Annotated in this window: 107 protein-coding genes; 64 read left to right on the top strand and 43 right to left on the bottom strand. The window is 63.8% G+C overall.

Going from position 1 to position 113619, the window contains the following annotated elements:
• Positions 1-109: 109 nt before the first annotated feature.
• A complete protein-coding gene (locus tag AC1DJB_RS15335; protein ID WP_441433309.1) occupies positions 110-1681 on the bottom strand; it encodes an NCS2 family permease in 1572 nt (523 codons plus the stop codon).
• 15 nt (positions 1682-1696) lie between these two features.
• The gene (locus tag AC1DJB_RS15330; RefSeq protein WP_476910560.1) at positions 1697-2191 is read right to left on the bottom strand and encodes a nucleoside deaminase; all 495 of its coding nucleotides are present in this window, start codon (positions 2189-2191) and stop codon (positions 1697-1699) included.
• A gap of 220 nt (positions 2192-2411) precedes the next feature.
• Here AC1DJB_RS15330 and AC1DJB_RS15325 point away from each other — a divergent pair, with 220 nt between their 5' ends.
• Both AC1DJB_RS15325 and AC1DJB_RS15320 read left to right on the top strand, forming a co-directional pair.
• Entirely contained in the window at positions 2412-3974 is a 1563-nt protein-coding gene (locus AC1DJB_RS15325) for an 8-oxoguanine deaminase (protein ID WP_307053945.1), read from the top strand.
• Between the two features lie 40 nt (positions 3975-4014).
• Positions 4015-4782, top strand: a complete 768-nt coding sequence (locus tag AC1DJB_RS15320; protein WP_441433300.1) for a DUF2510 domain-containing protein — start codon at positions 4015-4017, stop codon at positions 4780-4782.
• 131 nt (positions 4783-4913) lie between these two features.
• Here the strand turns inward: AC1DJB_RS15320 and AC1DJB_RS15315 are convergent, their stop codons facing one another.
• Positions 4914-5090: a hypothetical protein gene (locus AC1DJB_RS15315; protein ID WP_172465634.1), complete on the bottom strand. Its 177-nt coding sequence runs from the start codon at positions 5088-5090 to the stop codon at positions 4914-4916.
• A 416-nt stretch (positions 5091-5506) separates the two neighbouring features.
• On the opposite strand from AC1DJB_RS15315, the gene pucL reads away from it, so the two are divergent.
• The 4 genes from pucL (at position 5507) to AC1DJB_RS15295 (ending at position 10791) form a co-directional block, all read left to right on the top strand.
• Positions 5507-6421, top strand: coding sequence for a factor-independent urate hydroxylase (pucL, locus tag AC1DJB_RS15310; protein ID WP_441433299.1), 915 nt, complete (start codon positions 5507-5509; stop codon positions 6419-6421).
• 218 nt (positions 6422-6639) lie between these two features.
• On the top strand, positions 6640-8130 hold the full coding sequence (locus tag AC1DJB_RS15305) for a nucleobase:cation symporter-2 family protein (protein ID WP_476910559.1): 1491 nt from the start codon (positions 6640-6642) through the stop codon (positions 8128-8130).
• Between the two features lie 119 nt (positions 8131-8249).
• Positions 8250-9074: a MurR/RpiR family transcriptional regulator gene (locus tag AC1DJB_RS15300; protein ID WP_441433298.1), complete on the top strand. Its 825-nt coding sequence runs from the start codon at positions 8250-8252 to the stop codon at positions 9072-9074.
• A gap of 154 nt (positions 9075-9228) precedes the next feature.
• Positions 9229-10791 carry an NCS1 family nucleobase:cation symporter-1 gene (locus AC1DJB_RS15295; protein ID WP_441433297.1) on the top strand — a complete coding sequence of 521 codons (1563 nt, stop codon included), beginning with the start codon at positions 9229-9231 and terminating at the stop codon, positions 10789-10791.
• A gap of 163 nt (positions 10792-10954) precedes the next feature.
• On the opposite strand, the gene AC1DJB_RS15290 is transcribed toward AC1DJB_RS15295, so the two are convergent.
• Positions 10955-11710 carry an IclR family transcriptional regulator gene (locus AC1DJB_RS15290; RefSeq protein WP_059389461.1) on the bottom strand — a complete coding sequence of 252 codons (756 nt, stop codon included), beginning with the start codon at positions 11708-11710 and terminating at the stop codon, positions 10955-10957.
• 210 nt (positions 11711-11920) lie between these two features.
• Here AC1DJB_RS15290 and AC1DJB_RS15285 point away from each other — a divergent pair, with 210 nt between their 5' ends.
• From AC1DJB_RS15285 to AC1DJB_RS15260, 6 genes are all read left to right on the top strand, one after another.
• The gene (locus AC1DJB_RS15285; RefSeq protein ID WP_441433296.1) at positions 11921-13342 is read left to right on the top strand and encodes an NAD-dependent malic enzyme; all 1422 of its coding nucleotides are present in this window, start codon (positions 11921-11923) and stop codon (positions 13340-13342) included.
• A 14-nt stretch (positions 13343-13356) separates the two neighbouring features.
• The gene (gene aceB, locus AC1DJB_RS15280) at positions 13357-14952 is read left to right on the top strand and encodes a malate synthase A (protein WP_306961862.1); all 1596 of its coding nucleotides are present in this window, start codon (positions 13357-13359) and stop codon (positions 14950-14952) included.
• Positions 14953-14954: 2 nt separating this feature from the next.
• Positions 14955-16223, top strand: coding sequence for a DUF6986 family protein (locus tag AC1DJB_RS15275; RefSeq protein WP_441437789.1), 1269 nt, complete (start codon positions 14955-14957; stop codon positions 16221-16223).
• Between the two features lie 10 nt (positions 16224-16233).
• Positions 16234-17046, top strand: a complete 813-nt coding sequence (locus AC1DJB_RS15270; RefSeq protein WP_284753733.1) for a bifunctional allantoicase/(S)-ureidoglycine aminohydrolase — start codon at positions 16234-16236, stop codon at positions 17044-17046.
• 257 nt (positions 17047-17303) lie between these two features.
• Positions 17304-18458, top strand: a complete 1155-nt coding sequence (locus AC1DJB_RS15265; RefSeq protein ID WP_441433294.1) for a serine hydrolase domain-containing protein — start codon at positions 17304-17306, stop codon at positions 18456-18458.
• Between the two features lie 29 nt (positions 18459-18487).
• On the top strand, positions 18488-19873 hold the full coding sequence (locus AC1DJB_RS15260; RefSeq protein WP_441433293.1) for an AAA family ATPase: 1386 nt from the start codon (positions 18488-18490) through the stop codon (positions 19871-19873).
• 61 nt (positions 19874-19934) lie between these two features.
• Here AC1DJB_RS15260 and AC1DJB_RS15255 read toward each other — a convergent pair whose 3' ends face one another.
• Positions 19935-20180 carry a hypothetical protein gene (locus tag AC1DJB_RS15255; protein ID WP_059389455.1) on the bottom strand — a complete coding sequence of 82 codons (246 nt, stop codon included), beginning with the start codon at positions 20178-20180 and terminating at the stop codon, positions 19935-19937.
• A gap of 99 nt (positions 20181-20279) precedes the next feature.
• Positions 20280-20918, bottom strand: a complete 639-nt coding sequence (locus tag AC1DJB_RS15250) for an SGNH/GDSL hydrolase family protein (protein WP_332602999.1) — start codon at positions 20916-20918, stop codon at positions 20280-20282.
• A gap of 439 nt (positions 20919-21357) precedes the next feature.
• Here AC1DJB_RS15250 and AC1DJB_RS15245 point away from each other — a divergent pair, with 439 nt between their 5' ends.
• Positions 21358-23967, top strand: a complete 2610-nt coding sequence (locus tag AC1DJB_RS15245) for a bifunctional lysylphosphatidylglycerol flippase/synthetase MprF (RefSeq protein WP_441433291.1) — start codon at positions 21358-21360, stop codon at positions 23965-23967.
• On the opposite strand, the gene AC1DJB_RS15240 is transcribed toward AC1DJB_RS15245, so the two are convergent.
• From AC1DJB_RS15240 to AC1DJB_RS15225, 4 genes are all read right to left on the bottom strand, one after another.
• Entirely contained in the window at positions 23947-25779 is a 1833-nt protein-coding gene (locus AC1DJB_RS15240; protein ID WP_307053946.1) for a glycoside hydrolase family 15 protein, read from the bottom strand. The genes AC1DJB_RS15245 and AC1DJB_RS15240 overlap by 21 nt on opposite strands.
• A 41-nt stretch (positions 25780-25820) precedes the next feature.
• Complete coding sequence (locus AC1DJB_RS15235; RefSeq protein WP_332602997.1) at positions 25821-26405, bottom strand: adenylate kinase; 585 nt, start codon at positions 26403-26405, stop codon at positions 25821-25823.
• A gap of 97 nt (positions 26406-26502) precedes the next feature.
• Positions 26503-27435, bottom strand: a complete 933-nt coding sequence (locus tag AC1DJB_RS15230; protein WP_284989942.1) for a threonine/serine dehydratase — start codon at positions 27433-27435, stop codon at positions 26503-26505.
• A 73-nt stretch (positions 27436-27508) separates the two neighbouring features.
• Entirely contained in the window at positions 27509-27781 is a 273-nt protein-coding gene (locus AC1DJB_RS15225; RefSeq protein ID WP_253257435.1) for a hypothetical protein, read from the bottom strand.
• A gap of 205 nt (positions 27782-27986) precedes the next feature.
• Here AC1DJB_RS15225 and AC1DJB_RS15220 point away from each other — a divergent pair, with 205 nt between their 5' ends.
• The gene (locus tag AC1DJB_RS15220; protein WP_059389449.1) at positions 27987-30161 is read left to right on the top strand and encodes a transglycosylase domain-containing protein; all 2175 of its coding nucleotides are present in this window, start codon (positions 27987-27989) and stop codon (positions 30159-30161) included.
• Positions 30162-30225: 64 nt separating this feature from the next.
• Here the strand turns inward: AC1DJB_RS15220 and AC1DJB_RS15215 are convergent, their stop codons facing one another.
• The 9 genes from AC1DJB_RS15215 to AC1DJB_RS15175 form a co-directional block, all read right to left on the bottom strand.
• Positions 30226-32739 (bottom strand): LuxR C-terminal-related transcriptional regulator, encoded by a 2514-nt coding sequence (locus tag AC1DJB_RS15215; protein ID WP_441437790.1) that lies wholly within the window; start codon positions 32737-32739, stop codon positions 30226-30228.
• Positions 32740-32964: 225 nt separating this feature from the next.
• Complete coding sequence (locus AC1DJB_RS15210; protein WP_059389446.1) at positions 32965-33384, bottom strand: hypothetical protein; 420 nt, start codon at positions 33382-33384, stop codon at positions 32965-32967.
• Positions 33385-33500: 116 nt separating this feature from the next.
• A complete protein-coding gene (locus AC1DJB_RS15205) occupies positions 33501-34244 on the bottom strand; it encodes a signal peptidase I (protein WP_306961880.1) in 744 nt (247 codons plus the stop codon).
• Positions 34241-34900 (bottom strand): hypothetical protein, encoded by a 660-nt coding sequence (locus AC1DJB_RS15200; RefSeq protein WP_306961882.1) that lies wholly within the window; start codon positions 34898-34900, stop codon positions 34241-34243. Before AC1DJB_RS15200 ends, AC1DJB_RS15205 begins: the two co-directional genes overlap by 4 nt.
• 11 nt (positions 34901-34911) lie before the next feature.
• The gene (locus AC1DJB_RS15195) at positions 34912-36204 is read right to left on the bottom strand and encodes an RCC1 domain-containing protein (protein WP_441437791.1); all 1293 of its coding nucleotides are present in this window, start codon (positions 36202-36204) and stop codon (positions 34912-34914) included.
• Entirely contained in the window at positions 36197-36820 is a 624-nt protein-coding gene (locus AC1DJB_RS15190; protein ID WP_307053899.1) for a hypothetical protein, read from the bottom strand. The genes AC1DJB_RS15195 and AC1DJB_RS15190 overlap by 8 nt, the downstream gene beginning before the upstream one ends.
• Complete coding sequence (locus AC1DJB_RS15185) at positions 36817-37416, bottom strand: hypothetical protein (protein WP_441433287.1); 600 nt, start codon at positions 37414-37416, stop codon at positions 36817-36819. Before AC1DJB_RS15185 ends, AC1DJB_RS15190 begins: the two co-directional genes overlap by 4 nt.
• Positions 37413-38030, bottom strand: coding sequence for a hypothetical protein (locus AC1DJB_RS15180; RefSeq protein WP_441433286.1), 618 nt, complete (start codon positions 38028-38030; stop codon positions 37413-37415). The genes AC1DJB_RS15185 and AC1DJB_RS15180 overlap by 4 nt, the downstream gene beginning before the upstream one ends.
• 96 nt (positions 38031-38126) lie before the next feature.
• The gene (locus AC1DJB_RS15175; protein ID WP_441433310.1) at positions 38127-38744 is read right to left on the bottom strand and encodes a type 2 periplasmic-binding domain-containing protein; all 618 of its coding nucleotides are present in this window, start codon (positions 38742-38744) and stop codon (positions 38127-38129) included.
• A gap of 630 nt (positions 38745-39374) precedes the next feature.
• On the opposite strand from AC1DJB_RS15175, the gene AC1DJB_RS15170 reads away from it, so the two are divergent.
• Together AC1DJB_RS15170 and AC1DJB_RS15165 are read left to right on the top strand one after the other, a co-directional pair.
• Positions 39375-41084 carry an alkaline phosphatase family protein gene (locus tag AC1DJB_RS15170; protein ID WP_441433285.1) on the top strand — a complete coding sequence of 570 codons (1710 nt, stop codon included), beginning with the start codon at positions 39375-39377 and terminating at the stop codon, positions 41082-41084.
• Between the two features lie 173 nt (positions 41085-41257).
• Positions 41258-41599 carry a hypothetical protein gene (locus tag AC1DJB_RS15165; RefSeq protein ID WP_059389438.1) on the top strand — a complete coding sequence of 114 codons (342 nt, stop codon included), beginning with the start codon at positions 41258-41260 and terminating at the stop codon, positions 41597-41599.
• A 147-nt stretch (positions 41600-41746) separates the two neighbouring features.
• On the opposite strand, the gene AC1DJB_RS15160 is transcribed toward AC1DJB_RS15165, so the two are convergent.
• From AC1DJB_RS15160 to AC1DJB_RS15150, 3 genes are all read right to left on the bottom strand, one after another.
• Positions 41747-42046, bottom strand: coding sequence for a ribbon-helix-helix domain-containing protein (locus AC1DJB_RS15160; RefSeq protein ID WP_172465630.1), 300 nt, complete (start codon positions 42044-42046; stop codon positions 41747-41749).
• Between the two features lie 234 nt (positions 42047-42280).
• Complete coding sequence (locus AC1DJB_RS15155) at positions 42281-42550, bottom strand: nuclear transport factor 2 family protein (protein ID WP_307053902.1); 270 nt, start codon at positions 42548-42550, stop codon at positions 42281-42283.
• A gap of 205 nt (positions 42551-42755) precedes the next feature.
• Positions 42756-43424 (bottom strand): alpha/beta fold hydrolase, encoded by a 669-nt coding sequence (locus AC1DJB_RS15150; protein ID WP_306961893.1) that lies wholly within the window; start codon positions 43422-43424, stop codon positions 42756-42758.
• Positions 43425-43614: 190 nt separating this feature from the next.
• Between AC1DJB_RS15150 and AC1DJB_RS15145 the strand changes: the two genes are divergently transcribed.
• Complete coding sequence (locus AC1DJB_RS15145) at positions 43615-45117, top strand: CYTH and CHAD domain-containing protein (protein ID WP_441437792.1); 1503 nt, start codon at positions 43615-43617, stop codon at positions 45115-45117.
• 54 nt (positions 45118-45171) lie between these two features.
• Here AC1DJB_RS15145 and AC1DJB_RS15140 read toward each other — a convergent pair whose 3' ends face one another.
• On the bottom strand, positions 45172-45474 hold the full coding sequence (locus AC1DJB_RS15140) for a DUF4193 domain-containing protein (RefSeq protein ID WP_059389433.1): 303 nt from the start codon (positions 45472-45474) through the stop codon (positions 45172-45174).
• 141 nt (positions 45475-45615) lie between these two features.
• A complete protein-coding gene (locus AC1DJB_RS15135; RefSeq protein WP_476910558.1) occupies positions 45616-46125 on the bottom strand; it encodes a MarR family winged helix-turn-helix transcriptional regulator in 510 nt (169 codons plus the stop codon).
• A gap of 79 nt (positions 46126-46204) precedes the next feature.
• Here AC1DJB_RS15135 and AC1DJB_RS15130 point away from each other — a divergent pair, with 79 nt between their 5' ends.
• Both AC1DJB_RS15130 and AC1DJB_RS15125 read left to right on the top strand, forming a co-directional pair.
• On the top strand, positions 46205-46951 hold the full coding sequence (locus AC1DJB_RS15130) for a hypothetical protein (protein WP_441433283.1): 747 nt from the start codon (positions 46205-46207) through the stop codon (positions 46949-46951).
• A complete protein-coding gene (locus AC1DJB_RS15125; RefSeq protein WP_441433282.1) occupies positions 46948-47751 on the top strand; it encodes an SDR family NAD(P)-dependent oxidoreductase in 804 nt (267 codons plus the stop codon). Before AC1DJB_RS15130 ends, AC1DJB_RS15125 begins: the two co-directional genes overlap by 4 nt.
• A 9-nt stretch (positions 47752-47760) precedes the next feature.
• Here the strand turns inward: AC1DJB_RS15125 and AC1DJB_RS15120 are convergent, their stop codons facing one another.
• Positions 47761-48372, bottom strand: coding sequence for a DnaJ family domain-containing protein (locus tag AC1DJB_RS15120; RefSeq protein ID WP_284989927.1), 612 nt, complete (start codon positions 48370-48372; stop codon positions 47761-47763).
• 158 nt (positions 48373-48530) lie between these two features.
• On the opposite strand from AC1DJB_RS15120, the gene AC1DJB_RS15115 reads away from it, so the two are divergent.
• Positions 48531-48782, top strand: a complete 252-nt coding sequence (locus AC1DJB_RS15115; RefSeq protein WP_059389430.1) for a DUF2630 family protein — start codon at positions 48531-48533, stop codon at positions 48780-48782.
• Between the two features lie 69 nt (positions 48783-48851).
• Here AC1DJB_RS15115 and AC1DJB_RS15110 read toward each other — a convergent pair whose 3' ends face one another.
• The gene (locus tag AC1DJB_RS15110; protein WP_306961905.1) at positions 48852-49631 is read right to left on the bottom strand and encodes an SDR family NAD(P)-dependent oxidoreductase; all 780 of its coding nucleotides are present in this window, start codon (positions 49629-49631) and stop codon (positions 48852-48854) included.
• 82 nt (positions 49632-49713) lie between these two features.
• Between AC1DJB_RS15110 and AC1DJB_RS15105 the strand changes: the two genes are divergently transcribed.
• Together AC1DJB_RS15105 and AC1DJB_RS15100 are read left to right on the top strand one after the other, a co-directional pair.
• Entirely contained in the window at positions 49714-50346 is a 633-nt protein-coding gene (locus AC1DJB_RS15105) for a TetR family transcriptional regulator (RefSeq protein ID WP_441437793.1), read from the top strand.
• A 19-nt stretch (positions 50347-50365) separates the two neighbouring features.
• The gene (locus AC1DJB_RS15100) at positions 50366-50836 is read left to right on the top strand and encodes an NUDIX hydrolase (protein WP_441433279.1); all 471 of its coding nucleotides are present in this window, start codon (positions 50366-50368) and stop codon (positions 50834-50836) included.
• Here the strand turns inward: AC1DJB_RS15100 and AC1DJB_RS15095 are convergent.
• Complete coding sequence (locus AC1DJB_RS15095; RefSeq protein WP_306961911.1) at positions 50833-51264, bottom strand: YybH family protein; 432 nt, start codon at positions 51262-51264, stop codon at positions 50833-50835. The genes AC1DJB_RS15100 and AC1DJB_RS15095 overlap by 4 nt on opposite strands.
• A gap of 214 nt (positions 51265-51478) precedes the next feature.
• On the opposite strand from AC1DJB_RS15095, the gene AC1DJB_RS15090 reads away from it, so the two are divergent.
• Together AC1DJB_RS15090 and AC1DJB_RS15085 are read left to right on the top strand one after the other, a co-directional pair.
• Positions 51479-51838, top strand: coding sequence for a VOC family protein (locus AC1DJB_RS15090; RefSeq protein WP_441433278.1), 360 nt, complete (start codon positions 51479-51481; stop codon positions 51836-51838).
• Between the two features lie 55 nt (positions 51839-51893).
• Positions 51894-54284 (top strand): ATP-binding cassette domain-containing protein, encoded by a 2391-nt coding sequence (locus tag AC1DJB_RS15085; RefSeq protein ID WP_441433277.1) that lies wholly within the window; start codon positions 51894-51896, stop codon positions 54282-54284.
• A 19-nt stretch (positions 54285-54303) separates the two neighbouring features.
• Here AC1DJB_RS15085 and AC1DJB_RS15080 read toward each other — a convergent pair whose 3' ends face one another.
• From AC1DJB_RS15080 to AC1DJB_RS15050, 7 genes are all read right to left on the bottom strand, one after another.
• Entirely contained in the window at positions 54304-55704 is a 1401-nt protein-coding gene (locus AC1DJB_RS15080; RefSeq protein WP_284989916.1) for an MFS transporter, read from the bottom strand.
• A 97-nt stretch (positions 55705-55801) separates the two neighbouring features.
• Positions 55802-56128, bottom strand: a complete 327-nt coding sequence (locus AC1DJB_RS15075; protein WP_284989914.1) for a type II toxin-antitoxin system PemK/MazF family toxin — start codon at positions 56126-56128, stop codon at positions 55802-55804.
• A complete protein-coding gene (locus AC1DJB_RS15070; RefSeq protein WP_059389418.1) occupies positions 56125-56331 on the bottom strand; it encodes an antitoxin MazE family protein in 207 nt (68 codons plus the stop codon). Before AC1DJB_RS15070 ends, AC1DJB_RS15075 begins: the two co-directional genes overlap by 4 nt.
• Before the next feature lie 76 nt (positions 56332-56407).
• Positions 56408-57067: a GntR family transcriptional regulator gene (locus AC1DJB_RS15065; protein WP_284989965.1), complete on the bottom strand. Its 660-nt coding sequence runs from the start codon at positions 57065-57067 to the stop codon at positions 56408-56410.
• A 124-nt stretch (positions 57068-57191) separates the two neighbouring features.
• Positions 57192-58214 (bottom strand): transketolase family protein, encoded by a 1023-nt coding sequence (locus AC1DJB_RS15060; RefSeq protein WP_059389417.1) that lies wholly within the window; start codon positions 58212-58214, stop codon positions 57192-57194.
• Positions 58211-59074 (bottom strand): transketolase, encoded by an 864-nt coding sequence (locus AC1DJB_RS15055; protein ID WP_441433276.1) that lies wholly within the window; start codon positions 59072-59074, stop codon positions 58211-58213. Before AC1DJB_RS15055 ends, AC1DJB_RS15060 begins: the two co-directional genes overlap by 4 nt.
• Before the next feature lie 50 nt (positions 59075-59124).
• On the bottom strand, positions 59125-60462 hold the full coding sequence (locus AC1DJB_RS15050; RefSeq protein ID WP_059389415.1) for an MFS transporter: 1338 nt from the start codon (positions 60460-60462) through the stop codon (positions 59125-59127).
• A 193-nt stretch (positions 60463-60655) separates the two neighbouring features.
• On the opposite strand from AC1DJB_RS15050, the gene AC1DJB_RS15045 reads away from it, so the two are divergent.
• From AC1DJB_RS15045 to AC1DJB_RS14980, 14 genes are all read left to right on the top strand, one after another.
• Positions 60656-61480 (top strand): sugar phosphate isomerase/epimerase family protein, encoded by an 825-nt coding sequence (locus AC1DJB_RS15045; RefSeq protein WP_441433275.1) that lies wholly within the window; start codon positions 60656-60658, stop codon positions 61478-61480.
• Between the two features lie 29 nt (positions 61481-61509).
• The gene (locus tag AC1DJB_RS15040; RefSeq protein WP_441433274.1) at positions 61510-62286 is read left to right on the top strand and encodes an SDR family NAD(P)-dependent oxidoreductase; all 777 of its coding nucleotides are present in this window, start codon (positions 61510-61512) and stop codon (positions 62284-62286) included.
• A gap of 33 nt (positions 62287-62319) precedes the next feature.
• Complete coding sequence (locus AC1DJB_RS15035; RefSeq protein ID WP_441433273.1) at positions 62320-64050, top strand: dihydroxyacetone kinase family protein; 1731 nt, start codon at positions 62320-62322, stop codon at positions 64048-64050.
• Positions 64047-64526 carry an RpiB/LacA/LacB family sugar-phosphate isomerase gene (locus tag AC1DJB_RS15030; protein WP_307053914.1) on the top strand — a complete coding sequence of 160 codons (480 nt, stop codon included), beginning with the start codon at positions 64047-64049 and terminating at the stop codon, positions 64524-64526. Before AC1DJB_RS15035 ends, AC1DJB_RS15030 begins: the two co-directional genes overlap by 4 nt.
• 151 nt (positions 64527-64677) lie before the next feature.
• Positions 64678-65457: a type 1 glutamine amidotransferase domain-containing protein gene (locus AC1DJB_RS15025; protein WP_441433272.1), complete on the top strand. Its 780-nt coding sequence runs from the start codon at positions 64678-64680 to the stop codon at positions 65455-65457.
• 213 nt (positions 65458-65670) lie between these two features.
• Positions 65671-66696 carry a LacI family DNA-binding transcriptional regulator gene (locus AC1DJB_RS15020; RefSeq protein WP_441433271.1) on the top strand — a complete coding sequence of 342 codons (1026 nt, stop codon included), beginning with the start codon at positions 65671-65673 and terminating at the stop codon, positions 66694-66696.
• Positions 66697-66804: 108 nt separating this feature from the next.
• Complete coding sequence (locus tag AC1DJB_RS15015) at positions 66805-68115, top strand: extracellular solute-binding protein (RefSeq protein WP_059389409.1); 1311 nt, start codon at positions 66805-66807, stop codon at positions 68113-68115.
• Positions 68116-68128: 13 nt separating this feature from the next.
• Positions 68129-69091 carry a carbohydrate ABC transporter permease gene (locus tag AC1DJB_RS15010; RefSeq protein WP_059389408.1) on the top strand — a complete coding sequence of 321 codons (963 nt, stop codon included), beginning with the start codon at positions 68129-68131 and terminating at the stop codon, positions 69089-69091.
• A gap of 229 nt (positions 69092-69320) precedes the next feature.
• Positions 69321-70076, top strand: a complete 756-nt coding sequence (locus AC1DJB_RS15005; protein WP_253257461.1) for a carbohydrate ABC transporter permease — start codon at positions 69321-69323, stop codon at positions 70074-70076.
• A gap of 5 nt (positions 70077-70081) precedes the next feature.
• Positions 70082-71164 (top strand): glycoside hydrolase family 130 protein, encoded by a 1083-nt coding sequence (locus AC1DJB_RS15000; RefSeq protein ID WP_059389407.1) that lies wholly within the window; start codon positions 70082-70084, stop codon positions 71162-71164.
• Positions 71165-71219: 55 nt separating this feature from the next.
• Positions 71220-73304 (top strand): hypothetical protein, encoded by a 2085-nt coding sequence (locus AC1DJB_RS14995; RefSeq protein WP_441433270.1) that lies wholly within the window; start codon positions 71220-71222, stop codon positions 73302-73304.
• A 24-nt stretch (positions 73305-73328) separates the two neighbouring features.
• The gene (locus AC1DJB_RS14990; RefSeq protein ID WP_059389404.1) at positions 73329-74408 is read left to right on the top strand and encodes a glycoside hydrolase family 130 protein; all 1080 of its coding nucleotides are present in this window, start codon (positions 73329-73331) and stop codon (positions 74406-74408) included.
• Between the two features lie 2 nt (positions 74409-74410).
• Entirely contained in the window at positions 74411-75298 is an 888-nt protein-coding gene (locus AC1DJB_RS14985) for an N-acetylglucosamine kinase (protein WP_441433269.1), read from the top strand.
• A 148-nt stretch (positions 75299-75446) separates the two neighbouring features.
• On the top strand, positions 75447-75659 hold the full coding sequence (locus tag AC1DJB_RS14980) for a hypothetical protein (RefSeq protein ID WP_059389402.1): 213 nt from the start codon (positions 75447-75449) through the stop codon (positions 75657-75659).
• Between the two features lie 87 nt (positions 75660-75746).
• Here the strand turns inward: AC1DJB_RS14980 and AC1DJB_RS14975 are convergent, their stop codons facing one another.
• The 6 genes from AC1DJB_RS14975 to AC1DJB_RS14950 form a co-directional block, all read right to left on the bottom strand.
• On the bottom strand, positions 75747-76244 hold the full coding sequence (locus AC1DJB_RS14975; protein WP_441433268.1) for an SRPBCC family protein: 498 nt from the start codon (positions 76242-76244) through the stop codon (positions 75747-75749).
• 13 nt (positions 76245-76257) lie between these two features.
• A complete protein-coding gene (locus AC1DJB_RS14970) occupies positions 76258-76590 on the bottom strand; it encodes an ArsR/SmtB family transcription factor (protein WP_441433267.1) in 333 nt (110 codons plus the stop codon).
• A gap of 56 nt (positions 76591-76646) precedes the next feature.
• Positions 76647-77408 carry a formylglycine-generating enzyme family protein gene (locus AC1DJB_RS14965; protein WP_441433308.1) on the bottom strand — a complete coding sequence of 254 codons (762 nt, stop codon included), beginning with the start codon at positions 77406-77408 and terminating at the stop codon, positions 76647-76649.
• A 5-nt stretch (positions 77409-77413) separates the two neighbouring features.
• Positions 77414-79384 (bottom strand): ABC transporter ATP-binding protein, encoded by a 1971-nt coding sequence (locus AC1DJB_RS14960; RefSeq protein WP_441433266.1) that lies wholly within the window; start codon positions 79382-79384, stop codon positions 77414-77416.
• The gene (locus AC1DJB_RS14955; RefSeq protein ID WP_441433265.1) at positions 79381-81114 is read right to left on the bottom strand and encodes an ABC transporter ATP-binding protein; all 1734 of its coding nucleotides are present in this window, start codon (positions 81112-81114) and stop codon (positions 79381-79383) included. Before AC1DJB_RS14955 ends, AC1DJB_RS14960 begins: the two co-directional genes overlap by 4 nt.
• 188 nt (positions 81115-81302) lie before the next feature.
• Entirely contained in the window at positions 81303-82343 is a 1041-nt protein-coding gene (locus AC1DJB_RS14950) for an LLM class flavin-dependent oxidoreductase (RefSeq protein WP_441433264.1), read from the bottom strand.
• A gap of 206 nt (positions 82344-82549) precedes the next feature.
• On the opposite strand from AC1DJB_RS14950, the gene AC1DJB_RS14945 reads away from it, so the two are divergent.
• From AC1DJB_RS14945 to AC1DJB_RS14875, 15 genes are all read left to right on the top strand, one after another.
• Positions 82550-83386 carry an alpha/beta fold hydrolase gene (locus tag AC1DJB_RS14945; protein WP_307053922.1) on the top strand — a complete coding sequence of 279 codons (837 nt, stop codon included), beginning with the start codon at positions 82550-82552 and terminating at the stop codon, positions 83384-83386.
• 140 nt (positions 83387-83526) lie between these two features.
• The gene (locus tag AC1DJB_RS14940) at positions 83527-84000 is read left to right on the top strand and encodes a sensor histidine kinase (RefSeq protein WP_059389398.1); all 474 of its coding nucleotides are present in this window, start codon (positions 83527-83529) and stop codon (positions 83998-84000) included.
• A gap of 92 nt (positions 84001-84092) precedes the next feature.
• Positions 84093-84983 carry a MurR/RpiR family transcriptional regulator gene (locus tag AC1DJB_RS14935; protein ID WP_306961939.1) on the top strand — a complete coding sequence of 297 codons (891 nt, stop codon included), beginning with the start codon at positions 84093-84095 and terminating at the stop codon, positions 84981-84983.
• Positions 84984-85142: 159 nt separating this feature from the next.
• Positions 85143-86294 (top strand): ABC transporter ATP-binding protein, encoded by a 1152-nt coding sequence (locus AC1DJB_RS14930; protein ID WP_476910557.1) that lies wholly within the window; start codon positions 85143-85145, stop codon positions 86292-86294.
• Positions 86295-86361: 67 nt separating this feature from the next.
• Positions 86362-87717 (top strand): ABC transporter substrate-binding protein, encoded by a 1356-nt coding sequence (locus AC1DJB_RS14925; protein WP_476910556.1) that lies wholly within the window; start codon positions 86362-86364, stop codon positions 87715-87717.
• A gap of 30 nt (positions 87718-87747) precedes the next feature.
• Positions 87748-88557, top strand: a complete 810-nt coding sequence (locus AC1DJB_RS14920) for a tyrosine-protein phosphatase (RefSeq protein ID WP_306961944.1) — start codon at positions 87748-87750, stop codon at positions 88555-88557.
• Between the two features lie 29 nt (positions 88558-88586).
• Positions 88587-89549, top strand: coding sequence for a phosphodiesterase (locus tag AC1DJB_RS14915; protein WP_306961946.1), 963 nt, complete (start codon positions 88587-88589; stop codon positions 89547-89549).
• Between the two features lie 22 nt (positions 89550-89571).
• On the top strand, positions 89572-90528 hold the full coding sequence (locus tag AC1DJB_RS14910) for a carbohydrate ABC transporter permease (RefSeq protein WP_307053926.1): 957 nt from the start codon (positions 89572-89574) through the stop codon (positions 90526-90528).
• Between the two features lie 11 nt (positions 90529-90539).
• A complete protein-coding gene (locus AC1DJB_RS14905; RefSeq protein ID WP_441433259.1) occupies positions 90540-91481 on the top strand; it encodes a carbohydrate ABC transporter permease in 942 nt (313 codons plus the stop codon).
• Between the two features lie 261 nt (positions 91482-91742).
• The gene (locus AC1DJB_RS14900; protein ID WP_441433258.1) at positions 91743-93086 is read left to right on the top strand and encodes a purine-cytosine permease family protein; all 1344 of its coding nucleotides are present in this window, start codon (positions 91743-91745) and stop codon (positions 93084-93086) included.
• A gap of 63 nt (positions 93087-93149) precedes the next feature.
• The gene (locus AC1DJB_RS14895; RefSeq protein ID WP_441433307.1) at positions 93150-94709 is read left to right on the top strand and encodes a hydantoinase/oxoprolinase N-terminal domain-containing protein; all 1560 of its coding nucleotides are present in this window, start codon (positions 93150-93152) and stop codon (positions 94707-94709) included.
• Positions 94702-95769, top strand: a complete 1068-nt coding sequence (locus AC1DJB_RS14890; RefSeq protein WP_441433257.1) for a DUF917 domain-containing protein — start codon at positions 94702-94704, stop codon at positions 95767-95769. Before AC1DJB_RS14895 ends, AC1DJB_RS14890 begins: the two co-directional genes overlap by 8 nt.
• 71 nt (positions 95770-95840) lie before the next feature.
• On the top strand, positions 95841-96890 hold the full coding sequence (locus tag AC1DJB_RS14885) for a DUF917 domain-containing protein (protein WP_441433256.1): 1050 nt from the start codon (positions 95841-95843) through the stop codon (positions 96888-96890).
• Positions 96887-98446 carry a helix-turn-helix domain-containing protein gene (locus AC1DJB_RS14880; protein WP_441433255.1) on the top strand — a complete coding sequence of 520 codons (1560 nt, stop codon included), beginning with the start codon at positions 96887-96889 and terminating at the stop codon, positions 98444-98446. The genes AC1DJB_RS14885 and AC1DJB_RS14880 overlap by 4 nt, the downstream gene beginning before the upstream one ends.
• Positions 98447-98570: 124 nt before the next feature.
• Positions 98571-99290 (top strand): aspartate/glutamate racemase family protein, encoded by a 720-nt coding sequence (locus tag AC1DJB_RS14875; protein ID WP_441433254.1) that lies wholly within the window; start codon positions 98571-98573, stop codon positions 99288-99290.
• A 10-nt stretch (positions 99291-99300) separates the two neighbouring features.
• On the opposite strand, the gene AC1DJB_RS14870 is transcribed toward AC1DJB_RS14875, so the two are convergent.
• The gene (locus AC1DJB_RS14870; protein ID WP_441433253.1) at positions 99301-100047 is read right to left on the bottom strand and encodes an HpcH/HpaI aldolase family protein; all 747 of its coding nucleotides are present in this window, start codon (positions 100045-100047) and stop codon (positions 99301-99303) included.
• 454 nt (positions 100048-100501) lie between these two features.
• On the opposite strand from AC1DJB_RS14870, the gene AC1DJB_RS14865 reads away from it, so the two are divergent.
• Genes AC1DJB_RS14865 through AC1DJB_RS14845 form a run of 5 tightly spaced genes read left to right on the top strand, consistent with a single transcriptional unit; the run spans position 100502 to position 106412 of the window.
• On the top strand, positions 100502-101563 hold the full coding sequence (locus AC1DJB_RS14865; protein WP_441433252.1) for an extracellular solute-binding protein: 1062 nt from the start codon (positions 100502-100504) through the stop codon (positions 101561-101563).
• 3 nt (positions 101564-101566) lie between these two features.
• The gene (locus AC1DJB_RS14860; RefSeq protein WP_441433251.1) at positions 101567-102628 is read left to right on the top strand and encodes an ABC transporter ATP-binding protein; all 1062 of its coding nucleotides are present in this window, start codon (positions 101567-101569) and stop codon (positions 102626-102628) included.
• Positions 102625-104454 (top strand): ABC transporter permease, encoded by a 1830-nt coding sequence (locus AC1DJB_RS14855; RefSeq protein WP_476910555.1) that lies wholly within the window; start codon positions 102625-102627, stop codon positions 104452-104454. The genes AC1DJB_RS14860 and AC1DJB_RS14855 overlap by 4 nt, the downstream gene beginning before the upstream one ends.
• A gap of 4 nt (positions 104455-104458) precedes the next feature.
• Complete coding sequence (locus tag AC1DJB_RS14850; protein WP_441433249.1) at positions 104459-105343, top strand: glycerophosphodiester phosphodiesterase family protein; 885 nt, start codon at positions 104459-104461, stop codon at positions 105341-105343.
• Positions 105344-105353: 10 nt separating this feature from the next.
• Positions 105354-106412, top strand: coding sequence for a LacI family DNA-binding transcriptional regulator (locus tag AC1DJB_RS14845; RefSeq protein ID WP_441433248.1), 1059 nt, complete (start codon positions 105354-105356; stop codon positions 106410-106412).
• A gap of 19 nt (positions 106413-106431) precedes the next feature.
• On the opposite strand, the gene AC1DJB_RS14840 is transcribed toward AC1DJB_RS14845, so the two are convergent.
• Positions 106432-107790, bottom strand: coding sequence for a formimidoylglutamate deiminase (locus AC1DJB_RS14840; protein ID WP_441433247.1), 1359 nt, complete (start codon positions 107788-107790; stop codon positions 106432-106434).
• Entirely contained in the window at positions 107787-108986 is a 1200-nt protein-coding gene (locus tag AC1DJB_RS14835) for an allantoate amidohydrolase (protein WP_306961952.1), read from the bottom strand. The genes AC1DJB_RS14840 and AC1DJB_RS14835 overlap by 4 nt, the downstream gene beginning before the upstream one ends.
• A gap of 202 nt (positions 108987-109188) precedes the next feature.
• On the opposite strand from AC1DJB_RS14835, the gene AC1DJB_RS14830 reads away from it, so the two are divergent.
• The 6 genes from AC1DJB_RS14830 to AC1DJB_RS14805 form a co-directional block, all read left to right on the top strand.
• Positions 109189-109920: an IclR family transcriptional regulator gene (locus tag AC1DJB_RS14830; protein WP_284989880.1), complete on the top strand. Its 732-nt coding sequence runs from the start codon at positions 109189-109191 to the stop codon at positions 109918-109920.
• Complete coding sequence (locus tag AC1DJB_RS14825) at positions 109917-111023, top strand: ABC transporter ATP-binding protein (RefSeq protein ID WP_284989879.1); 1107 nt, start codon at positions 109917-109919, stop codon at positions 111021-111023. The genes AC1DJB_RS14830 and AC1DJB_RS14825 overlap by 4 nt, the downstream gene beginning before the upstream one ends.
• Positions 111020-111670, top strand: coding sequence for an ABC transporter permease (locus tag AC1DJB_RS14820; RefSeq protein WP_059389395.1), 651 nt, complete (start codon positions 111020-111022; stop codon positions 111668-111670). Before AC1DJB_RS14825 ends, AC1DJB_RS14820 begins: the two co-directional genes overlap by 4 nt.
• Complete coding sequence (locus tag AC1DJB_RS14815; protein ID WP_441433246.1) at positions 111667-112395, top strand: ABC transporter permease; 729 nt, start codon at positions 111667-111669, stop codon at positions 112393-112395. Before AC1DJB_RS14820 ends, AC1DJB_RS14815 begins: the two co-directional genes overlap by 4 nt.
• Positions 112396-112510: 115 nt before the next feature.
• On the top strand, positions 112511-113425 hold the full coding sequence (locus AC1DJB_RS14810; protein WP_059389394.1) for an ABC transporter substrate-binding protein: 915 nt from the start codon (positions 112511-112513) through the stop codon (positions 113423-113425).
• Between the two features lie 45 nt (positions 113426-113470).
• On the top strand, positions 113471-113619 hold a 149-nt coding region (locus AC1DJB_RS14805), incomplete at its 3' end, for a hypothetical protein (protein WP_441433306.1).

Genomic DNA, 113619 nt, shown 5'->3' with positions numbered 1-113619 from the left:
GCACCTCACCGCCGCCCGCCGTCGTCGTCCGCATGATGCGGTTGGTGACGATCGGCGGACGCCTATTCATTGCGGTGATTTGCGGCCGGACCGCCGTCTCAACGGCCGGCTACGCTCCCATCAGCGCGCTGATCGGCCCGCGGGCGAAGTAGACCAAGAAGCCGACGGTCACCACCCACATGAGCGGATGGACCTTCCTGCCCTTCCCGGAAGCCGCGTGGATCACGGCCCAGGAGATGAATCCGACGCCGATACCGTTGGCGATGGAGTAGGTCAGCGGCATGGTGACGATGGTGAGGAAAGCGGGCAGGGCCACGGAGAATTTGGAGAACTTGATCTCGCGGATCTGCGCCATCATCATGGCGCCCACCACCACCAGGGCCGCGGCTGCGACCTCGAGCGGAACCACGCTGGTGAGCGGGGTCAGGAACATCGAACCCAGGAACAACAGCCCGGTGACTACCGACGCCAGGCCGGTGCGGGCGCCTTCGCCAATCCCGGCAGCGGAGTCGATGTACACGGTGTTGGACGAGCCCGACGTCGCGCCGCCGGCTACCGCGCCCAGGCCTTCGACGATGAAGGCCGACTTGAGCTTGGGGAACGTCCCGTCCTTGTAGGCCACGCCGGCGCTCTTGGCGAGGCCGGTCATGGTGCCCATGGCGTCGAAGAAGTTGGTGAACACCAGGGTGAACACCAGCATCGTGGCCGCCAGTCCGCCGATCCGCGAGAACGAGCCGAAGAGGTCGAAGTGGCCCACCAAGCTGAAGTCCGGGGCCGAAACCAGCTGGCCGGACAATACCGGGGTGTTGAGGTGCCAGCCGCCGGGATTGGCGGCACTGCCAGGCCCGATGTGCATGACGGCCTCGACGACGGCGGCGAGGACCGTGGTGGCGACGATTCCGATCAGGAGGCCGCCCTGGATCTTACGGGCCACAAGGATTCCCATGACCAGCAGACCGACGATGAAAACAAGGGTTGGTATTGAGGTGATGGAACCATCGTTGCCGAGTTGAACCGGCGGTCCGCCTTTGGTGGCGCGGACGAAGCCGGAATCGACGAAGCCGATGAAGGCGATGAACAGGCCGATGCCAACGGTGATGGCGGCCTTGAGTTCCTTGGGGACGGCCTTGAAGATCGCCGTCCGGGCACCTGTGACGCCGAACAGGACAATCAGGATGCCGTTGATGACCACCAGGCCCATGGCTTCCGGCCAGGTGACCTCATGGATCACGGCTACTGCCAGGAACGAGTTGATTCCCAGGCCCGCGGCGAGCCCGAACGGCAGGTTCGCGATCAGGCCGAAGAGGACCGTCATGACACCGGCGGTCAGGCCGGTGACTGCCCCCACTTGCGCCGCGGATAACCATCCGCCGGCCACATCCGTGGGTGCGTTCTGGGCTGAGAATCCGCCGAGGATCAGTGGGTTGAGGATAACGATGTAGGCCATCGTGAAGAACGTGACGATGCCGCCGCGGAATTCGCGGGCCAGCGTGGAGCCACGCTTGGTGATCTGGAAGAAACGATCCAGGAAGGAGTTCGACGCGGGGGGCCTGGGGCTGCTGCCCCGCTGTGCCAGTCCGGTTGCCGTGTGCTTTTCGCGTGCCTCTGTCTGCCCTGCGCCGGAAGGCGCAGCCTGCTTTTCAGTTGCCGTTCGCATTTCTGCGGGGTCCAGGATTGTCATTTCAGCCACCGGGCCCTAGTAGTCAATCCTGGAGTCAAGCGTGTTCCAGGTGTTGAAGGGTTCCAGGATGGCCAGGGCCTGGGGGTCGCCCAGTTCCAGCTTGGTGACCGGCATGAGCGTGTCCCGGTCCTCGTTCTCGAAGTATTCGTAGAAGACGGCGTCGTCGAAGCCGACGGATGCTGCGTCGTGCCGGTCTGCTGCGAAGACCACCTTTCCGATGCGGGCCCAGAGCGCCGAGGCCAGGCACATGGGGCATGGCTCGCAGCTCGTGTAGAGGGTTGCCCCGCTGAGATCGAAGGTGCCGAGTTCGCGGCACGCATTGCGGATGGCGGTGACCTCGGCGTGGGCCGTGGGGTCGTTGGTAGCGGTGACCCGGTTGACGCCTTCGAAGGCGCGGCCATCCGCGGTGACAATGACGGCGCCGAACGGCCCGCCGCTGTTGAGGACATTGGCTGTTGCCAGCTCAATGGAAGTGGCCAAGAAATGTTCGGCCGTGACGGTGGTACTCATGTGCGACTTCCTTAGTGCTGAGGAAGCCTGTAACCAGGGAGGCATCTGAACATGACAGACCAGTGCTGCGATTACCAGGCTTCAGCATGTGCTTTTGAAGGTTTCGCCTGGTAGATAGCTTCCCGGAGTCCGGGTGCCCGCCTTTGGCAAATTGAGATTAGCACCGGTGGTGTGAGCCGCGCCATAGTTTCTGGAAAAAAAGTTTCAACATGTGAAATTCATGCTTGGTGCCCGGCAGGGGAGCGTTTCGCCGCCGGTCACATTGACGCACTTCGGGGAGCCACCTACGCTGGGTGCCACCGGCAGGGTTGACCTCCGGAACCTGGATCAGCAGACAGGAACCACTGAGCTGGAACGCAACTACGCCGACCAGACAAGGATCCCCGTGTCCCAGACATCCGATTTCCAGCCAGCAGCCCCGGCAACGGATCCAAGCTCTTCCCGGCTCTGGATCAAGAATCCCCTCGCAGTGTTCACCGCCAATGGCCTCGACGCCCGCGGCGGCATCGTGGTCAGCGATGGGAAAATCGCAGAGCTCGTCCCCGCAGGAAAGCGTCCATCCGCGCCCTGCCATGAAACGATCGACGCCGGCAGCCACGTCCTGCTTCCCGGGCTCATCAACACGCACCACCACTTCTACCAAACCCTCACGCGAGCCTGGGGCCCAGTAGCCAACGCTCCCCTGTTCCCCTGGCTGCAGAACCTGTATCCCGTATGGGCGCGGTTGACGCCGGACAGCCTCGAGCTTGCCGTGAAGGTAGCGCTCGCGGAACTCCTGCTTTCCGGCTGCACCACGGCAGCCGACCACCACTACCTCTTCCCCGCAGGACTTGAGGACGCGATCGACGTCGAGGTCGGCGTCGTGCGTGAACTCGGCATGCGCGCGACTCTCACCCGCGGGTCCATGACGCTCGGCGAGGACGACGGCGGCCTGCCGCCGCGTTCCACCGTGCAGCGTCCGGAGGTGATCCTCGCGGACAGCGAACGGCTGATCGGGAAGTATCACGAGCGCGGAGACGGAGCGGTTATCCAGATCGCCTTGGCCCCTTGCTCGCCGTTCTCCGTGACCAGGGAAATCATGGCCGAGAGCGCCGCCATGGCCGAACGGTTGGATGTCCGGCTCCACACCCACCTCGCGGAAACCATCGACGAGGAAGATTTCTGCCGTGAGATGTTCGGGCTGCGCACCGTGGACTATTTGGACAGCGTCGGCTGGCTTGGAAAACGCACCTGGCTTGGCCACGGCATCCATTTCGACGACGACGAGATCGCCCGGCTGGGTGCCGCGGGCACCGCCGTCGCGCATTGCCCGACGTCGAACATGCGGCTCGCGTCGGGCACCGCACGGGTGCTGGAACTTGAGGCCGCCGGGGTTCCCGTGGGGCTGGGAGTGGACGGTTCGGCGTCGAACGATGCCTCCAACATGATCCTCGAAGCGAGGCAGGCGTTGTACCTGCAGCGGCTGCGCTACGGCGCGGACGTCCCGGTGGAGCGCGCCCTCGGTTGGGCCACGCGGGGCTCCGCTGCAGCGCTGGGCCGCACGGACATCGGGCAGATCGCTCCCGGCATGCAGGCCGACCTGGCCTTGTTCACGCTCGACGGGCTGCGCTTCTCCGGCAGCCACGATCCCGTCGCGGCGTTGTTGCTCTGCGCGGCGGACCGCGCCGACCGCGTCATGGTGGCCGGTAAATGGCGCGTTGTGGACGGGCAAATTCCCGGTCTGGACATCCCGGAACTTATTGCCAAACATTCAGCCGCCGCACAGAAAATCATCAGGGGTTAGGAGTAGCCTCTCGATTAGGTCGTAGATCAGGAGGCACATCATGACCGTCCCCCAGCACAACACGCCGACTCCTCCAGGTTGGTACCCGGACCCCTCGAGCTCCGGGCAACTACGGTGGTGGGACGGTAACGCCTGGACCGGGAACGCGTGGAACCCGCCGGCCCAGGCCGGCGCGGGTCAGGCTGGCGGGGGTCAGGCCGGCCCAGCTCAGCCCGGCGCAGGCCAGGCCGGCGCGGGTCAGGCCGGCCCAGGTCAGCCCGGCGCGGCGTGGCCCGCGGCCGCAAGGCCCGGGCAATACGGGGGGCCTCCGCAATACGCGGGATCGGTCCAGCCCGCGCCGCGCCCGGAAATCAGCAGGGGGACGCCGGTCTACAATCCGTTCATCTGGCTCGTCACCCTGCTGCCGGTGATCACCCTGATCATCCTGTTGCTCTGGAACCCGGTCTTCCACCTGCGGTATGTCGGCGCTCGGCGCGTACCCACCCTCGATCCAAGCGCGTTCAGCGTTCCCTATTTCCTGCTGGTCATTTCAGGCTGGCTCATCTACGGGGTCAGCGTCCTCTTGTCCTACCTCGACTGGCAAAAGTTGCAAAGGGACGGGGTGGTCCGCCCGTTCCATTGGGCATGGGCCTTCCTCGGCGCCGGAGTCTACGTCGTGGGCCGTTCAGTGATCGTCCACAAGGTCGCCCCGCAGCGCGGACTCGCGCCGGTTTGGGCACTGATTGGCCTGACTGCCCTGAGCCTGATCCTGGTGTCCGTCAAAGCGAGCATGATCATTTCGACGATCGCCAAGGCCCTGCCAATGTAGCTTCGCCGGGCAGATATTTGTCCGCGACGCTACTTGTCGGTCAACCCGAAGCGGCGGGCGGCACCTCCCCAGGTGCCGCCCGCCTTTTTGGCTCTGTTGCGCAGAGTCCCTCATTCCCAGGGGCAGGAGCCCTAGGAACGCTGCCGGCCGAACACCGGAAGGGCACGCAACCAACGGGAGAAAGTCCCGGGCGTGCGGTCACAGTCGGCCGGAATGTAGAAGTCGGGGTCCGTGGCGCCGAACGGCAGGTACAGTTCCTGGCCGGGCGCCGGGAATTCCACGACGTTGTTCTTATCCTGCGAGTCCATCTGTCCTCCTATTTCATGCGCTCAAGTTCTCCGTGGCGATGCGGTTGAAGCTCTTCGTTACTTTCCACATCTTGGAAAACATTTTTTGTTATATGGAAATGGTAGAGGGGATTCCCGAACCGCGTCAAGGGGTGTCCGCGGGGCCGCGCCCCTGCCGCCAACCGCCGTCGGTCACATTCGGAAAGTAGATAACGATTCTCCAGAAGTGATGTACACCACTGGCAAAGGTGGGCTACGCTTTCTTCAATTCGTGGCGCAGGTCACGTAACCTGGGAGCAGCAGGCAGGGTCGTAATGAGCTGGCATCAACGGATGCCGGCTCTTTTTTGTTGGGTCGGCTCCACCAGAAACGCGTACGAAACACGCGCTTAATTTCATTGGTGGACCTTAGGGGTTCCACCTCATAGAAGTTGGGATATGACCATGAGCAACAAGATCGTCCTCGGCGACAACCAGTACGGCAAGGCTGAAGTCCGCGTCGTCAAAGTCACCCGCGACACCGACCGCCACCAGATCGAAGACCTGAACGTCACCTCGCAATTGCGTGGCGACTTCCAGGCTGCGCACCTCCAAGGCGACAACGCACACGTCGTCGCCACGGACACCCAGAAGAACACCATCTACGCCTTTGCCCGCGACGGCATCGGCTCCCCCGAAGCCTTCCTCCTGCGCTTGAGCGAACACTTCACCTCGGGCTTTGAGTGGGTCACGGGCGGCCGTTGGGAAGCCGAGGCCTACACCTGGGAGCGCATCCAGGCACACGGCTCCGAACACGACCACAGCTTTGTCCGCAAGGGGCAGGAAGTCCGCACCGCCGTCGTGGTCCGCGAAGGCAACACAACGCACGTCATCTCGGGCCTCAAGGACCTGACCGTCCTCAAGACCACGCAGTCCGGCTTCGTCGGCTACCCCCGCGACCGGTACACCACGCTGCCCGAGACCACGGACCGCATCCTCGCCACCGACGTCTCGGCACGCTGGCGCTACAACACCGGGCTCGACGCTGCCGGGACCGACTTCAACAAGAGCTACGAGGACATCAAGGCCCTGCTCTTGGAAGGCTTCACGGAGAACTACTCCCACGCCCTGCAGCAGACCCTGTTCGACATGGGCAAGAAGGTCCTCGAGGCCCACAGCGAAGTGGACGAGATCAAGTTCTCGATGCCCAACAAGCACCACTTCCTGGTGGACCTCAGCCCGTTCGGCCTCGACAACCCCAACGAGGTCTTCTTCGCCGCCGACCGCCCGTACGGTTTGATCGAAGCCACGGTCCAGCGCGATAACACCACACCGGCCCCGGCTGCGTGGAACGGCATCGCCGGCTTCTGCTAAGCCTCTAAACACCCGCCCAACTGGTCCCCACCGCCTCCCTCGCCTCGCAAGCTCGGCCAGGGAACCCTGGCGGCGTGGGCCCTCGCATTTGATGTCGTTTTGGAGCCTCAAAACGACATCAAATGCGAGTCAGTTGGGCGACCGTACCCAAAACCACCTTGTTAGCCAGACAACGTTAGCCAGACAAAGACGTCTGCCATGAACCAAGAAAGTCTGCCATGAACACCAAGAAGAAAACCCGCCCCGCAGGGTCCGGGCCAGCCCGCCCCGAGGACCAGCGCCTCTCGATCGGGAGCACGTTCGCCTACGGCTTCCAGCACGTCTTGACCATGTACGGCGGCATCATCGCCCCGCCGCTCATCATCGGAGCCGCCGCGGGCATGTCCTCGCAGGACATCGGCCTCCTGATCGCGGCCTGCTTGTTTGTCGGCGGCCTCGCCACCATTCTTCAGACCATCGGCATCCCGTTCTTCGGATCGCAGCTGCCGCTGGTCCAGGGCGTGTCCTTCGCCGGCGTTTCCACCATGGTGGCGATCGTCCACGGGGGCGGCGGGATCCAGGCGGTGTTCGGCTCAGTCATTGTGGCGTCCTTGATCGGCCTGGCGATCACTCCCCTCTTCTCCAAGATCATCAAATTCTTCCCGCCTGTGGTCACGGGTACCGTCATCACGACAATCGGACTGACCCTCATGCCCGTCGCAGCGAACTGGGCCATGGGCGGCAACAGCGCGGCACCCAACTACGGCAGCATGGCGAACATCGGACTCGCCGCGGCCACGATGGGAATCGTCCTGCTCCTGAGCAAGATCGGCAACGCGGCCATCTCCCGCCTGTCCATCCTCCTTGCCATGGCTATCGGGACCGTCATCGCCCTCGCCACGGGCATGGCAGATTTCTCCAAGGTCGGCCAGGGTCCGATCGTTGCCTTCCCCACTCCGTTCGCCTTCGGTGCTCCCACCTTCGAAATCGCGTCCATCGTTTCGATGCTGATCGTCATCCTGGTCACCCTGACCGAGACCTCGGCGGACATCATCGCAGTTGGCGAAATCGTGGGCACCAAGGTCGACTCCAAGCGCATTGGAAACGGACTACGCGCGGACATGCTCTCAAGCGCCGTCTCACCCCTCTTCAACTCCTTCACCCAGAGCGCCTTCGCCCAGAACGTCGGCCTCGTGGCCATCACCGGCATCAAGAGCCGCTTCGTGGTCAGCGCCGGCGGACTCATCCTGGTGGTTCTCGGCGTGCTGCCAGTCCTCGGGCGAGTAGTCGCAGCGGTTCCGACGCCCGTCCTGGGCGGCGCCGGCGTCGTACTCTTTGGAACCGTGGCCGCCAGCGGCATCCGGACGCTCTCCAAGGTGGAGTATCGCAACAACATGAACCTGATCATCGTGGCGGCGTCCATCGGCTTCGGCATGATCCCGATCGCCGCCCCGAAGTTCTACGACCAGTTCCCGTCCTGGTTCTCCACGATCTTCCACTCGGGCATCAGCTCGGCCGCCATCATGGCCATCCTGCTGAACGTGCTCTTCAACCACTTCAAGGCCGGCAACTCGGACAACCAGTCCGTGTTCGTCGCAGGCACGGGACGCGTGGTCACCGAATCGGACATTGCGTGCCTTGCGAACGGCGACCGGTTCGAGAACGGCAAACTGATCGAGGCCGAGGGCAAGGAAGTGCCACTCACGTCGTCCACCGCCGTCGAGCACTGACGGTTCTAAAGCGCCTTTCTGCGCCGAACTGGCAGGTGTTGCCCCTATTCCTCAGCCAAGGAATGGGGCAGCACCTGCCATTTCGCGCTAGTTACGGGTCCGCGTGAGACGGTTGTTTCATGAGGATCGATGAGCGAATCGAACAACACTACTCGGAGCTTGGGCCGCAGGAGCAAAAGGCCGCGGATACCCTGTTGGACCGCTTGGGCGACCTTGCGGTCTACAACGCGGCCGAGCTCGCCCAGCTTAGCGGCGTTTCCAAGGCCACCATGAGCAGGCTATTCCGCCGCCTGGGATTCGCCGATTTCAACGAGGTCAAGGAACACACCCGGAGCCTGAGGTCCAGCGGAGTGCCGCTCGCCAGGCAGGAGGCCGACGGCGGGATCCCCCTGCATTTGGCACAGGAGCAGCAGAACCTGGACCGCCTTTTCGATACGCTCGACGACGATCGCCTCCTCAAGGTGGCACAACAACTGGCTGAGGCCCGGAATGTCCTTCTGATCGGTTTCCGCAACAGTTTCCCTGTCGCCCTCCATTTCCGGCAGCAGCTTCTCCAGTGCCGTTCGTCGGTGGCTCTGGCCCCTCAGCCGGGCCAAAGCGTGGGCGAGGAGCTCGCCGGACTGGACGGGAACGACGTCGTGGTTCTGCTTGGATTCCGGCGCAGGCCCGACCGTTTCGACCGTGTCCTGAAGGCCGCTACCGCCACCGGCGCGAGCACCATCTTGATCGGAGACCCGAGCGCGCGCTGGCTGGCGGCCGACGCCTCCGTCTGGATCGAATGCCCTGTGGAGGGCAGCGCCGCCTTTGACAGCTATGCGTCGGCCATGTGCCTCGTGAGCGTCCTCGCGAACGGCGTGTTGGCGGCGAAGGGCCGTTCAGGAAGGGATCGCGTCCGGGAAATCACCGGGCTGTTCGACTCACTGGAAGAGATCGAGCGACGGTAGTCCGAAGGCGGCCGTGCTCGGCTCGCTCGCCGGGCCCGGCGCCAAGCGTAAAGAAAAGTTAGCGGTCCGGAAACTGAACTGAAACATCTGTTCCATTGAATTGAACCAGTGAAACGACTGCCCCGGTCGTGGAAAACCCTGATTCGAGGAACCGATGGCCGAAGCACGACTCGCCCCAGAGAAGACCGGCACCCTACTTGGCCACCCGATTGATGAAGCCGCCACACGCCGTGACCCGCGGCTCAGCAACGAAGACTTGGTGCCCCTGAACAACCAGCGCTGGAGCAGCTACAACCTGTTCGCGTTCTGGATGTCGGACGTCCATAGCATCGGCGGCTATGTGACGGCGGGCAGCCTTTTTGCCCTCGGCCTGGCGAGCTGGCAAGTGTTGGTGGCCCTGCTGGTGGGCATCGTGATTGTCCAGGTGTTTTGCAACCTCGTGGCGAAGCCCAGTCAGAAGACCGGCGTCCCCTACCCCGTGATCAACCGGGCCGTCTTCGGCGTCAAAGGTGCCAACATCCCGGCCATCATCCGCGGTCTCATCGCTGTCGCCTGGTACGGAGTGCAGACTTTCCTGGCCTCCGAAGCCCTGGTGATCGTGTTCCTCAAGTTCTTCCCGGCCATGAAGCCGTTGTACGACGTCCATCAGTACGGCTTCCTTGGCCTTTCTGCCCTGGGTTGGATTTGCTACGGAATCCTCTGGGTAGCCCAGGCCGCGTTGTTCTGGAACGGAATGGAAAGCATCCGCAAATTCATCGACTTCGCCGGACCGGCCGTCTACGTTGTCATGTTGGTTCTCGCCATCTACTTGGTATCCAAGGCCGGCGTCAGCAACATCAGCCTCAACCTCTCCGCCGGCGAACCGCTCGACTTCGCTGCGTCCATCCCGGTCATGATCTCCGCGATCGCCTTGGTGGTGTCGTATTTCTCCGGCCCCATGCTCAACTTCGGCGACTTCGCGCGTTACGGCAAGAGCTTCAAGGCCGTCAAGAAGGGCAATCTCCTGGGCTTGCCCGTCAACTTCCTGTTCTTCTCGCTGCTCACGGTCATCACGGCGTCGGCCACCACCCCGGTCTTTGGGCACCTCATCACGGACCCGGTCAAGACCGTGCAGGAAATCGATTCGGTGTTCGCCGTGCTGCTCGGCGGATTGACCTTTGTCATCGCGACCGTGGGCATCAATATCGTGGCCAACTTCATCTCGCCGGCGTTCGACTTCTCCAACGTGAGCCCGCAGAAAATCAGTTGGCGCATGGGCGGCATGATCGCCGCCGTCGGATCCGTCATCCTCACCCCGTGGAACTGGTACTCGAACGACGACGCCATCCACTACACGCTCGGCGTTCTGGGGGCGCTCATCGGCCCGCTCTTCGGCATCCTCATCGCCGGCTACTACCTCGTGGGAAAGCAGAAGGTGTGGGTTGAGGACATGTACACGATGAAGCCAAGCGGCAAGTACTGGTTCCGCAACGGCTACAACCCCAACGCGGTCAAGTCAGTGGCCATCAGCGGCGTAGTGTCGATCGCCTCGGTCCTGATTCCCAAAGCGCTCCTTGACTCCGGAGCCACCACAGTCAACGCAACTTGGATCGGCAACTACAGCTGGTTCCTCGGTTGTGCCTTGGGCCTGCTGACCTTCTGGTACTTCGAAAAGCGATCCCCCATGATCAACCTGGAGCCTAACGGCGTCGAAGTGAACGACGGCGCCCTCGCCTGAGCGCCCGCCGTCATCAAACAGAAACCGCCGGACGCTCGCTCACTTATAGGGCCAAATTCCAGGACGCTCGCTCACCCCGTGAGCGAGCGTCTGCCCGAAACCCGACATAGGTGAGCGAGCGTCCGCCAAAAACCCCACATAGGTGAGCGAGCGTCCGGGACGGTTAGTTCTGGTTCAGCTCGGCCGAGATCGCGAGCGCGGCCTCGCGCAGCAACGGCACGGCGCGGTCGGCGAAGTGCTGGTCCACGCGGGACACCGGTCCGGAAACCGAAATAGCCGTGGGCGTCGGAGCGTTGGGCACAGCCATCGCGAAGCAACGGACGCCGATTTCCTGCTCTTCCTCGTCGATCGAGTAGCCGCGTTCGCGGATCCGGTTCAAATCGGCGAGCAGGGAATCGATGTCCCCGATGCTCTTCGCCGTGGGAGTCGGCATGCCCGTGCGGGCCACGATCCCGCGGACCACTTCGTCGTCCAACTGGGCCAGGATGGCCTTGCCGACGCCGGTGTCGTGCGTATGGGCGCGGCGGCCCACCTCGGTGAACATGCGCATGGAGTGCAGGGACGGAACCTGGGCAACGTAGATGACCATGTCGGAATCCAGCACGGCCATGTTGGACGTTTCGCCGAGCCGGTCCACGAGGGACTTCAGCTGGGGGCGGGCCAGTGCTCCGAGTTGCTTGTTGGCGCCTTCGCCAAGCCGGATGAGCCGGGGGCCCAGCGCGTAGCGACGATTGGGCAGTTGCCGGATGTAGCCGAGGGACACCAAAGTGCGCAGCAGGCGGTGGATGGTGGGGAGCGGCAGGTCTGTCGACGACGATAGTTCGCTCAACGTGACGTCTCCGCCGGCGTCGGTGATGAGTTCCAGCAGTTCGAAGACGCGCTCGACGGACTGCACGCCTCCCGAGGGCTTTTCAGCCATTCCGTTGTCTCCTATGGCTCGGAATCCGACAACTCTTATCCGCATCGTGAAAAGAATTGCTTAGAACACTCAAGATACAGCACGCGACGCCGGAATGCTTGCCTGCCGATCAGGGCTTGTGTTTCCACTTTGTAGATAATAATATCCATAATACGAAAACATTCGGTTTGAGCGGAGGCCCGCTATGGGCCTGTACGAGGAGGAAATTCAATGGCGAACCCGAGCCCCGGAAATTCGATCACCCTGCGCGTCGCCGCGCCGTCGAGCTTCACTGCCACGAGCGAGCTGGCCGCTGCGGTCGCCGCTGCCGGTGCGGCCGTCACCGCGCTGGATGTGACCGAGTCGCACCACGACACCCTGGTTGTTGACGTCACCTGCAACACCACGGACGAAAACCACGCCAACCGCGTCAAGGACGCCCTCAACGCGCTCGACGGCGTCACGGTCCAGCACGTCTCGGACCGCACCTTCCTCATGCACCTGGGCGGCAAGCTCGAGGTCGTCCCGAAGGTGGCCCTGCGCAACCGCGACGACCTTTCGCGCGCCTACACTCCCGGCGTCGCTCGCGTTTGCCTCGCCATCGCCGAGGACCCGGCAGCTGCCCGCAACCTGACGGTCAAGCGGAACACCATCGCCGTCCTCACCGACGGTTCGGCCGTCCTTGGCTTGGGCAACATCGGCCCGGCCGCGGCACTGCCTGTCATGGAAGGCAAGGCCGCGCTGTTCAAGCAGTTCGCCAACGTCGACGCCTGGCCGGTCTGCCTGGACACCCAGGACACTGAAGAAATCATCATGATCGCCAAGGCCATGGCTCCGGTCTACGGCGGCATCAACCTTGAAGACATCGCAGCCCCGCGCTGCTTCGAAATCGAGAAGCGGCTCCGCGACGAGCTGGACATCCCCGTCTTCCACGACGACCAGCACGGAACGGCGATTGTCACCCTCGCGGCCCTCGTCAACGCGTTGCGCGTGGTGGACAAGAAGCTGTCCGAGGTCAAGATCGTTGTCTCCGGCGTCGGCGCTGCCGGCTCTGCGATCATCCAGCTCCTCAAGGCGCAGGGCGCGCAGCACATCGTCGCCGCCGGCCGCTCCGGCGCTATCCACTCGGGCGAAAAGTACGACGACGAGCACCGTTCCTGGATCGCCGCGAACACCAACGAGGCCGGATTCTCCGGCACGCTGCACGAAGCCCTCAAGGGTGCTGACGTTTTCATCGGCGTCAGCGCTCCGCACGTGATCGGCGAAGAGCAGGTCGCCTCGATGGCCGAGGACGCGATCGTGTTCGCCATGGCCAACCCCACCCCGGAAATCGACCCGGTGATCGCGTCCAAGCACGCAGCGGTGGTGGCCACCGGCCGGAGCGACTTCCCCAACCAGATCAACAACGTGCTGGCCTTCCCGGGCTTCTTCCGCGGACTGCTCGACGCCGGAGCATCGGACATCATCCCGGAAATGCTCGTGGCCGCGGCAGAGGCTATCGCCAACCGGGTCGCAAATGATGAACTGAATGCGAGCTACATTATCCCCAGCGTCTTCGACCCCCACGTTGCAGCCGACGTCGCCGCAGCCGTAGCAAATGCAGCAAACGCAAACGCGCGGAAGCAGCAAACGCAGGCCGCCGGCGCTCTCTAGGAAAGGACCACCCCATGGCTCTCACAGTCACAGACCCCCGGCCGATCGAACGAGCCGAGGAGATCCTGACTCCCAAGGCGTTGGCCTTCGTGGAGGAACTGCACCGCCGTTTCGCGGGCACCCGCACCGAGCTCCTCGCGGCCCGCGTCGCCAAGCGCGAAGAAGTAGCCCGCACCGGCCGCCTCGACTTCCTGCCGGAAACCCAGGACATCCGCGACGGCGACTGGAAGGTCGCCGAAGCACCCGTGGCCCTGCAGGACCGCCGGGTCGAGATGACCGGCCCGGCCTCCCCGGCCAAGATGGCCATCAATGCCCTGAACTCCGGCGCCAAGGTATGGCTCGCCGACCTCGAGGACGCCAGCACCCCGACGTGGGCGAACGTCATCGACGCCATCCTGAACCTCCGCGACGCAGCCCAGGGCACCCTGAGCTACACCTCCCCGGAGGGCAAGGAATACCGGCTCCGCACGGACGCGCCGCTCGCCGTCGTCGTCGCCCGCCCCCGCGGCTGGCACATGGACGAACGGCACCTGCTGCTCGACGGCGAACCCACCGTGGGCGCGCTGGTGGACTTCGGCCTGCACTTCTTCCACGTCGCCAAGCAGCTCCTGCTCAACGGCCACGGCCCGTACTACTACCTGCCCAAGATGGAAAGCCACCTCGAGGCCCGGCTGTGGAACGACATCTTCGTCTTCGCCCAGGACTACCTCGGCATCCCGCAAGGCAGCGTCCGCGCCACCATGCTGATCGAAACCATCCCGGCCGCGTTCGAAATGGACGAGTTCCTCTACGAACTGCGCGACCACGCGTCCGGCCTGAACGCCGGTCGTTGGGACTACCTGTTCAGCATCGTGAAGTACTTCCGCGACGCCGGCGAGTCCTTCATCCTGCCGGACCGCGCGTCCGTGGTCATGACGGCCCCGTTCATGCGCGCCTATACGGAACTGCTGGTCAAGACCTGCCACAAGCGCGGCGCCTTCGCCATGGGCGGCATGGCTGCTGTCATCCCGAACCGCCGCGAACCCGAAGTCACAGCCCAGGCCTTCGAGAAGGTCCGCGCGGACAAGACCCGCGAGGCGAACGACGGTTTCGATGGTTCCTGGGTGGCCCACCCGGACCTCGTCTCCACGTGCCGCGAAGTGTTCGACTCCGTGCTCGGCGACAAGCCGAACCAGCTGGACAAGCAGCGCCCGGAGGTCTCCGTGACCGCCGATCAGCTGCTGGACATCTCCTCCGCCGGTGGCCACGTGACCGAGGCGGGGCTTCGCTTGAACCTCTACGTCGCCGTCGCGTACACCGCGGTGTGGCTTTCGGGCAGCGGCGCCGTTGCCATCCACAACCTCATGGAAGACGCCGCCACGGCGGAAATCTCCCGTTCCCAGGTGTGGCAGCAGATCCGCAACAAGTCGGTCCTGGCCGACACCGGCAACACGGTCACCCGCGAGCTGGTCACCCGGATCCTCGGCGAAGAGACCGACCGCCTGCGCAGCGAGGTCGACGCCGAGTCCTTCGAGAAGTTCTACGAGCCGGCGAGCCGCCTGATCGCGGACATCTGTCTGTCCGAGGACTACACGGACTTCCTCACCACTCCCGCCTACGAGCTGGTGTAGGAATGGCCGCATCCTCCTTCTCTGCGGCCGATTTCGCCGCCATCGACTCCCAACTTGCCGCCACCGACCAGCTGCTGGAGCGCAATTACCCCGGCGACGACGGCACCCGCCAGCCCGTGCACACGGTGTACGTCCCGGCGGACCGTTTCACGCCGTCGCTGTCGGCGGAATGGGGCGCCCAGGCAATCACGACGGCGGAGGCCCACGGCGGTCTCGAAAGGCTCGGTACGTTGCTGGGCCAGGAGCCCGAACTGGCTGCCGCCGTCGCCACCCGTGTGGCTGCCAAGTTGCGCAGTGAACCGATCGAGGACTTGCGCCTCGACTTCGAGGACGGCTACGGCGACCGGGGCGACGAAGCAGAAGACGTCGCGGCCGTAGCGGCTGCCCAGGCTGTCAGCGAAGCCGTTGCCGCGGGGTCCGCGCCGCCGTTCATCGGCATCCGGTTCAAGTGTTTCGAGGCCCCCACCCGGGCACGTGGCCTGAAGACCCTGGACCTGTTCGTCTCCACTTTGGCCTCGGCCGGAGAACTGCCCGAGGGACTCATCCTGACCCTGCCGAAGGTCACCACGGTGGCCCAGGTGCAGGCCATGGACTTCGCGGTCTCCCGACTGGAGGAGATCCACACGCTCCCGGCGGGCCAGCTCCGTTTCGAGGTCCAGGTGGAGACGCCGCAACTGATCCTCGGCCCGGAGGGGACCTCTCCCGTGGCCCAGCTTCCGCACGCAGTTCCGGGCCGGATCAGCGCATTGCATTACGGCACCTACGACTACTCGGCTTCGTTGCAGATCTCCGCGGAGTACCAGTCCATGGAGCACCCGGTGGCCGATTTCGCCAAGGAAGTCATGCAGTTGGCCGTTGCGGGAACGGGCATCCGGCTCTCCGACGGCTCCACCAACATCATCCCGGTGGGCGACAACGTGGAAAACGCGTGGAAGCTGCACGGCCGCTTGGTCCGCCGCTCCCTTGAACGCGGCTACTACCAGGGCTGGGACCTGCACGCTGCCCAGTTGCCGAGCCGTTTCGCCGCGACGTATGCCTTCTACCGCGAGGGCCTGCCGGCCGCCGCGGCCCGCCTGCGCAACTACGTGGAGCGCACCGAAGGCGGCGTCATGGACGAACCCGCCACCGCCCGGGCCCTGGCCGCTTTCGTCCTGCGCGGCGTCCAGTGTGGAGCGGTGGGTTCCGAAGAAGTGCTGGCGCTTGCCGGCGTCGAACTCCCCCGGCTGACTGCACTGGCGCATCCGCGGCTCGCACACACCACCTCCGAGTAAGGATCCAATGATGGGCAAGTACTACTATCCCCAGGGCGGCCTGCCGCCGCAGACCCACCTCACCACCGAACGCGCAATCGTCACGGAGGCCTACACGGTCATCCCCAAGGGCGTGCTGACCGACATCGTAACCAGCAACCTGCCGGGCTTCTCGAACACGCGTTCCTGGATCATTGCCCGCCCTATCTCCGGATTCGCCACCACGTTTTCCCAGCTGATCGTTGAGATCGGCCCGGGTGGGGGCGCTCCCAAGGCCGAGTTCGAGGCCGGCGTCGAAGGCGTCGTCTTTGTCACCAAGGGCAAGGTCAACCTGACCCTCGACGGCGAACTGCACCAGCTCGAGGAGGGCGGCTACGCCTACCTCGCTGCCGGTTCCAACTGGGGCCTTGAGAACGTCTCGGACGACATCGTCTCCTTCCACTGGATCCGCAAAGCCTACGAGCGCCTTGAGGGCTATGAAGCCAAGTCCTTCGTCACGAGCGACGACGAAGTTGAGGCCGGGGAAATGCCGGACGTCAACGGCGTCTGGGCAACCACACGCTTCGCGGACCCCAACGACCTGGCCCACGACATGCACGTGAACATCGTGACGTTCCAGCCCGGCGGGGTCATCCCATTCCCGGAAACCCACGTCATGGAACACGGCCTGTACGTCCTGGAGGGCAAGGGCATGTACCTGCTCAACAATGACTGGGTCGAAGTGGAGGCGGGAGACTTCATGTGGCTGCGCGCCTTCTGCCCGCAGGCCTGCTACGCCGGCGGCCCGGGTCCGTTCCGCTACCTGCTGTACAAGGACGTCAACCGTCAGGTCAAGCTGACCTAGGCCTTCGGGCCACCCCAACTGACTCGCAGTTAATGTCGTTATGAGCGCTCATAACGACACCTACTGCGAGTCAGTTGGGTTTGGGGGCGCGCCCGCGTTTTCGGCGTTGACCCCCTCGCTTCCGAAGAGGACGATCGAAACTACGGGGGCAAGGGCGCCTGGCCCGTTGCCCCGCAGCGTAGCTTCAGGAGGCAGCCATGGAGGCGGCGCGGGCCTCTCGGACTTCCCGCGTATCCCGGACTTCGCGGCGAGCGCGGATGGCCGTCGTCCTGGCTCTGATCCTGGCGTCCGGTTCATGCACCTACCCTCTGACGGCTGAACCCCCGGCGAGTAGCTCGTCGACCGATTCCCAAGGGGCAGTACCCGAATCCCCCGTTGCGGATTTCTTCGCGCATGAAATGCTCAACCGGGGTGCGCCGGCCGTCGTCGTCCAGATCAAAGTCCGGGGCCGGGAATGGTCCCAGGCCTACGGCAGCCAAGACGTCGAGACCGGCGAACCGGTGGCCGTGACCGACCGGATCCAGGCCGGCGGCATCACCCAGTCCATGGTGGCGGTCTCGGTGCTCAAGCTGGTCCAGGAAGGAAAGCTGGGCCTCGAGGACCCTGTCACTCAGTACTTCCCGGAATTCGGGCAGCTCGTCCATCCGCCGGGCCCCGTCACAGTCCGCTCCCTGTTGAACCACAGCTCCGGCCTGCCCGACGCGCCTGTTGCCATCCTGGATGCCATGCCGACCAAGCGGGCCATCGACACGAGGTTCAGCATCGAGGACTACCTCCGCATGGCCGGGACCGTGCCGTGGACGCACGCGAACTTCCAGCTGTTCCGCTTCTCGGATGCGAACTACTTCGCCCTGGCCGCGATAGTGCAGAAGCTCCGCGGCCGGCCGATCGGCGATGTCCTGAAGTCAGATATCTTCGTGCCGCTGGGAATGAGCCACACCTCGCTGGCATCCGAACCTGACCGGGATGCGCGCGACATGATCCAGAGCTATGAATTCATCGACGGCGAGCGCGTCAACGCCTCGCAGCCGGAGTATCTCGTCGGTTCCCCCGCAGAGGGCGTCATCTCCACGGTGGGCGATATCAACACGTTCTACGCAGCGCTCATGCAGGGCAGGCTACTCACGGCGAGCACCCTCCGCGACATGCAAACCCTATGGCAGGAGAACCACGGACTCGGGCTGCAGCGGTGGAATGACGAATGCACGAACGGCTTCTACTACGGCTACGGCGGCAGCACCTGGTTTGCGAGCATCGCGTTGTCCACGAGCGACGGGAGCCGCCAGATAGCCATGAGCTTCGCCTATCCATCCGACACGGACAAACACATTGAATCGACGGATGGCAGCGGCCAAGCGGAGTTCGAGCAGCTCCGGCAGGTGGCCATCGCCACGATGAACGGGCTGTGCTGAGTCACGACGCATCCTGCTAGGGTCTGTGCATGGATGAAAAATTGGGGAAATTCATCGAGGACTTCGGAACACTGACAAGGCTCTCCCAGCTTGGCTTTGACCATGGCGACGACGGCGAACAACTTCTACCGGCACTGACCGGGCACCTCGCGGTTCCCGCCCATGAACTGTCCGTCGTGACGGAGGAGATCCCGCAGCACCGTCTGGTGGATGTGGACATCGTGATGGAAGGGATGGCCGGCCGCGACCCCGAGCGGCGGCTGGTAGGAATCGGCGGCGGCGATCAGCGCCACCACATGTCCTTCAGCGACATGTTGCAGCAATCCCGCAGCTACCCGAGGTTTCCCCTCAGCCAGCCGGACTACAGCAACTTGGCCACCGGTCCGGACCAACAGCGCCAGGCCGTTGCGCTGGGGCTCTGGCTCTTCAGCTACGCCGGATCACCCATAGCGGTCCTCCAACGTGGTGCCAAGATCGAGCGTGGCCGGCAGACTGCGTCGCTCGAAGTCCTGGCCACCCACCCTGCCGTCGCGTCGAGGTTCCTGGCCGAGGTACGGCGCGAAATGGAGCACAAGAGCGTTTTCAGAGGCCAAGTCATCTCGCTCTCCGCCAGCGACTACGGGCCGGGCATCAGCGGAGTGACCTTCATCCGGCGGCCGCAGCTTGCCAGCAGTGACGTGGTCCTTCCGGACGGGCTCCTCAGCAAGGTGGAGAGCCACACCCTTGGCATCGCACGGCAAGCGGACATCCTTGCGGCACACGGTCAGCATCTCAAACGCGGCCTCCTACTCTATGGAGCGCCCGGGACGGGCAAGACGCACACGGTCCGGTACCTGCTGAGCCAAAGCGAAGGTACGACGGCGGTACTCCTCTCGGGCGGCTCACTCGCCAGAATTTCCGAGGCGGCCAAGATCGCGCGGGCCTTGGCGCCGTCCATCGTGGTGTTGGAGGATTGCGATCTGATCGCCGAGGACCGCAGCTTCGGCCACGGGCCCAAACCGTTGCTCTTCGAGGTACTCGACGCCATGGACGGGCTGGACAACGACGCCGACGTCGCGTTCGTTCTGACCACCAACCGGGTGGAACTTTTGGAACGGGCCCTCGCCCAGCGGCCAGGACGCGTGGACCTGGCAGTGGAAATCCCGCTTCCGTCCAAGCACGAGCGGGTGGAACTTCTGCGGCTGTATTCCAACGGAATCGCGTTCTCCCCCTCGGCGATCGAAGCCGCGGCAGGCCGGACCGCCGGCACCACGGCGTCGTTCGCGAAGGAGCTGATCCGACGCTCGGTGGTCGCCGCCGCGCTGGCAGACGAGACTCCCGGAGACCCGCACCTGGGCACCGCGGTGGGACAGCTCATGGCCGACGGCGAGGCCCTGACCCGTAGCCTGCTCGGAAGCAACGGGAGCGCGGAGTAACCACGTTGTCGATCGTGAGCACTGTCCTTGGCGCCAGGGCCAATCCGGCGACAGGAATCACTCAGGCCGGAGACTTCTCCTGTTCGGGTTCCTGGTCGGCGGGCGTCCACGTGAGCTTGACCGTGGCTCCGTCGTTGTTCTCGTCGATCCTCAAGCGCAGTTCCTCGCCATAGAGGAACTCGTGTTCAAAATGCCGTCCGTCAATGCGCGCCGCATCCAGGAGCTTTGTCATCGCCGTTGCCATCGCCCGGCCCCAGTCATGCGGATTCTTGCTGGACGCGTCTTCAAGGGCTGAATAGCTGACCATAGATCAATTGTTCTCCGGCTCGCGACGTTCTGCCAGACCTCGGTCCGGTCCGGACACTAGCCGGAAGCAGTTTCCGGCTTCCTCCGGTGGCCGCAACTCTTATGATGCACTCCTCGGGCCCGGCTGCAGGCTAAGTCCCGCTGCGGCCATGTCCGCCGCGAGTACACCGGTGAGTTTGGCGTGCCCGGCAGCGTTCAGGTGGACGCCGTCCACCAAGTCCCCGGCAACCTGGTATTTGCTGATCCAGTCCCCGACGCTAAAGAACGGAGCACCGGCCTTGGCCGCAATATTGCCCAGCAACGCGTCAACCTCGGTGCGGCGCCCCCCGCCCGCGTTGGCACCCCTGGCAAGGGTTCCGATCATCACGAGCTTCGCCTGCGGGTACCTCTTTTTGAGGGCGGCGAGGAGCCTGTTGGCGTTGGCCGTGATCTGCTCGTCGCTGGCGTTGTGGGAGGCATCGTTGCCTCCACCTTCGACAACGATCAGCGGCGGCGTCCCGTAGGGCAGGACCCAGTCTCCGCGCTGCAGCGCGTCGATATAGTTTCCGCTGCTGCTCGTCGCGGCGACGTATCCTGTACCGCCCCGGGCCACGGAGTACACCTTGTAACCAAGCGAGCCCAAAGCCCCCCGCGGCCATGAGCCCAGGGGCTCAGACTGGGAGTCCCCGATGAGGACGGCGGTGTGCCGGACGTCCGCGAGGATGATTTCGTTCCGGTTGTTGCTGGGGTTCTTGTACAAGGACCCCACGGGAAGCTTTGACGGATCTTGTCCGGACTCAGGTTTCTTGGGACTTTGGCCCGCTGCGGCTGGACTACCCGAGGGTGCAACGGGTGCCGCTGTCTGCCTGCCGCTGGATGAGTCGCCCGGTTCAGCAGGCGCCTGCGAACAGCCTGCCAAAAGTACTCCGGCGGCGATCACGGCTGCGGCGGAGCGGAATATGCGAGATTTGTGCATCGGCCTGTCCCGGGCTTGCTTTCTGTTCGTATTAGCGCTGTAAAAGCAACTTTCCATTGCTCATAGACCGGTGGCGGAACGAGCCGACAGCCTGCCTACGTCGGAGTCTATTGGATCGGGACGGGGAAGGTCACGGCGAGGTGGGAATTATCCTCGCCGGATGGCCGGTGTGGAAGAATTTCATTTCGCACCCCCATCATTCCGACGCACAGATAGGAACCACGTGCACGCACCGGCGCCCGAGCCGGACACCCGCTCCGTCCCCGATGTCCGTTCGCGGCGATCATGGACGGAAAGACTGCGCTCAGCGCAGCTCACGTTGGGATTTGTCATCGTTTTCTGGGGATTGGGAGCGCTGACCTCCAGCCTCGCCACGGGGCCGGACGCTCAATTGCGGCTCAATTTCGCACTGACGCCTCGCTCCGTACCTGATCACTGGTGGGCCGCGGCGACGTCCGCCTTCTGGGCCAGGGACCTGACGGGCTATGTGCTGGAAACTGCTTTGGTGCTGTTGCTGGGCCTCCCGCTGGAACGCCGGATGGGACAGCGGGCGTACGCAATCGCTGCGGTCTCCAGCCAGATTCTGGGCGTTGGCATTGCCCTGGGATTCCTTGCCTTGGCCCAAGGCTTGCTCGGTAACTGGACAGCCGAGATAGGCAGCCACCTCTTCGTGGGTCCGAGTGCGTTCATCATCGGTACCGCCATGGCGGGTACTGCGTCCATGGCAACCCTGTGGAGGCGCCGGATCCGGCTTGTCGTCTTCGCCTTGTTGCTCCTCCTGGCCCTCTACAGCGGAGGGTTTGCAGACTTGGTCAGGCTCGGCGCCGCAACCGCGGGCACGGTTCTCGGGCCCCTGCTCATGGGCCGCCGGCCGAGGTTTGCACGCCCGGTCAGTTCCCGGCACGAAGGCCGGGTGCTCCTTTCGCTTCTCCTTGCCGCATCGGCGATCGGTCCGGTAGTCGCCGGCCTCATCCCGCATGCGGTGGGGCCGTTGTCCATCCTGCGTTTCCTGTTCACCAACATCCAGCCTGTCGATCCCCAAGCACTCCAGAACGTCTGCTCCGATCCGGCGCAAGCGAAGGACTGTGCGGTCGCGCAGTTGCAATTACGTGCCGGGGCCGGTGGGATCTTCATGGCCATCCTTCCGTCCTTCCTCTTGCTGCTGCTTGCGGAGGGCCTGCGCCGCGGACGGCGCTTTGCCTGGGTGGGGACCCTTTTGATCCAGGTGGGGCTTTCCGTTCTCGCCGGAATCGCACTCGCCGGAGTCTTGCAGCAGACTACTTCAGACACCGGCGCCAGCGAGGGGATTGTCGCAATCGAAGGATCGGCTTCCTCGCAGCCGTTCACTTTTGCCCTGCCGCTGCTCCTGCCCCTTGCGCTGACCATCATTCTGCTCGCGACCCGGCGCTTGTTTCATGTCCAGGCCCCGAAGGGGACCTACCGACGCCTCGCGGTGCGTGTACTTGCGATGGCTGCCGTGCTCAGTGCCGTCTATGTCGGCGCCGGCCTCTTGCTCGCCCAGGACTTCTCCCCCGTTCCGGGACTACCGGAACTACTGGCGGATGTCCCGGACCGCTTCCTTCCGCTGGGCTTCGTCCTGGATGTTCCCCCGGCGATCTTCCCCCAAGGCACGGCCGCCGTTCTCGTGTACGAGGGCGTCGGCGTCGTCTTTTGGGCGGTCGCCGGTGTCCTGATCTTCAGGACCTTCCTCCACCAGGCCCACACCCGGCACGACGCCAGTACGGAGCGTGCCCGGAAAGTCATCAAGACGTGGGAGGGAAGCTCACTGTCCTGGATGACCACGTGGCCGGGAAACATGTACTGGTTCTCCCCTTCCGGGCTGTCCTTTGTTGCCTACCGCGTGAGCACGGGGGTCGCCCTCACGCTCGGCGGCCCGGTGGGACCCACCTCCGAGAAAACCGCCGTCTTCGAAGAGTTTGCCCGTTATTGCAGGGGCAACGGGTGGACGCCATGTTTCTACTCGGTGCCCCAAGAGTTGCGCGACCATGCGGATTCCGCCGGATGGAGCTCTGCGCAGGTAGCCCAGGAAACGGTCCTGCCATTGCATTCGGTCTCCTTCAAGGGAAAGAAGTTCCAGGACATCCGTACGGCGTTGAACAACGCATCGAAGGCGGGCATCCGCTACGAATGGACGAGCTACGCCTCGGCTCCCTTCTCGGTCCAGGTCCAGATCGAGGAAATCTCCGAAGAATGGGTGGCAGACAGGAACATGCCCGAAATGGGCTTTACCTTGGGCAGCCTCGACGAACTCGACGATCCGGAGGTGCGCTGCCTCCTTGCAATCGACAAACGCCACACGGTCCACGCAGTCACCTCTTGGCTGCCTGTATACCGCAACGGTCACATCGTCGGCTGGACCCTCGATTTCATGCGTCGCCGTAGCGGCGGCTTCCGGGCCAGCATCGAATTCCTCATCGCGTCCGCGGCCCTCAGCCTCAAGGATGAAGGATGCGAATTCGTGAGCCTCTCCGGTGCGCCCCTGGCTCGGGCCGAAGAGGACCCTTCCGAGATGCCTCGCCCGAAGCCGCGATCCCGCCCTCCCGGCAACCTCGACCGCCTGCTCGACTGGTTGGGGGCGACATTGGAACCGGTCTACGGATTCCGGTCCCTCTTGGCATTCAAAGCAAAATTCCGGCCGCGATACGAGCCGCTCTACATGCTCTACCCCGACGCCGCTTCCCTGCCTGCCGTTGGGACCGCAGTGGCACGGGCCTACCTGCCAACGCTCAATCTCGGAGCGGGCCTGGCCTTGGCAGGCCGGATCTTCCGATGGCCCAAGCGCTCCGGAACGTCAGGGCGAAACCGCTCCTGAGGCCGACGACGGCTCTTGCGCCTCTGCCGAAGCGCCCGACGCCGGGACCCCGCCGATCGGGACATTGCTGTGGTGCGCTTTGCCGTGGTGAAGTTGCAAGGCGCTGAGCACCAAACCGAAATGGCTGAAGGCCTGGGGAGTATTGCCAAGTTGCCGGCCCGCGTGTGCGTCCCATTCTTCGCTCAACAGGCCCACGTCATTGCGCAGGGCCAGGAGCCTCTCGAAGAGGGCTGTCGCCTCTGCCCGGCGCCCGGCGCCCAAGAGTGCGTCCACCATCCAGAAGGAACACGCAAGGAAGACGCCCTCCCCGCCCGGCAGTCCGTCGTTGCTGTCTTGCGGGCGGTAGCGCAGCACAAAGCCGTCTTCGGTCAGCTCACGCTGGATGGCGTCAATGGTGCCTATCACGCGCGGATCGTCGTGCGGCAGGAAGCCCACCTTGGGGATGAGGAGAAGGCTCGCGTCCAGCTCCTTGCTCCCGTAGGACTGGACGAACGTGTTGCGCTCCGCGTCGAATCCGTGGGTCATGACTTCGTCGTGGATGGTGTCCCGCAAAGCCTCCCAGCGATCCAGCGGACCGGGCATCCCGGCTTCACGGATTCCGCGGACCATGCGGTCCGCCGCAACCCAGGCCATCACCTTTGAATGCACGAAGTGGCGCCGCGGGCCGCGTACTTCCCAGAGCCCGTTGTCCGGCTTGTCCCACGTGCTCTCAAGGTGGCGCATGAGGGCGGTCTGGATGGCCCAGGACTCATCGCCGACGGTCATCAGCGATGCCCGGGTCAGGGACAGGCAGTCCAGGACTTCTCCCCAGACGTCCAGCTGGAGCTGCTCCGCTGCCGCATTCCCGATGCGCACCGGCTTGGAACCCTGGTATCCGGAAAGCCACGTCAGCTCCGACTCGGGCAACCGCCGGCGACCGTGCAGGCTGTACATGATCTGGAGGTCGGCCGGGTCGCCTGCCACTGCGCGGAGTAGCCAATCCCGCCACGCGCTGGCCTCCTCGGTGTAGCCCGCGGCCAGGAAGGCTTGAAGGGTCAGCGTGGCATCACGCAGCCAGCAATAGCGGTAGTCCCAGTTCCGCGGTCCGCCGATCTGTTCGGGGAGCGAAGTAGTGGCGGCGGCAACGATGCCCCCGGTTGGCGCATAGGTGAGGGCCTTCAGCGTGATCAAGGAACGCTGGACGGCTTTCCGGTAAGGCCCCCGGACGTTGCAACGCTTGGACCAATCCGTCCAGAATGCCGAGGTGTCTTCGAGGGCGATATCCGCCTCGACGGTGCGGGGCCGCCGTTCGTGGCTGGGCGCCCACGTCAGGACGAAGGGCACGTGGTCACCCGCGTTCACGGTGAACTCGCTGACCGTGGTGAAGTCCTTGCCTACCAACGGCGCAGGGGTCTTGAGGTAGACGGAGTCCGGACCGGCAACCGCGCGGAGGCCGTGCCTGTCGCGGCGGACCCAGGGCACCACGTGCCCATAGTCGAACCTCAGGATCAGTTCCCCGCGCATCTTGACCGTCCCGCGGATCCCTTCCACCACGCGCACGATGTCCGCGACGGCGTCGCGCGGCGGCATGAAGTCGATGACCCGGACGTGCCCTTCTTTGGTTTCCCACTCTGTTTCCAGGATGAGGGTCCCGTCCCGGTACTGGCGGCGCGTGCAAATTCCCCCGGCTTCAGGTGCCAGGAGCCAACGCCCCGCCTGGGGGGAATCCAGGAGCGCGGCGAAGCACGCCGGCGAATCGAAGCGCGGGAGGCACAGCCAGTCTATGGAGCCCGCCGTGCTGACCAGGGCTGCGGTGTGCAGGTCCCCGATCATCGCATAGTCTTCGATTCTTTGGCCGGTAGGCGGTTGACCGTTCACTGTCCCTTTCCTAGTGCTGATTCAATGGCGGCTATGGCCTTGGCCGTGATCTCTTCCCGCCGGCCGGAGCCATCGACGGCGAGGACTATCCCACGCTCGGAGTACCGCTCGACCACCGCCTGTGTCTCGTTGCGGTAGAGCTCCAGGCGACGCCGGATCACCGGTGCTGTGTCATCGCTTCGGCCCTGCACCTGTGCCCTGCGGAGCATCCGCGCGACGAGCTCGTCGTCGTCGACCGCCAGTTCGACGACGGCATCCAGCTGCTGCCGGTTGCCGGCCAGAATGCCGTCCAAAGCCTCGATCTGCGCCGTGGTGCGGGGATATCCGTCAAGGAGAAATCCTGCCAGGACGTCGGTGTTGCCAAGCCTCTGGCGGATCATGGCGTTGGTGACGTGATCCGGCACGAATTCGCCGCTGTCCATGTACTTGCTGGCCTCGGCTCCGAGTTCCGTCTTGCCGCCGACGTGCGCGCGGAAGATGTCTCCCGTGGAAATGGCAGGTATGCCGAAATGACCGGCGATGTGCTCAGCCTGGGTACCTTTGCCCGAGCCAGGAGGGCCCATGATGATCAATCGCGTCATGATACTGTCCCGTTCGTGAAGCGGTTTGCGTGCCCCGGCATTGTGGCTCGAGCTTAGCAACTGTGGAGCGCTCGCGGCAGGGCCAAGGCAGCCTGCTTCAGACCGTCGCGGGGTCGGTGTTGGCACCGCACAGGATCACGGCCACCCGTTCCCCTGCTGCCGGAACATACGCTCCGGAGTTCACGGCCGCGAAAGCGGCGGCTGCGCCATGTTCCACGACAATCCGGTACTGCTCCCAGAGCAGTGAGCGCGCCGCGGCGATGTCGTCGTCGGACACCAGGACCGTCCGGACGCCTGTGCGGACGGCCACCTCGAAACCGATCCTGCCGATCTGCCGGGCACCCAGGGAATCCGCGGCGATCCCGGAGACGGCCACATCAACAGGTTCCCCTGCAGCGAGGGCCGAATAGAGGGTGGGAGCGTTGTCCGGCTCGACTCCGACAACCCTGGCGTGACCTTCGACGGCGGCCGCGATTCCTGCCATGAGCCCGCCGCCTCCAACGGCCACTACAACGGTGTCCACCTCTCCCAGCTGTTCCAGCAGCTCCGAGCCGACAGTGCCGGCGCCGGCGGCGATTTCTGCTTGGTCGTAGGCATGGCAGTAGACGGCGCCGGTTTCCGCGGCGTAGTCCAGGGCGGCCTCAAACGCTTCGGCGTATTCGCTGCCGCGCTGGACCACCGAGGCTCCGCTGGCCTTGAGCTTCTTGACCTTCACGGCAGGTGCGGTTTCGGGGACAAAAACGGTTGCGGGCACTCCGAGTTGCGCCGCGGCGTAGGCATTCGCAAGCCCTGCGTTGCCTCCCGAGGCGACGACGATTCCAACATTGTCCTTCAGCTCGCCGCGCTCCCGGGCGGCAAGCACGCGGTTGAAGGCACCCCTCGCCTTGAACGTCCCGGTGTGCTGCATGAACTCGCATTTGAACCACAATTGCCCTGGCACCGTCCCGGCATCCGCCTCGAAAACGGGCGTGCGGCGGACCCTCCCCGCAATCCGGGCGGCAGCTTCATCGACGTCGACGCGTGTGATCATGGTAGGTCCTCGTTCCGTGCAGTCAGATCCTGGGCAGGCGCTAGCCTCAGGCTATCGCTTACCGGGCCCACGCTTAGAGGGACTCGACGTCGGCCGTTCCGAGCTGTTGCCGGCGGGCCTGGCGGTTCCGCAGCCAACGGCGGGCAAGGTCCACTGCGGCCCAGATTCCGGCGAGGGGAGACAGCACGACCACGCCGTAGATGAAGATCATCCACGTCAGGATGGCCAAGGGCTGCTGCGCTCCGCTCAACCAGGAGAGGCCGCCGAGCAAGCCGATTGTCCAGAACAAAACCACTCCCACGAGCACTGCTCCCGCCGGAAAATACTCGCTCCTCACAACAGCCATCAGCGTCTCCACCGGCTGCCACCTGCCTTCCATCACCGCGCCCGAATAACTTCAGTATGCATCCGGAAAAACGCCGGACACGGCCAGCGCGCGGGCGAAGTGACGAACATAACCAAGGGGGGCGTGTCGCCACGGATTCGGGAGCCTATGTGACGGGTGGAATGGCGGCGTAATCTGAAAAGACGCACGGTTGATAGCTGGAAAAATGGCTCGGAAAAACAACCCGAAAAATGGTTTGGCCAGGGTCCTGCGAAGGATCTTCGGATTCTTCCTGGTGAGTGCTGTTTGTGGCGTCTTGGCCGCCGGGCTAGTAGTCCCCGGCGTGGCGTCGGCCGGGATGGCTGTCAGTGGTTCGATCCAGTACTTCGACAACCTCCCGGGTGATCTGGTGGTCAATTCGCCGTCGCAGTCCACCAAAGTGCTCAGCGCAGACGGAAAGACGATCGCCACCTTTTATGCGGAGAACCGTGTCCGGGTCAGCCTGGACCAGATGTCGCCGTACATCAAGGAAGCGATTGTAGCCGTCGAGGACAACCGCTTCTACGAGCACGGCGGCATCGATCCCCAGGGGATCCTCAGGGCATTGGCCTCGAATTTCACCAAGGGCACCAACGAGGGTGCGTCGACCCTGACCCAGCAGTACGTGACCAACGTACTCAACGAGTCCCGTTTGGCGGCAGGCCAGACCGGGCAAGTGGTGCTGAGCGGCCAGAAAACCCTGGGTGACAAGGTGCGGGAGATGAAACTCGCCGTCGAACTCGAGAAGAAGTTCACGAAGGACCAGATCCTGGAGGGCTACCTCAATATCGTGTTCTTCAACCGGGACGCGTACGGCATCGAAGCCGCGGCGGAGCATTTCTTCAGCGTTTCCGCGAAGGACCTGAGCCTTCCGCAGGCGGCCCTGCTCGCTGGCCTGGTCAACAGCCCCAGCTACTACGACCCGTCCGTCCATCCGGACAACTCCATCAAACGGCGCAACCTGGTGCTGGCCGATATGCTCGCCCAGCACAAGATCCAGCAGGCAGCCTACGCGGCCGCGGTGGCCACTCCCCTCAAGCTCAACATCACGCCGGGGAAGCAGGGCTGCGCGGCTGCGGACATGGCAGTGTACTTCTGCGACTATATCTCCCACCTGATCCTCAACGACCCTGCATACGGTGCCACCGTGGCTGACCGGGAAGAGCTCCTGTATCGCGGCGGCCTGACGATCAGCACCACCTTGGACAGCCGCTTGCAGGCGGTGGCCCAGCAGCAGGTCGATGCCACGGCAGGAGCGAACCCGGACAAATGGGGCGCCTCCCTGGTCTCGGTGCAGCCCGGCACGGGCAAGATCCTGGCCATGGCACAGAACACGGTGTTCCTGGCCGAGCCCGGCAAATTCGATACCCAACTCAACTTCAACGTTGATTCCGTTGACGCCAACGGCAATGACCTCAACGGAGCCGGGGGCTTCCAGCCAGGTTCCGCAATGAAGCCATTCACTTTCACGGAGTGGCTCAATGAGGGCAAGTCCTTGACCACGGTGGTGGACGCGTCGCGGAGGGTCTATCCGCTCGGATTCCCTTGGAGGGACAGCTGCGGGAAGGTACTCGGCGGCTACAGCACGGCCCAGAAAATCGCGGGCCTTGGCACGGCTGACGATCTCCGCAACAACGACGAGGGCTACTACCGCCCGATGCCCGTCAACTACGGGCTCTACAACTCCATCAACACCGCAACTTTTGCCGAGGCGAGCCAACTGGACTTCTGCGGCATCCAGAAAGTGGTGGATGCGGTGGGTCTCCACAGTGGTGTGGACAACGCGCCCGTGAATATGCACCAATTGGGCAATCTCCTCGGCGGCACCGAGGTGTCCCCACTCGTGATGGCCGATGCCTTTGCCACTTTCGCCAATGACGGCACGTACTGCGGGCCGATCGCGATTGTGGGCATCACGGATCCATCCGGCGGGAAGCTGCCGGCCCAAGCCAGTTCCTGCCGCCCGGCCATCAAGCCCGACGTTGCCCGCGGCGTCAACTCGGTTCTCCAAGACGTCCTGAAACGGGGATCGGGTATCTACATTCAACCGAAAGTCCAGGCCTTGTTCCCTACCGCGGCAAAAACGGGAACGAACAACAGCAATGGCTCTACCTGGGTGGTCGGATACACCACCGGGCTCGCGACGGCGTCCTTCTTCGGCGACACGATGGCAGGACAGAGCCGGGCCGGACAGAACGTCACCATCAACGGCAAGTTCTACACCGCCATCGACGGCTACATGCTGGCCGGGCCGCAATGGGCCAACTACATGACGCAGGTCGCCGGGCTGTATCCGGCTACAGCCTTCCCGGCGCCACCTGCGTCCATGGTCGGGACGCCCACGCCGAGTCCTTCACCCTGAGTTTCAGAATTCCTGTCCAGTAGCACGGACCGTCACTTCGGAGACGTCGACGCCGGGTGGCTGGTCACTCACGAATCGAGCCTTGCACGTAGCGGTACAAGGCTTGACGGGTGGTCATGCCTGTCTTCTTCAGCGCCCTCGAGATGTGATTCTCGACCGTGCGCAGGCTAATCGCGAGCCGGGCAGAAATCTCGATGTTTGTTTGACTACCGGCAAGTATTGCGACTTCGGTCTCCCGGACCGACAAGGTCGCCGACAGTTCATGACCAATATTGAGGCTGAGGTGTTCGCCTGCCATCGGAAACCTGCCGTCGAAAAGCCGTTCTGCCTGCTGCATAGCAGCAGCCGCCGTCCTGACCCGTTCCAAAAGACGACGCTTGGATGCGCCTTTGAGCAGCAACCGGACAGCGTGCAGATCAGCATCCGGCCGGTATTTGTCCAAGAGGACCTTGAGCAGCCCGTGGTCATCGTCTACCACTGCTTCGGCTATGGCCAAAAACTGGTTGTGGGATGTGACCTTCGAGTTCCGAAAGACGTGTTCCGCCCTCTCAAGGACCTCACGGCTCGGAAGCAGGCACATGATGAAAACCGAAGTGTAGGCGGCTTCCGTGAGGAAGCCGCGATCCAATTGGGCGTCGATGAGGGTAATGGCACTCGCGTCAAACGACTGCGGATCGTCGTACCGCTGGGCAAAGAGGTCAAAAACGCCCTTGCCAGTCCCCGGAAGAGGGCCGATATCGGCTACATGCGTCCTCGCTTGGGCGCCCACCGAGGCAGGCTCTTTCTCTTCGTCCATCAAAGCCCGGAGTCCCACAAGTCGAAGCATGGCGTCATGCAGGGCACTCGCGAGGAATCCTGGGCGGCCGAGCGCGAACACGCTGCTCATCATCAGATCGGCATGCTGGCCGAACCCCGATTGTGTAAGAGCCAGCGCGGCCACGTAGCTGTTCGCGCTGAAGCCGAACCGGTCAAGGCCGCGGCGGGCCTCGATGCGTCTGTTCAGGGAGAACACCAAAGCCTCGTCTAAGCGCCCCGCGACAAGCAGGGCCAGTCCCCGGACGAATGGCTCGATGCCCGACGCCAAACCGAAATCATCAGTTGACTCCAGTGCCTTGAGTGCTGCCAGTCCATCGAAGCGGTAGACCTCCAATATGGCCCGTACCACGGTCAGGACCCCACTCTGCGGATGCGCGTTTCCGTAGCTGTCCAGGATCTCGCCCAGGTTTGCCGGCATTCGGTCATACGAGGCGGCGAGGAACAGGCCGAAACCCTCGGCCTCGGCCTCCTGCTGGGGACTGAGTGCAGCAAGTTCGGAGAGCATACCTTGAGCTGCTGCTACGTCATCACCGCGAGTGATTGCCCAGAGCGCCCGCGTCATAGTGAAGAAAAGGGAGTCCTCCGCTTTGCCGTTGACCATGACGGTGTGGGCAAAGACGTGTTCGATCCGCTCCGGGTCTATGGGTCCGCCCCAGTAGAACTTGAGGAACGCGGCCGAGTTGGCCATGCTTGGGTCCGCCTCCCACTGTTCGTAATGGGCTTCCTCCCGCACGCGCAGCTGTTCTTGGAAGTGACGGGCAGCCAGCGTGCCCCCCGCTCCTGATTCTTCCCTCAGCTGCCCGACGGCGGCAGCAACGGAGGGCGTCATGAATCGCCCATTCCCGGGGGCGGGCGCGAGCGCCTCGGCAACGTTTTCGATCCGTTTGACCAGTACCCGACGAGAGTACAAAACGTGATTATCACGAAAGTAATCAACCAGGAGGGGCGGATTTGAGGCCACGCAGAGCTCTCCGTCGATGTTTTCGGACACAGCGACCAGACCACGCCCTTCGAGCCTGTCGAGCATTGTTGTGGCAACGATCGAATGTAAGGAAGCCACCGACCGGGTGCCTAGCATCGACAATGCGTCCAGCGCGAGAAGCTCGTCGGGTTCGAGGCCTTGGAGGAGTGCTTCGGCCGTTCCGCGGAGATCCTCGTTCCAAAGGGTATGGCCGGTCATTCGCCACTCTCCCTCGCAGAGCGTTAGCAGCTTGTTGAGGACGCCGCTTTGGGCGATCCTTACCACCAACCTGGGGTTGCCCGCGGACTTCATCAGGATGTGGGCGGTGACATCGACGTCCGCGGGGGCAGAAAGTGTTTCGGCGATAAGCTGATTGACTTGGTCGTAGCGGAGTGATGGGAGCCGGACTTGTGCTTCCGGCCATCGTTCCGGGACGAGCACGGAGGTCCTCGGATAAATGGGCGAATCGTCCATCGACATGATCAGCGGCCTCTGGGACCGTCTTTGCGCGATGTCCAGGACAGCGAGGGACTCATTATCAAGCAGGTCGATATCGTCGACCACAATGATCCTTGATCCGCGTTGCGAAAGTTGTTCGGCGAGAACGTCAGCCATGCCCAAAGGGCCCGTATGGCGCCCTCGCATATCCAGGCCAAGGGAAGCGATTCCGGCGAGCGGCGTCTGTTGGAGAAGGCGGGCTCCAAACAGGCTGTAAACCTCGGCGCCGGTCTTTTCCAGCTCCGTGATGATTTCGCGGATTGCAGTCGACCGCCCGCTTCCAGCGCGACCAACAATTCGCACGCTAACCCCACGTTTAGCAAAGCCTAGTGCCCGGCGTATTTCTTCCTGGAACACTGAAGACTCCTAACTCTCCGCCCACTACCATTTGAACCCGCGGCAAGTACTTCACCACGGATATCGAGACGAGTCCGGCCCGAACATTCAAACACGCTAAGGAGGCGCGGACTGAAGATTGCGGCGCTTCCATGCGGAATCAGGCAACCAGGACAAAATTATGACGATCACTCAAAGATCACTGGAGGCTGTCTGCTCCGGGCCTTGCAGCCAACTACCGCGATGGGAACCGCGCATGTTGACCACGGCCTCGCATGTGTCCCAGGCCCATCCGCAATCCGTTGCGAATCGTATTTCCATGGCGCTGACGATCTCGCCGCCATGGAGAACATCGGATTGGCGGACGATATAGCCAAAGTCCAAGCTCACGCTTTCGCCAGATCCGAGATATGGAATGGTCATTCGCTCAGGGCCGGGCTGGGAATCGAACGCCAACTGTTCAACGTTGGCGTTGGTCAATGAACGCGAAATAAGCTCCACTGCTGCGACAGGCCCCTGTGAAGCGTTATGGATCAATGCAGTGAAGGATACGGTTTCGCCAGCCCGGGCAGAGTACTTGTCAGCGAAATGCAGCAAGGAAAGGGCTGGCAAACCAGAAGCCGTGGGGGACCTGTGGCGTCCGCTCCGTCCCGAAAGACGGGAGCGGACAAGCCAGTCATGAACATGACTCATTCGGGCCCCGGGGAGTAGCTGATCCTGCAATTTAATCAGCACTTCCGCCTGCGTGCTCTGGCAGCAGAACCTTGTGCCAATCGCGCCGGGTCCAGAATGAACAGGGCCAGCAACGCAAGCCCGGCCGCACCGGCGATGAAGATGCCGTATGAGGACTGCAGGACGGCTGCCAGATAACCAAGCCCAACGATGTGCCAGATGTATTTTCCGGCAGTAGTCACCTTGTAGGGCTCGGGGTCGTTCTGGGTGTTTGCATCCCCCTTGAGCGTGTACTCGTAGACGTCTGGTGTTGGTTGAACGGACTTGACTAGCCGGTGCGTAACCAAACCCAAGCCGCGTGGACGCTCCACCGTGACAATGCTGCCGTCCTCGATTTCGCCGGCAGGTACTTGTTGCGACAAGACGACCGACCCCACCGGTATTGTCGGTTCCATTGATCCCGAAACCACAACAAGGGGCCGAATTCCGAAGAGAAGCGAGACAGCGAACACAAGAATACAAGCGGCACCCAGGAGCGCACCGAGCGACAAGAGGATCGAGCGGAAAGCACCGTAAGCCCGGAACGCAGGATGCTGGCGCACTTGCTCCGACGTCTCCTCAGGGACCTCCTCCTGCCGGAATTCTCCCTTTGCCGGCTCACCCCCTGCCTCGCTCCGCAGTTCATCAATCCCGCCGTGCTCTTCCTCAAGGTCCGCCGGGCTGCCCATCCGGGCGCCTACCTGGTCCTCTTGGCTTCCCGTCAACCGGTGCGTTTCCGGATTTCCACTACGAGTGTTCACGGGGCAACTGAAACCGCGTCGAAGTGCACGGCGAGCGCCGTCTGTCCACCGTTGTACTTCTCCACGTCCGGGCCGTCTACATAGGTGATAGTGAGCTTCAATTTCTTCGCAGAACCGTCCGCGGCAGGAGTGTAAGCATCTCCCTGGTTCAACACCGCACCCCAGCGAGGTTCAAGGACACCCAGCGATCCCTTTGCTTGGTCCCACCTGACATTGGTGAACAGCACCTTGCCCGTTTCGTCCGCTGCGGTAAACGTCAGGAACGGAAGAATATTCGGTACCCCTGCAGCAACCGTCCCATCGCCGTTTCGAAGGATGATTTTGAAACTCGTATCCGCCTTGAAGACAGAAGTGTTGTTGAACACCGGGATCATGGTGACGACCGACCTGCCAGGTATCAGGTCAGCCGCTCCCGCGACGGCCCAATCAAATCCGGCTTCCGTATCGGCTTGTTCCACGGTTCCGTTGTCCCGCACAACGCCAATATCAAAGCGCGGAGTCTCGATGAGGGCCTCGCCGACGATGTTTAGATTGGCGAAGTCGTATGCCGCAGCGCTCGTGGCCGTAACGGTCGCCGCGACAAGTGCGCCTGCCGTGACTGCGAGCCGGAGTTTCCCGCTCCGTTGCCCCACCCCTTGCCATACCGGTCGTTTCATAGTCAGCTTCCTCATTTCGTCACCATTCCGAGATCCCACGAGACCTTGCGGTTGGCGATTTGAGTTCCGATGGGGAGCCCAATCGCTCCTTGGGGGTTGTATCCCCTGCCCCAGAAGGAACCATCAGATTTTTGCCAGAGGTAGAACCCTTGGCCCGATCCGTACTCCACAACGCCAGTATCGATTCGGGTCGGGTTTTGCGGGAATTGACCGTAATCGTCGCTAGCGCCATAGCCCCAGAGCTCTCCGTCGCCGTTGAGCAATGCAACACCGGTGAACCCGAACTGCATGGATTTAATCTGGGACAGCGAGGGAACCACAGTGGGCACCGTCGGTGTGGTGGTTGGACCTCGCCCGGTACGGCTAGCGTCAGTTCCCCAGCTCAGTACCTGTCCGTTGGAGAGCAGGGCACCACCCATGTTGATGCCGCCGTCGACCGCAACAATATATGGAGCGCCAGGCGCCACGTTTCGCTTGAACCAAGGCGCAAGCGGACTGACGAGCCTGGGCGTCGCACCTGTGTCGAGTAGGCCCGAGGGCAGACTGTTTCCGCCTATGCCTCCCCAATAGTAGACGTCGCCGCGCTCCAGAATGAGGAAGAAGTTGGTGTAGGCGCCTTTGAGGTAAATAGGCCGGTTACCAGCGACCGAGGGGTCCGGCAGTCCGGCAAGCTGGCTTGCACCCGGGGCAGCGTTTCCGCCGTAGCCAAGGGGATACCCCCAATGCCAGATGGTGCCATCACTTCGGATTCCGGCACCGGCATATTCAGTGGAGGAGATCGCGATGATTTTGTCCAGGATTGCCCCGGAACCATTCCACGCCGTGTTTATCCGGACTTGCTTCGCGTTGCCATTGGGCTTCGGCGCGTCTGTGCCGTCACGGAAGTTGTAAGAGCCCCATCCCCAGACCGTGCCGTCCTTGTCCAGTGCGTTGGCGTTGTATATCTGGCCGGTCGCTTGCCGAACAATTCCGTCGGGAATGCCGGCGACCTTCTGCGGCGGCTTCTGCCACCCGGAGGTGGGAATATCGCCGTTGATCTCGTAGAACGTAAGGCCCCACACGTAGACGTTTCCGTCGTTTCCGACTCCCATCCCTGTATCTACCATGCGGGAGTTCTTGGAGACGCCGACGGCAAACGGAGGCCCGGCATTCGCTGGGATAGCCTCCGAACGGGCGTGCGTCTTATCCTTGTACGCGGCACTTGTGGCTACGGGAATTTGAGCAGCACCGACAAACGTGGCGAGCCCAAACAGGCCCGTCGCCGCGAGGCATTGCCGACGAGAAATGTTTGAAGGCTTACTCATGAGCGGGCTTCTTTCGACGAACGAGGATGAGGCCAAAGCCGACGGCCAGCAGGAGCGCGGCCGCGACACCGACTGGAATCAAGTTCCTGAGGCCTGTATGCGCAAGATCGGATCCAGACGCGGGTTTTTCTGGCGTGACATTGGGTCGATCAATGCTTGTGACGAAGTGGAATTTCAGGTTCCCGCCAGCGCCTTGGTAGGAATTGTCAGCGTCGCGTGGAAGCGTCACAGTCCCCACCAAGTTGTATGAGGCGCCGGCTTGAAGTTCGGGCAGTCTGATCGTGCGCCCGAGCACTTCTCCAACACGGATCCGCTCGACGACAGCAGTGCCATCTGGAGTATTCATCGTCAGTTCCATCGGCGCGGCTCCGGAGAAGAGGACATCGGAACGTCCCGAAATCTCCAATGCAAGCGGCACCGGTGAGTCGACTAGATTCTTGACGGACATATCCCATTTCTGAGATTCCCCAGGAGCCGGAGCGTCAATAACTAGCGACGTCGGTGCCGTATCGATGAGATCCGAGGCCACAGCCGAGGCGCCGGCAGACTGCACAAGTCCAAGGAAGACCGCGGCAATCACCGCGATCAGCGCGCGGATGCTACGGGGCGCGATCATTTGCTTTCTCCGTTGGTCAGTACGCCAAGTTGGGTGGATTTTCCGCTCGCCTGTGCCCCACTGTTGGGCGCCAAGACCGCTGATACGCGGACAGCACGCTGTTCACCCGGAGCGACGTCCTGGAACGTGAGGCCAGCCTGGTTGACCTGCTGTGCGGTGGCGTTTGCGATCGCGGGCGTTGCTGCGCCGTCGAGGTAGACCGTGAAAAGCAGCGTGCCGAACAGATCACCGCTTTGTGGGTCTGGATCGTACAGGGAGACCGTCAAATTGCCGTTCACCCCTGGTTTTCGGTTCGTTACCGATACATCGAACTCAACAGGTTTGCTTTCAGAGAAGACCGTTCCCGCTGACAGCGGCAGGACGACGGCCGTCTCCGGCGTATCAGCATCGCGAAGCACTCCCGTGCTGTCCCTTACCGCAATGTCGAAGCGATTCGGATTGCCGAGCCCTGAACCAGCGATGCCCGTCCCCAGGTTCACGCGGGCGAAGTCCGAAAAGGCGGCCGCAGTGGTGCCGGCGCCGAGAACCAGCACGCCTGCCACGAGCCCAAGGGTCAGCCGCTTCCATCCGTCACGCTTCACCGTCCTGCTAGTCATGGGTTCACCGCCTCAAAGTTGAACTGGATATCTGTTGCGGCCATCTGCCATCGGTTGTCCACCGTGTCCGGAAGTTCGACCCGAACATCGAGAAGCTTGTATTCGCCGACACGCAATGGATCAGGCCAGGTGATTGCCGTCAACTGCCCTGCAGGGACGTGGTCAAGGAGAACCTTGCCACCATCCGAAACTGTGAAAACCAGCTGGTCGAAGAGTTCCAGGTAGGTGCCGGTCTGCGGATTTTTCTCAGCGCCGCGTGGAAGCGGGTCGAGGATGCGCAGGCCAATGAGGCTGGACAGGCGAGGGCTGTTGTTCTTCGCCGCGATCCTCAAATCCAGGACACTGCCTGGGGCCATGGTGTACCCGCTGTTATCTCCGGTCAGGATGATGCGCAATCCTCGCGGGTTGGCTTGGTCCCAATCTGAGGGCGTTGGCAGCCATGAGGGATCAGCTTTCCCTGCGGCCACAATGTCAAAGGTATTGCGGGATCCGTCCAGTGCGACGTCAACGTCAGCGCTGTCGGTAAATGAGGCGGCGGTGATCAGCGTACCCGCCGCAACCAGGGATCCGGTTGCGAGTAACAGCCGCACCCGCCCGCGGCGTTGAGTCCTCATACTGTGTCCTTCATGGGTCCGAGCGCTCCGTTCATTGAGGCCCCGTAGGCCAAGTGCAGGTGGGGACCCGAAGGCCCCCACCTGTTGTCGTTCCGACTACTTGACGGAGGAGGCGTCGAAGTGGGCCTGGACGTAGGAGACCTGGCCCTGCAGTGCGTTGTTGGCAGCTGCACTACCCTGGTCGGGGAGGTTGATGCTGACGCCGAGGACGCCTTCCTTCCCGGCGGTGTAGGTGCCCAGGTCGAGGGCGGTCACGTCGGCCTGCTTGACGTTGGTAGCGATTGCCTTGCCGTCCAAGGTGACGCTGTAGCGGAGGGCGCTAACCAATGCGGGGCTGGAGGTGTAGCCGGCGCGGTCCTGGAACCCGAAGGTGATGGCTGCGCCGAGGGCGGGGCTCTCATTGCGGAAGGGGATCGACACGGACACGGTGTCGCCCGGGGTGATCAGGTCCGCGCCGGGAACCTTGACGTTCACACCTGCGGCAGTGTTTGCTTCCTGCCATGTGCCCGGAACAGGCAGGCCGGCGGTGTCCGTTCCAACCACCTGGATGTTGAAGCGGTTGTTGCCGCCAACGCCGGAATCAGCGGATCCGTTGCCAATGTTCAGGTTGGCGAAGTCGGTGAACGCAGCAGCCGTCAGCAGCGCGGTGACGCCCAGCAGCGAACCACCGGTTAGCAGGGCACGCTTACGACCGGAGCGAAGTTTGGTAGTCAAGAGGAGTTCCTTTCACGAGGTTGTCGGCGGGTTCGCCGACAGTGCGAGTGACTGCATCGGCAAGGGACAGGTACATTCCCTTGAACACCGGCGCGCGGTGTGCAACCAACAAGAAACTAAGGTCGCAATTGGGCCACTGAGTGGTGTTTCCCCGCAATTGAGTGGCAAAAAGGGGCAAATTAGGTGGTGCCGAGAGGGATCATTGAGTGTCGACGGTCTCAAACTCCGTTGAAAACTCCTCCGAAGAGCGGAGCCGGTTCAGCGCCGAAGTTCTCGCCTTCGCGCTGGCAGAATTGCTCGCTGCGGACGAAGCCAGGCCCACTGATGCACGGCGATCGCCACGGTAACGGGTCCAGAGGTACTTTGCCGCCCACTGGCTGGGTGGCCGCCGCTAACGACGTCTTTCTAGGGCCGTACCGATGACAAAAGCCGGCGTACCCCCGTCCGCACCCCCGGGGTACGCAGATTTCCTGTGAGTTTCGGAAGAGTTCGGCTACCCGCAATTGAACCTGTCATGAACGTTTCCACAGTGAGGCCCAATCGGCGGGACAGATCCCTTCCCCGCAACAAGAATCATCCGGGGACGCATTCTCGATCGATAAGAACGCAATAGCGAAGGGTCTTATTTTGATGAAGACAGCCAAGAAAAACGGGCTTGCCACAGCAGCGGTCCTGGGCGCCATACTGATGGCCGGATCCGCGGTGGCGCCGGCGATGGCCGACGACGCTTCACGCGGCGGCGAGGATGTCCAGGGCCAGCAAGGATCCGACAGCAAGGCCCAGGGCGGCCAGGGCGAAACATCGAAGCACGTCCTGCTGCTTTCGGTGGACGGCCTCCACCAGAAGGACCTGGATTTGTACGTGCAGAACCACCCGACGTCGGCACTGGCGTCGCTGGTCAACCGCGGCACAAGCTACACGCACGCCCAGACACCCGTGCCTTCGGACTCCTTCCCCGGTATGGTGGGCCAGCTGACCGGCGGAAATCCCGGGACCACCGGCGTCTACTATGACGACACGTTCAACAGGGCGCTCCTGCCGGCCGGCACGACGGACTGCAAGAACACGGCGCCCGGCGCCGAAGTGGCCTTCACCGAAGCCGCGGACAGGAACCAGAACGCCCTCGACGCCGGCCAAGGGCTGGCCGGGCTTCCGGCCAGCATCCTGAACATGACGGGGCAGCCCGGCGCACTCCTCGACCCGGCCACCCTCCCGGTTGACCCGGCGACGTGCAAGCCGGTCTATCCGCACCAGTACTTGAAGGTGAACACGGTCTTCGAGGTGGCGAAGAGCGCCGGCCTCACCACGGCGTGGTCGGACAAGCACCCGGCCTACGAGATCCTGAACGGCCCTTCAGGCAAGGGCCTGGATGACCTGTTCACCCCTGAGATCAACAGCATCGCCCCCGCTCCCTTCAATGGCGACTGGACCAAGGACAACGCCGCAACCCAGCAGTACGACGGCTACAAGGTCCAGGCCGTGCTGAACGAAATCGACGGCAAGGACCACTCCGGCACCAAGATGGCCGCAGTACCTGGAATCTTCGGGATGAACTTCCAGGCCGTGTCGACGGCCCAGAAGCTCCCGACGTCGGACGGCCTCACCGGCGGTTACCTCCAGGGCGGCACCGTTCCCGGGCCGCTCTTGAGCAAAGCCCTTGACTTCGTCAACGCTTCTGTCGGTAAGCTCGAGTCCGCGCTTGCCGCCTCCGGCCACGCAAAGGACACCACGGTGATCCTTTCTGCCAAGCACGGGCAGTCGCCGATGGACGCTTCGACGCTGACGAGGGTGCCTGACAGCGCAATCATCGACGGCCTGAACGCAACGTGGAAGTCGGCCCACCCCGGCTCCGCAGACCTCGTGGCGTTCTCCACCGACGACGACATCATGCAGCTCTGGCTTTCGGACCACTCGCAGGCCGCAGCGCAGTTCGCCAAGGACTACCTGGCAGCGCACCCTGCCGCCGGTAACGACATCAACGGCGCCGCCAAGACCGTGACAACCTCAGGCTTGAGCAAGGTCTATGCGGGCAGCGAAGTTGCAAACTACTTCGGCACCCAAACCAGCGATGCACGCTACCCGGACATCCTCGGCATAGCGCAGACCGGAGTGGTTTACACCGGCGGCAAGGCCAAGATCGCCGAACACGGCGGAGCCAGTGCCGACGACCGCGATGTGCCGCTCGTGGTCTCCGGCGCCAACGACGAACACGCCCGGACCGTGACCACCGCGGTCGAGACGACGCAGATTGCTCCGACCATCCTGAAGACGCTTGGCTTGGACCCGAACAAGCTGCAGGCAGTGCAGATCGAGGGGACCAAAACCCTCCCCCAGCGCTGATCCAGCGCGCTCAAATCATAGGAGGGGTTCCACGGCCGGAAGGCCGAGGGGCCCCTCCCTTGTACTCATCCGACCCTGGGCTGGACGAAATGGACCGGTCCGCCGGCTAAGCCTGCATTGGGCGCGACGCCCCGTCTGCTTACAATCAAACGTCAGCAACTACTGAGGGAACCATGAAGAAAATCACCACAACCCTGCTCGCGGCCGGGCTCCTCCTCTCCGCTTCAGCCTGCTCGGCATCGCAGCAGCTGAGCACCGCGGACACCTGCAGCAGGGTCAAGACCGTCATCTCGAACCCCACGAACACCACGGACAAAACGGGAACCATCCGGGTAGCCAACCAGCTCCGCCCGATCGAAGCCGTGTCCTCGGATGAGCTGAAGCCCACCCTGAAGACGCTTGTGGACTACCTGGACGAGTCCTCGAAGGACAACCCGGATACCGCGAAGCTCAATGCCATGAAGAACGATTACCAGAACGCGGGGACCAATTACAGCAAGTATTGCGGCGGCTAAAGACAGTTTGCATTACCTCCCCGAGGACTGGCCATGGCCGCCCAGTCCTCGGGCGGCCTCGCCCTTCCGCTCTGCGCGGCACGGAGACGCCGTTCAGGGCAGCCACCAGTAACAGCTGCAGCTCCGCAACCCGCAGCCCAGCGCACGTTAAAGCGCGGTGTGCTTCCCGAACGGATGGTGGCCCGTGGCTGGCTGTCCGTGGCTCCCCAGCCATTCGGACAGGGCCTCGCGCAGGATCTCGCTGGGCGTGAGGCTGAGCGTTTGCGAAGCCGACTCCAAGGCACGGTCCAGTTCCTCAGGGATCTGGAAATCCAGGGGCGAGGGATGGTTGCTTTCCCGGGCTTCGGCAGGCAAACCCTCACCGCGCAACAACTTGCCGACGGCTGGCTTCATGTCGTTTTCGGTCCACGCCGAAAGTCGCTCGAAATGAGTCACATCTCGTGTCATGATTTTCCCTCCCAACAATCAAGCATCCTCCGTTGGAAGGCCGCAGTCACCCTCTACGAGTAATTACTCTCTAACTATCGCGAGGTTGCGTCGAACGCAGCGAGGGCGTTGGGTCATGTCCCGCTTCTGCGCCCTGCTATTCGCTGGATGATCGTCACGATTTTAGGCGGACCAGGCTGCCTGACGACGCCAAGTTGGAGCATTGCGGTGAGGTCATCGCGAGTGGCCCAATGCTCAGCCAGCTTGCCGTCCTCGATCCTGAACCAGTGCGATTGACGCGCGGACATGCGTCATGGTCATGTCGGGAAACTGGGCAAGTAGCCACTGTACGGTCGCGCGCATCGCTTGCGGTCCGACGACGGCGCCCGGCTCGGTAGTCCCGAAAGGAGCCTGGGCGTGCTCGACGTATGAATCGGCCATGATTTGCTCACAAACGTCCAGTTGTCTCTGGTTCCAGATTTCCTGGAAGTGGCGCCGTACCAGTTCCTTGTTGGCTTCACTCATAGGAAGGCCTCCTCTGGATAGATGGTCCCAGCGGAGGTCGACCGGGCCCGTTCGAAGACCCAGGAGTCGCGGAACGGACCCGGCGCTCACGCTAAAGGGTGAGACCGCGACGGACATCGATCAGCCAGGGCTGGTGCCGTCAGAGTGATCTTAGGGCTTGCGTCGATTCCGGTCTAGGGAATCGGACGCCCGGAGTGGTAAAAGCTCAGCGGTGCAAGAGGTAGTCGGCCACCCCAACCGGATTCGACAGCCCAAGGAGATGCCCGCCGGGCAGCACATCCGGCTCGAGCCCGAGGCGATCCCGCGCGACCCTCTGCTGGAACTCGAGCGGGAAGAACCGGTCCCCCGCGCCGCTGAGCACCCTGATGGGCACGGCCGGCCACTCCACGAAGTCGCAGCTCGACGCGAAGACTGCGTTTGCCTCGGGCCGCTGGTGCGGTTCGCCCTCGGCCGCGACCTCCGGTGAAACGTCATGGAGGAAGTACTCGTTCACATCGAACTCTTTGCCGTAACCGCCGGCCGCGGCGGCACGCTTGCGTGCGTCTTCCCAGCCGGTGTTGTCCCACCATGTTCCAGGGGTCTCACCCGGGTTGGGAATCATTGCGTTCACTAAGACGATCTCTGCGACGCCGGTCCGGGCACCCACCATGGGCGCGGTGAAACCGCCAAGCGATTGCGCAACGAGCACGACGTCGGGCCGGCCACCGATTGCCGCCTCAACCAAGCGCGCGTACTCAGGCAAACCCGCATTTTCGTCGTCTCCCGGCAGATCAACCGCAACAGCATCGTGGCCTGCTTCCTGCAAGAGGGGGACGACGCGGCTCCAATACCAGGCTGAGCCGCCTGCTCCGGGTACCAGCACGAACGCGCTCACGAGGCGTCCCCGAAGAAATCATGGACGAACGGACCAAGGCTCGGCGTCGAAGTCATGCCCCACATTCTTCCCCAGATCGACGCGCCCGCAAGGGACCCGATGAGATCCCTTCGCCCGGTCTTTCCCTGCAGAAGGCCTGGTGGGAGGATGCCTATAGGCGCGGGCAACTACGAGAAGGACGGGAAACGGAATGTCGACCCAGGAATCCGTGGAAACAGAACGCAAGTACGACGCTGACCTGGAAACGCCTCTTCCCGCGTTCGAGGACATTGCCGGCGTCGAACAGGTCGCAGACCCTGCAGATCATCAGCTCGAAGCCGTCTACTTCGACACCGAAGGCCTCATCCTTGCCAAGCATCGCATCACCTTGCGGCGCCGCACCGGCGGCACCGATTCAGGCTGGCACCTGAAACTGCCGGCAGAGAGGGACAATCGCGTGGAGATCCATGCGCCGCTGGGTCAGCCCGAGATTGTCCCCGAGGAACTCGCGGAGAGGCTCCTTGTGTTCACCCGCGGCGATGAGCTCAGGCCTGTGGCCCGGATCCACACCCGCCGCACTCTTCACCGGCTACACGGAAGCGAGGACGTCACCCTGGCCGACTTCGTGGATGACCACGTGACCGCCGAGACCTTGCACCCAACTCAATTGGAGAGGCAATGGCGGGAATGGGAAATCGAGCTGGTGCACGGCGATGAAGCCCTGTTTGAGAGCGCGGACCGCGTCTTGTCCGGGGCCGGCGCAACCCCATCGGGGCACGCGTCCAAGCTGGCCCGCGCATTCGGAACGTCCTGGCCAGCTGCGGTACCGGCGCCGCCCAAAGCCCGTCCGAAGGGCTCTGCCGGGGATGCAATAGTTTCCTACATCGCCGCGCAGATAGCTGAAATCACCCAACTGGACTCCGGAGTCCGGCAAGGCGCCGACGACGCCGTTCACGGCATGCGCTCGGCTACGCGGAGGCTCCGCTCAACTTTGTCCGCCTACGGCAAGCTCTTCGACGCCGACGCCGCGGATCAGCTCAAGACCGAACTGAAATGGCTGGGCAAGGTCCTGGGCAAGGCCCGGGATGCCGAGGTGCTGCGCGACCGGATCGGGGAACTGATGAATGAGCAACCCGACGGCCTAGTGCCCGCTTCAGCTGCCAGCAGGATCAATGACGAACTTGAGACAGCCTTCAACTCCGGGTATCGCAACATGCTCCGCTCTCTAGGAACGAAACGCTATTTCCGGCTCCTGGAGTCACTTGAGGAATTCCGCGACGAGCCTCCCACGAAGCCTCGCGCCGGGAAGAAGGCCCGTCCCGTCACGGCCAAGCTGGCCGGTAGGGCGATCAAGCGGCTGCGCCGGTCCCAGAAGGCAGCCGCAGGGCAAACCGGCGTCGAAGGCGACAGGGCATTGCATCAGGTCCGCAAAGACGCGAAACGGCTGCGCCATGCGGCCGAAGCACTGGCGGACGTCCACAAGAAACCCGCCGTGAAGCTGGCACGGAATGCCCAGAAGATCCAGAAGGTCCTGGGAGAGCATCAGGACAGCGTTGTCAGCCGCTCAATACTGCTCCGGCTCGCAAGCGATACCGACGGATCGGTGGAGGACAACTCACCATTCGCTCCCTTGCTCGCTGCCGAAGAGCAGCGAGCAGCGGACTCCGGGGCCCGCTATGAAAAGCTCGCCAAGAAGCGCCTGAATTCCCTGTGATGAACGCAACTGCGGGAAAGGCGGCTAAGCGGCACGGGGCTGGGCCTCAGAGGCTCAGCCTTCGCACTCCACGCAGTACGCGTGGCCGTTCTTTTCACGGGCAATCTGGGAGCGGTGACGGACGAGGAAACACGAGTAGCAGGTGAACTCGTCTTCCTTCTGGGGAACGACTGCAATGATGAGTTCCTCGGCTACGAATTCGCCGCCTGGCACCTCATTGCCTTCAAAAGCATCGGCCTCGTCCAGCTCCCGAACAACGCTGCGGGCGTCCGGAGCATTGGCAGACTGCAGGGCCTGGAGTGACGTGCTTTGGGATTCCGCGACGTCGGAGCGGAGTTCGTCGTAATCGGTTGCCACCTGGGGTTATCTCTTCTCTTGTGTATTTGCTGGCGAATGTGCAACATACACCATGCAGCTGCTATTCCCCACATAGTGGCAAAAATCGTGGCCCGATCGTCATGAGAGCTCCCGACGGCGGCACGGGACCCGGGCGCCCGATCAGGCCTTGCGTACGCCGTCGGATCCGGCATCGCTTCCGGCCTGGCGACCGACATCGCGGTGGAGGTCCTTGTCCAGCCCGTGGCCGCTGGCGAGTTGGGCGAGAAGCACGTCAAGCTGGCCAATCTGCTCCGTTGTCAGGGGGGCCAGAAGCTCCGCTTCATGCTGTTCCGCGATACCTCGCAGTTCACGCAACACGCGTTGGCCGGCGTCCGTGAGGTGCAGTTCATAGTTCCGCCGGTCCGTACTGCTGCGGATCCTCTCAACAAGGCCGCGCTCCTGCAGCGAGTCGATGAGTGAAACCACCCGGCTGGGGACGGCGCCGAGCCTGTCCGCGAGGGAGCGCTGGCTCAACCCGGGGGCGCGTCCGAGCAGGCGGATGACGCCGGCGTCGCTTGGCGTGAGGCCGATCTCCCGTGTGCGGTCGGCAAAGCGCGACGACGCGACCGCGCCTAACTGCGACAAGAGAAAAGCGGTCCGGTTCGGCCGGCCCGGTGTGGCTAAGTCCATGGATTCAGAATACAGGCTTGACAGAATAATTCTGTAGGTGAACTATTTCAGTAGTGATGCAATTAGGAAAGGTTCAGCCATGAGTAGTCGTTCGATTCCCGGCGAGGGCGGCCGTCCAGCCAGGTCAGGCGGCCCGCACCCCGGCATTCTCGCCCTGGTCAGCTTGGGCATCTTCCTCGCCAGCCTCATCACGTCCGCAATCCTGACGGGCGGCCAAACGTTCGTCTCGCCCTTTGCTTCAACCGGACAGGTGGCCGCTTTCTTCCAGCAAAACGTCGCCGCGGTGCGGGTCGGCGGCATGCTCCAATTCGGTTCTGCCGTGCCCTTGGGGATCTACGCGGCCACCGTCTACGCCCGGCAGCTCCGGCTCGGCGTACGCGTTCCCGGACCGGCCATCAGCTTCTTTGGCGGAGTCAGCGCGGCCATCTTCCTCATGGTGTCGGGCTCCCTGACCTGGTTGCTGAGCCGGCCGGAAATCACCACGGATGTGACGCTGACGCACGCACTCGCGTTCCTCGCATTCATTACCGGTGGGGTCGGCTTCGTCGTCGGAACCGGCCTCCTCATGGCGGGAATCGCCGTCCCGGCCCTGATCCTTGGCTTCATGCCCCGTTGGTTGGCTTGGACCGGCCTGGTCATCGCCGCACTGTCAGAGTTGAGCTTCCTGTCGATGGCGATCGAGCCTCTTCAGCTCCTTCTGCCGCTCGGGCGCTTCGGCGGGCTGCTCTGGCTGGTTGCCGCAGGCTTCCTGCTCCCCCGCAACCGCGCGGCCGCGAACCAAGAGCCCCGGCCGCATACGCCGCGGACAAGCCGGACAGCGCCATGACGACGGCGGATTCCACCCGTCCCCTGTCAGGCAAGGTCGCGCTTGTGACCGGAGCGAGCCGGGGAATCGGTGCGGAGATCGCGGCTGCGCTGGCCGGTGCCGGTGCCGACGTCGTCCTTGCCTCCCGTGACAGTGTTCGACTGTCTCGGCAGCTCGCCGCCATTAGCTCGGGTGGCGGGAAAGCGGTAGCGATGTCCGTGGATGTGGGCGATGAAGATTCGGTGAAGACGCTGCTGGCCCAGATCCTGGACCGCTTCGGCCGGCTCGACGTCGCCGTCAATAATGCCGCAGGCGGCGGGCGGACGCCGGCGCCCCTGGCCGAATGGGCGAGCGCGGAGTTCGACAGCGCCATCTCAGTCAACTTGCGCGGAGTGTTCCTCTGCCTGAAATACGAAATCGAGCTCATGCTGGCGAGCGGGAACGGCGGAGCGATCGTCAACATGTCCTCCACGGCCGGCGAACAAGGAGTCGCCGGCATGAGCGGCTACGTGGCGAGCAAGTTCGGCGTCGGCGGCCTGACCCGGGTGGCCGCGCTCGACTACGCTTCGCACGGGATCCGGGTCAACGCGATCGCTCCCGGCCCTATCCTCACCGAGCGGCTGGCCGGGGCCGGCCAATCCGCCCAGGATCGGGTGGCCGCCGCCGTGCCGCTCGGGCGGATCGGCTCCACGGCCGAGGTTGCCGCTGCCGCCGTCTGGCTCTGCTCGGAGCAGTCCTCGTTCGTCACTGGAACCGTGCTCGCAGTCGACGGCGGCCGGCTGGCCGGAACGCCTGCGTTCAACACCGGCAGAAATCGCTGAGGTCCCCACTTACCCCGAGCCGCTCCAGATGCGGCGCCACCACGGCCGCGTGTCCACAAGCTCCTGGTTCACGGCTTCCTGGGCCGCGGTTGCCTCGGCAGCCGCAGCACGGCGCTCGCGCCAGCGTTCCAGCTCGACGCCGATATCGCGGGTTTTCGTGATCACTGGAGGACCGCCCTGGAGCTGGCGCCGCGCGTCAATGACCCGGGCGTTGAAGTCCTCCACCAGATCGCGCACCTGCTTTTCCGAATACAGGGCGTCAAGCTTCGCATCCAATTCGGCATCCTCGGTGCGGAGCAGAATGGCTTTTGGGCCGAGGCCGCTGAGATGTTCGCGCTGGATGAGGCCTTTGACCCACCAATCGGGATCGTAGCGCTCCCCCAGCCCTGGGATCGGCTTGCCTGCGTACTTCAGATTGTCGAACTTCCCTTGCGCCATGGCGTCGCGGATCAGGTATTCCACCCGAGCGGCGTCGTCCACCTTCTTGCGCTTCCGCCGCTCTTCGTCGTCGGCGGCCTCGAGTTCCGCTTCTTCCCCGGCCGTCATGCCGGTGGCGCGGACATTCCGCAGCTCCATGGCTCGCTCCAGCCGGCGCTTGAACGCACCGTTTTCGCCGTTCACGGCTAATCACCGCCTTCGCTTGCGGAAATCCTGGATCTGCGTCCAAGTATTCCGCAAATGGGACATTGGCGGGATGGCACTTGCAAACACCGCCTCTGTTCACGCCTAGCGCAGCTCACTAACCTGACTGGTAACGGCTAGTTCAGGAAGAGGTAACCATGGACGAACAGGGCATTCTGCACCACATCCAGTCACTTGTGGAGGAGGAGCGGGAACTCCGGGAGAAGGCAGAGGCGGCCCCGCCGGGTCCTGCGCATGCCCCCGACCGGGCAAGGCTCGAGCGCATCGAACAGGACCTGGATCAGAGCTGGGACCTGCTGCGCCAGCGGCGGGCCAAGAGGCAATACGGGGAGAACCCGAACGAGGCCAAGCCACGGCCCCCAAAGCAGGTGGAGGGCTACACGGGCTGAAGTCGCAGGAAACCCAGGACGACGACGGCGGGACGCTCCCGCCGTCGTCGTCTTGCCTAGAGAGCCGCCTTACAGCGCCGACCAGCCGCCGTCGGACGCGAGGATGGCGCCGTTGACGTTGGTGCCGTCGTCGCTGAGCAGGAAGGTGATGGATGCCGCCAACTGGGCGGCCGTCGCCGGCGTGGGGACAGTGGCCTGCATGAGCGGACCGAGGCGTTCGGCGGCCAGCTGGGAGCCCCACGTTGCCTCGATGTTGGTGATGGTTGGCCCGGGGGCAACGGCGTTGAAGCGAAGCCCCTTCGGCCCGTACATCACGGCCGAGTTCTTGGTCAGTCCGACGACGGCGTGCTTCGACGCCGTGTAGCTCGCGCCGGCGGCGGAGCCGCGCAGCCCGGCCTCGGAGGCGACGTTGACCACGGAGCCGGTGCCGGCCTCCAACATCAAGGGCACCACGGCGCGGGTCAGGCGCATGAGGGCTGTGACGTTGATCCGGAAAACGCGCTCCCACATGGCGTCGTCCACCTCGTGGATCGGGGTGAAGTTATCCATGATCCCGGCGATGTTGGCGAGGGCATCCACACGGCCGCCGGCAGCGACGACGACGGCGGCAACGGTCTCCTCGGTTGAGATGTCGCCGGCCACGGGCAGCAGGTCCAGGCCGCTGTTTTCCTCCACCAAGGCGTCAAGGCGCTCCTTGCTGATGTCGGCGGCGATGACCCTGCCGCCTTCCTTCGCGATGCGCAGGGCCGTAGCTTGGCCGATGCCCGAGCCAGCTCCGGTGACGATGACTGTCTTCCCGGCAAAACGGCCATTGATGGCGGCTTCCTGCCATGGAGTTTCGTTGCCCATGTTGTTCCTCCTGAAGGTGCTGGTGGCTTTCCGTCCACTTTATGACACTCCGTGTCATTATGTAAGAGTGGATACTGGAGAGATGCCCTCAGACCATACGAAGCCCGTCATCGGGCGCTCCACCGGACGCCCGGCGACGATTGATCCCGACGCCGTGGCCGGCGTCGCGCTCCGGCTTTTTGCCGAGAACGGCTACGAGCGGACGTCAATGGAGGACATCGCGCGCGAGGCGGGAATCGGGCGGAAGAGCCTGTACCGCTACTTCCCCAGCAAGGCTGATCTCGTCTGGGGCGGCATGGAACCGGTAGTGGAAGCTTCGGGCCGTGTGCTGGAGGCCGCCCGCACAGCGGAGCCGTCCGACGGCGGAGCGTCCGACGGCGGTATCCTCGCAGGACTGCGGGCGGCCGCCATCGCCGGGATTTCGGCGATCCCGGATCTTTCCGTAACGCGAGGGCGCCTGCGCCTGATCGCAGAGCACCCGGAGCTGGCGAGCAGGAGCTACGATGCCTTGGCTCCACAACGGGACCGGGCACGGCTTTACCTCGTTGCGCACGGCGTCCGCGAAAGCGCGGCACGCTATCTGTGCGCCGCCTATCTCGGGGCGACGTTCGAGGCCTGGATGCAATGGGCCGCCGGCACGGATCCGGATCCGGGGCCTTACCTGGCGGAGGCCGTTGGCGTACTGCGGGTTCCGGCTTCCCGGCCCGGCGGATAACCTGTGCCTGGGAGGGCAAATGACAGTTCGAAGCGCGGGCATTCTGTTGTTCCGCCGGAGCTCCACTACGGAATTGGAAGTATGGATAGCCCACATGGGCGGACCCTTCTGGGCCCACAAGGATGCACGCGCCTGGTCAATTCCCAAAGGCGAATACCTCGAGGATGAGGACCCCCTGATGGCCGCGAAGCGCGAATTCGCCGAGGAGATAGGCACTCCCCCGCCGGCCGTCGATTATCACCAGCTAGGCATCTTCCGGCAACCGTCGGGCAAACTCGTTGCGGCTTTCACGGCGGAGTCGGATTTTGAACCGGAGAACATCGTGAGCAACACGTTCGAGCTTGAGTGGCCGCGCGGATCAGGTGTCATCCGGAGCTATCCGGAGATTGACGACGCCATGTGGGCCACGGAAGCCGTCGCCCGCACCAAATTGGTGAGCGGGCAGGTGCCGATCCTCGACGCGTTGATCCGGCACCTTGGGCCACACTAGCTCTGGACGAGCGACTCGATTGGCCGCGGGGAAAGAATGGGATCCGCGTGCCGGTGGACGACCTTCCACTCACCGTCTTCCCGGCGGAAAATCGTCGTCACCCGAAGGGGAATCGGGGACACCTCATCAGATCCGCCAACTTTGGCCCGCGCCCATTCAATTTCGACGATGTACGCAAGCTCCGTCCCGGCATCGCCGGAGATTCGCTCGAACCTGATCGGCTCGCCCTCCCTGAGCCCGGAAGACGCCCGATCCATGGTCGCCTCGACTGCACTCGGGCCCCGCGCAGGCGGGCCGAGAGGATTAGCGAGCGTGACGTCGTCGCGCTTTGAGAATAGCTTCTTCTGCTGCCCGGGGTCTCCCTTGATGAATGCATCGAGCGCTCGGTGGTACTTCTCCACCATCAGGTCGAGATCGGATTCCGGCATTGCTTCCTCCAGCCACGCTCTTGCCCTGGCGCGGCGCCAAGGCCCCGTATTCGGCCATGGTGGCACCACTCACCGGGGATGTCCATACAACGAATATCCCGCAACAAGACCGGTCAGGAATGGAGAAGCGCCGCTCCCGGGCCGCGCCTAGAATGGCGGTCATGGACAACACCGTCCACGCCAGCTTCGTCCCCTAATGACTTCAGGAGTGATCATGAGCGACTCTTCCAACGAGGGAATCAAGACCGTGCTGCATCCCGTTTCCGACCTCGCCGCCGCGAAGGCGGTGTACACCGCTTTGCTTGGGACGCCGCCGCAGGCCGACGGACCGTATTACGTCGGCTTCGACGTCGCGGGCCAGCACATCGGGCTCGTCCCTGGAGGCGGACCGCAAGCCATGACCTCGCCCGTCGCCTACTGGCACGTTTCGGACATCGAGTCAAAGCTGGCAGAGGTGACTGCCGCCGGCGCTACGCTGAAGGAAGCAGCCCGCGACGTCGGGGGCGGCCGTTTGGTGGCCACCGTCACCGACCCGGACGGCAATGTCCTCGGGCTGCTTCAGGATCCTCACTAGCCAAGCGATAGCCGACGAAGACCGAAGACGACCCCGCGTAAAAGATGGAGACACGATGAGCACGGCCACGAGCACGGACACCCAGTCGCCTGAGCTTCATACTGCCGACACCCACGATCTGATTCGCGTACAGGGCGCACGGGAAAACAACCTCAAGGACATCAGCATCGAGCTGCCGAAGCGTCGGTTGACGGTGTTCACGGGCGTCTCCGGTTCGGGCAAGAGCTCCCTCGTGTTCGCCACGATCGCCGCGGAGTCGCAGCGCATGATCAACGAGACGTACAGCACCTTCGTGCAAGGGTTCATGCCGACCATGGCGCGGCCGGATGTGGACCTGCTCGAGGGGCTCACGACGGCGATCATCGTCGACCAGGAGCGGATGGGCGCGAACCCCCGCTCCACCGTGGGTACCGCCACGGATGCGAACACCATGCTGCGCATGCTCTTCAGCCGGCTCGGCCAGCCGCACATCGGATCGCCCCAGGCGTTCTCGTTCAACGTCGCTTCGATCTCGGGCGCGGGCGCGGTCACTGTCGAGCGCGGCGGTACCACCACGAAGGAGCGGCGGAGTTTCAGCATCACCGGCGGCATGTGCCCGCGTTGCGAAGGACGGGGCTCGGTCACCGACTTCGACCTCACCGAACTGTACGACGCCGGCAAGTCACTTAGCGGGGGCGCGCTCACCATCCCCGGCTACAGCATGGATGGCTGGTTCGGGCGCATCTTCAGCGGCTCCGGTTTTTTCGACATGGACAAGCCGATCAGCAAGTACACCAAGAAGGAACTCCACGACCTGCTCCACAAGGAGCCCACCAAGATCAAGGTCGAGGGAATCAACCTGACCTACGAGGGCCTGATTCCCAAGATCCAGAAGTCCATGCTCTCCAAGGATCCGGAGGGAATGCAGCCACACATCCGCGCCTTCGTGGAGCGGGCCATCACCTTCACGATCTGTCCCGATTGCAACGGAACCCGGCTCACCGAGGCGGCCCGTTCGTCCAAGATCAAGGGAATCAGCATCGCGGACGCCTGCTCGATGCAGATCAGCGACCTTGCCGAATGGGTGCGCGGCCTCGACGAACCCTCCGTGGCACCACTCCTCAAGGGACTGCGGCACCTCCTCGACTCCTTCGCGGAGATCGGGCTCGGCTATCTCTCGCTCGACCGGCCGGCCGGAACGCTGTCCGGCGGTGAGGCACAGCGCACGAAGATGATCCGGCACCTGGGCTCCTCGCTCACCGATGTCACCTACGTCTTCGACGAGCCCACCATCGGCTTGCACCCGCACGACATCCAGCGCATGAACAAACTGCTGCTGCAACTGCGGGACAAGGGCAACACCGTACTCGTCGTGGAACACAAACCGGAGGCGATCGCGATCGCCGACCACGTCGTCGACCTCGGTCCCGGCGCGGGCACCGCCGGTGGCGAAGTGGTCTTTGAAGGCACCCTCGAAGGGCTGCGTTCCAGCGGCACCCTGACCGGGCGCCACCTCGAGGACCGCTCAACCCTCAAGAAGACGGTGCGGGCATCCGCCGGCGCACTGGAGATCCGTGGCGCGAGCGAGAACAACCTGCGCGACGTCGACATCGACATTCCGCTCGGGGTCCTGGTTGTCGTCACGGGCGTCGCCGGATCCGGCAAGAGCTCGCTGATCCACGGCTCGTTGTCCAAGCGGGACGGCGTCGTTTCGATTGACCAGGGGGCGATCAAGGGTTCGCGGCGGAGCAACCCCGCGACGTACACCGGTCTGCTCGAGCCCATCCGGAAGGCGTTCGCGAAGGCCAATGGCGTGAAGCCTGCGCTGTTCAGTGCCAACTCCGAGGGCGCATGCCCCACCTGCAACGGCGCGGGCGTCATCTACACGGATCTCGGGTTCATGGACACGGTCTCCACTCCGTGCGAGGAATGCGAAGGCAAGAGGTTCCAGGCGTCGGTGCTCGAATTCCGCCTCGGCGGCCGCAACATCGCCGAGGTGTTGGCGATGTCAGTGAAAGAGGCCGAGGAGTTCTTCTCCGCGGGCGAATCCAGGATCCCCGCAGCGCACGCAATCCTGCAGCGGCTGGCCGACGTCGGACTCGGATACCTCAGCCTCGGCCAGCCGCTCACCACCCTTTCCGGCGGCGAGCGGCAGCGGATCAAGCTGGCCACCCACATGGGCGAAAAGGGCGGCGTGCTGGTTCTCGACGAGCCCACCTCGGGCCTGCACCTGGCCGACGTCGAACAGCTGCTCGGCTTGCTGGACCGGCTTGTCGACTCCGGGAAGTCGGTCATCGTCATCGAGCACCACCAGGCGGTCATGGCGCATGCCGACTGGATTATCGACCTTGGCCCCGGCGCCGGTCACGACGGCGGACAGATCGTTTTCGAGGGCACCCCCGCCGACCTCATCGCAGGGCGATCCACCCTTACCGGCGAGCATTTGGCGGCCTACATCGGCCGGTGAGCTCGCGGGAGGGCGCTCCCTAGCTTTTGGCGGCGCCCGGTGAATGGAGGAAGAGGCTGGCGAACGCGGTAAGGAGGAGCAGCGACGCCGCGATGATGAAGCTGGTCTGCATCCCGTGGACGAAGTTGCTGCGATCGGCGATGAGGGCGCCGAAGACTGCGATGGCGACGGCGCCGCCCACTTGGCGGAAAGTATTGAAGACTGCGCTGGCCGTGCCCGCCTTTTCGCTCGGCACGCTCGCGAGCACGACGGCGGTGACCTGCGGCATCGCGATCGATCCGCCGGAACCCGTGAAAATCAGGAAGGCACCGACGAGTAGCGGCGATCCCAACGGTGCGGTGAGAAGCATCGCGGTGAGTCCCACCACCATGGACGTCAATCCGACAACCACCGGCACCCGCGTCCCGAACCGGTTCGAGAGGGTTCCGCTGACGATGTTGCCGACGATGCTGAACGCCGCGGACGGAAGGAACGTGAAACCGGCCTGAAGTGGCGTCAGCCCGAGGTGCTGCTGGAGGAAAAGGCTGACGACAAACACCGTGCCGAAGTGGCCCACCATGAACGCGAAGCCCACCGAGAGCGAGATTCTCATGCCGGTGGAGCGAAACAGTTCAAGCGGCATCATCGGGTGCCGGCCGCGCGCCTGAATCAAGAGGAAGGCCGTGAGGCTTACGGCTGCCAGTACCAGGCTCCCGATGACGGGCACCGTGCCGAACCCCTCGGTCCCTCCCGTGATGAGGCCATACATCAACGTGGTCAGGGCAACGATCGCCGCAGCCTGCCCGGCCCAGTCGAACGGAGTCGGCCGTCGGGGCGACGTGGCAACGGAAGCCAGGAGCACCAGCATCGCGATGCACACGGGAAGGTTGATGCCGAATACGAGCCGCCAGTCCAGGGTGGTGAGGAGCCCGCCGACAAGGGGTCCCACTGCTCCAGCCACGGCCCCGCCGACTGCCCAGATCCCCAGCGCATGTGCGCGACGGCGGGGATCGGGAAAGGCCTGCCGAATCAGCGCCATCGACGCCGGCAGCATGATCGATGCCGCACCTCCTTGGAGGAAGCGGGCAGCGATGAGGATCCCCGACGTCGGCGCGAGGGCGCACGCGACCGACGCCACCAGGAACAGTGCGATGCCCCATCCCAGCGCTCTTTTCGCGCCGATCCGGTCCGACAGGTTACCCGCGAACAGCAGTAGCGAAGCGAACATCAGCGTGTAGCCGTCGATGACCCATTGCAGGCTGGCTGTTCCGCCCCCGAGTTCCTTGCCGATGCTGGTGAGCGCGACGTTGACGATCAGGATGTCGAGGGTGATCAGGAAAAATCCCAGCGACGCAATCATGAGCGTGAGCCGTGCGCGGGGCGCATCGGCCATGGACGAGGGAGGAACCGGAGCCGGCAACGTGGTTTCGGGACGAGTCATGATTTAAGGAAACAGCGTGTTGAGAACATCAGGGAGTCTCTGTCTTGAGGGGTACTGGCAGTGACCCCCAACGGAGGTGCCGCCACCCGGCGATGCGCTAACCGGCAAGTCCAAGGAACACCAGCAAAGCTCTTTCAATCTCTACGAGCTGTGCGGATGTCAAACGGCCGACGCGGCTTTGCACGTTGGAACGCCGGACCGTCGTCAACTTGTCGATCATCACGTGGCTTTCCTGCCGCAAGCCGGACAGCTCTGAGGCTGAGACACTGACCCGAAGGAGGGGTGCGTCGATGAGGTTTGTTGTCAGAGGAAGAACCGTGACGGAATCGGTGACGTCGAATCGGTCATCCTGGATCACAAGCGCTGGCCGCGGCTTGGAGGCGTAGACACCGCCAGCCACGGTCCAGAGTTCGCCACGGTTCACTCTTCGTCCCAAGGCGCTGACACAGCCTCGATAAACTCCTGGTCATCGGACTGGCGATCAGCAGCTGCTGCGGCAGCGGCCTGCCGGTGTGCTTCGGCGTCGAAACCGTCGGCCCGAACGTCCGGTACCCACACCTGGATTGGGCGGAAGCCGTGTTCGCGCATCCGCTTACGGTACTCGCTGACCCGATCTCGAACTGCCATGGAATCCATGTTACATGTAACACCGCTGTGGCGACAGGTTCAGAGATGCCCTCACTCGATGTGCCGTCGTCGAGCGCTAAGCCACCAGCTCCGCGGCAGCGCTGTCCATGTGCTCAAGGATGGTTTTGCGGGCCAGGGATACGTCGCCGGTCTCGATGGCGGCCACAATGTCGTGGTGACGCTCGACGCTCATGTTTTTGACGCCCTTTTCAAGGCCGGCGAACATGATGGACATCCGGATGGATCCCTCCAGCGATTCCCAGGAATGGAGCAGGGTCTCGTTGCCCGTGAGGCGGCACATGGTGCGGTGGAATTCCAGATCGGACTCGATCCGTTCCTCGAGGCTTCCCTTGGCGGCGGCCGCCATGGCATCGATGGCGGTACGCAGCGAAGTGATCACCTGTTGGCGGTCCGGCAGCTCGCAGAGCGTGCGCGCCGCAAGGGACTCGAGGGCCGCCCGCACGGAGTAGATATCGCGGATTTCCTTGGCATCGAGGTGCCGGACGGAAAGCCGGCCGCGGGGTCCTGCAGACAGCAGACCCTCCTGCTCGAGTTGACGCAGGGCTTCCCGGAGCGTTCCGCGGCTGATCTGGAGCATGTCCGACAGCTCGGTCTCCACCAAGTGCCGGCCGGGCGCCAGCTCGCCGCTCGTGATGGCGGTGCGCAGGGCAGAGAGCGCCTGCTCGCGGAGGCTCTTCTTTTCCAGTCCCAGGAGGGGTGCTGTTGCTCCGGCCATCATGTCCGTCCTCAATGTCAGTGGTCGACTGTTTACAGTCGGTGTGTTAACTGTTGATCTTACGTCAGGAGCGCGGAACCGGCCCACGCCTGCTCCGCGCTCCTGCGTCCTTTGATGAACCGGGTCAGCCCAGTTCCGCGAGGACCTTTGCCACGATCCGTTGCACGGACAATCCGTAACGCTCGTGCAGGGTAGGCAGCGCACCGGCGTCAAGGAACTCGTCCGGTAGAGCCACGGGAACCACGCGCTTACCCAGCCCGGCCGTGACCACGGCCGATGCCACGGTTTCGAACAAGCCGCCCACCACGCTGTGGTTCTCCAGCGTGACCGCCAGGCGATCGGTGTTCAGTTCCGCCAGGACGGTGGCGGCGTCGAACGGCTTGATGGTGGGCGCGTGCACGACGGCGACATCCACCTTGTGTGCGGCGAGCGCCTCCGCTGCCTGCAGCGCACGCATGGTCATGAGCCCGCTCGAGACGAACACGACGTCGTTTCCGCCGCGCAGCACCTTCGCCTTGCCGAGTTCGAACGTGTAGTCGTACTCGTCCAGCACGGTGGGGACGTTGCCGCGGAGGAGGCGCAGGTACGTAGGCCCGTCGCTGGCTGCCAGCTGCGGCACGGCCTGTTCGATGTCCACGGAATCGCACGGATCGACGATGGTCAGATTCGGCATTCCTCGGAAGATCGCCATGTCCTCGGTGGCCTGGTGACTGGGGCCGTAGCCCGTGGTCAGGCCCGGGAGCCCGCCCACGATGTTCACGTTCAGGTTCGGCTCGGCGATGTCGAGGCAGAGGAAATCGTAGGCCCGGCGCGCGGCGAACACAGAATAGGTTGAGGCAAACGGAATCAAACCTGTCTCGGCCAAGCCTGCCGCCGCACCGAAGAGCAACTGCTCGGCCATGCCCATCTGGAAAAACCGCTCCGGGAACGCCTTCGCAAAGATATGCATGTCCGTGTATTTGCCGAGGTCGGCGGTGAGTCCGACGATTCGCGGGTCGGCCTCGGCGGCCTTCACCAACGCGTGGCCGAAAGGCGCCGACGAAGTCTTCTGGCCCGGGTCGGCGAAGGACGCGATCATGGCCGACGTTTTCAGCTTGGGTGCTGCGCCTTTCAAAGCTGCGCCTTTCGAAGCGGTGACGGTGCTCATCGGCCGGCCTTCCCGTTGGATCCTGCGGTCAATTGCTTGCGGCAGAGCTGCCATTCGTGTTCTTCGATGCGCATGAAGTGCGCCTTTTCGCGTTCTTCGAGCAGCGGCACGCCGCGGCCCACCTTCGTGTCACACAGGATGACGGAAGGACGCCCGACGGCGGCGGCCTGGCTAGCCGCGTTGTCGAACGCAGCCAGCAACGCACCGACGTCGTTCCCGTCCACCCGCTGCGCGTACCAACCGAAGGCTTCCCACTTCTCCGTCACGGGTTCGGTCCGGAGGACGGTGTCCGTCTTGCCATCCGCCTGGAGGGCGTTGATGTCCACCATGGCGGTGAGATTCCCCAGCTGGTGGTGGTGCGCGCCCATGGCGGCTTCCCACGTGGACCCTTCATCAAGCTCACCGTCGGAGAGGAAGTTGTACACCCTCGCGCTGGAGCCCTCTCCCGATGGAGCGCGGTGCCGGAGGCCAAGGGCAATTCCGACAGCGATGGAGAGCCCGTGGCCAAGCGACCCTCCCGAGATTTCCATGCCCGGCGTGTATGTCGACATCCCGGACATGGGGAGGCGGGAATCGTCCGAGCCGTAGCTTTCGAGCTCCTCGACGGGAATGATTCCGGCCTCCGCCAGGGCTGCATAGTGGCCGATTGCGTAATGGCCGGTGGAAAGGAGGAAACGGTCCCGGCCCTCCCACTCGGGATCATTGGCCCGGTAGCGGAGCTGGTCCGCGTAGACTGCGGCGAGCATGTCCGCCGCTCCGAGTGCCTGTCCGACGTAGCCCTGCCCCTGGACTTCGCCCATGTTGAGGGCGTGGTGCCGGATCCGGGTTGCGGCAGCGCGCACGCGTTCGATGCGTTCCATCGCGGTTTCTCCGATTCGTCCGGCCGTTTTTTGTTCCTGCGCCACCGTCATTAGACATTCACCGACTGGGGAGTGCTTTTGGTGGCCTCATCGGCCAACTGGCGTTCCTTCTTGCCCCAGGTTTCGCGGGTAGCCAATGCAGCCCAGAGGCCGATCGCGGCGTACAGGCCGAAGAGCACGGCCGGGCCCATCCAGCCCATGGCGACGAAGAGCAGGGTGGTGATGAAGGGGGTGAAGCCGGAGATCGTGGCCGAGATCTGGTAGGCCAGTGAAGCGCCGGAGGCACGGGTCTTCGCTTGGAACAACTCGGGGAACCAGGCGCCCTGGGCGCCGGCGAGGGAGTTCTGGCAGACGCCGTAGGAGACGGCGATCGTGGCAATGATGAAGATGAACAAACCGGTGTTGACCAGCAGGAACATCGGGATGGCAAACAGCACGGCGAAGGCGCAGGACCAGATGTAGACGGGGCGCCGTCCGATCCTGTCCGTGAGCCGCGCCCAGGCCTGGGTTGCGAAGATGCCGATGGCCGAAGCGATGCAGAGAGCCACCAGGGTCTGGGTTTTATCGGCCAAATGCTGGCTGTTCAGGTAGGAAATCATGTACGTGATGGAGACGGCGTAGCCCGCGGTCTCGGCGATCCGGAGGCCGATGCCCTTGACGATGTTGCGCCAGTCGGTCTTCAGGACCTCCACGATGGGCGACTTCACGATTGCGCCGCTGTCCTTGACCTCGTCGAAGACGGGAGATTCCGGGACCTTGGAGCGGATGATCAAGCCAACGACAACCAAGACGATGCTGGCGAGGAACGGGATGCGCCAGGCGAGTTCGCCGCCGAGCTGGACGCTGACAAGGAAGACCAGGTTTGCCAGCAGCAGGCCCACTGGGAATCCGGCCTGGACGATGCCGGTGTACTTTCCCTTCTTCTTCCAGGGCGCGTGCTCATAGCTCATCAGAATGGCTCCGCCCCATTCGGCTCCGAAGGCCAGGCCTTGGACGATGCGGACGAACACCAGCAGTGCCGGAGCCAACAGGCCCACTTGGGTGTAGGTGGGAAGCAGGCCGATCAGGAAGGTGGCCACCCCCATCAGGATGAGGGAAGCCACGAGGACCGGCTTGCGACCCAGCTTGTCGCCCAGGTGGCCGCCGATGATGCCGCCGATGGGACGGGCCGCGAAGCCGACGCCGAGGGTCGCGAAAGCGGCGAGGGTGCCGGTCACGGGATCGCCCGTGGGGAAGAACGCCGTTCCGAAGTACAGGGCAGCCGCGGTGCCGAATCCGATGAAGTCATAGGTTTCGATAACCGCGCCCACTCCGGAGCCGATGGCGACGCGCCTGGCGTCCTTGGTGCCGTGGACCGGACCGCGCATGGTCAGAGCTTCTTTGCTCATTGGTGAATCCCTTTCGAAGAGCGACTGAGGCTAGGCGCTTCAGCACTGTCGACTGTTAACACATGATACGCCAGTGTGACCTGCATCATCCATTTCTGTCAACAGTCAACTTCAAGGGTTGACTGTTAACAGTTAACTTAGCTACTGTGGTTCCCATCACTACTGCCTTCGGGCACGACTGGAGGAAACGAAGATGTTCAACTCCCGACTCGGTTGCTCGTCCATCAGCTTCCGGCACCAGGATCTGCCCGCCGCCCTGCGCACCATCGGCGGTTTGGGCTTTGAGGAAATCGACCTCGGCGCGCTGCCGGGCGTCTGCGATCACGTTCCCTATGAGCTTGATTCCGACGCCGTCTCGGCCGTGACCGCGGAGGTCGTCGCCTCAGGGTTGCGGGTCCGTTCGGTCAACGGCGATATAGGAGACCTCAACGCAGCGCTCGACGCCGGCCAGCGCGCCGCCCGCGAAAGTCACCTCGACGCACTCCTCACCCTTACGGCCAACACCGGGGCGAAGGCCTTGGTCCTCCCGTGCGGAGCGTTGTCCCACGATCCCGTCCGCGGCCTCGACGAGGACCTGGACACCATCGCAGCCCAACTCGTCGGTGCCGGACAGCGCGCGGCGGAGTTCGGCGTCGAACTCTGGACAGAATCGCTGCACTTCCTCCGGTTCTGCTGGAACCTGGACCGCGCAGAACAGCTCGCCACGCGGCTGGCGGGCTCCGGCGTCGGGATTGTCATGGACTTCAGCCACATTGTCGCCGCGGGCGAAGATCCGCTGGAGTACATCGAACGCCATCGGGGCCGGATAGCCCATGTCCACTTGCGGGACGCCGTTCCGGGCAACATCAACCTGAGCATCGGAAACGGCCAGGCGGACTTCGCCGCCGGACTCAGCTCGCTCGCAGCCACCGGTTACAGCGGCCATTTCTCGCTCGAGCTCGAAACCCGCGACGTCACCCACGACGAGCGTCCGGCAGCGGCCGCCAAAGCCGCCAGCTTCATCACAGACCTCATCTGACTTTCACACCAACAAATTCAAGGAGCATCATGACCACCACCATCCAGCGCACCGCAGTCCTCACCGGGGCAACCTCGGACCGGGGAATCGGCATCACCACCGCACGCCGCTACGCCAATGACGGCTGGGCCGTCGTGATCCTGGACCTCGACGGCGAGAAGTCCGCCAAGGTCGCGGCGGAAATCGGCAACCAGTTCAACGTCCCCGCGTTCGGTTACGAGATCGACGTCGCCAACGAGGCTTCCGTCACCGCGGCGTATAACGCAGTCGCCGCCGAGATCGGCGCAGGCAACCTCCCCGCCGTCGGCGCCCTCGCCAACATCGCGGGCATCACCTCGCCTGTACCGTTCCTCGAAACCACGCTGGAACTGTGGCACAAGATCATGGACGTCAACGCCACCGGCACCTATTTGGTGACCAAGGCCTTCCTGCCGGACATGATCGCCAACGGCTGGGGCCGCATCGTGAACATGTCCTCCGTCTCCGCCCAGCGCGGGGGCGGCGTCTTCGGCAAGGTCCCGTACTCCGCCGCAAAAGCCGCCATCCTCGGCTTCACCAAGGCCTTGGCACGCGAAATCGGCGCCACCGGCGTGACCGTGAACGCCATTACTCCGGGCGCCGTGGACACGAACATCCGCGTCGGCAGCACCGACGAGCAGGAAGCCGCCATCAACGCCGGGATTCCCCTGGGCCGCAACGCCACCACCGAGGAAATCGCGGCCGTCATCACGTTCCTCTCTTCCGAGGAATCCGCCTACCTCACAGGCACCACCATCGACATCAACGGTGGAAGCCACATCCACTAGCAGCCCCCGCATCCGTAGCCGAAAGAGCCCACGATGACCAAAATCTTCAATGATCCCGCCGATTTCGCAGACGAAGCCCTCGCCGGCTTCTGCGACCTCCACTCCGGCCTGGTGCGCCAGGTTCCCGGCGGCGCAGTGCGCCGCCGTCGTCCCGAGCAGCCCAAGGTGGCCGTCCTGGCCGGCGGCGGGTCCGGGCACTACCCGGCATTCGCCGGACTCATCGGCGCGGGACTGGCCGACGGCGCCGTCGTGGGCAACATCTTCACCTCGCCTTCCGCCCAACAGGCCTATTCCGTGGCCAAGGCTGCGGATTCCGGGGCCGGCGTGGTGTTCACGTACGGCAACTATGCCGGGGACGTCCTGAACTTCGGCATGGCCAGCGAGCGCTTGGCTGCAGAAGGCATTGCCGTGGAAAACGTGCTGGTGACGGACGACATCGCGAGCGCACCGCCGTCGGAATCCGCGAAACGCCGCGGCATCGCGGGCGACTTCACGGTCTTCAAGATCATGGGCGCCGCCGCCGAAGCGGGAGCCGGACTGGCCGACGTCGTGCGCTTGGGCCGCAAAGCCAATGACCTGACCCGCACCATCGGCAGCGCCTTCCATGGCTGCACCTTCCCCGGCGCCGAAGCGCCCCTGTTCACGCTGAACGACAAGCAGATGGGACTTGGCCTGGGCATCCACGGCGAGCCCGGATTGTTCGACACCGAGCTCCCGCCGGCCAAGGAACTCGGCCAGGAACTCGTCGCTCGGCTGCTGGCGGAAACCCCGCACGGAGCGGGCAACCGCCTCGCCGTCATCCTCAACGGACTTGGCTCCACCAAGCACGAAGAACTCTTCGTCCTGTGGCTGACCGTGGCCCCGTTGCTGCGTTCAGCCGGCTACACCTTGGTCATGCCGGAGGTCGGCGAACTGGTCACGAGCCTGGACATGTCCGGCGTCTCCCTCACCATCACGTGGCTCGACGAAGAACTCGAACCGCTGTGGACAGCACCCGCTGAAACACCGGCTTACCGGCGCGGCAACGCCACCCTTGCTGGCGGTTTGCTTTCGGAGGAGGCGTACGACGGCGGCGCTGAGGCTATCGCTTTCGCGGCCACCCCGGACTCGCGCAACTACGCCGCGAGCTGCGCGGACGCGCTCGAGGCGGCGCGGAAAGCACTGCACGACGCCGAATCGCGCCTCGGCGACATGGACGCGGTAGCGGGCGACGGCGACCACGGCCGCGGAATGGTACGCGGAATTGACGCCGCAACCGCGGCAGCGGTTGCTGCGTTGGCCGGTGGCGCGGGAGCCGGCGATATGTTGGGTGCCGCAGGCGATGCCTGGGCGGACAAAGCGGGGGGAACCTCGGGCGTTCTGTGGGGCGCAGGCCTCCGCGCCTTCGGCGAATCCCTTGGCAACGACGAGGCGCCGGAACCGGCTGGACTCGCCGCAGCCGTGACAGCGTTCGCCGCGCGGATCACCGAACTGGGCAAGGCCGAGATAGGCGACAAGACCATGGTGGATGCCCTGCTCCCCTTCGCCGAAACCTTCAGCGAGCGCGTCTCCGAGGGTGTCCTTCCGGAGCGTGCCTGGGCTGAAGCTGCCTCGGCGGCCACCTCGGCTGCGCAAGCTACGGCCGCGCTCCGTCCCCTCAAAGGACGGGCCCGGCCGCTCGCCGAGAAAAGCCTGGGCACAGCAGACCCCGGAGCCACGTCACTGGCGATGATCTTCACCGTCATGGGCCCGCATGTTGTGAGTGCCGGGAAGGTCACGGCATGACCACGAAACGTTTCCGACTCATCCTGGGCGCCGACGAAGCAGGCGTGGACTACAAAGACCGGATTATGGCGGACTTGCGGGACGATCCGCGGGTCAGCGAAATCATCGACATCGGCGTCAACCGCAGCGACTCCACCGAAGAATTCACCACGCCCTACCCCTACGTAGGGATCAAGGCCGGCGAACTCATTCGAGACGGCCATGCAGACCGTGCCATCCTGTTCTGTGGTACCGGAATCGGCGTGGCCATCGCCGCGAACAAAGTGGACGGCATCCGCGCCACCACGGCCCACGATTCCTTCTCCGTGGAGCGGTCCATCCTGTCCAACGATTGCCAGGTGCTCACCATGGGCCAGCGCGTCGTCGGGGTGGAACTGGCCAGCAGGCTCGCACGGGAATGGCTCGGCTACGCCTTCGACCCAACGTCGGCGTCGGCGGACAAGGTCAAGGTGCTCACCGATTTCGAAGGCTGCTGAGTCGTCCTGCCCCCTCCCAACTGACTGACAGTTGTTGTCGTTTTGAGCCCTCATAACGACAACAACTGCGAGCTAGTTGGGTCCTGCAGCGCCGGGGTGGGCCTGAATTTGGGCTAGGCGTAGGGTGGAATGTGGACGATAGGAGCATTTCATGAAGAAAATCCTCATGGTACTAACCAGCGTTTCCGAGCTTGGCGATACGGGAAAGAAGACCGGCTACAACGTGGCCGAGGCTGCACATCCTTGGAAGGTCTTCAAGGATTCCGGACACTTCGTCGACTTCGCATCCATCCAGGGCGGTCAGCCCCCGCGCGACCAGGTGGACTCGAAAGATCCCATCCAGGTTGCCTTCACGGAAGACGAGGCCACACGGGCCGGCCTCTACAACACTGCCCGCGTGGACGTTGTTGATCCGGGCCAGTACGACGCAGTCTTCCTCGTGGGAGGCCACGGCACCATGTGGGACTTCCCGGACAGCGAAGGACTCCAGAAACTTGTGGCGAGCGTCTACGACGCCGGCGGTGTGGTGGGCGCGGTCTGCCACGGACCCGCGGGCCTGGTGAACGTGGACCTGGCCGACGGCTTCAGGCTCGTCGGGGGCCGGGAGGTGGCCGCCTTCACCAACGACGAAGAAGTTGCCGCAGGAATGGACAAGGTCATCCCGTTCTTCTTGGCCGATCGGCTCAAGGAACAGGGTGCGATCCACGTCTTCGCCGACGTCTTCGCAGAGAAGGTTGTCGTCTCCGACCGCTTGGTGACCGGGCAGAACCCTGCCTCCGCCGCGGGCGTAGCGAAAGAGATGGAGAAACTCCTCGCGGAGGTCATCCATCAGGAAAAGGCCGAAGAACAGCAGGAATCGGAAGCCTTGCGCGCAGAAAAGGACGCCAAGAAAGAAGCCAAGAAAGCTGCCGCAGCAGGCACAGAGCACTAACACCGGCAGCGTTTTGACACTGGCGGCCGCTCCGACGACGGGGCGGCCGCCAGGGTCGTCGGAGCGATCCCCAGTGTCGTCGACGGCCTGGAAACGACCCGCACATACCGATCAATTTCCCGTTTGCCCTTGACAAGAGTTCCCTGAACCGGTTCAGTAGAGATAACAAAACCGGTTCAGTGACCCCAATCACCAAGTGGCAATGAGGCAAACATGACAGTGACCATCAACGACGTTGCGCAGGCAGCCGGCGTGAGCAAGGGTGCCGTCTCGTACGCGTTGAATGGGCAGCCCGGCGTCAGTGATGACACCCGGGAGCGCATTCTCAGGGTAGCCCGGGAACTAGGGTGGAAGCCGAATCTTCGAGCCAAGAGCCTGTCTTCTGCCAAAGCCTTCGCCGTCGGACTCGTGGTGGCAAGGGACCCCCGGCTTCTGGGAACTGATCCCTTCTTCCCCGCATTCATCGCCGGGATCGAGACCACCTTGGTCGAGCACGAATACGTCCTGGTCCTGACGGTGGCCGCAAGCGCCGACGCCGAGAAACTGGGCTATCGGAAGCTGGCTGCCGACAGCCGCGTGGACGGCGTCATCCTCACGGACATGAGGGTTGACGACTCCCGGATCGCTTTGTTGACGAGCCTCAAGATTCCGGCCGTCACCCTTAACCGGCCCGAAACCCCCTCGCCGTTCCCTGCTGTCTGCATGGACGATACCGAAGGCATTGCGGCCGCCGTCGAGCACCTCGTTTCCCTGGGACACACCAAAATCGGCCACGTGGGCGGACCGCAGAGTTACATCCACGGCCGAAGCCGGCGCTTGGCGTGGCAAAACGCCATGGCGAAAGCCGGGCTCGGGGCCGGTTCCTTCATCGAGGCGGACTTCACCGCAGCGGGCGGATTGGCGGCTACCGCGGAATTGCTTCGCTCGGCCCAACGGCCAACTGCGATCATCTACGCGAACGACCTGATGGCCACCGCCGGACAGTCCTACGCCCAGTCCCTCGGACTGGCGGTTCCCGATGATCTATCCATCACCGGCTACGACGACACCGAGCTCGCCAGGTACCTCAATCCTCCGTTGACGACTGTCCCCGCCGATCCGCTGCTCTGGGGGCGGGTTGCCGCCCAGCAGCTGCTTAGCCTCCTCGGCGGAGCCCCTGCGGAAGACGTCTATCTGCCATCTCCAAAACTGGTAGTCCGCGCATCCACTGGGCCGGTCCCCAGCATGCCGAATAAATAATCCTTACTAATACCGATCTACCCGCAATTGGGTGGGGTTATTTGCCATTCCCGTTTGACGGCAATGTCGCCACCGCATTTTCAGTTTTTACCCGCAAAAGGAGTTGCAATGAAGCACGGAAAAATTAGTTCGAGAGTCCTCTCCCTTACCGCTATTGCCGTTATCGGAGCCGGCCTGGCCGCATGCGGTGGAGGCGCCTCCAGCAGCACGGCTTCTGGAGCGAACTCCGCCACCACGGCCAAGGGTCCCATCAAGATCTGGTACTCAAACAACGAGTTCGAGGTGAAGTGGGGCAAGGACATGGTGGCCTCCTGGAACGCCGCCCACCCCGACCAGCAAGTCGATGCCCAGGAAATCCCGGCAGGCAAGAGCTCCGAAGAGGTCATCGGGGCGGCAATTACCGCCGGCAACGCCCCCTGCCTGGTCTTCAACACGGCCCCGGTAGCTGTTCCGCAGTTCCAGAAGCAGGGTGGCTTGGTCCCGCTGGATTCCTTCCCGGACGGCGCACAGTACATCAAGGACCGCACCGGCGATCTCGCCAACCAGTACAAGTCCTCCGACGGCAAGACGTACCAGCTTCCGTGGAAGTCCAACCCGGTGGTCCTCTTCTACAACAAGGACGTCTTCGCGAAGGCCGGCCTGGACCCGGAAAAGCCCAAGCTTGCCACGCAGTCCGAGTTCCTGGACACTGCCCGCACCCTCGTGAAGTCCGGCGCCGTCGCCAATGCCGTGTGGCCTTCGCCCACGAGCGACTTCTACCAGCCCTGGTTCGATTTCTACCCGTTCTATGCAGCCAATTCGGGTGGGACGACCCTGCTCAAGGATGGCAAGTCCACCTTCAACAGCGATCAAGGCAAGCAGGTCGCCACCATGTTCCAGACCCTCTACAAGGAGAACCTGGCATCCAAGGAAGCGTACAAGGGTGACTCCTTCGCCGACGGCAAGGCCGGCATGTCCCTCGCAGGCCCCTGGGCCGTCGCCGCTTACAAGGGCAAGGTGAATTGGGGCACGGTCCCGGTCCCGGGTGCGCAAGCCCAGACCGACGGCTCCACCTTCTCCGACGCCAAGAACATCGCCATGTACTCCTCGTGCAAAAACCAAGGAACCGCCTGGGAGGTCATGAAGTTCGCCACCAGCAAGGAACAGGACGGCAAGCTCCTCTCCGGAACGGGCCAGATGCCGATGCGCAAGGACTTGGCCACCACGTACGCGGACTACTTCAGCCAGAACCCGGCCTACAAGACCTTCGCCGACGAAGCCGCACGCACGGTGGAAGTTCCCAACGTGACCAACTCGGTGCAGATCTGGCAGACCTTCCGGGATGCCTGGAGCAAGTCCGTGATCTTTGGCAACCAGAGCATCGATGACGCCTTCAAGGGTGCATCCGACAAGATCAACCAACTGGCAGCCCAGAAGTAGCAGGCGAATCCCCATGTCACTTCGCTCAGCTGGGGTTCCCGCTACGGGAGACTCTGCGGGGCGGGCTGTGGACCAGCGGCCGGCGCCCAGGAAACGCAAGAACTTCCTGGGCCGCCAGCCACTGGGACTGCTGTTCAGCGCCCCCTACGTCATCTTCGTCCTTGCGGTGCTGGCCTACCCGCTCGGGTATGCCGTCTACATCTCCTTCCACCAGTTCTTCTTCACCGCTCCGGGCGTCCAGGTTGACCGTCCCTTCGTGGGGTTGGACAACTACATCACTGTCCTGTCCGACCCCGAAGTGCAACGTTCCTTCGCCAACATCGGCATCTTCCTGATCATCAACGTGCCGCTGACCGTGGGGCTATCCTTGGTCCTAGCCAACGCCTTGAACCGCGTGACGCGGCTCAAGACCTTCTTCCGCGTCAGCTACTACGTCCCGTACGTCACGGCGAGCGTCGCCGTCGTCGGAGTCTGGCTGTTCCTGTTCCAGCAGGACGGGCTGGTCAACGCCATTCTGGGCCCGCTGGCCCCGAACCCCTCGTGGTTGACGAACTCCTGGCTGGCAATGCCAACAGTGGCCCTGTACGTGACGTGGAAGCAATTGGGATTCTTCATCCTGCTGTACCTGGCGGCCCTACAGAACATCCCGGACGAGCTCTACGAATCCGCCTCGGTGGACGGCGGGAACAAATGGGTCCAGTTCTGGAACATCACCGTTCCGGGAGTGCGCTCGGCCAGCGTGCTGGTGACCCTGCTCGCCACCATTACCGGAGCCAACCTGTTTACCGAGCCCTATCTGCTCACCGGCGGAGGCGGACCGGACGGAGCCTCGACCTCGCCCGTGTTCCTGATGTACCAGAAGGGAATCCTGCAGGGGAATCCCGATGTGGCCGCAGCCCTCGGTGTGGTGCTCGTGATCGGCGTGCTGCTGATCGCCTTGATCCAGAAACGCCTCGTTGGCGGGAAGGAGGACTGACGTGTCGATTTTCAATAAAGCGCCTCTCAGGAACGACGACGACGACGCCCGCAGGCCACGTGCCGGCGCCTCCGAAGGAGCGACGTCCGAAGCCGGTTCCAGTGCTGAGGCACCTGTATCCACGGCCTCCCGCAAAGGCAGTTCCGTGGCGAAGCGCAAGAACCTCGGCGTGGGCAGCTTCTTGCTGCTGGCCCTGGGAGCCTTCGTCTTCCTGTTCCCGTTCTACTACATGTTCATCGGCTCGCTGCAGACTTCCCCGGACACTTCGGTGGGCGGAGCTTTCCCTAGCCCGGCGAACATCACCGGCGAGAACTACAGCAACATCAACAACTCGATCGACCTGCTGAAAGGCCTGGTCAACTCGGGTATCTTCACCGGTGGCGTCATCTTCTTCACGGTGGTCTTCGGGCTCCTTGTGGGCTACGCGCTCGCCCAGATGCAATTCCGCGGCAAGGGGGTTGTCTTCGGAATGATGCTGCTGGTGCAGATGATCCCGTTCCAGCTCCTGCTCATTCCGCTGTACGTCATGATCGTGCGGGACTACGGACTCGCCGACACGTACCTGGGCATGATCCTGCCGTTCGCGATCAATTCCACCGCAGTGTTCGTGTTCCGTCAGTACTTCATGCAACTCCCCTCCACCTTGTTCGAGGCCGCCCGCATCGATGGAGCCAGCGAGCTGAGGATCCTTTGGCAGATCGCGATCCCCCTGGTCCGGCCCGCCATTGTCACCGCAATCCTGCTGACCTTCATCGGTCCGTGGAATGAGTTCCTGTGGCCGTTCCTCGTCACCAAGGACCAAGCCATTCAGCCCCTCGCCGTCTCCCTGGCGAACTACATCTCGAACATCGCCGCCACGGCATCCAACCCGTTCGGCGCCATCCTTGCCGGTGCCTGCGTCCTCGCGGCGCCCGCCGTCGCGTTGTTCATCTTCTTCCAGCGCCAATTCATTTCCACCAATATCGGTTCAAGCGTAAAGGGCTAAGCTCTATGACTTCCTCAACTTCAGCACTCCCCACCGTCCCGTTCACCCTCACCCGCGCCGGCGTCATCATGACCCCGGAGGACGGGAACGAGTTCGAAGCCGAAGGCGTCCTCAACCCGGCCAGCGGCCGCGGACCCGACGGTGAGCTGTACCTCCTGCCGCGCCTCGTGGCGAAGGGCAACGTCTCCCGCGTCGGGCTCGCCAAAGTGATCATCGGCGACGACGGCGTGCCGTCCGGCGTCGAGCGCCAGGGCGTTGTCCTGGCACCGGACGAAGGGTGGGAACGGGGCCTCAACAATGCGGGAACGGAAGATCCCCGCATCACCTGGGTACCGTCCCTCGGCCGCCACCTCATGACCTATGTTGCCTACGGACCGCTTGGTCCCCGCCTGGCCTTCGCCCATTCCGAGGACCTGCGCACCTGGGACCGCCTGGGTCCCTGCCATTTCGAGTACCAGGCGGACTTGTCCATGGACTTGAACCTGTTCGCGAACAAGGACGCCGTGTTCTTCCCGGAACCGGTCAACGATCCCGACGGCGTTCCCTCCTACGCCCTGCTGCACCGCCCCATGTGGGACCTCGGCTGGATCCGCGAGGGCGAAGGCGAGCACCTGCCCGCGGGCCTCGATGACAACCGCCCGGGTATCTGGATTTCCTATGTCGCAGTTGCCGACGTCGAGAAGGACATCCGCAACCTCGTCCACATGCGCAAGCACAAGCTCGTGGCCCTGAGTGAGTTCCCTTTCGAAGAACTCAAGATCGGCGGCGGACCGGCACCTATCCGGGTCGACGAGGGCTGGCTCCTGATCTACCACGGTGTTTCCGGATCGATGGAAAAGTCCGCCTTCGACCACCAGCAGAACGTCAACTACACAGCCGCTGCGATGATCCTCGACAGTGACGATCCCTCGATCGTCATCGCCCGCAGCGACAAGCCGCTCCTGGCACCGGAAACGGAAGACGAGATCTCGGGAATCGTCCCCAACGTCGTTTTCCCCACGGCGATAGAGAAGATCGGCGAGCAACTGTTCGTCTTCTATGGCATGGCTGATTCGAAGATCGGCGTGGCACGCCTGGACCGCGCGTAAAAGCAGTACCGCTTCATTAGTCCAGCCCTTCTTCCATGCCCCCTAGGAGTTAGACATGACACCTCCCCTTGTTTATGCACGGCTGAAATCCGCCCCGGTGGCAGTTGTTGCAACGCTGTCGATGCTCCTGGCCGGGGCAGGCGTGGCCTCGGCGACGCAGCCGGTTCCGGCCGCTGCGTCGCAGGCGCCGGCCGCGGCACCGCAGGCGCCGTTGACCAACTTGTCCCACCTGAATTTCCTGCTGGACACTGTTCCCCTGCATGCCGTGGAGGGCCACACGACGTACCAGATCGGTGAACATCCCGCGGCACAAGCACCGTGGACGTACGCCAACAAGAATGCCGACGGCAGTTACACGCGGGTAGGCGGAGGTTCCAAGGACCCGGCCACGGGCAACTGGAGCCAGGGAGCCTTCAACGCGGACGACATTGCGCGCACCGCCGTCGTCTACTTGCGCCATTGGCAGCAGACCGGCGATGCCTCGAGCCGCACCCGTGCCTTCGACCTGTTGCGCGAGCTGGCGTATTTGCAGACAACATCCGGCCCCAATGCCGGCAACGTGGTCTTGTGGCAGCAAGCCGATGGCACACTGACGCCGAGCGCCAAGCCTGTGGAACTTCCCGACCCCAGCGACTCGGCCGAGTCCTACTGGCTTGCGCGGACCGTGTGGGCGCTGGGCGAAGGGTATGCGGCGTTCAAGTCTGCCGATCCCCAGTTTGCCGCCTTCCTGCAGTCCAGGCTTGATCTCGCCGTCGGGTCCCTGAACAAGCAGTCGCTCGCCAAGTACGGGAAGTACGACGTTGCCGACGGTGCCAAGGTCCCTGCCTGGCTGATCACCGGAGGAGCGGACGCCTCGGCGGAAGCCGTGCTCGGACTCTCCGCCTACTCAAAGGCCGCGCCCGACGACGGCGCTGCCGCCACCGCGCTGAACCAGCTTACCGAAGGTGTCGCCGGGATGTCCTCGGGATCAGTTCAGCAGTGGCCCTTCGGCGCGATTCTTCCGTGGAACCAGTCCCGGACACTCTGGCACGCTTGGGGCGGAATGGCCGCGGCCGCCGTCGCGAACGCGTCCCCGGTACTGCATCGCCCCGATCTGTTGACGGCTGCGGTGAAGGACTCCGCCCAATTCACTCCGCAGCTCCTCGCCGCCGGTGGACCGGACAATGCCTGGAGCCCGACCCCGGGTGAGGCGCAGATAGCCTATGGCGTGGACTCGCGGGTCGAAGGACTCGTGGCGACCGCAAGAGCCGCTAATGCTCCCGGCCTGCTGGACGTCGCGGCAGTTGCTGCCGGCTGGTACTTCGGTGCCAACCGCAGTGGAAAGCCCGCCTACAACCCGGCAACAGGTACCGCGATCGACGGCATCGAAACCGACGGACGCGTCAACCCCAACTCCGGGGCGGAATCCACCATCCACACGTTGTTGTCCATGCTCGCCTTGGACGCCAATCCGGAGCTCAAGGCCAAGGCCTTGGGGATCAGCAGCACCGTGGGGACGGACGGACTCAAGGTGGCCGAGGCCGAGACCGGCACCATCAGCGGCGGCGCAGTCGTCAAACCCGCCTCCGCATGGACCGGTGAGGCGAACTGGTCCGGCGGCGCATACGTCGCCCTCAACGCGGGCGGCACCCTGAAGATCACGGTCCCGGTCTCGGACCAGGCACGGAACGCATACCCGATCGTGAACCAGCGCCCGGAAGCCGCCGGCACGACGTCGTGGACATCCGGGACCACATTCCTCGGCAGCACGCCCAACGGTGGCGCCGGGGAGCAAGGCATCACGGCAGCTCCGGGCAAGCTCTTCCCGTTCTCCCTTGACCACGCAATCCCGGCGGGCCAGGACAGCCTGACCGCCAAGGCCGGAAGCGACGTGTCGATCGACGGCGTGCTGCTGCAGCCGCAGATTTCCTCGGTTTCCGTCTCCGGTTCCGGAGGCCAATCGACCCTGTACATCAGCGCGGCCCCGGGAAGCATCGATCGAAAAGTGGACATGCCCCAAGGCTTCCATTTGAGCCAGGAGGCCTTTGACGCTTCCGGCAAGCCCGTCGCACCGGGTCCAGACCAGAACGGCGCAGACCACTCCGGCCGCGTCACTGTAGCCCCGGGTGGGTTCACCTGGGTAACGCTGGTCCGCAACTGACAGTTATCACCACAGGAAGAACCAATGCAGAAAATCACCAAAGAAGCCTTGCTCCACAGCTACGAGGGAGCACTCACGTTCAGCAATCCGCTGACCGACACCATTTCTACCGACCAGTTTTCCGCCGCGTATCCCGAGCACCCGGAATGGGCGGTGGGACCGTTCCGCAAGGACGATTCCCTGACGTTCCGGCAAGTCCAGGACTGGGCCGATCCGACCGGCATCGGCTGGACCGCGGATTCAATCTTCAATCCCTCCGTCATGGAGCGGGACGGCAAGCTCTACCTCTTCTACCGCGCATCCCCCCGCAAGGAATCGGTCTCGAGCCGTATCGGCGTCGCCGTCTACCATCCCGAAACCGGGTGGCAGGACAGCCCCTCCAACCCGGTGATCTACCCCACCCAGGACAATGAGATCCTTGGCTGCGAAGATCCCAAGGTTTACCACGCCAATGGCCGCTACTACATGTTCTACAACGGGATCTGGACGATCGACCGCGGCGAGGAGCAGGCCGGCCAAGACCCGGATGTCTATCCCTTGGGCGACGTCGGCTGCGACATCAATGTCGCGGTGTCCGACGACTTGATCCACTGGGAAAAGCTCGGCCTGGCTGTCCCTTACGAGGTTTCGCGGTTCTGGGCGAAGGGGGCGGTCATCCCCCGGAACGCCCAGGGCGACGCCGTCAAGATCGGTGGGCACTACCTGATGTATCTGTCCGAGGGCTGCGGGGGGACCACGCATGTGGGACGGTCCACGGACATGGTGAACTGGACGTTTGAACCGCAGGAGTACCTGGACCTTGGGCCGCTGGGCGGCTCACTGCACGAAGTGGCTTGCGCCATTGTCGACGACGGCGGCAACCCCGGGACCGACGGTGGCAAGCTGGTCCTGGACTTCTTCTACGGCGACGCAGACGGCCAATTTTCCGCAGCGCAGGCGCTCTACGACGTGAACGAACCGTTCACCCAGAAGGCGATGCACAGGGGAGGCTCGCTGGCTTGGGGCGGCCTGCTCAAGTTCGGCGGAACCTGGATGTTCGCCCAAGGCTGGGATGCCCCGTCCGGATCGCGGGAGATGTATTTCTACCGGGCAGACCAGGGCTAAGAGTGACGCACCCCAGCACCATCGGCGCGGTCGTAGGTTTGGACATCGGCGGTTCGAAGACGCGCGGCATCAAATGGCTGAATGGCACCGCCGTCGCCGATACTTCCGGCGGCAGCGCCAATGTCCAGAACGTGAGCCGTGCCGAGGCCCGCCGCAATCTGGAGGGCGTCTTCGCCACCCTCCAGGGAGGGTCCGTTGCGCGGGTGGTGGTTGGTTCCGGAGGGATCGACACCCCCGAAGATGCGAACGCGCTGACGGAACTGATCCAACCATTGGCTCCCGACGCCGTCGTCTCCGTTGTCCATGACACGCGCCTGCTGCTGGCGGCCGCAGGTTGCAGCACGGGAATCGCCGTGATCGCCGGCACCGGATCCGCGGCCTGGGGCACTAACGGCGAGGACGAGGCGCGCGCGGGCGGCTGGGGCTACTTGCTTGGCGACGAAGGCAGCGGATACTGGTTCGGTCGAGAAGCGGTGAGGTACAGCCTTGAACGCGTGAACAGCGGGCTGCGCCCGGACGAACTGACGAAGGCGCTTATGAAATCTTGTGGACTCCTCGGCCCGGAAGGTTTGATCGCCCTTTTCCATGGCGACGCGGGACGCGAGTTTTGGGCGTCGAAATCATCGATTGTCTTCGAGTGCGCGGCCTCGGGGCATACCGCTTCCTTGGACATGATCCTCCAGGCAGGGGCCGATCTTGCCTCGTTGGCGGCGAAATGCGCTGGGCAATTGAACATCGAGGGGCCCATCGTCCTTGGCGGTGGCCTCGGGATGAACCAGCCCACTTTGCAGGCGGCCATGCGGATAGCCCTTGCTGCCCGGGGTCTCCACACTCTGCAGGTTCTGACCCAGGATCCGGTCTTCGGCGCTCTGCATCTTGCGTCCCACTAGGCACCGCTGTGATGAGTCTCACTAGCAACAAACGCCGTTCTGGCTTGAGCCGTCCGCGCCTCGCTGTGCACTATGGAAAAGCTGTACGGCGGCCTTCGCACTGGCGCGATGGCCGGATATCCGGATTCATGAATGGAAGCACTGAACAATGACGTTTGAAACTGCCGACTCCGTAACCCTCAAGATTTGGGACCGCTCAACCACCCACCACACGCTGGACGCACTGGTGCACGACTTCTCGGTGCGCCACAACACCTCCAAGGCCAGCATCGCGGTCACCTGCAGCGGGCCCAACACCTTCACTGTCAGCCTGACCGGCAGCGCTGCCAAGGCCACGTCCTTCGACGCGCAGTCCCTGTAACGGCACCTTCGAGGCACGAAGCGACGACGACGGCGGGAGTCACCTCCCGCCGTCGTTCGCTTTTCCGGGCTTCTTCGAAGTGAAGGGTCAGGCGCGGGAGTGCTCCGAAAGGAGCGCGTCGATCTGGCCGGCGGCCTCCTTCATTCCCTCCTCCATACCCATGTCGATCATCTTCTTCATCTGATCTTCTGATTCGAAGATGGACAGGATGGTCATGCGGGTGCGGTCGCCTGTCTCCTCGATGGTCACGATCGCGTGGCCGGCACCTATCTCCTCGACGGGTGCGCCATTTTCGTCGGCAAAACCGTCGTCGAACTCCAGCCTGTTCGGAGCTTGGACGGACGTGATGCGCCACCAGCCGCGGGGCTTCTCGCCGTCGGGACCCGTCATGTAATAGCTGGCCTTCCCGCCCGGCTCGAACTCGTACTGCTCGAACGTGGCCGGCCACGTGGGCGGACCCCACCAGCGCTCAAGCTGGCGCGGGTCTTCCCAGATTTGCCAGACCTGTTCGGGGCTGGCATCGAACTCAGCGACGAGGGTCAAGGTCAACGCTTCGGGATTCTGGGTGGAACTGATAACCGTCATTGCGGAACCCTTCCTATTTTTCGGCGAGGATGTCTGCGATCCGATCGACGCGCTGCCGCCAGATCGCCTCGTACTCATCGAGCAGCTGGCGGGCTTTCTGCAAGCCATCATGGTTACCCCGCACGATCTGCTCCCTTCCACGCTTCTCCTTCGTTACAAGGGAGGCGCGCTCCAAAACCGCCACGTGTTTCTGGACGGCGGCGAAGCTCATGGCGTAGAGGGCAGCCAAGCCGGACACTGAATATTCCCCGACAGTCACCCGCCGGACGATATCCCGGCGCGTGGCATCGGCAAGTGCCTGGAACAGGCGGTCAAGTTCGGTGTCGCTGAGCTGATCTACAACCATTTGGTTGTAGGATATTCCGATGGCGGAGGGGTGTCAACGGGCATGGATACTTTGCACTAGTCGAACTTCAGCGGAGTCCAGCCGAACGGAATCGGGCCGCGTACTCTTGCCCGGCTTCTATCGGCTTCGTCCGACCAACCCTGCCCGGACTTTGCCATGGGTGCACCACAGGCGCCCCGAGCCACCCGGAAGCCCACGTCTTCCAAGACGGCATCAGGAGCACTGCCGCGCCGCACCGACGCACGCACATTCCAGGCGTCGTCAGCCCAGCCACCGCCACGGAATGCCCTGTAGTCGCCGTATCTCGCGGGATCCGCATAGTCCCAGCACCATTCCCAGACATTGCCGAGCGTGTCGTAGGCGCCGAACCCGTTGGGAGCTTTAAGCGCCCCGTCGCTGGGCGCGGACAGCCCATCCTTCGCGGTCCAGGCAATCTCATTGAGCGGACCATAGTGCGGGCCAACCGATCCGGCACGGCATGCGTATTCCCATTCCGCCTCTGTGGGCAGCCGGTAGCCGTTGGCCGCGACGTTCCATTCGACGTTTCGTCCGGTGCGGGCATAGGCCGGGCTGATGCCTTCCGCTTCAGATGCCGCATTGCACCAGTCGATGGCCTCAAGCCAGGTGACACCGTGTGCCGGCGCGTCTGGAGAGTGACCACGGCTGGGGTCATTCTTGACCCCGGCAAACTCGGCTCGAGTGACCGCTGTCCTTCCAATCTCGAAGGCGACAAGGTCCACCGAGTTGGTGCGGCCGCTGCGCGCGTCCCGGAGTCCAATCTGCCCACCAGGCAGGCTGAGGAGGTCTGGCGGCTTGATGAGCCTCAGACCTCCGCCACGGGCGCCGCGAACTGGGCTTCGTAGAGCCGCGAGTACGCGCCACCGGAGGCCAGCAGCTCCGCATGGGTGCCCTGTTCCACAATCTGCCCGGCCTCCATCACCAGGATGAGGTTGGCGTCGCGGATCGTGGACAGGCGGTGCGCGATCACAAAGCTGGTCCGGTCAGACCGCAGGGCATTCATGGCCTTCTGGACCAGGACCTCGGTCCGGGTGTCCACGGAGCTCGTGGCCTCGTCCAGGATCAAGACCGACGGACGGGCCAGGAACGCCCGGGCGATGGTGAGCAACTGCTTCTCACCGGCGGAAACGTTGCTGCCCTCGTCGTCGAGCACTGTGTCGTAGCCCTCCGGGAGGGAGTGGACGAAGCGATCTACGTACGTTGCTTGTGCCGCCTCCAGTATCTCGGCTTCGGTGGCGTCTGGCCGTCCATAGGCGATGTTGTCCCGGATGGTCCCGCCGAACAGCCAGGTGTCCTGGAGTACCATGCCCATCCGCGAGCGCAACTCGTAGCGGGACATCGAGGCGACGTCGACGCCGTCGAGCGTTATCCGCCCGGCGTCGAGCTCGTAGAAGCGCATCATCAGGTTCACCAGGGTGGTCTTGCCCGCCCCGGTTGGCCCGACGATCGCCACAGACTGGCCGGGCTCGGCCACCAGGCTCAGATTCTGGATCAACGGCTTGTCCGTCGAGTAGGAGAAGGAAATGTCCTCGAACACCAAGCGTCCGCGCGTTACCTCGGGAACAGCGGAGGGCACAGGATCAGCGCTTTGCTCCTCGGTGTCGAGCAGCGCGAAGACTCGCTCGGCGGACGCGACGCCGGACTGAAGCAGATTGGCCATTGACCCAAGCTGGGCCAGGGGCTGCGTGAACTGCCGTGAGTACTGGATGAACGCCTGGACATCGCCCAACTGCATGGCGCCCGAAGCTACCTGAAGGCCACCCACCACGGCGATCCCCACATAGACGAGGTTGCCGATGAATGTCAGTGCCGGCATGATCAAGCCGCTGATGAACTGGGCGCCGAAGCTGGCCGAGAACAGTTCTGCGTTCTTCTCGCGGAAGCGCTCCTCCACTTCGCGCTGGCGGCCGAACACCTTCACGAGCGCGTGGCCGGTGTAGGTTTCTTCGATCTGGCCGTTCAGCTCGCCGGTGTTCTTCCACTGGGCCACGAACAGCTTCTGCGAGCGCTTGGCAATCAGCACGGTGGTCACGAGCGTCAACGGCACTGTGACCAGGGTGATCAGCGCCAGGATCGGCGAGAGCAGGAACATCATGAAGATGACGCCGGCCACTGTCAGCAGGGACGTGACTGCCTGGCTGATGGACTGTTGGAGGCTTTGTGAAATGTTGTCGACGTCGTTGGTCACGCGGCTGAGCAGTTCACCACGCTGCACTGAATCGAAATAGCGCAGCGGGAGCCGGTTGATTTTCGCTTCGATCTGCTCGCGGAGCCGGTACACGGTTCGCTGCACGACGCCGTTGAGCACGTACGCCTGGATCCAGCCGAACGCTGAGGCCAGGACATACAAGACCAGCACCCACAGCAGGATCGAGGACAACGCCCCGAAGTCGATTCCGACGCCGGGAGTCAGGTCCATGCCCTTCAACATGTCCGCTTTGGCGCCCTGGCCGGAAGCGCGCAGCCCGTCGATGACCTGTTGCTTGCTTACTCCGGCGGGAAGCTGCTTGGATACGACGCCGGCGAAGATCAAGTTGGTGCCCTCGCCGAGAAGCCGGGGACCGATCACGGACAGCGTCACGCTGGCCACGGCGAGGAAGAGGACCAGGGTCAGCCACAAGCGATCGGGCCGCAGCGTACCCAGGAGCCGCTTGGCCGAGGGCAGGAAGTTCATGGCCTTTTCGGCCGGGATGCTCATTCCCGCGAACGGTCCGCCACGGCCTGGTCCCATCGGGGGACGCTGCGGGCGGTTGGCGGTGCCTGCTGTGCTGCTCATGCCGCCTCCTCCGCTGCCAGTTGCGAGGAAACTATCTCGCGGTACGTTTCGGAAGTCTCAAGCAACTCTTCGTGGGTTCCGCGCCCCACCAGCCGCCCGTCGTCGAGCACCAGAATCTGCTCGGCGTCCGCGATGCTGGACACCCGCTGCGCAATGATGACCATGGTGGCGCCCGAAGTGTGGCGCTTGAGTGCCTGGCGGAGCCTGGCATCGGTGGCAGTGTCCAGCGAGGAGAAGGAGTCGTCGAAGATGTAGAGCTCGGGCTGCTTCACGAGTGCCCGGGCGATTGCCAGGCGCTGCCGCTGACCGCCGGAAACGTTGGTGCCGCCTTGCGAGATCGGAGCGTCAAGCCCGCCTTCCATCTCCTCGACGAAGTCCTGGGCCTGCGCAATGGAGAGGGCCCGCCAGAGTTCTTCCTCGGTGGCGTCGGGCTTGCCATAGAGCAGGTTGCTGCGCACCGTGCCGGAGAACAGGTAGGGCTTTTGCGGGACCAGCCCGATGTGCCCCCACAAGAGGTCCGGGTGCAGTTCGCGGACGTCGACGTCGTCGATCCGCACCGAGCCGCTGCTCGCGTCGAAGAGCCGTGGCAGCAAGTTCACCAAGGTGGTCTTGCCCGCGCCCGTGCTGCCGATGATCGCCGTCGTCTGGCCAGCGCGTGCCCGGAAGCTGATGCCGCTCAGGACGGGCTGCTCGGCACCCGGGTAGGCGAATCCGACGTCGAGCAATTCCAGCTCGCCGCGGCCTGCGGTCTCCGTCACCGGGTTCGCGGGAGGCTGCACGCTCGATTGGGTCTCCAACACCTGCCCGATGCGGTCAGCCGACACAGCCGCACGCGGGATCATGACGGCCATGAACGTAGCCATCATGACGGACATGAGAATCTGCATGAGGTAGCTCAGGAAGGCGATCAAGGTTCCTACCTGCATGGATCCGTCATCGATCCGGAACGATCCGAACCAGATCACGGCCACGCTGGAGACGTTGAGCACCAGCATCACCACCGGGAACATGAGGGCCATGAGCCGCCCCGCGCGCAACGCCATCTCCGTGACGTCCCGGTTCGCGGAGGCGAAGCGTTCCGCCTCCATGTCCTCGCGCACGAACGCACGTACCACGCGGATGCCGGCGAGCTGTTCGCGGAGCACGCGGTTCACGGTGTCGATCCGGACCTGCATCTTGCGGAACAGCGGAACCATCCGGCTGACAACGAGGCCCACCGCAACGAGCAGCACGGGGACGCTCACGGCAATCAGCCAGGACAACTGCGCATCCTGCCGGACGGCCATGATGACCCCGCCGATGCTGAGCATGGGCGCCGCCACCATGAGGGTGCAGGACATCAGGACGAGCTGTTGGACTTGCTGCACGTCGTTGGTGGAGCGGGTGATCAGCGACGGCGCACCGAAGCGGGTGACCTCCTGCTCGGAGAACTCCCCCACCCTGGTGAAAATGGCCCCGCGCAGGTCCCGCCCCAGGCCCATGGCGGCTTTCGCGCCGAAGTACACGGCTGTGATCGAACACGCGATCTGCAGGAGGGTGATGAGCAACATGAGGCTGCCGGTGCCCAGGATGTACCCGGTATCCCCCTTGGCCACGCCTTCGTCAATGATGTCGGCATTCAGTGTGGGCAAGTACAGCGACGCGATGGACTGCGCCAACTGGAAAATGACGACGGCGATCAGTAGCCGCCGATGTGGCCGCAGGTACTGAACGAGAAGTTTCCAGAGCATCGTTCTCCAACTCACGTAGTGATTCGAAGGCCAGTCTACGACTGGTTGCTGGGGGCAACTAGAGCTTTCCCTCAGGGCGAAGCGTGGCGGGCGATCAGGTGCACCCTCGCTCAGATATGGGGCCCCTTTCCCCAACCCTCGCTCAGATATGGGGCCCCTTTCCCCAACCCTCGCTCAGATCGTGGGGCTTACCGCGCAAGAGCAACGCCGATCTCACGATTCACTGCGGGGATGATTTCGGTGGCCAGGAGCTCGATGGACCGCGCCGTCTCAGCGAAAGGCAACCCGCCGAGACCGACCTGAGCCAGATACCGCGTGTTGCCGAGGGCGCTATGAATTTCCAGTAGCTTTTCGACGAGCTGTTGGGGGCTTCCCACAAGCAGGCCGCCACCCGGTTCGGTCCATTCATCGAAGGTGTTCCGCGGGAAATGGTCAACTGGCCGGGGCATGTTCTGCTCGAAGTAGGCGCGATAGTAAGGGTAGAAGGTGTCCCGTGCCTGCTGCGACGTCGGCGCCACATAGAAATGGCCACCCGCGCCGACTGGCAGGGCGGCACCGTCGTGTCCCGCGTTTTCAGCGGTCTCCCGGTACAGTTCCACGAGCCGGCGGAATCGTGCCGGCCCGGACAGCAGAGCGATAAACAACGGCAGGCCCAACCGCCCCGCCCGGACGAAACTCTGCGGAGTACCGCCCACGCCCACCCAGATGGGCAACTTTTCCTGGATCGGACGCGGCGCTATGTCCATCCCGGAGACGGTTTGGGTCAGGCTTCCCTCCCAGCGAAGGTTGTCGTTGTCACGCAGCGCGAGCAACATGTTCAGCTTCTCTTCGAACAGCTCGTCATAGTCCTCCAATCTGTGGCCAAACAAGGAGTACGACTCCACAAAGGCGCCACGGCCGGCAATGATCTCTGCCCGCCCGCCCGAAATTAGATCCAGCGTGGAGAACTGCTCGAAGAGCCGGACAGGGTCCTGGGTGGAGAGAACCGTGACGGCGGTGCCCAGCCGAAGGTTGGTGGTTTCCCGAGCGATGGCCGCGAGCACCATTTCCGGGGCAGAGAGGGCGAAATCGTGCCGATGATGCTCCCCCAGGCCCAGGAACGATAGTCCTGCCTGCTCGGCAAGCTTCGCCAGCTCAATGATGTCCTTGACCCGCTGGTGCGGTGACAGGGAGGCTCCGGTCTTGATGTCGCGGGATAGCTCACCGAAAGTGAAGATTCCAAAATCCATAATTAATTGAACATTCAAGTATTTGGATTCATTCCCGAGCCGTTAGTGAGCGAGCGTCCGCCGCAACCCCCACATACCTGAGCGAGCGTCCGCCGCAACCCCCACATACGTGAGCGAGCGTCATGATGGCGCGGAGCGTGCCGGCGTCGTACCCGGACAGTAGGCTGGAGACGCTCGGCAAGATCCGCTACGAAAGGACCGTAGTCATGGCTTACATCACCGTCGGAAATGAAAACAGCACCGAGATCGAGATCTACTACGAGGACCACGGGACCGGCCAGGCAGTGGTCCTTATCCACGGCTACCCCTTGGACGGTTCGTCCTGGGAGAAGCAGGCCGCCGCACTGCTCGACGCCGGCTACCGCGTCATCACCTACGACCGCCGCGGCTTCGGCAAGTCCAGCAAGCCGACCGTCGGCTACGACTACGACACCTTCGCCGCGGACCTCAACACCCTCCTGAACACCATCGATGTGAACGATGCCGTCCTGGTTGGCTTCTCGATGGGTACCGGCGAAGTGGCACGCTACATCAGCACCTACGGCTCGGCCCGGGTGGCGAAAGCAGTGTTCCTCGCATCCTTGGAGCCGTTCCTCCTACAGGCGGCGGACAACCCCGGAGGCGTCCCGCAGTCAGTGTTCGACGGTCTCACGGAAGCCGTCATTTCCGATCGCTATGCTTTCTTCACCGAATTCTTCAACAACTTCTACAACGCCTCCACTTTCCTCGGAACGCACCGCCTGAGCCACGAGGCAGTCGCCGCCAGCTGGAACCTGGCAGCCCAGTCAGGCGCCTACGCTTCGGTGGCGGCGCAGCCCACGTGGCTCACGGATTTCAGGGCCGACATCCCCAAGATCGACGTTCCCGCCCTGATCGTGCACGGCACCGCGGACAACATCCTCCCCATCGACGTCACCGGCCGGAGGTTCGCCGAAGCGCTCCCCAGTGCCGAATATGTCGAAATCGACGGCGCCCCGCACGGCCTGCTGTGGACGCATGGCGCCGAGATCAACCAGGCTTTGCTCGGCTTCCTCGCGAAGTAGGGATTCCTGACAAAAAATTAGGGCGAAACTAACTGAATATCGCGGGAACCTTAACGCCTCTGGTCCAGTCTTAATGCAAGCACAGGCGGAACCCATTCGCCGGCGAAAGCACTAAAGCTGCAAGGGGAGCAGGACCGGCCATGAAGACAACAACAGCCCTGGACGAGGTCACCGCCATCAATGGCGTAATCACCGATCAGCAACCCGTTGACTTCCACGCTTTGGGGCTCGCCGGCTGCATCGACCGCTTGGCCTCACCGCTCCGCCGCCAAGGGACCGAAATCCATTGGGAGACGCCGCACCACGGTGTCGAAATCTCGTCCGGCTCCGCTTCCTTGCTCTACCACGCCGCCAAGGAAGTGCTCAGCAACGCCTTCAAGTATGCGCATGCCCACGACGTCACAGTCCGCTTGGCCGCCGTGTACCACGGGATCCGGCTGACTGTCACGGACAACGGCGCGGGCTTCGACAGCCAGGCGACTCCCGCGGGCGCACACCACGGATTCGGGCTCCGCCTCATGTCCATCGCCGTCAGCGAAGTGGGCGGCGACGTCTCGGTCGTCTCCAGCCCAGGCAAGGGTACCTGCGTCACCGTCACTTTGCCGCTCGACTGATAGGCGTCGATGCCCGACGGCGGCAGGCACCCGCCGTCGTCGGTTTCGGCGCTGCTGGTTCGCTATTCAAGTGAATCTGGTATGAAAGGCGAATGACCCCGTACAAATCGGAACCGCCTCTGGGCGGCTCCCGCGCACACATCAAGTCGATTTTCCCCTCGCTGGCTCCCAGTGAACAGCGGGTGGCGCAATTGTGCCTCGAGTCCCCCGAAACCGTGGCCAGGATGTCGGTAGCCGATCTGGTCACCCGGACGGGCACATCGCCTGCGACGATCGTCCGGGCGTGCAAAAGCATGGGCTTCGACGGATTCCAGCACTTGCGCCAAGTCCTGCTGCGCGATCTGGGCGCCGCGGCACGGGACAGCATCCAGCAGGAAGAATCGGGGGCAACCGGCGAACCCGGTTCCTCGGAACACCTGGTCTCCGGGATCTTTTCCCGCGCCTCCCACGATATCCGCGGAGCTTTAGGGTCTTTGGACTTCGAGGCGTTCGATGCGGCGGTCCGCGCGATTCGCCAGGGCGGACGCCTGCTGGTGGTGGCGAATGGTGGTTCACTCGCTCCGGCCCAATCGCTTGCCCTGCGTTTTCTGGCCGCGGGCGTTGGATGCGAGGCGCCATCCGACATTGTTTCGCAGCACATCACCGCCAAGCTCCTCTCCGCGGGCGACGTCTGCATCGCCGTGAGCGACAGCGGAATGAACTCCTTCACTGTTGGTTCTGCCCGGATAGCGGCTGAACGCAAGGCCACGGTGATCGGGGTAACCAGCTACGCGAAGTCTGAGCTTGCCGATCTCTCGACCCACACGCTCGTGGCCGGGGCGGAATTCCATTCCTGGAACGACCAGCTGCCTATTGGAAATATCGTCCAGATGCTGGTGCTGTCCGCCCTGCACGCCGCAGTGACCGCGGATTCCCCTGAGGTTGAGCGCGCCCGCTCCGCGGTGTTCGAGGAAGTCCTCCACATGGTGGAAAACCCCGAATAGTTTTTGGCGCGAAACGCGGGCAGTTTCAACTGTTTCCTGTCCGCGCACGGGGAGTTCATCAACTCCGCACCGACCGTTAATGATCGAGCCCCACCCTTCAAGGGTAAGACGTTTCCTAAATAATTCGATTTAGGAAACATCGTTTCCCCGGAGGTGCTCGTGGGCCGACTTGTGCTCAACCAGTTGTCGCGTTCATTCAAGAACGTGTCGGCGGTAAAGAACGTATCGCTCACCGTCGAAGATGGTGATTTCCTGGTCCTGCTCGGCCCCAGCGGCTGCGGCAAGACCACCCTGCTCCGTATGATCGCGGGCCTGTTGGAACCGACGTCGGGCTCGCTCGAACTGGACGGAACGGACATCACCGCCGCTCCATCCAAGAAACGCGATTTGGCGATGGTGTTCCAGAGCTACGCGCTGTATCCGCACCTCAGCGTGGCGAAGAACCTCGCCTTCCCGCTCCACGTGCGGCGCACCGACAAGCAGGAAGTCAAGAAGCGCGTCGAAGCCGTGGCCGACATGGTGGGGATCGGCCACCTCCTGGACCGCAAACCCAAGGAACTCTCCGGTGGCCAGCGCCAACGAGTCGCAGTAGCCCGCGCCTTGGTGCGCGAACCCAAGGCCTTCCTCATGGACGAACCGCTGTCCAACCTGGATGCCAAGCTCCGGACCGCAACCCGGCAGGAGCTGGCCGGACTGCACAAGCGCCTCGGTGCCACGTTCATCTACGTCACGCACGACCAAGTGGAAGCCATGACCATGGCAACCAAGATCGCGCTGCTCAACGGGGGCCAACTCGAGCAACTCGGCACGCCGGAAGAGCTCTACGACAAGCCGGCATCCGTATTCGCCGCAGGCTTCCTTGGTTCCCCTGCCACCAACCTGATCGATGCCGAACTTTCCACCAGCAACGGCTCCATCACCGTCATGGCGCCTTCAGTCGAAGCAGTGCTGTGGGACGGGGAAACACCCCGGCGGGACGTGGTGCTGGGCGTCCGCCCGGAACACCTGAGCATCCACGCACCCGGTTCTTCCGCAGCCGCGCCGAGCTCCGGGGCAGCCCTGCGGGGCATCGTCGACCTGGCCGAAAACCTCGGCAGCGAACAAGTGATCTATTGCCGCGTCGGCGGGAACCGCGTGGCCGTCCGCGCCCCGCGAGGCCAACACTGGGAGCCGGGCAACGCCGTCGTACTCAGTGCCGATGCCAAGAACCTCCATCTCTTTGACCGCGCAAGCGGCCGCCGCCTCGAATGGCAAGCAGACGCGAAGCATGCCTCCACAGCCAGCTCCGCGCAGCCGGCGGCATCTGCCTAGCCTCCCCTCTTCCGGACCCAAGCCTGAACCAGCAGCACCCACCCAACCCAGCAATCAAGGAAATATTGTGCGCCCTCTCCGTTCAATTGCACTGACCATCGCCGCCGGCACGGCAGCCCTGGCACTCGCGGGCTGCTCCGGCACCTCGCAGGCCAGCACCGTGAGCAACCAAGCCATCCCCGAGCTCACAGCAGACCAGCAAGTCAACATCACCTTCGAAAGCTACAACCTGGCCCAGGCTGGCGTGTGGACCGATACCGTCAAAGGCCTCGTAGCCGACTTCGAGAAGGCCCACCCCAACATCCACGTCACCGCGCAGGCACCACAGGGCGGCGGCGCCGTCGGGTCCAACACGGTCAGCAGCGTCCAGACGCAGCTCCTTGCCGGACACGCGCCCGACGTCGCGCAGTTGACGTTCGATTCCCTCGACTTCGCCGCCACCCAGCTCGGTGCCCAGCCCATCAGCGACCTCGTCGGCCAGAAAGCCGTCGACGACGCCCTCGGCGGGGCCCACCCGTTCCACCCCAACGCAAAGCACCTGGCCGACTGGAACGGCAAGACCTACGGCATTCCCTACGTTTTCTCCACGCCCGTCCTGTTCTACAACGCCACCAAGCTCGCCGACGCCGGAATCACCAACCCTGACCTCTCCACCTGGGACAAGGTGGAAGCAGCCGCAAAAGCGGTCTCCGCGAAGACCGGAAAACCGTCCTTGGACATCTCCTGCGCAAGCATCGGGGGCAACTGGTGCATGCAGGGTGTCTTCAAGTCGAACGGGGCCCAGGTCCTCTCCGATGACCGCAAGACCATCGGCTTCGGCTCGGACGCGGCCGTGGACACCGTCACGAAGCTCGCACAGCTGACGAAGGACGGCGTACTGCGCAACGCAGACAGCAACGCACAATACGAAGGCCTCCCCAAGGGCGACACCGCTTTCATCCTCACCACGTCGGCGCTCCAGGGCTCATTCATGTCCGCTGCCACCAAGGGCGGTTGGGAGCTCAAGGCCGCCGGCATGCCCTCCTTCGGCAGCAAGCCTGCCGTGCCCACCAACTCGGGATCGGCCCTGTTCGTCCTCTCACAGGATCCAGCGAAGCAGCGCGCCGGCTGGGAATTGATCAAGTTCATGACCAGCGACCACGCCTACGAGCAGATCTCCACCAAGATCGGCTACCTGCCGCTGCGCACCTCGCTCACCGCTCCGGGCGGCTCGCTCTACGACTGGGCCCAGAAGAACCCGCTCCTGGCTCCGAACCTCGCCCAGCTTGACCGCCTGCAGCCGTGGGTTTCCTACCCGGGAAACAGCTACGTGCAGATCGACGACATCCTCGGCAAGGCCGTCGAGAACGTCGTCTACTACGGCAAGGACGCAAAAACCACCATGGCCGACGCCCAGAAGCGCGAGCAGGACCTGATCCCCTAACCCTTTTCCCCATCAGGAAGGACACAAGCTGTGACAACCACCGCCGAGGACGCAGTCTTCGGAACCCGCAACCGCCCCTACCCCGTAGAGGGCACCTACAACTTCCGGAGCACGGCGGGTTATCCGGCCGCCGCTCCCGCCGCGGCCAGCGAGCCCGCCGCCGCGCGGACCGTCCGTGACGGGAAGCTGTACCGCTCGGACGCGCTCCACGGACTGACCGACGCCGGACGCCGGCAATTCTCCGAGCTCGGCATCCGCCTGGTGATCGACTTGCGAGACCGGACCGAGCTGGCGAAGTCGCCCAGCAACCTTGACGGACTCGCCGTCGACACGAGGCACAACCCGATTTTCGAAGAGGGCAACGTCCCCGGTACCGCGGAGATCACCACCCTTTCGCACATCTACATGCTCATGGTCCAGAGCCACGCCCAGCGCCTTGCCACCGCTATCCGCCTTATTGCCGACTCCGGAACGGATCCGGTCCTGGTTCACTGCACGGCGGGCAAGGACCGCACCGGCGTCGTGATTGCCCTGGCCCTCCTGGCCGCGGGCGTGGACCGCGAGCAGGTGATCCTCGACTACACAGCCAGCGAGGAAAACCTTCGCGGCGAATGGAGCGAGGCCATGATAGCCGCCGCCTCCAGCCACCCGGGCCTTGCGGGCATCGGCGGGGAACTCCGGGAAATCATCTCCGCGAGCCCCGCCACCGTCCTGGAAACCACGCTGGACCTCGTGGACGAAATGTATGGCAGCGCCACCGGCCTGCTCCAGGCACACGGTTTCAGCGACGCCGACCTCGAACGGCTCAGGGATGTCCTGACCATCAGCTCCACCCGCTAGGAAGCACTCACTTACAAGGAGACAAGACCATGAACACCGAACTCCAGCACCCCGCCCCCGAGCACTTCATCCTGCACATCAGTGACACCCACTTCGTGGCCGACAACGACCTCCTGCACGGCAGCGTGGACAGCGACGAGAACCTCCGCCAACTGTTCCGCGACTTCGTGAAGGCCCAGGTCAAGCCCGAAGCACTGGTATTCACCGGCGACCTCGCCGACACTGGCCGCCCCGACGCCTATGTCCGCCTCCGCAACATCGTGGAGCCCGTGGCCGAGGAACTCGGTGCCAAGATCATCTGGGTCATGGGCAACCACGACGCCCGTACCGCCTTCCGTTCGGGCCTCCTCGACTCCGACGCCGGCGAGGAATCCGTTGACATGGTGCACGACGTCAACGGCCTGCGCATCATCGCCCTGGACTCCACCGTTCCGGGCAAGCACCACGGCGAAATCTCCGACGAGCAGCTCGCTTGGCTGTCCGATGTCCTCGCCACCCCGGCCCCGCACGGCACCCTCATCGCCCTGCACCACCCGCCGGTTCCCAGCCCGCTGGAGATGATGGCCATGTTCGAACTCCGCGAGCAGAGCCGCTTCGAGAAGGTCATCGAAGGCACCGACGTCCGTGGCATCCTGGCCGGCCACCTGCACTACTCCACCTTCAGCACCTTCGGCGGCGCTCCCGTCACGGTTGCTTCGGCCACGTGCTACACGCAGGACCTCAACGTCGCGCCGAAGTCGATGCGCGGCCAGAACGGTGCGCAGGCGTTCAATCTGATCCACCTTTACCAGGACAAGATGCTCAGCTCCGTTGTGCCGATCGGCGAGTTCTCCACGGTGTACTCCGTCACGGCTGAGCAGATGGCCGCGTTCGAGAAGATGACCCTCGAAGAGGCCACCGCAGCGATGACCGCTCCCGGTGAGGAGTCCGACGTCGAGTTCTCCATCGCTGCCGAAACGGCCGACGGCGAACTCGCCGCCAGCGCCCGCTAGGCACCGGAAGGAAGCCGCAAGAATGTTTATCGAAACCGCCGGGCCGGCAACGGGCATTACCCCTGCCGGCCCGGCGGGGCTCCCGGCCAATCGGCGTCCCAAGCGCCGCGCGCTAAGCCCCTATCTCTATATCCTTCCCGCCGTGGTCCTGCTTCTCGTCTGGACCTACTGGCCGCTGGGACAGACCGTCAACTTGTCCTTCAACGACTGGAACCTGATTCCTACCAAGCCCAAGCAATACGTTGACGTGCAAAAATACGCGAAGGTCCTGAGCCTGCCCGAACTGCACCAAGCCCTGATCAACACCGGCTTGTATATCCTGGCGTTCCTGGGCATTTCCGTTGCCTTGCCGCTCGTGTTCGCGCTGCTTTCGCGCAAGGTCCAGGGCAAGGCGCGCACCGCGTACCAGGCCCTGATCTTCGTTCCCTTCCTCATCACGCCCGTGGCGAGCAGTGCCATTTGGCGGTGGCTGTTCGCTCCTGAGGGCGGAACGATTCCCGCGATCGCCGCCGCCCTGGGCGCACCGATGGGCAACGTTTTCCGCGATCCCGACAGTTCGATGACGGCGGTGATCGTGATTGTCGGCTGGCAGATGCTCGGCTTCGGCGTGCTGGTGGTATCGGCCGGGCTGGCGGGCATCAGCCCGGACTATGCCGCCGCTGCATCCATCGACGGCGCCAGCGGCAGGCAGATCACGTGGCGGATCATCATCCCGCTGCTCTCTCCGAGCCTGGTGTTCCTCTCGCTCATGACCATCCTGCTGTCCGCGCAGTGGACATATCCCATCATCGACCTTGTGACGCAGGGCGGACCGGGCAACTCATCTACCAACATCTACTACCTGCTGTACCAGTTCGGCTTCAGGAACTTCGACGCCGGCCTGTCCTCCGCGGCGGGCACGCTCTTCTTCCTTGGATTCGGGCTGATTGCCCTCGTCTTCGTGGAACTCTCGGAGCGACTCAGCTTCTACGACAACTAGAAAGAGCCACCATGGCCTTCATCACCATCGCCCCGCCGGCCCAGCCTGGTTCCGTGGACGCCCCGCTTTCAGGGCCGACGAAAGTTTCAGGGCCGACGACGGCGCCTGCCGCCGGGCGCGGACGCCTGCGGTTTGCGTCGTTCCGGCTTGGGTCTTTGCGGCTAGTGCCCAGCCACGCTTTGCTGATCGCCTTGGCGGTCGTCTCCATTTTCCCCATCTACTGGATGTTCGTCACGGCCTTCCGGCCGTCGTCGGACGCTTTGTCCACCAACCCGTTGCCGGGACCCCTGAGCATGGAGAACTTCCAGTACGTCCTGAAGACCATCCCCATCGCGGGCATGCTAGCGAATACCTTCGGCATGGCACTGACCTTGGCGGTGTCCCAACTGCTCGTGGCCATCCTTGCTTCCTACGGCTTTGCGCGCTGGGACTTCCTCGGAAAGAAGGCCTTGTACCTGCTGTTTGTCGGTTCCTGGTTGGTGCCTTTCCAGGTCACCATGATTCCCAACTACCTGCTGGTTTCGCAGATGGGCCTTCTCAACACCATCACCGGCGTCGTCATCCCGCAGCTGTGCTCGGCCTTCGCGGTGATGATGCTGCGGCAACACCTCGAAGCCTTCCCCAAAGACCTCCTGGATGCGAGCCAGATGGATGGTCGGTCATCCTGGAGGACGCTGTGGGAAGTGGTTGTCCCGAACCTCCGGCCAGCGCTGGCAGCCCTGGGCATCATGCTGTTCATCAGCGCCTGGAACGAATACTTGTGGCCTTCGCTGATCATGCAGAAGTCCGATGCCCTGATCCAGGTAGGCATCCGAGGGTTCCTCGGCGCCGAAGGCAACAACTGGGGCGCCATCATGGCAGCGTCCTCGCTCGCCTGTCTGCCGATCTTCCTGATCTACATCTTCTTGCAGCGATACGTGGTGGATGCATTTGTCCGCTCGGGGTTGAAGTAGCCCTGGCCCCGACGCTCGCTCACATATAGGGCCGTTTCTACCGACGCTCGCTCACATAAAGGGACAAATCCGGAAACGCTCGCTCACTAGATGTGAGCGACGGTTTCGAAAAACAACCCCAAAGGTGAGCGAGCGTCTTGGGTGACAGGAAATGCATGATGCCCTGTTACCGTTCGTAAACAGGGCATCACGCCCCGTGATGCGTCCCACATTCCGGCATATCTTGAAGACCTCCCCAACCCACAATCCTTGGAGGTCCCGATGGCAACAGCAGTCGGCCACGATGACTATGCACTTGAACGGGTTCCCGCATCCGCACGCTTTCACTGGTTCTCCGTAGCGACCCAGCGCTTCGGCCAGCTCAGTTCCCTGGCGAGCTTCCTGCTGGGCGCCACCCTCGGCTTCGGCATGGACTTCTGGAGCGCCGTCCTTGCCATCACTCTCGGCTCGGTCATCCTCGAAATCGTCACCATCTTCACTGGTATCGCTGGACAGCGCGAAGGCCTGTCGACGTCGGTACTCGCCCGATGGACCGGCTTCGGCGGAGCCGGTTCATCGCTGATCGGCATCGCCATCAGCCTGAGTGCCATCGGCTGGTTCGGCATCCAGAACGCCGTCTCCGCGCAAGGGTTGGCCAACCTCGTCGGAGTCCTGCCCGCGTGGGCATGGGCCTTGATATTCGGCGTGCTGGTCACCCTGATCGTCATGTTCGGCATGGCTTCCATGGCCTGGACCGCGTACGTCGCAGTACCGGCCTTCCTCCTGCTCGCGGGCTGGTCCATCATTGCCGAATTGTCCAAGCACAGCCTGGGCGACCTCCTCACGGCACCACCGGGAGGACCCACACTCACACTCATCCAGGGCACCACGATCGTGGCGGGCGGTTTCATCGTTGGCGCGGTCATTACGCCGGACATGTCCCGCTTCAACCGCTCCGCCAAGGACGTCGTCAAGCAGACCGTCCTCGGCATCACCCTCGGCGAGTACGTCATCGGCCTCATCGGTGTCCTCCTGGCGTTGGCACTCAAGACCAACGACGTCGTAGCGATCGTCACATCGACATCGGGCTTCATCGGCACACTGATCGTCATCACCGCGACGCTCAAGATCAACGACTGGAACCTCTACGCGGCCTCCTTGGGCATCGTCAACTTTGCCGACCGCACCATGAAACGCAAACTGCACCGCGGTGCCGTCACCCTCACCGTCGGCCTCATCGGCACAGTCCTGGGCGCTGCCGGAATCCTAGGACACTTCACGGACTTCCTTATCCTTCTCGGCGTGGTCTTCCCACCCATCGCGGGCATCATGGTGGCCGAGTATTTCGTGGTCCGGAAATGGCGCCCTGAACTGGAATCCAGCCGCAAGCTCGGCCGTTTGCCTGAGCATGCTCCCGCCTGGGTACCCGCCACGATCGTGATCTGGGTACTCGCCTCCGTCATCGGATACTTCGTGGCTTGGGGACTGCCGTCCATCAATTCCCTCTTCATCGCCTTCATCCTCTACGCCGTCGCAGGGCGACTTGGCCTGATCCGGGGCATCGGCAGCACCAAGACCTACCCGGACCACGAACCCGCCTCCGTCCCGGAACCTGCCGCCTCCTAGGGCCACACCCTGACGCCGAACCCGGCTGCCCCTGAACCCGAAATCAAAGGAGAATCAACCATGATGCGCATCGGCATAGACGTCGGCGGCACCAATACCGACGCCGTCCTCATGAATGGCAGCAGCGTCCTGGCTGCCACCAAGACCCACACCACCGAAGATGTCACCAGCGGAATCGTCAGCGCCCTGCGGCAACTCCGAGAAGCGGCCAGTTTCGATCCCGGCGACGTAGCCGCCGTCATGATCGGCACGACGCACTTCATCAACGCGCTCGTGGAGGGCAAGAACCTGACCCCGACGGCGGCCATCCGCTTCGGACTTCCGGCCACCCGGGCTCTGCCGCCCCTGGTGGACTGGCCGCGCCGCTTGGTGGATGTCCTCGGCGGACACAGCTACCTCTGCCACGGCGGCCACGAGTACGACGGTCGCCAGATCAGCCCCTTCGACGAGCGCGAGTTCCGGGAAGTCCTGGACAAGGTCGCGGATGCAGGGGCCCGCTCCATCGCCCTGTCCTCGGTGTTTTCCCCCATCAATGCCGAGTTCGAGCTGCGGGCAGCACAGATCGTGGACAGCGAATACCCGGAGCTGTCCGTCAGCCTCTCCCACGAGATCGGACGGATGGGCCTGCTCGGCCGCGAGAATGCCACCATCATCAACGCGGCACTCCGCGACCTCGCCGATCACGTCACCTCGGGCCTGAGCCGCACCGTTGCCGAAGCGGGCATCAGCGCTCCCGTATACCTTAGCCAGAACGATGGCACCCTGATGGACATCGACTACGCCCGCAGGTACCCCGTGGCCACGTTCGCGTCCGGCCCCACCAACTCGATGCGCGGGGCCGCGTTCCTTTCCGGAGAGCAGGACTGCGCGGTGGTCGACGTCGGCGGCACCACCACCGACGTCGGCATCCTCCAGTCTGGCTTCCCGCGCGAGGCCTCCACCGACGTCGCGGTCGCCGGGGTACAGACGAACTTCCGCATGCCTGATGTGCTGTCCATTGGAATTGGCGGTGGCAGTTTGGTCCGCTCGCTCGACGGAAGGGTCGAGGTAGGCCCAGGCAGCGTCGGCTACGCGTTGACCGAACGTGCCTTGCTGTTCGGCGGAGATACCCTGACGGCCACCGACGTTGCCGCAGCCGCTGGCCTGATCCAACTCGGTGACAACGACCGCGTCGCAGGGCTTGACCCCGCAATGGTGCGGGCCGCCCTGGAAAGCATCGCTACGCGGACGGCTGAAACCGTTGACCGCATGCGGACCTCGGCCGAACCTGTGCCCGTGGTGGTGGTCGGCGGCGGCGGCTTCCTGGTTCCGGACAACCTGGCCGGCGCCTCGGCAGTGCTGCGGCCCGAGCATGGTTCCGTTGCCAATGCGATCGGCGCCGCCATCGCGCAAGTGGGCGGCGAAGTGGACCGGGTCTTCTCTGTGGATCCCGGCAGCCGCGATTCAGTGCTCGACGCCGCGCGGCAGGAAGCCACCGACCGTGCCATCGCAGCCGGTGCACGCCCCGATTCGGTCTCGATCGTGGACATCGAAGAAGTTCCCTTGGCGTACTTGCCCGGCAACGCCACGCGCATCCGGGTCAAGGCAGTCGGCAACCTGGCTCTTGGAGGCAACAATGCGTGAAATTGATGAAACCCAAATGTCGGACATCGCCCGCGGAGCCGCTGTGCTGGGCACAGGCGGCGGCGGCGATCCCTACGTGGGCAGGCTCCTGGCCGAGCAGGCGCTTCGCCAGCACGGTCCGGTGATACTGCTCGACGTCGACGAGTTGCCGGACGACGCCGTCGTAGTCCCCGTCGCGCTCATGGGCGCACCGACCGTGATGCTGGAGAAGATGCCGGCCGGCGACGAAGCCACGAACGCGCTGCGCGCCGTCGAGCAACTGATCGGCAAGCGCGTCACGCACACCGTCTCCATCGAGGCAGGCGGCCTGAACTCCGTGACTCCCTTTGTTGCCGCGGCGGAACTGGGTTTGCCGCTAGTTGATGCTGACGCCATGGGGCGCGCCTTCCCGGAACTTCAAATGGTCCTGCCGACACTCAGCGGAGTCCACGCAAGCCCCATGACCATGGCGGACGAACGCGGAAATGCGATTACACTGCAGACCGTCGATAATGCCTGGGCCGAACGCTTGGCCCGCGCCGTAACTATCGAGATGGGCTGCACCGCCGCGGTCAGCCTGTATGTCTTGACCGGTAAGCAAATCAAGGAGCTCATGGTTCCCGGAACCATCACCTTGTGCGAACGGCTGGGAACCGGCATCCGAGAAGCCCGCGAGCAGCACCGGGATCCCGTCGCGGTGGCCACGGAGCTGCTGCGCGGCAAGAAGCTGTTCACCGGTAAGATCGTGGACATCCAGCGCAGGACGGAGGCCGGTTTCGCACGAGGCGAGGCACACTTGGATGGCGTCGGCGAGGACCTGGGCTCGCGCTTCGAACTCGCCTTCCAGAACGAACACCTCGTGGCGCGGCGCGACGGCGAAGTGGTGGCCAGCGTCCCGGATCTCATCTGTGTCCTGGACACGGATTCCGGCGAGCCAGTCACCACGGAGATGCTCCGCTACGGTGTCCGTGTCACGGTCCTCGCTGCCCCGTGCGACCCCCGCTGGCGCACCGATGCTGCGCTCGAACTGGTGGGACCTGGCTACTTCGGCTACCACCACGAGTACATGCCAATCGGCTGAATCGCCCGTGCCACAATGATCACCATGAGGACCTATCCCGTGCCAGCACTGCCGTGAGGCAACGAGTACCGGTGGAACGCTATCTGGGCGTGGACGACGTATCCGCGCTGGCCGCGGGAGCAGGTCTGCTGGGGTCCGGCGGCGGCGGGGATGCCGCCGTCGGATCCCGGCTTTTACGGCATGTGCTCCAAGGCGGAGGGCGCGCCCGTCTGGTAGCGGCCGGTGATTTGCCTCCGGACACGGTAGTGGTCCATGTCGGGCTCGCCGGGGCGCCGGACGTCGTCGCGGAGCGGCCACCGGGCGGGGAAGACTTTGCCAACGCTGTTACCGCGCTGGCAGGTGCCCTGCGGCAACGCGTTGGGGCCATTGGCGTGATCGAAATCGGCGGGTTGAACGCCCTCATCCCTTTGGTTGCCGCGCAAGTGCTCGGGCTTCCCGTGGTGGACGGCGACCTCATGGGCCGGGCTTTCCCCCGGATCAGCCAGACAACCCTCGCCGCCGCAGGCCACCGGGCCACGCCCATGGCAGTGGTTGGGCCCGCGGGAGACTCCGTCATTGTCGAATCCGCCTCCATCGATGCGGCGGACAGGATCATGCGCGCCAACGTCGCCGCCCTTGGTGGTGCCGCAGCAGTGGCTCTCTACCCCTGCCGGGCCGACACTTTGGCAGCACTTGGCCTGCCCGGTTCGGTGAGCAAATGCCTCGCGCTCGGCCGGGCCCTCGCCGCTTCGGCGGGGCGCAGTGTTTCGGACCTCGCCAAGCGGCTGGGTGGCGAGCTGCTGTGCGAGGGCAGGGTGGACGAGATCCGGCCCCGCCGCGGCGAAGTCCCCGGCAGCCTCACGGTCACGGACCGCTCAGCCGGGCACATCCTGAGGCTGGACATGCTCGACGAATACCTAAACGTGGCCATCGACGGCGTCTCCCGCGCGTCCGCGCCCGACGTCCTGGCTGTGCTGGACCCCGTGACCTTTGTTCCCGTTCCGCCGGACAGGCTCCGTTCGGGACAATCCATCGCCCTGCTCCGCCTTTCGTCGATTCCGGGTTGGCCGGACGGCGCTGAAGAGCTGATCGGACTCACCGCTTTCGGGATCGACGCCGGCCAGCCGGAGGCCACCCGATGACCGCCGGGTACGCTCCGGTCAGCGTGCGGGATCTCCTCACCGAAACGGTGCTCGCCGGTGCCGCCGTCGTCGCCGGCAGGCAAGGACTCGATCGTCCCGTCCGGGACTTGAGCTGGTACAGCGGGGCGCTCCCGACGACGGCGAACGGTCACCTCATGGTGTGCGCCGCGGCAGCGGTGACGCCGTCCTACCGCTTGGAGGCCCTCGTCCGGCGGGCCGAATCGGCTGGCGTTGCCGCCCTGCTGATCGCCTCCGAGGAACAACCACCCCTGCTCTCCACTCTCCGCCTTGCCGACCGTCTTGGCATTCCAGTGCTGTCCGTTGTGGGGGCCGACCTCGTGGAACTGCTCCACCGGCTCACCATCCGGGTCCGTGCACCGGAAGTGCAGAGGGCCAGGCTCATCGAGGACGTCGTCCGCCGCCTCAGCACTAAGACAACGGCAGAGGACATTCTGGCCGCGTTGGGCTTGGCGTTGTCCCAATCGGTCTGGTTGCTCTCATCGGACGGGAGTGCGATCCACGGCGAACCCATCAGCCTGCCTTCCACGCTCAGGCTGGACCTGGCCGTCCCGCAGCACAGCGATCCCTCCGCCGACGGACAGATCCTGATCCATCCCGTGACCGAGCCAGGCCCAACGCAGGCCGCCGCATGGCTCGCGTCCCACACTGCCGGCAGCGACGAACACCAGCGCATTGCCACCGCCAGTGCCCTGGCGGTGGCCGAACCTTATGTCCGAGCATGGCTCATTAGCCAGCGGGTAGCAGCCGAAAGGGATTCCGTGTTCCACGGCCGCCTTCTCGCGGACCTGATCGCTGGGCAAGGCGTGGTCAGCCAAGACGTCGTGGAACGCGCGCTGTCCGCAGGTTGGCGGCTCCAGGACTGGCACGTGGGAATTCATTTGGTCCGGACCGCGAGGGTGCCGGACCCTTTGCGGGATGATCCGGTCACGTCGATGAGGAAGCTTCGGAACGCCCTTGAGGCCCAAAAGCTCATGGGACCCGTGGTGGACCGCGGTGATGGGTGGACAGTTTGGATCAGCAGCGCCACCGAACCGCCGTCGTCGGATGGCCGCCGGGTCCTGCGTTCGGTGCGCCTCATGCTGGCCCAGCTGCCCGCACACTGGGAGGTGGTGGCCGGAGTGGGGCGCGTTCATCACGGACCCGGAGGGCTGGTCAGCAGCCTCCTGGAGGCCCGCGACGCCGCAACATTGGCGAGGACCCACGAATACCGTCCTGCGGCCGAACACATCGATGAGCTGGGCGTCGCGAGGCTCTTGGCCGCGTGGCAGGAGTCCGAGATCCTGCGGGCCTTCGCCGAGACCGCGTTGGCCCCGCTCAAAGGCGTGGACGGCGGCCAACTCCTACGCACCTTGCGGGCCTACCTCGAGGCCGGGGGCTCGGTGTCCACCACGAGCATCGTTCTGGGCCTGCACCGCAACACCGTCACGGCACGCCTGCACCGTCTCCGCGAGCGCCTGGGCGTGGACCTGGATGATCCCAACCAGCGGCTTGCACTTCAATTGGCCTGCCGCAGCATCGAGACCGAGCACGGTTAAGGGTTCCGACAGTTCAGGGCAACCCGCACAGTCATCCCGTATTCGCAGTGCTCGCTGCCCGTTCCGGGTTGTGAACGGGGGACCTAGTGTTGCCAGCACATGTACCCCTACAGGAGGATCTGTCATGCATCTTCGAGTCATAGTCCCCGTCATCGGCGACACCTTTGCCGAGTCGGTCGGGGCTGAGATCGCCGCTTGGGTTTCACCCGGGACGACTTTCGACGTGGTCGCCCTCGCCCGCGGAACAGCAAGCATCGAGTCCGAGTACGACGAAGCCCTCGCCGCACCGGGCATCCTCGACCGGATCGACGAGGCAAGCAGCGACGGCGTCGATGCCGTGTTTGTTACCTGCTTCGGCGATCCGGGGGTGCACGCGGCGCGGGAAATTGCGGACTACCCGGTGGTTGGCGGCTTCGAACCGGCAGTCCTCCACGCATTGAGCTTGGGCGAAAGGGTCGGCATCGTCACCGTGCTTCCCAACGTCTTGCCGATGCTGCGCAGCCTCACCCGGCGGTACGGCTTGAGCGAGCGGATCGGCTGCATCCGCGTTGTGGACTTGCCGGTGCTTGGTCTGGAGGACCACGAACTGCTCCTGGACCGCCTCCATGCGCAGGCCTCCGAGGCCGTGGACAAGGGCGAGGCCGATGTTATTGTGCTCGGTTGCACCGGGATGCTTGGGGTGGCTGCTGCACTCCAGCGCCGGCTCGAAGAGAACGGCACGTACGTACCGGTGGTGGAACCCACCGGTGCCGCTGTCACCTGGCTCGAAAGCAGCGTCCGGCTGGGCGTCCGGCCAAGCCGAACCACGTACATGCGTCCGCCCGTGAAGGCCCGCAGCGTTTAAGTCGGTGAGCCTATTCCCGTGCGGCCGAAAGTGCCGCACGGGTGGCCACCAGTTTGGCTTCGGCCCCGGACCTCAGGAAGGCGAGATCCGAGTCGACAGCCAGCAGATCGGCGTCGCGCAACGCACCGCTCAATTCGGCTGAGCCACTGAACGCGCCCGTCAGCTTCCCATGATTCCGCGCCACCGCCAGAACATGGCCGATCGCGTCAAGGGTCTTCGGATCCGTGACCCCATCGGCGCCAAGGGACAGGGCCAAATCGTAGGGACCCACGAAGATCCCGTCGATGCCGTCTGCCTGGGCGATTGCCCCGGCATTGGCCAGCCCCGCGGCGCTCTCGATCATGGCCAGGCACAGCACTTTCCCTTCGGGCTGCAGCAGCGAAGGCGCCGCGATGGCAGATCGTGAGGCCCCGAAACTGCGGACACCCTCTGGCGGAAAGGTGCAGGCGGCAGCGATCGCCGCGGCTTGGGCCGCGGACTCGACCATGGGGACTACAACGCCGGCGGCTCCGGCGTCGAGGGCACGGCCGATCTCCGCCGCGCTGTGCCCGGACGTCCGCACCAAAGCAGGCGTTCGGTTGAGTTCGCAAGCGCGGAGCAAACCGGGAAGTCCGTCCAGGGTGGCGGTGCCGTGTTGCAAGTCGATGCCGATCCAGTCGAATCCACTGCCGGACAAGGCTTCCACGCCGTGCGCATCCAGAAAAGTGAGCCAAGCGCCAAGGCGGTTGTTCGTGTGCGCTGTGTTGGCAGGGATCATCGTTTTCTCCTGGTCAGGTGTACCCTAGCCAAATCTACGGCAGGAACTCGACGGGCCCCTTGGGCAGCCCGCCCCCTCCGGGCCCGGTAACTAGGCATTCCGCCCTTGGACGCCCCAACGCCAGCCGTCGTGCGTACCCGCTTACGGGAGCGCTCGCGAAACAATGGAGTCCCGGCGACGACAGCAGGTCGCAGCGCATCTTGCGGACCATGGGGTGAACGTGTGGCATGGCCACGCCTATGCGTGGGAACTCACCCGGGTTTTGGGCATCAGGCGCGATCGGCTGTGCCAAGCGCGATTGGGATCCAATGAACGCGCTTTCAACTTTTCCCGGTAGCCATCTGTTTGCGTGAGATTTACCCATTTAAATCCGCATGTTCCACGGTGAAAGCCAGAATGAAAGCGCGTTCATTTAGTCGCGTTCGCATCCGACCCGCTCACCCCTGGAGACACTTTGAAACGTCGAATCGTCCTGCTTGGTGCCGTACTGGCCGCCGGATCCCTGCTTTCCACCGCTTGCACGCCGCCTGGCCAAGCATCAGCCTCCGCCAACGAATCCCTCATCATCTACAGCAACTCGGTGTCCGACGGGCGCGGCGATTGGCTGAAGAAGGAGGCCGCGACGGCCGGCTTCAAGATCGACTTCGTTGATCTTGGTGGTGGTGACGTGATGAACCGCCTGACAGCGGAGAAAAACAACGCGGTGGCCGATGTAACGTTCGGCCTGAACAACGTGTACTTCGAGAAGCTCAAGGCCCAGAACGTACTCGATCCCTACACCCCGTCCTGGGCAGGGGACGTCGATGCCTCCTTGGGTGACCAGTCAGGCAAGCAATTCTGGCCGATTGTGCGCGAGCCGATCATGCTCGTCTACAACAAAGCCGCCTACGCCACTCCTGCTGCCGCCCCACAGGATTGGACCGATCTCTGGACCAAGGACCAGTTCAAAGGCAAGTACGAGGTGCCCACCGCACTGGGAGGCGCCACCACCCAGATGGTGCTCGCCGGCATCCTGGCCCGCTACGCCGACACCAACGGTGAGCTCGGGATCAGCGCCGAAGGGTGGGCACAAGTAAAGGCCTACTTCGCCAACGGGAGCCGTGCCGTCACGGGCGAGGACCTGTACTCGCGCATGAAGAAATCCCAGGTGGACGCCGGCCAGATGTGGCTGTCCGGCAAGGCGAGCCGCGAAAAGCAATACGGGATCGCAACAGAAGCCGTGAAGCCCGCCGTCGGGGTCCCCTTCGCTGTTCAGCAGATCGGCCTCATCAAAGGCACCAAGAAGGCCGAAACCGCTAAGAAGTTCATCGACTGGTTCGGTTCCGCAGACGTCCAGGCCAAGTGGTCCAAGCAGTTCTTCACCGCCCCCGCTAACAGCAAGGCCGCCACCACCGCAGATGCGCAGGCTATTCAACAGACTGCCGCCTTCAAGAACCAGGCGATCGACTGGACTTTGGTCGGGAAATTCATCGACAAGTGGGTCGAGAAGATCCAGCTTGAGTACTTGAAGGGCTAGCCGATGATCACGTTTGAGAATGTCGAGATCCGTTTCGGAGATTTTGTCGCGCTGCCCGAGTACCAGCTCACGGTGGAAGAAGGCGAGTTTTTCACCCTCCTGGGCCCCTCGGGCTGTGGCAAGTCTACGGCCCTCCGGGCGCTGGCCGGCTTCATCGCGCCCAGCCGCGGGGACATCCGCATCGGCGGCAAGCGTGTCACGCACCTGCCCAGCCACCGCCGCGAAATCGGGATGGTCTTCCAGAGTTACGCCCTGTTTCCCACCCTGTCCGTGTGGGAAAACATCGCCTTCGGCCTCAAGGTTGCGAAGGTTTCCAAGGCCGAGACCGCTGAGCGCGTCCGCGAAATCGCCCGCGAAGTTAATCTCAGCGACGAACAGCTGGGCAAGAGCGTCACTGAGCTTTCCGGCGGCCAGCAACAGCGCGTTGCGATCGCCCGGGCTCTGGTGCTGCGGCCCAAAATCCTGTTGTTGGATGAACCCCTGTCCAACCTCGACGCGAAGCTCCGCCACCAGCTCCGGGCCCAGCTCAAGGATCTACAGCAGCAGTTCGGCATCACCACCGTCTACGTCACCCACGACCAGGACGAGGCGCTGACCATGAGCGATCGCATTGCCGTGATGAACAACGGCCGGATCGAGCAGGTAGGAACGCCCCGGGAAGTGTACACGCGGTCCGCCACCGAGTTTGTGTGCAACTTTGTGGGCGATGCAAACAAGCTCTCCCCCGCCACCGTCAAAGCAGTAATGCGCGACGGCGGGACCCCCCTTGATCCCGCGAGGCCGGCTTACGTGCGGATCGAAAAGGTCAGGATCGAGGCCGCGGGTACCGTCGCATCGGAAGCCGGCCCCGCCCTCCCAGGCCGGGTGAGCTCACGGCATTACCATGGCGTCTACAGCAGCTACCGCGTCGAAACGGATCGCGGAATGTTCCGCGGGATCCTGCAGGAGGATGGGAGGGGAGGCTTCCAGCCCGGGGATTCGGTCCAGCTTCTGATCAATCCGGACGATGTCCTTCAGTACGGCGGCTCCCAGTACGGTGTCTCCCACTACGGGGTCGCCTCGTGAACGGCTCGTTGCGCCAACTGTTTCGGTCTCCGCTGTTCCTGGTGGTCGGGGCAGTACTGTTGTGGTTTTCCGTCACGTTCCTGATCTACCCGAACGTCAGGTTGCTTGGAACGGTCTTCATGCCGGAGGGGCAGTTTTCCTTCGTTGCCATCCGGCGGCTGATGTCCTCCCAACATGCCATGGAATCACTGCGCAACAGCTTCCTACTTGCAGCGGTGCTCTCGGTGACCGTCAACGCCGTCGGGATTTTCATTGTGCTGGCCACACGGTACTTCGACATCAAAGGTGCCCGGGTATTGTGGCTGGGCTACGCCAGCACGCTGATTTACGGCGGAATCGTGCTGGTGGCCGGCTACAAGTTCATCTACGGAGACAGTGGCTTCATCACGCGTCTATTGCTGAATGTGTTCCCGGGCATGAATGCGGCTTGGTTCACCGGCATGTTCGCGGTGGTGTTCGTCATGACGTTCGCCTGCACCGGAAACCATCTGCTGTTCCTCGGCAACGCGCTGGCGAAGGTGGACTTCCAGACCATCGAAGCCGCCCGGATGATGGGCGCTTCAAGCTGGAAAGAGCTGCGCGGCATCGTTCTGCCCACCCTGATGCCGATGATCTATGCCATCACCATCCTGACCTTCCTCGGCGGGCTCGGGGCGTTGGCCGCCCCGCAGGTACTCGGCGGCGAGGACTTCCAGACCGTCACGCCGATGATTTTGACGTTCGCCAACGCTCCCTCGTCCCGGGATCTCGCCGCGACGCTCGCCATCATCCTGGGACTGTCCACGATCGTGCTGCTGGCCGTCATGAACCGCTTGGAAAAGGGCGGGACCTACTTCAGCGTGTCCAAGGTTCCCGCTTCCATGCAGAAGCAAAAGATCGAAAACCCGGTAGCAAATGTTGTGGTGCACGCCGTGGCATACGCACTTTTCGCCGTCTACGCGCTCCCACCGGTCCTGATCGTCGTCTTTTCCTTCACCGACGCAGCCTCAATCCAAAGCGCCACCCTGAACACCGGCAGCTTCACCCTGGACAACTACCTCCGGGTATTCACCGACTATTCGGCCTTATGGCCGTTCCTGGTAAGCATCGGCTACAGTGCCGTCGCGACGATCGTTGTCGTCTTCGGCCTGCTGTTCGTCGCCCGCCTCGTGCAGAAATTCCGCAACGCCGTCACTGCTGCCATCGAATACGTCCTGCATATCCCTTGGATTCTGCCCTCCACCATGGTTGCGCTCGGATTGATCATCACTTTCGACCACTCCGAATGGCTGATGGGCAACATTGTCCTGACTGGGACGCTGGCGATCCTCGCCATTGCCTACGTGATCGGCAAGATTCCGTTCACCCTGCGGATGCTCAAGGCAGCCTTCGCCGCGGTACCCGACCAGTTGGAAGAGGCCGCTGCGATTCTTGGCGCCGGCTCCTTCACCACCTTCCGTCGGATACTTTTGCCGATCGTCGCACCCACGGCGGCGGCTGTAGCCGCCCTGAACTTCAACCACCTGCTGGACGACTACGACACCGCTGTCTTCCTGGCTCACCCCCTGTACCAGCCTTTGGGGATCGTCATCAAGAACGCCACCAACAACGACACCTTGACGGACACCACAGCCCTGACCTTTGTGTACACCGTCATCCTCATGGTCATCACCGGCGTCACCATGTGGCTCGTCTACGGACGGGGAGCCGGACCCGGCGGTTCGCGACGTCGTCGTAATTCCTCAACAAAAGTAGTCCCTGCTCCGCCGTCGACTACACCAGAAACCGCCCGCGCATACCGTGAGCTGGCCACCGCTGGCGCCGCAAACAAGCAACAAGAGAGATAAAAAGATGTTCGGACAGCCACGATTCGTGGAGCAAAATGCCCAACTCAATGCCGCTTTTGAGCACGCCAGGCCCTTGGTGGCCGTCCACCGCGGCACCGGCCTCGGCACCATCGCGGAAAACACCCAGCCGGCCGTAGAGGCAGCCCTTCGCCAAGGTGCCGAAATGGTGGAGATCGACATCGTTGAATCGACCGACGGCGAGTTCTTCCTCTTCCACGACGGCTACGAGCCGATGCACTTCGGGATCGAGGAGAACATCAGGACACTGGATGCCGCATCGATCCGTGCCTTGGAGTACCGCTGGTGCTCGACGGCGAGCAACGAGCCCTACAGGGTGGCAACGCTCGATGAGGTACTGCGTCAAAACCCTCGTGCCCTCTTCAACGTGGACCGCTCCTGGTGGTACTGGGAAAGGCTTCTGCCATACCTGGACAGCTACGACGTCTTGGGCAGGGCCGTGCTGAAATCCCCCGTGGACCGGGAACCGCTGGAGCTGCTGGCAGCGCACCCGGTGAAATATCCCTTCGCGCCCATGGTCCGGTCCCATGAGGACGTTCTCCGTGTGCTGGAGTACACGGAGATCAACACGGTTGGCATGGAACTGCTAGCAGAAGGTCCGGACCACGATTTTGCCTCTCCCGACTATGTGGAGTGGCTCCATTCGCGGGGACTTTTCGTCCTCTTGAACGCCATCAACCTGAGCAACAGGGTGCCCCTGTTCTGCGGCTGGGACGACGAGATGTCCGTGCTTGGCGACCCCGATTCAGGGTGGGGGCGGCTGGTGGGACTTGGTGCCGACATCATCCAGACCGACTGGCCGGGATTGCTGGTCCCCTACCGAAATGCCGTGCTTCAGGGGGCGCCCACGGGCATGTTGGCCAGCCAGTAGAGTTGTGGCTGTGACTGAGCTGGGGCCCCCGAAGGGACGTAACGGAGGATCACCGCTGGGTGTGCGGATGGACGACGTCGCCCAGCTGGCCCAGGTATCCCGGGCCACCGTGTCCCGGGTGTTGATGGGGCATGTGTCTGTTTCTCCCAAGACCCAGGAAAAGGTCAACCGGGCCTTGCGGGAATTGGGCTACGTGCCCAACATGATTGCCAGCGGGCTGGCGGCACGGAGTTCGGACCTGGTGGGCCTGCTTCTGCGGGATCCCAGGAATCCCGCATACGGCCTGCTCCACAGCGAGATTCAGAACGAGGCCAGCCGCTCAGGGCTTCAGCTCATCACAGTGGTTCCCACGGTAACGCGGGGTGCCGAGGAAGAGCTTGCAGGGTTGCGAAGGCTCCTGGGCTTGCGGGTCGGCGGCCTCATGGTTTCCACCGGCGTCATCAAGGCTCACGATCTGGAACCTTTCCTCGACTCGGTGCCGGTGGTGTCCGTCGGCAGGGTGGAGGAACATCCGGGCATTTACGGAGTCTCCTACGACGAGGACACGAACGGTGCCATCCTGGCCGACCGAGTGGCCAGCGCGGGCCATCGCGCCGTGGCGGTGGTGGTTCCCGCATTCTCCCTCTCCACAGCCGAAAACCGGCGGGGTCTCGCCATGGCGGCACACCTGCGCGGGCGCGGCATCGATGTCCACCAGCTCGATACCGATCTCTTTGCCGACTCAATGGACCGTTGTGAGGACATCGTCCGGCTGGCAACCGAAGGACGGATCACCGCAGCTATGTTCCCGTCGGATACCCGTGCCATTTCCTTCATGCCGCTCGCAAGAGCGGCAGGGTTGCGGATCCCCGAGGATCTGTCCATCACAGGGTGCGACGGCATCCTGATGGGCGCCGATCAGATCGGGATCGCCACGCTCAGGATTCCGGTCCATGACGTGGCGGTACGGGGCACTGCGGTCATGGCGGAGCTGCTCAAGAATCGCAGCTCCGCCGCCATACGCCACGAGCGGTTCCCGGGAGTCTTCGTCCCGGGCCGCACCCTGGCCTCACCGGCGCACGTCAGCTGATTCTTCCCGGCACTGTCTTTCAGGAGAACTCCTTCAACGCCTCGGTGAGCAGCCCGCCCGGAGACCCCAGCCGGACATGGACGCCATTCGAAGCCACCAGTTCACCGGCAATGACGACGGCGGTGACGTCGCTCGCCGTCGCGCTGAATGCGAACTGCTGGGGCATGGAACCCGCGGTTCGCACCGAGTCCGGAGCCACAGCCATGAGATCGCACACCGCAGCTACCTCTAGTACCGACGCAATGGGCGTGGCCATGGATGCGGTTGCGCCGATGGTGGCCGCGTGGAACAGTTCTTGCGGTGAAAACCTGCCCCGCTGGCCGGAGCCGAGGCGTTCCCCGTGTTCCAAAGTGCGCATTTCAACCCAGGGATCGATCACGGCGTGTTGGTCGGTACCTAGCGCGATGGTCGAGCCGGCGTCGGACAGGGCGCGTGCCGGGCCGATCCCGTCAGCTAGATCGGCCTCGGTGCTGGGACACATCACCACCGTGGATCCCGCATCTCCGAGGAGTTGGATGTCGTCCGGCGTCAGGTGGGTCGCGTGGACGGCGGAGAGCCGCCGGGACAGCAGGCCGTGGCGGGCAAGAAGCCCGGCAGGCGTGACGCCATAGGCCTGCACGCAGGCTTCGTTTTCAGCCGGTTGTTCACTGAGGTGGATGTGCAGCGGAATATCGGTGGGCAACTGCCGGACGACGGTCTTGAGCGCCTCCTCGGTCACTCCTCGGACGGAATGCAGGGCGGCCCCCACGCCGACCATTTCCGGCGGAAAGCTCCATGCCACCGCGGCACGCAGTGACCCGAGCCGGTCCAGCCAAGCCTGCGCATCGGCGTCGCCAAACCGTGCCTGTTCCGGGCTCAGCGGCGTCCCGATGCCTCCCGCGAGGTACAGGGTGTCCAGCAAGGTCAGCCGGATCCCGGCCGCCACGGCTGCCCTGGCCAACGCCAGTTCCATCGCGTGCGGCTCCGGGTACGGCGTTCCTTCCGGCTGGTGGTGGACGTAGTGGAATTCCGCCACGCTGCTGAAGCCGGACACCACCATTTCGGCGAACACTGCCGTGGCGAGCTTCTCGTACTTCTCCGGTGTCAGTTCCGCAGCGCTCCGGTACATTTGCTCCCGCCAGACCCAGAAGTCACCGCGCCCGTCATGCGTCCGTCCGCGCAGGATCCGGTGAAAAGCGTGCGAATGGGCGTTGGCCGCGGCCGGGAAGACGACGCCGTTCAGTATCCGGTCACCGCTTTCGGGCTCGACGCCGGTAAAGATCCCGGAGATGCGGCCGTTGTCCACCTCCAAGCGGACGCTCGCGGCCACAGCAGAAGCGCCCGCGACAGAACCGCCGTCGGCGTCTATAAGAGCCGCCTCGCACCAGATCCCGCTCACAGGAGCCCCTCCAGAACGTCGGCGAGGGCGACGGCGCCGGCTAAGGCGTCCTCGTCGGCCACGTACTCTTCCGGGGAGTGCGAGATTCCGCTCGGGTTGCGGACGAAAAGCATCGCCGAGGGGACATGTCCAGCCAAGACTCCGGCGTCGTGCCCGGCGCCGGTCGCCAGCACCGGCGCGCCCGGCAGGAGCTCGCCGATGCGTCGGCTCAGCTCGGGATCGAAATGGACGGTGTCGCTGTAGGACTCCTCGGTGAGGGTGACAGTGCATCCCTCACCTGCCGCGATTTCCCGGGCCGCACGGTAGATCGATTCGATCAGTTGTGCCGTCACGGCATCGTCGGGATGGCGGGCGTCAAGCCACAGATCAACGCGGGAGGCAATCACGTTGGTGCCGCCGGGAACCGGGGTCAAGCGCCCCACGGTGGCCCTCGCATCAGCCTGTTTCGCGGCCGCATCACGGACGGCAACGACGATCTGCGCGGCCGCTACCATCGGGTCGGCGCGGTCGGCCATGAGGGTAGTCCCGGCGTGGTTGCCTTGGCCGTTGACGCTGAGTTTCCAGCGGCCGTGGCCCAGAATGGAGCTGCCCACGGCGATGGCCGGCCCGCTTTGGCCCAGTCCCTTCCCCTGTTCCACATGCAGTTCGACGAAGTCGCCGATTCGCGCCATGGCTTTCGGGTCGGGACCCACGTGCCGGGGATCCAGGCCATTGCTCCGGGCGACGTCGGCGAAAGTGTCGCCGTCGACGTCGCGCAGGTTCAGCGCCTTGTCGACGTCGATGGCGCCGGTCAGGAGCCGCGAGCCCAAGCAGGCCACGCCAAAGCGGGATCCTTCTTCTTCCGGGAAGACCGTGATGGCCAGCGAACGCTTCGGCTTGACGCCTCGAGAGGCAAGAACGTCGACGGCGGCGAGTGCGGACGCGACTCCGAGCGGCCCGTCAAAGGCACCCCCGCCCGGGACGGAGTCGAGGTGGCTGCCGGTGACGAGGGCACCGTCCTGGGGCTTTCCCCACCAGGCCCAGATAATGCCGTTACGGTCGGTCTCGACGTCGAGGCCGCGCTGTTGGGCTTGTTCGATGAACCAGTGCCTGAGGTCGAGCTCGGGCGTCGAGTAGACAGCCCTTGAGTATCCTCCGCGAACCGCATCTCGGCCCACGTCCTTGATTGAGTCAAGGAGCTGATTGACGGTTTCCACGTTGTTCCTCCGATGAATGAAGACTGCCACCAAGTAAAAACCACTTGTCACCCCATGACAAGACCTTGAGCGCAGAACCGTGACAATTAACAGGCTTGAAACACCGTCGAAACGGCTTGTTCCCACCAAGCGTCTCAAATCCCGGAATCTCAGGTAATTTCACGAAATCTATTGCCATTCGATGAAAGTTGATTTTTACTAAGTGGCAAGACATGGTGATTCAGACCACTTGAAAGCAGGTCAGTCAGTGGCAGCAGACTCTTCCACCCGGACGGTCGAAAGGGCGTTGGCCCTCCTGAGCGCGGTCTGTACCGATGGCGCCATCAGCTTGAGCGACGCCGCACGCGTTGTTGACTTGTCGGCCAGCACCGCACTCCGGCTCCTCCGCACACTGGAGGGCAGCGGATTCGTGAAGCGGGACCCGAGCGGAAACTTCCGGCCCGGCGCCAGTGTCATCCAGTTGGGAGCACTCGCGCTCGGACAGGAATCCCTCGTGTCTCTGTGCACACCGCATATGAAGAGGCTGGTGGCCGACACGGGCGAGTCCTGCTATTTGAGCATTCCTGGTCCTGGGGAAACCGGAATCTACATCGCCATTGTCGAAGGTACGCACTCTGTCCGGCACACCAGTTGGGTCGGCAGGAGCATTCCGCTGGAAGGATCCGCCGCCGGGAAGGTCCTCACTGGCGGGCAGAACGGCCGCGGCTTCGCCATCGTGCGAAGCGGCGTAGAAGACGACATTACGGCCGTCGCCGCACCCATCGTGATCGGCGGCCGCACCGTGGCAGCCCTCAGCATCGTCGCACCGAGCTACCGCTTGGGCGAGGCGAAGGCCCAGACATTTGGCGAGGAACTGGCGAGGGTGGCGAACAATATCCTCGTGGAACCCTCCGGAGACCATGAAGTGCCCCAGGAAAGCATGGAAAAGAAATGATCAAGTTTGAAAATGTCACCAAGGCGTACCCGGACGGGACGGTCGCCGTCGACGGCCTGAACCTCGAGGCGCCCACCGGCAAGCTGACCATCTTGGTTGGCCCGTCCGGCTGTGGCAAGACCACGTCCCTCAGGATGATCAACCGCCTCATCGAACCCACCAGCGGCACCATCTACCTCGATGACCAGCCGACGTCGGGCATGGACGCTGCGTTGCTGCGCCGCCGGATCGGCTACGTCATCCAGCACGCCGGCCTCTTTCCGCACCGCACTATCGTCGACAACGTGGCAACGATGCCCGTGCTGCTCGGCGAGAGCAGGCAAAAGGCCCGTATGAAAGCCCTCGAGCTCATGGAGCGCGTCGGACTCCCCGCGAGCTTCGCCAAGCGCTACCCGTGGCAACTGTCCGGTGGACAGCAGCAGCGCGTGGGCGTGGCCCGGGCTTTGGCTTCGGATCCGGCCTTCATGCTCATGGACGAACCCTTCAGTGCCGTTGACCCCGTGGTCCGCGCACAGCTCCAGGAGGAGTTCCTCCGGCTGCAGCGCGAGATCGGCAAGACCATCATCATGGTCACCCACGACATCGATGAGGCCCTCAAGCTCGGCGACCAGGTTGCCGTGATGCGTGTCGGCGGAAAACTCGCCCAGATGGCCACGCCGTCGGAGCTGCTGACGTCCCCGGCTGACGAATTCGTGGCCGACTTCGTGGGACGTGACCGTGGCTACCGTTCCCTCGGCTTCACCAACGCGGCCGGCACGGTTGCCGTTTCCGAAGAAGCCGTGGTCACCCTCGGCGCATCTGCCGCCGAGGCCCAGAGCAAGGCCACGGGGGCCTGGGTGCTGGTGGTCGACCCGCTGCGGAAGCCGCTCGGCTGGGCACAAGCGGACCTCATCAAGGGCGAGCTCACGAGGGAGCACCTCAACCTCAGCGGCACCTCCGCGTCGTCGTCCGGGACCATGCGCCAGTTGCTCGACGCCGCGCTTTCCTCCCCCAGCCGGCGCGGCGTCGTCGTCAACGAACACGGCGAGCTTATCGGCACAGTGACGGCCACCGACGTCGTCAAGGCGATCGAGGCCGAGCCGCACTTGGAGACGGCGCGATGAACTTTGAATGGCTCGGCCGTCAGTCCGACAACATCGTCTTCCTCCTCGGTTGGCACGTGCTGCTCGCCGTCACTCCCCTTATCCTCGGCCTGCTGATCGCATTGCCCCTTGGCTGGTGGGCACACCGCAGCCGCCGGATCTATCCCCTTCTGGTAGGCGTGGCGGGCCTGCTTTACACAGTCCCTTCCCTCGCACTGTTCGTCCTGTTGCCGCTGGTCCTTGGCACCAAGATCCTGGATCCCCTCAACATCGTGGCAGCTCTGACCATCTATACCGTGGCGCTGCTGGTACGCGTCGTAGCCGACGCCCTGGATTCCGTGCCGGAAGACACGGTCCAAGCCGCCAAGGCGATGGGCTACCGCGGATACCAGAGCCTGGTGAAAGTGGAGCTACCCGTGGGCGTCCCGGTCATCAGTGCCGGACTCCGCGTCGCGGCAGTCTCCAACGTGAGCCTTGTTTCCGTGGCAGCATTGCTCGGCATCCCGCAGCTCGGCTCGCTCTTCACCCAAGGCTTCCAGTTGCGGTTCTTCACCCCGATCATCGCCGGCATCATCCTCTGCGTGGTCCTGGCCATGATCCTTGACGGACTGATCATCCTCCTCAACCGGTGGCTGACACCGTGGACCCCCAAGGTGGTGGCATCATGATCAACTACTTGTTCAATCCCGCACACTGGAGCGACGCCGACGGCATCCCCACCCTGATCGGCGAACACCTGCTCTACTCCCTCATTGCCCTCGTCGTCGCGGCCATCATCGCCGTTCCGCTCGGTATCTACATCGGAGTCACAGGCAAGGGCGTCTTCATGATCGCGGGCCTGGCCAACGCCCTCCGTGCCCTCCCCAGCGTGGGCCTGCTGATTCTGTTGGTCCTGCTGATCTCGCCCGCGTTCCCGTCCAAAATGGGCTACATCCTGCCGAGCCTCATCGTCCTGGTGCTCCTCGCGGTCCCACCCATCCTGACCAACACGTACGCCGGTGTCCGCGCGGTGGACGCTGCCGCCGTCGACGCCGCCAAGGGCATGGGCTTCCGCACCATGAAGATCCTCACGGACATCCAGCTCCCTTGCTCGCTCCCGCTCATGCTTTCCGGGGTCCGCAGCGCATTGCTGCAGATCATCTCGACGGCGACCATCGCCGCGTACATTTCGCTCGGCGGCCTCGGACGGCTGCTGATCGACGGCAAGGCCCAGAACGATTACAGCCAGATGGTGGCCGGAGCCGTGCTGGTTGCGCTGCTGGCCCTGTTCTTCGACCAATTGCTCGCCTTCATCACCCGCAGGGTCGTCTCACCCGGACTGACCCGGCGCACCGTCAAGGCGGCCGCCCCGGCCGCGGCGGCTGACACCGTGAAAACCCCCGTCACGGTCTAAGCAGCTCCCCCGCTTCATCGCCGTCGGGCGCCCTGCCCTACGGCGGCAACACCGTTCAAACCACCCCCACTTGGCCACCGCATGCCCTGCAACGGCCCTCCCAGAGAGAATTGACATGAAAAAGTACCTGACTGGTTTCGCCCTGGCGGCTGCCACCGCCATCGCCCTGAGCGCTTGTGGTGGGGATCCCATGAGCTCCACCAACAACAACTCCCAGGCCGCAGGATCGACGGACAGCATCATCGTCGGCTCCGCGGATTTCCCGGAAAGCCAGCTCATTGCCAAGATCTACGCCGAGGCCCTCAAGTCGAAGGGCGTCCAGGTCACGGAGAAGCCCAGCATCGGCAGCCGCGAAGTCACCATCCCGGCACTGAAGGACGGTTCCATCGACCTCATGCCGGAGTATGGCGGCGCGCTGCTGCAGTACCTCGATGCCTCCACCAAAGCGGTAACCTCGGATGAGGTCACCAAAGAGCTGAGCACCAAGATTCCGTCCGGTCTCACGCAGCTGACGGCATCCAAGGCACAGGACAAGGACGTCTTGGCGGTCAAGAAAGAAACCGCCGACAAGTACAACCTCAAGTCCATCAGCGACCTTCAGCCTGCTGCCAAGGACCTCGTCCTGGGCGGCCCGCCGGAGTGGAAGACCCGTATTAACGGCGTTGCCGGCCTGAAGTCCGTCTACAACCTCGACTTCAAGGAGTTCTCAGCGCTCGACGCCGGCGGTCCGCTCACGCTGAACGCCCTCCTTTCCGGTCAGGTACAGGTTGCCGACCTCTTCAGCACCGATCCCGCCATCGCCGCCAACAACCTGGTTGCCCTGGAAGACAACAAGAATCTGTTCTTGTCCGAGAACATCGTTCCCGTCATCAACCAGAAGAAGGCCAGCGACACCGTCAAGGGCGTGCTGGACAAGGTATCTGCCGCGTTGACCACCGATGACCTGATCCAGATGAACGGCAGGACCGCCAAGTTCGAGGACATGGGACAGATCGCCCAGGACTGGCTCAAGTCCAAGAACTTGGCCTAGTTCGAGCACGAAGCAACTAGTCCCGCTCACCAAGGAGTACGAAGAATGGCACCCGCTGATTTCACTACCGGAGCCCGTCCGGTCAAGGCCGCGCGCGGCACGGAGCTGACCGCGAAGAGCTGGCAGACCGAAGCGCCGTTGCGCATGTTGATGAACAACCTGGACCCGGAGGTCGCCGAGCGTCCGGATGACCT

The sequence above is a fragment of the Arthrobacter sp. 01T428 genome, assembly GCF_056398685.1.
Note: the sequence above shows the minus strand (reverse complement) of the source record. Positions and strands in the feature narration are given on the sequence as shown.

Excerpts from the sequence above, each read along its gene's own strand:
- AC1DJB_RS15325 (WP_307053945.1), top strand. The coding sequence starts at position 2,412 with ATGCTTGGTGCCCGGCAGGGGAGCGTTTCGCCGCCGGTCACATTGACG.
- AC1DJB_RS15060 (WP_059389417.1), bottom strand. The coding sequence starts at position 58,214 with ATGAGCACCGTCACCGCTTCGAAAGGCGCAGCTTTGAAAGGCGCAGCA.
- AC1DJB_RS15110 (WP_306961905.1), bottom strand. The coding sequence starts at position 49,631 with ATGGGCAACGAAACTCCATGGCAGGAAGCCGCCATCAATGGCCGTTTT.
- AC1DJB_RS15025 (WP_441433272.1), top strand. The coding sequence starts at position 64,678 with ATGAAGAAAATCCTCATGGTACTAACCAGCGTTTCCGAGCTTGGCGAT.
- AC1DJB_RS15095 (WP_306961911.1), bottom strand. The coding sequence starts at position 51,264 with ATGCCGGAATCCGATCTCGACCTGATGGTGGAGAAGTACCACCGAGCG.
- AC1DJB_RS14870 (WP_441433253.1), bottom strand. The coding sequence starts at position 100,047 with ATGATCCCTGCCAACACAGCGCACACGAACAACCGCCTTGGCGCTTGG.
- AC1DJB_RS15185 (WP_441433287.1), bottom strand. The coding sequence starts at position 37,416 with ATGACTAGCAGGACGGTGAAGCGTGACGGATGGAAGCGGCTGACCCTT.
- AC1DJB_RS15030 (WP_307053914.1), top strand. The coding sequence starts at position 64,047 with ATGACCACGAAACGTTTCCGACTCATCCTGGGCGCCGACGAAGCAGGC.
- AC1DJB_RS15105 (WP_441437793.1), top strand. The coding sequence starts at position 49,714 with ATGCCCTCAGACCATACGAAGCCCGTCATCGGGCGCTCCACCGGACGC.
- AC1DJB_RS15055 (WP_441433276.1), bottom strand. The coding sequence starts at position 59,074 with ATGGAACGCATCGAACGCGTGCGCGCTGCCGCAACCCGGATCCGGCAC.
- AC1DJB_RS15200 (WP_306961882.1), bottom strand. The coding sequence starts at position 34,900 with ATGAAACGACCGGTATGGCAAGGGGTGGGGCAACGGAGCGGGAAACTC.
- AC1DJB_RS15255 (WP_059389455.1), bottom strand. The coding sequence starts at position 20,180 with ATGGTCAGCTATTCAGCCCTTGAAGACGCGTCCAGCAAGAATCCGCAT.
- AC1DJB_RS14935 (WP_306961939.1), top strand. The coding sequence starts at position 84,093 with ATGACCCCGTACAAATCGGAACCGCCTCTGGGCGGCTCCCGCGCACAC.
- AC1DJB_RS15240 (WP_307053946.1), bottom strand. The coding sequence starts at position 25,779 with ATGATCGGGGACCTGCACACCGCAGCCCTGGTCAGCACGGCGGGCTCC.
- AC1DJB_RS14910 (WP_307053926.1), top strand. The coding sequence starts at position 89,572 with ATGTTTATCGAAACCGCCGGGCCGGCAACGGGCATTACCCCTGCCGGC.
- AC1DJB_RS14940 (WP_059389398.1), top strand. The coding sequence starts at position 83,527 with ATGAAGACAACAACAGCCCTGGACGAGGTCACCGCCATCAATGGCGTA.
- AC1DJB_RS14895 (WP_441433307.1), top strand. The coding sequence starts at position 93,150 with ATGCGCATCGGCATAGACGTCGGCGGCACCAATACCGACGCCGTCCTC.
- AC1DJB_RS15000 (WP_059389407.1), top strand. The coding sequence starts at position 70,082 with ATGACTTCCTCAACTTCAGCACTCCCCACCGTCCCGTTCACCCTCACC.
- AC1DJB_RS15020 (WP_441433271.1), top strand. The coding sequence starts at position 65,671 with ATGACAGTGACCATCAACGACGTTGCGCAGGCAGCCGGCGTGAGCAAG.
- AC1DJB_RS14980 (WP_059389402.1), top strand. The coding sequence starts at position 75,447 with ATGACGTTTGAAACTGCCGACTCCGTAACCCTCAAGATTTGGGACCGC.
- AC1DJB_RS15320 (WP_441433300.1), top strand. The coding sequence starts at position 4,015 with ATGACCGTCCCCCAGCACAACACGCCGACTCCTCCAGGTTGGTACCCG.
- AC1DJB_RS15015 (WP_059389409.1), top strand. The coding sequence starts at position 66,805 with ATGAAGCACGGAAAAATTAGTTCGAGAGTCCTCTCCCTTACCGCTATT.
- AC1DJB_RS14890 (WP_441433257.1), top strand. The coding sequence starts at position 94,702 with ATGCGTGAAATTGATGAAACCCAAATGTCGGACATCGCCCGCGGAGCC.
- AC1DJB_RS15265 (WP_441433294.1), top strand. The coding sequence starts at position 17,304 with ATGGCCGTCGTCCTGGCTCTGATCCTGGCGTCCGGTTCATGCACCTAC.
- AC1DJB_RS14810 (WP_059389394.1), top strand. The coding sequence starts at position 112,511 with ATGAAAAAGTACCTGACTGGTTTCGCCCTGGCGGCTGCCACCGCCATC.
- AC1DJB_RS14975 (WP_441433268.1), bottom strand. The coding sequence starts at position 76,244 with ATGACGGTTATCAGTTCCACCCAGAATCCCGAAGCGTTGACCTTGACC.
- AC1DJB_RS15305 (WP_476910559.1), top strand. The coding sequence starts at position 6,640 with ATGAACACCAAGAAGAAAACCCGCCCCGCAGGGTCCGGGCCAGCCCGC.
- AC1DJB_RS15225 (WP_253257435.1), bottom strand. The coding sequence starts at position 27,781 with ATGGCTGTTGTGAGGAGCGAGTATTTTCCGGCGGGAGCAGTGCTCGTG.
- AC1DJB_RS15145 (WP_441437792.1), top strand. The coding sequence starts at position 43,615 with ATGTCGACCCAGGAATCCGTGGAAACAGAACGCAAGTACGACGCTGAC.
- AC1DJB_RS15195 (WP_441437791.1), bottom strand. The coding sequence starts at position 36,204 with ATGAGTAAGCCTTCAAACATTTCTCGTCGGCAATGCCTCGCGGCGACG.
- AC1DJB_RS15080 (WP_284989916.1), bottom strand. The coding sequence starts at position 55,704 with ATGACTCGTCCCGAAACCACGTTGCCGGCTCCGGTTCCTCCCTCGTCC.
- AC1DJB_RS15045 (WP_441433275.1), top strand. The coding sequence starts at position 60,656 with ATGTTCAACTCCCGACTCGGTTGCTCGTCCATCAGCTTCCGGCACCAG.
- AC1DJB_RS15135 (WP_476910558.1), bottom strand. The coding sequence starts at position 46,125 with ATGGACTTAGCCACACCGGGCCGGCCGAACCGGACCGCTTTTCTCTTG.
- AC1DJB_RS15070 (WP_059389418.1), bottom strand. The coding sequence starts at position 56,331 with ATGGCAGTTCGAGATCGGGTCAGCGAGTACCGTAAGCGGATGCGCGAA.
- AC1DJB_RS15300 (WP_441433298.1), top strand. The coding sequence starts at position 8,250 with ATGAGGATCGATGAGCGAATCGAACAACACTACTCGGAGCTTGGGCCG.
- AC1DJB_RS14970 (WP_441433267.1), bottom strand. The coding sequence starts at position 76,590 with ATGGTTGTAGATCAGCTCAGCGACACCGAACTTGACCGCCTGTTCCAG.
- AC1DJB_RS15130 (WP_441433283.1), top strand. The coding sequence starts at position 46,205 with ATGAGTAGTCGTTCGATTCCCGGCGAGGGCGGCCGTCCAGCCAGGTCA.
- AC1DJB_RS14995 (WP_441433270.1), top strand. The coding sequence starts at position 71,220 with ATGACACCTCCCCTTGTTTATGCACGGCTGAAATCCGCCCCGGTGGCA.
- AC1DJB_RS15005 (WP_253257461.1), top strand. The coding sequence starts at position 69,321 with ATGTTCATCGGCTCGCTGCAGACTTCCCCGGACACTTCGGTGGGCGGA.
- AC1DJB_RS14915 (WP_306961946.1), top strand. The coding sequence starts at position 88,587 with ATGAACACCGAACTCCAGCACCCCGCCCCCGAGCACTTCATCCTGCAC.
- AC1DJB_RS15260 (WP_441433293.1), top strand. The coding sequence starts at position 18,488 with ATGGATGAAAAATTGGGGAAATTCATCGAGGACTTCGGAACACTGACA.
- AC1DJB_RS15155 (WP_307053902.1), bottom strand. The coding sequence starts at position 42,550 with ATGAGTGAAGCCAACAAGGAACTGGTACGGCGCCACTTCCAGGAAATC.
- AC1DJB_RS15230 (WP_284989942.1), bottom strand. The coding sequence starts at position 27,435 with ATGATCACACGCGTCGACGTCGATGAAGCTGCCGCCCGGATTGCGGGG.
- AC1DJB_RS14950 (WP_441433264.1), bottom strand. The coding sequence starts at position 82,343 with ATGGATTTTGGAATCTTCACTTTCGGTGAGCTATCCCGCGACATCAAG.
- AC1DJB_RS15330 (WP_476910560.1), bottom strand. The coding sequence starts at position 2,191 with ATGAGTACCACCGTCACGGCCGAACATTTCTTGGCCACTTCCATTGAG.
- AC1DJB_RS14905 (WP_441433259.1), top strand. The coding sequence starts at position 90,540 with ATGGCCTTCATCACCATCGCCCCGCCGGCCCAGCCTGGTTCCGTGGAC.
- AC1DJB_RS14850 (WP_441433249.1), top strand. The coding sequence starts at position 104,459 with ATGTTCGGACAGCCACGATTCGTGGAGCAAAATGCCCAACTCAATGCC.
- AC1DJB_RS15160 (WP_172465630.1), bottom strand. The coding sequence starts at position 42,046 with ATGACACGAGATGTGACTCATTTCGAGCGACTTTCGGCGTGGACCGAA.
- AC1DJB_RS15125 (WP_441433282.1), top strand. The coding sequence starts at position 46,948 with ATGACGACGGCGGATTCCACCCGTCCCCTGTCAGGCAAGGTCGCGCTT.
- AC1DJB_RS15100 (WP_441433279.1), top strand. The coding sequence starts at position 50,366 with ATGACAGTTCGAAGCGCGGGCATTCTGTTGTTCCGCCGGAGCTCCACT.
- AC1DJB_RS14990 (WP_059389404.1), top strand. The coding sequence starts at position 73,329 with ATGCAGAAAATCACCAAAGAAGCCTTGCTCCACAGCTACGAGGGAGCA.
- AC1DJB_RS14875 (WP_441433254.1), top strand. The coding sequence starts at position 98,571 with ATGCATCTTCGAGTCATAGTCCCCGTCATCGGCGACACCTTTGCCGAG.
- AC1DJB_RS15295 (WP_441433297.1), top strand. The coding sequence starts at position 9,229 with ATGGCCGAAGCACGACTCGCCCCAGAGAAGACCGGCACCCTACTTGGC.
- AC1DJB_RS15065 (WP_284989965.1), bottom strand. The coding sequence starts at position 57,067 with ATGGCCGGAGCAACAGCACCCCTCCTGGGACTGGAAAAGAAGAGCCTC.
- AC1DJB_RS15090 (WP_441433278.1), top strand. The coding sequence starts at position 51,479 with ATGAGCGACTCTTCCAACGAGGGAATCAAGACCGTGCTGCATCCCGTT.
- AC1DJB_RS14860 (WP_441433251.1), top strand. The coding sequence starts at position 101,567 with ATGATCACGTTTGAGAATGTCGAGATCCGTTTCGGAGATTTTGTCGCG.
- AC1DJB_RS15010 (WP_059389408.1), top strand. The coding sequence starts at position 68,129 with ATGTCACTTCGCTCAGCTGGGGTTCCCGCTACGGGAGACTCTGCGGGG.
- AC1DJB_RS14945 (WP_307053922.1), top strand. The coding sequence starts at position 82,550 with ATGGCTTACATCACCGTCGGAAATGAAAACAGCACCGAGATCGAGATC.
- AC1DJB_RS15035 (WP_441433273.1), top strand. The coding sequence starts at position 62,320 with ATGACCAAAATCTTCAATGATCCCGCCGATTTCGCAGACGAAGCCCTC.
- AC1DJB_RS15050 (WP_059389415.1), bottom strand. The coding sequence starts at position 60,462 with ATGAGCAAAGAAGCTCTGACCATGCGCGGTCCGGTCCACGGCACCAAG.
- aceB (WP_306961862.1), top strand. The coding sequence starts at position 13,357 with ATGGCTCTCACAGTCACAGACCCCCGGCCGATCGAACGAGCCGAGGAG.
- AC1DJB_RS14825 (WP_284989879.1), top strand. The coding sequence starts at position 109,917 with ATGATCAAGTTTGAAAATGTCACCAAGGCGTACCCGGACGGGACGGTC.
- AC1DJB_RS15220 (WP_059389449.1), top strand. The coding sequence starts at position 27,987 with ATGGCTCGGAAAAACAACCCGAAAAATGGTTTGGCCAGGGTCCTGCGA.
- AC1DJB_RS15165 (WP_059389438.1), top strand. The coding sequence starts at position 41,258 with ATGAAGAAAATCACCACAACCCTGCTCGCGGCCGGGCTCCTCCTCTCC.
- AC1DJB_RS15285 (WP_441433296.1), top strand. The coding sequence starts at position 11,921 with ATGGCGAACCCGAGCCCCGGAAATTCGATCACCCTGCGCGTCGCCGCG.
- pucL (WP_441433299.1), top strand. The coding sequence starts at position 5,507 with ATGACCATGAGCAACAAGATCGTCCTCGGCGACAACCAGTACGGCAAG.
- AC1DJB_RS15275 (WP_441437789.1), top strand. The coding sequence starts at position 14,955 with ATGGCCGCATCCTCCTTCTCTGCGGCCGATTTCGCCGCCATCGACTCC.
- AC1DJB_RS15315 (WP_172465634.1), bottom strand. The coding sequence starts at position 5,090 with ATGGACTCGCAGGATAAGAACAACGTCGTGGAATTCCCGGCGCCCGGC.
- AC1DJB_RS14955 (WP_441433265.1), bottom strand. The coding sequence starts at position 81,114 with ATGCTCTGGAAACTTCTCGTTCAGTACCTGCGGCCACATCGGCGGCTA.
- AC1DJB_RS14880 (WP_441433255.1), top strand. The coding sequence starts at position 96,887 with ATGACCGCCGGGTACGCTCCGGTCAGCGTGCGGGATCTCCTCACCGAA.
- AC1DJB_RS15180 (WP_441433286.1), bottom strand. The coding sequence starts at position 38,030 with ATGAGGACTCAACGCCGCGGGCGGGTGCGGCTGTTACTCGCAACCGGA.
- AC1DJB_RS14960 (WP_441433266.1), bottom strand. The coding sequence starts at position 79,384 with ATGAGCAGCACAGCAGGCACCGCCAACCGCCCGCAGCGTCCCCCGATG.
- AC1DJB_RS14815 (WP_441433246.1), top strand. The coding sequence starts at position 111,667 with ATGATCAACTACTTGTTCAATCCCGCACACTGGAGCGACGCCGACGGC.
- AC1DJB_RS15170 (WP_441433285.1), top strand. The coding sequence starts at position 39,375 with ATGAAGACAGCCAAGAAAAACGGGCTTGCCACAGCAGCGGTCCTGGGC.
- AC1DJB_RS14900 (WP_441433258.1), top strand. The coding sequence starts at position 91,743 with ATGGCAACAGCAGTCGGCCACGATGACTATGCACTTGAACGGGTTCCC.
- AC1DJB_RS15085 (WP_441433277.1), top strand. The coding sequence starts at position 51,894 with ATGAGCACGGCCACGAGCACGGACACCCAGTCGCCTGAGCTTCATACT.
- AC1DJB_RS15335 (WP_441433309.1), bottom strand. The coding sequence starts at position 1,681 with ATGACAATCCTGGACCCCGCAGAAATGCGAACGGCAACTGAAAAGCAG.
- AC1DJB_RS15115 (WP_059389430.1), top strand. The coding sequence starts at position 48,531 with ATGGACGAACAGGGCATTCTGCACCACATCCAGTCACTTGTGGAGGAG.
- AC1DJB_RS15270 (WP_284753733.1), top strand. The coding sequence starts at position 16,234 with ATGGGCAAGTACTACTATCCCCAGGGCGGCCTGCCGCCGCAGACCCAC.
- AC1DJB_RS14820 (WP_059389395.1), top strand. The coding sequence starts at position 111,020 with ATGAACTTTGAATGGCTCGGCCGTCAGTCCGACAACATCGTCTTCCTC.
- AC1DJB_RS15290 (WP_059389461.1), bottom strand. The coding sequence starts at position 11,710 with ATGGCTGAAAAGCCCTCGGGAGGCGTGCAGTCCGTCGAGCGCGTCTTC.
- AC1DJB_RS15040 (WP_441433274.1), top strand. The coding sequence starts at position 61,510 with ATGACCACCACCATCCAGCGCACCGCAGTCCTCACCGGGGCAACCTCG.
- AC1DJB_RS15235 (WP_332602997.1), bottom strand. The coding sequence starts at position 26,405 with ATGACGCGATTGATCATCATGGGCCCTCCTGGCTCGGGCAAAGGTACC.
- AC1DJB_RS15190 (WP_307053899.1), bottom strand. The coding sequence starts at position 36,820 with ATGATCGCGCCCCGTAGCATCCGCGCGCTGATCGCGGTGATTGCCGCG.